Consider the following 114,310-nt stretch of genomic DNA (forward strand, 5'->3'; position numbering starts at 1 on the left):
CGACGCGGGTAAAACCCTGCTCCAACATCTCGACATAGAGCAGCGTCGCGACCGCCACGACGTCATCCGGCGTCATCGCCAGCGCGAAGCGATACATCGTCTCGCGCCAGGTCCAGAAGGTATCGGTGCTGTCGCCGCGCAACTCGGCGAGGCCCGCCATGCCGCGCTGGAACGCGTGGCTGTGCAGGCTCGCCAATCCCGGAAGCGCGATGGCGTGGCGCTCGTCGCCGGCCGCCGGCGCCACATTCGGCGTCACCGCCGCGATCGCGCCGGCGGTGATGACCACCTGCACGTCATTGGCCCAGCCCGAGGGCAGGAGCGCGGAGGCGAAATGCAGTCGGGTCATGATTACACGCCGGCTGGACAGAACCGCCTCACGATTATATGTCTAGACATATAAGTCAAGCATCCCACGAAGGGGCCGTTGCATGGCAGAGCGCTTCGACCGGATCTGGCACAATGCCCGGCTCGCCACGATGCGGGCTGACCGTCCTGACCTTGGCGAGATCGAGCGGGGCGTAATCGCCACGCGCGGCGGCCGTATCGTCTATGCGGATGCGCAGACCGATTTTCCGTCGGATGCCGATGCGGCCGAGAGGATCGATTGCGAGGGACGCTGGATCACGCCCGGCCTCGTCGATTGCCATACCCATCTGGTCTATGGGGGCAACCGCGCGCACGAGTTCGAGCTGCGCCTGAAGGGGGCGAGCTACGAGGAGATCGCGCGCGCCGGCGGCGGCATCGTCTCGACGGTGGCTGCGACGCGGAAGGCGAGCGAGGCCGAGCTCGTCGCAGGCGCGCTGCCGCGGCTCGATGCATTGATCGCCGAGGGCGCAACCACGGTCGAGATCAAGTCCGGCTACGGCCTCGATACCGAAACCGAGATGCGTCAGCTTGCCGCTGCGCGCAGCCTCGGTGGCCAGCGGCCGGTTGCGATCCGCACCTCCTTCCTTGGCGCGCATGCACTGCCGCCGGAGGCGGAGGGCAACAAGGATCGTTACATCGATCTCGTGTGCAAGGAGATGCTGCCCGCGGTCGCTAAGGCAGGCCTTGCCGATGCCGTCGATGCCTTCATGGAGGGCATCGCGTTCTCCGCCGAGCAGACCGCGCGGGTGTTCGAGACGGCGAGGGGGCTTGGACTTCCAGTCAAGCTCCATGCCGACCAGCTCTCGAATCTCGGCGGTGCCGCGCTTGCCGCGAAATTCTCGGCGCTCTCGGCCGATCATCTCGAGCACACCGACGAAGCCGGCGCTGCCGCGATGGCGAAGGCCGGAACGGTGGCGGTGCTGCTGCCCGGCGCCTTCTACTTCATCCGCGAGACGCAAAAGCCGCCGGTCGAGACGTTTCGCAGGCTTGGCGTCCACATGGCGCTGGCGACCGACTGCAATCCGGGCAGCTCGCCGCTGACCTCGCTGCTGCTCGTGATGAACATGGGGGCGACCCTGTTCCGGATGACAGTGACCGAATGCCTTGCCGGCGTGACGCGCGAGGGGGCGCGGGCGCTTGATGTGCTGGATGAGACCGGCACGTTGGAGGCCGGCAAATGGTGCGACCTCGCGATCTGGGACATCGAGCGGCCGGCCGAGCTGGTCTACCGCATCGGCTTCAATCCGCTGCACGAGCGGATATGGAGGGGGCAGTGACGGAGCAGGACACAGCGATCGTCGTCAGACCGGGGACGGTCAGTCTCGATGATCTCGCCTGCGTGCTCGATGGTGCGCCCGTCGTGCTCGATCCCTCATTCTGGCCGCGCGTCGAAGCCGCGGCGGAGATCGTCGCAAGAGCCGCGCGCGCGGATGTCCCGGTCTATGGCATCAACACCGGCTTCGGGAAGCTTGCGTCGAAGCGCATTCCGCCGGACCAGACCGCGCTGCTCCAGCGCAACCTGATCGTCTCGCACTGCTGCGGCGTCGGCCCGGCGACACCCGAATCGATCGTGCGGCTGATGATGGCGCTGAAGATCGTCTCGCTCGGCCGCGGCGCCTCCGGCGTGCGCAGCGAGGTGATCGAGCAACTGCAGGCAATGCTGGCGCGGGGTGTCTATCCGCTGGTGCCGCAGCAAGGCTCCGTGGGCGCCTCCGGCGATCTTGCACCGCTTGCGCATATGACGGCAGTGATGATCGGCGAAGGGCAGGCCATCATTGACGGGAAAACTGTATCCGGCGTTGAGGCACTAAAGGCCGCCGGCCTTGCGCCGCTGACGCTCGGGCCCAAGGAAGGCCTCGCGCTGATCAACGGCACGCAATTGTCGACGGCCTACGCGATCTCCGGCGTGCTGCGTGCGTTTCGCCTGGCCCGCGCAGCGCTCGTGACCGGCGCATTGTCGGTGGATGCCGCGATGGCCTCGACGGCACCGTTCCGCCCTGAAATCCAGGCGCTACGCGGTCATGCCGGGCAGATCGCCGCGGCGGCGACGTTGACGGCGCTGCTCGACGGCAGCGACATCCGCCTGTCGCATCTCGAAGGCGACGAGCGCGTGCAGGACCCTTATTGCCTGCGTTGCCAACCGCAGGTCGCGGGCGCGGCGCTCGACCTGATCACGCAGGCGGCGCGCACGCTGATCATCGAGGCCAACGCCGTCACCGACAATCCGCTGGTGCTGGTCGAGACCGGCGAGATCGTCTCCGGCGGCAATTTCCACGCCGAGCCGGTGGCCTTTGCCGCCGACGCGATTGCGCTCGCGCTATCGGAGATCGGCGCGATCAGCGAGCGGCGCATCGCGACGCTGGTCGACCCCGCGCTCAATTTCGGTTTGCCGCCGTTCCTGACGCCCGACCCCGGCCTCAATTCCGGCTTCATGATCGCCGAGGTCACGGCGGCCGCGCTCTATGCCGAGAACAAGCAGCGCGCGCTCGCCTGCTCGATCGATTCGACGCCGACCAGCGCCAACCAGGAAGATCACGTCTCGATGGCCGCGCATGCCGCGCGGCGCCTGTCCGACATGGCCGACAATCTCACCGCCATTCTCGGCATCGAGCTCCTGGTTGCCGCCCAAGGCATCACGCTGCGCGCGCCGCATGCGACCAGCGCGCCGCTCGTTGCCGTCATTGCCGCGCTTCGTGAACAAGTGCCCGCACTCGGTGCCGACCGCTACATGGCAGGCGATCTCGCCAAGGCAGCTGCGCTGATCGAGGCCGACGCGCTGCCGGCGATCGCGATCACCGCACTTCCATCCGATCCGTTTCCGAGACTTGACTAAGAGGTCCGCATGAACCGCCGACTGGACAATGACCGTACCATCCGCGCGCCCCGCGGCAGCGAGATCAGCGCCAAGAGCTGGCTGACGGAAGCGCCCTTGCGCATGCTGATGAACAATCTCGATCCCGATGTGGCGGAGCGGCCGAGCGAGCTCGTCGTCTATGGCGGCATCGGCCGCGCCGCGCGCGACTGGGAGAGCTTCGACCGGATCACGGCGGCCTTGCGCAAGCTCGAAAACGACCAGACCTTGCTGATCCAATCCGGAAAACCGGTCGGTGTCTTCCGCACCCATGCCGACGCGCCGCGTGTCTTGATCGCGAACTCCAACATCGTGCCGCACTGGGCGACGCTCGATCATTTCAACGAGCTCGATCGGAAGGGCCTGATGATGTACGGCCAGATGACTGCAGGCTCCTGGATCTATATCGGCAGCCAGGGCATCGTGCAGGGCACCTACGAAACCTTCGTCGAGGTCGGTCGTCGCCATTATGGCGGCAGCCTCGCCGGCAAATGGATTCTCACCGCCGGCCTCGGCGGCATGGGCGGCGCGCAGCCGCTGGCTGCGACCATGGCCGGTGCTTCGATGCTCGCGGTCGAATGCCAGCCGAGCCGCATCGAGATGCGCTTACGCACCGGCTATCTCGATCGGCAGGCCGCAACCCTCGACGAAGCGCTCGCCATCATGGAAGAGGCCGCGAAGACGAAGAAGGCGGTCTCGGTCGGCCTGCTCGGCAATGCCGCCGAGATCTTCCCGGAGCTGGTGCGCCGCGGCGTGAAGCCCGACATCGTCACCGACCAGACCAGCGCGCACGATCCGATCAACGGTTATCTGCCCAAGGGCTGGACGCTGGCCGAATGGGAAGCCAAGCGCGCATCCGACCCGAAGTCGGTCGAGCGTGCCTCGAAGACGTCGATGGTCGAGCACGTGAAGGCTATGCTGGATTTCCACGCGCAGGGCATTCCGACGCTCGACTACGGCAACAACATCCGCCAGATGGCGCAGGATATGGGCCTGAAGAACGCCTTCGATTTCCCAGGCTTCGTTCCGGCCTATATTCGTCCGCTGTTCTGCCGCGGCGTCGGGCCGTTCCGCTGGGCCGCGCTCTCGGGCGATCCCGAGGACATCTTCAAGACCGACGCCAAGGTCAAGGAGCTGATGCCTGACGACAAGCATCTGCACAATTGGCTCGACATGGCCAAGGCGCGCATCAAGTTCCAGGGCCTGCCGGCGCGGATCTGCTGGGTCGGCCTCGGCGATCGCCATCGGCTCGGCCTTGCCTTCAATGAGATGGTGGCGCGCGGCGAATTGAAAGCGCCGATCGTCATCGGCCGCGATCATCTCGACAGCGGCTCGGTGGCAAGCCCCAACCGCGAGACCGAGGCGATGAAGGATGGATCGGACGCGGTATCCGACTGGCCCTTGCTCAACGCGCTGCTCAATTGCGCCAGCGGTGCGACCTGGGTCTCGCTACACCATGGCGGTGGCGTCGGCATCGGCTATTCGCAGCACGCCGGCATGGTGATCGTCGCCGATGGCACGCCGGAAGCCGCAAAGCGCATCGAGCGCGTGCTCTGGAACGATCCCGCCAGCGGCGTGATGCGCCATGCCGACGCGGGTTATGACATTGCGATCGACTGCGCCCGTGACAAGGGTCTCGATCTGCCGAGCTTGGCGAAGTAGCCGCGCCTCAGGCCACGACCTTGGCGCCGGCGCCGTCGAGGCGCAGCTGTTCCTTGGCGAGATAGTCGCCGATCGCGTCGGCCGGCATGGGCTTTGCGAAATAATAACCCTGGATGAAGTCACACCCCAGGCGGCGCAGGGTGTCGAGCTGAGCACGAGTCTCGACGCCCTCGGCGACGCAGGCGATCTCCATGTCGTCGCACAGGCCCGTGAGCGACTTGATGATCTTGTAGCTCACAGGATTGTCGTTGATGTCGGCGACGAAGCTGCGGTCGACCTTGATCTTGTCGAGCGGCAGCCGGTGCACGTGGCTGAGTGAGGAATAGCCGGTGCCGAAATCATCCAGCGAAATGCCGCAGCCCATTGCCTTCAGCGTCGCGATCGACTGCTGCGCGCGCACGAAGTCGAAAGTGACGGCGGTCTCGGTGATCTCGAAATCGATCCGGTGCGGCGGCAGCCCGCTCTTCTCGATGATGGCGATCAGCGGCAGGATGCCTTCGGCCGCGCAGACGTCGTGGGCAGAGAGGTTGAACGACAGGCGGATGTGATCAGGCCAGGTCCTGGCGGTCGCGAGCGCGCGAACCAGCAGCGCCTGCGTCAGCGGCCGGATCAGGCCGATGCGCTCGGCGGCGGGAATGAAATCGGCCGGGGAAACCAGGCCAAGGCGGGAGCTGTGCCAACGCGCCAGGACTTCGAAGCCGGCGGTGTGCTCGCTCATGGCGTCCACGATCGGCTGGAACACCAGGTCCATCTCGGTGCTGAAATCCGCACTGCGGAGCAAATTCTCGATGACGCCGCGGCTGCGGATCTCTGCCTCCAGCTCGCTCGAGAAGATCACGGTGCGGCCGCGCAGATGGCGCTTGGCGTGATACAGCGAGTAGTCGGCGCATTCATAGAGCGCTTCCGACGTCGTCGCCGAGGTCGGGAACAGCGCAAAACCAATCGAGCAGGACAGCCCGGTATGGGCGGTGTCGAGCTGGTAGGGCAGCTTGACCTGGCTGCCGATGCGCTCGCCGAGCCGCATCAGATCGGCATCATCGGGATCGCCGCACACGACGAGGCCAAACTCGTCGCCGCCGAGCCTTGCGAATTCCACGCGCTGCGGGCCAAAGCCCTCGCAGACTTCGCGGATGCGGCGGCCCGCCTCGATCAGGACGCGGTCGCCGACAGTATGGCCGTAATTGTCGTTGATCGGCTTGAAACCGTCGAGGTCGATGATCCCGACCGCGACGCGAACGCTCCTGCGCTCGGCATCGGTAAAGGCGCTCGACAGCTCGGCGAAGAAGCGGCGGCGGTTCGGCAGCTCGGTGAGGGAATCGAGATTGGCAAGGCGGAAGTTCTCGTCCGAGAGCGCCTGTGTCGCCGCCTGCTGCGCAAGCAGCGACTTGCGGCTCGCGACGAGATCGGCGAAGTCGCGGTAGTAGATGAACAGCACCGTCACCATCGCGCCCGAGACCAGCAAATTGTTGACGGCGATCGCCTTCAGCGTCGGCTCGCCCGTAGTGAAGAAGAACAACACATAGGGCACGTCGACGATCAGCGTCACGATCAGCGCCGCCGAGCGTAGATGCATCAGCGAGAAGATGCAGCCGATCACGGTGACCGCCATGTAGAAGGCGACTTGGCTCTTGGCGAACGGATCGCCGTAGGGGTAGAGCGCGAATGACCAGACGGTGAAGCCGGCACCGATCGGCAGTGTCAGCCAGTTGGTGGCGCGCAGATTGCGCAGGATGTCGGCATCGCTGCGCACGATGTGGCGCTGACGCAGCCACCAGAACGTACGGAGCGCCGCGAGCACGGTCAGCACAGAAGGCACGATCATCGTGAGCCAGTCCGGCGCCACGTTCACATAGGTGTAGGCGACCGCGATCGAGTTGCTCATAAGCAGGAAGTAGAGGAGCGGGACCTGTTTGGAGAAGGCGTCGAACTGCGCGCGTGTCAGATCCGGGTTGTCGGCCGGCACGCGAAACAGCCGCATCGCGGCGGCGAGATGAGACTTCAAATCGGCAACAGGCATTGCAATACGCGCCCCGGGTCCTTCAAAACCGGGCGATCTTGCATGGCGCGGGTAAAGGTCGCGTTAGGTGGGTTCCACGGGAAAAGCCAGCGCAGGTTGCACGTGACTGCGGCATTTTCCGTCGGCGTGCATTGGTGAGGGTCTGTTAAGGATGTTGCGGCGGCAGAGCCGGGCGCTTCGCCGCCGGTCAAAGCCGTGCGGCTACGTTCTGCTAACCATGTGCGGCGGCATAACGTATGCCGCACCACGTGTCCATTCGGGCGACGGTGTGGTGCGGCGTCTGATAGCCGCTATTTTTTCTCCAGCGCGGCCGTCTGCTTGGCGAGTTGCTTGTCGAACTCCTCCGACAGGCCGGTGACGTAGGTTGCAAGCTCCCCGGGGGTGACGAACGGGTTCGGCGCGCCGTCCTTCATCTGCGCGCGCTTGGCCTGCATGCCATAGACCTCCGGATGCGGCCCGAGCAGCACGTCGATCTTCATCGCCTTGGCCTTGGCGAATGTCGCGCGATAGTCGCCGACGATGCCGGGATAGGTCGGCTGACCGACCAGCCTGTTCAGCGCAACCGTGCCGCTACAGAAGAACAACACCTCGCGGTTCTGATCGCCGTCCTTGACGCTCATCTCCCAGCTCGTGCAGCCCGGCGAGTGGCCGGGCGTTGCATGCGCCGTCAGCGTGACGTCGCCGAGCGTGACCTTGTCGCCTTCCTTCACCGTGCGGTCGACCTTCACCGCGGGGAAGGCGAGGTCCTCGTTCTTCTCGTCGCCGGGATAATAGCCGCCTTCGAGCAGCGGCTTGTCGCGCTCGCCGGCCACGAGCTGCGCGCCGGTCTCCTTCTTGATCTCGGCAAAACCGCCAGTGTGGTCGAGATGCGCATGCGTGTTGAGGATGATCTTGATGTCGGCGACCTTGAAGCCGAGTTTCGCGATATTGTCCTTGATCATGCCGGTCGACTGGGGCATCGCGGTATCCATCAGGATCAGACCCTGCGACGTCTTGATGACATAGACGGCGATGCCGCCGGTTCCGACATAGTAGATGTTGCCGATGAGCTGGAACGGCTCGAACGGCGCTGTCCACTTCTGCATGGCCGTCGCCAGGAAATCCTTGATGGTCTGCGCCTGCGCGCCCGTTGCGAACAATGCCAGCGCGCACAGCGCGGCCGCGAGCTTCGTCATAGTTTGCCTCCCACAGTGTTCTTGTCGTTTTGATCGGGCGCGGACGTCGTGTGGCTCGACCGGTGCGCAAGCTACGTCGTGGCCGGCGTTGCGGGCAACTGCTTCGTGCCTGGAAATATGGATGTGCTCGGGCGGGAACAACGCCGGTCGGCCGAAAGCGGTGCGAGACGCCTAGCGCCCGATCGTCACGCCGGCGGTCGAGCGCATGGCGTCCCGGAGGCTCGTCGCATTCATGTCGTCGAGGACCTGCCGCGTCAGCACGGTGGTCTGGCCGGGCGTGTTGAGGATCGTCTCGCCGTGCGAGGAAGAGAGCCGATCGGCCTTGTAAGGCGCGGCCGGATCGGTGGCAGGAGTAGCCGCATGACGTGGCCGTTTGCCCGCGGCCCAAGCGGGCTGCGAGATGCAGAAGGCGGCGATCAGGATCAGAGACAATGACCTTGCGCGCATATGCGATCTCCCATGTCGGGACATCAACCTAGCACATCGCACCGGTGTGCCGCAGAAGAAAGGATCAGGCGAGCGCGGCCTGGCGCTCCCGCGCCGGCTCGCGGGCGCGGTCGTTTTTCCCAGGCTCGGCGAGCCGGGTGAAACTGCGCTGGCTCGCATGCGCAGGCGCCTCGACGATGACGCCCTCGCAGACGATCTGCCCGCCGAGCATCCTGAATTCCAGCTTGTCGTAGCGCGGCATCGTCTCGCCGGGCGCCGGCGGCAGCAGTCCGACACTGCCCTGGATGTTGAGAGTGGCATCGCCGGTGCCGTGCAGGCGCGGATTCCACATCCTGATCCCGGTCTCGGCCCAGCGCTGCCGGATCAACGCGGCGCGGTCGGTGGGCTCTGCGACCTTTGGCCGAGGCTTCCGCGTGCTGGGTGTCTTCGCAGCGGGAGACTCGAGGATCGGCTCCGGCGCGACATCCGTGAGGACGATCGGTGTGTTGGCGGAAGCGTCCGCTGCGACGATCGTTGCGACAAGCGCGGAATCGCCGGCGAAGCCGGGCTCGATCTCTACGGCGACACTGGGAGACGCAGCCCTGTCGATGCTGCTCTCGGCAATATCCTCCGCCGAGACTTGGCTATCGGCAAGCGCGACACGCGAGTCGTCCACGACGGCCAGCTCAACATCCCCTGGGAGGCCGGCGGAAGTGTCATCGTTGACGATGAGAACGGGTGTGTCAGCCGAGGCAATCGCGACCTCGCCGGCCGCGACCGGCACCTCCTCCGCGACGTTGGCCCGGAGTTCGCAAGCTGGATTGCTGCTGATGATGGGCTCGGGAACATCGACCGGCTCGACCTCGACGGTGGCGGTTGCGACCGCTGCCTCGTCCACGACGGCGGGGTCAACGTTCGCCGGGAGGTCTGCGGGCGGATCGTTGCTGATGACTTCAGGAACATCAACCGGGTCGCTCTCGGCCGACGAGGCCGCAACCTCTGCGATGACGACCGGTTCGACGTCTGCCGGCGTCTCCAGGGTTGGATGGTCGCTGACGTCGACATCGATTGGCGCTGCCGACGAGCTTTCCGCGATGACGGTATCATTCCCTGCGACCGGAGTCGCGACCGCGATCTCGGCATCGCTGCAGCACGGAGCGGTGCTGAGACCGGTGTCGAGAGGCGGAGCTGCTTCTGCAATTTCGGAGGTGACGCCGGGTGAGTCGCTTGCGGCACTCGGTGCGACGTCGACACTGCCGCTGTGCGGCAGGGGCCGAAGCCGGGTGAACGCCCATTTCACCGCAGGGATGCGGCGCAGCAACGATATCAGTCTCGAAAGCACTGGGAGTTGTCCAGGAGGTACTCGGCGTGAGGCAATCGCTGATTCGTCAGCAATGTGAAAAACTGCCCCGGCCGTCACACCGATGTCAATCTAGGTGGGACCAATTGCAGAACATCCGCGCGCCATCGTGCGCGTTGCGCGATCGTCTGGTGACGGCCCAGCTCAACTGGAAGAGCGAATTCCGAAGCGGACGCCAAACGTGCGAATAGCGGTGGTTAGCGATCGGCATGAGTGGGGGGCTCGTGCTTGGCAGCGAACCCCCAATGAAGCTGCAACGTCCTCTCTCGCGCTATTTCCCGCCGGAACCGGAGCCTGCACCGCTGCCAGAACCCGCGCCGCCGCCGGCCTGGCTGCCCATGTTATTCGTATTGGTGCCACCTGCGGATGGCGACTGTGCGCCCTTGCTGTCGCTGGCCTCGTTCTGCATGTTCGATGCGCGGCCCGTCGTCATGCCTTTGGTCGCGGGCCCCCGCGAAGAGGGACCAACCTCGCCCTGACTGGATGCGCCTGGAGCAGGTTGTGTCTGCGCGAAGGCGCTACCGGTCGCCAGCGCCATGATGCACGCGGATGCCAGAATGATCTTCTTCATTGGATTCTCCTTGACTTGGCATCCCGGACAATCCGCCTCCGCCAACGACGTTCCTGCCGATCTATCACCACCGCTTCAACTCTTTGCGGCCTAACGTCGGGGTTCCCGTCTTCATCGCCAGCGGCTATTCAGGACCCTCATCATTCGTTTAGGGAGGACGTATGAGAAAGATTGCTGCCATCGGAGCGGTTCTGCTCTGGTCCACCATCGCTTTCGCGCAGGATCGCACCATCACCGTGGCCTCGACAACGTCGACGGAACAGTCGGGGCTGTTCGGCTATCTGCTGCCGCTGTTCTCGAAGGCCGAGGGCATCGAGGTGAAGGTCGTTGCCGTCGGCACCGGCCAGGCTCTTGACATCGGGCGGCGCGGCGATGCCGACGTGGTGTTCGTTCATGATAGGGCTGCCGAGGACAAGTTCATGTCCGAAGGCCAGGGCGTGAAGCGCTTCGACGTCATGTACAACGACTTCGTCATCGTCGGTCCAAAGAGCGATCCCGCGAAGATCGCCGGCGGCAAGGAGGTCACTGATGCGCTGCGCAAGATTGCGGCTGCGAAAGCGCCGTTCATCTCGCGCGGCGACAAATCCGGCACCCATGCGGCCGAGCTGCGATTGTGGAAGGAAGCGGGTGTCGACATCGGAGCCGGCAAGGACGGCTGGTATCGGGAGATCGGCCAGGGCATGGGACCGGCGCTCAACATGGCCTCGTCGTCGAATGCCTATCTTCTGTCGGACCGCGGCACCTGGCTCTCGTTCAAGAACAGGGGCGAACTTGCCATCCTGACCGAGGGCGACAAGCGACTGTTCAACCAGTATGGCGTCATGCTGGTGAATCCGGCAAAGCATCCGAACGTCAAGGCGAAGGACGGGCAGGCCTTCATCGACTGGCTCATCTCATCGAATGGGCAGGATGCGATCGCAGGCTACAAGGTGGGCGGCGAGCAGCTATTTTTCCCCAACGCGTCCCACTAGCAAGAATGCGATGGTCGACACCGCGACGCTGAGCGCGAGCAGGATCAGCCCGAGCCCCAACGCCAGCGGCAGGTCGCCCTTGCTGGTCTCCAGCGCGATCGCCGTTGTCATCGTGCGGGTGAAGCCCCGTATGTTGCCGCCGACGATGATGATGGCGCCGACTTCCGCGATGGCGCGGCCGAAAGCCGCGAGAAAAGCCGTCAGCAGCGAGGTCCGGCCGAGTGCAAACAGCAGTGCCATGCTGCGCAGAGCAGACAGTCCGTCGATCCGCGCCAGATCGCCATACTCCGCCCACAGCAGGCTAGCCGGACGGTGCACCAGTGCCACCACGATCGGCGTCGCGAGCAGCGTCTGTGCGATCACCATGGCGGTCGGTGTGAACAATAGTCCTCCCGCCCCGAGCGGGCCGGACCGCGACAGCAGGAGGTAGAGCGCGAGCCCGACCACGACCGGCGGCAGGCCGAGCAAGGCATTGGTCAGGATGATGATGACCTGACGTCCGCGGAAGCGCGTGATCGCAAGCAGGGCCCCGAATGGTGCACCGATCAGCAGCGCGACGATGCTCGCGGTCAAGCTGACGCGCACCGACAAGGCGACGATGCCGAGCAGTTCGGCGTCGGCTTCGCCGATCAGCGTGAAGGCCGCACCGGTGGATCGTGCGAAATCGTTCATCCGGCCGGACGCTTTCGCGTCGGGCAGGATGCGTCGGGATCGTCGATATCGCGCAATCGCATCACGGATTGGTCTCTGCGAGTCTTTTGACATCGACAGAATACTCGGGCGAGACGATTTGGACAGGCGATTTAGCGGAAAATAACCGTCAAGTGCCGCGTTATGCAGGCTTTCCCGACGCGATCGGGGTGGCGTTCGGTTTTACAGAGGCTGGGCTCCAAAGCCAGCGCGCCAGCACAACGGCAAGAACTGCCCCGACGAATTGAGCGGCGATGAAGCCTGGCACGTCTCGCGGGGCGATACCCGCGAACGTATCAGACAGCGCGCGGGCGATGGTGACCGCGGGATTGGCGAACGACGTGGATGACGTGAACCAGTAAGCCGAAGTAATGTAGAGGCCGACGGCATAAGGAACCGCGGCGGGTGTCCGATACCGGACGCCAAGGATCGTCGACAGCAGGCCGAAGGTCGCCACTGCCTCGGCCAGCCATTGTCCGGCGCCGGCGCGTTCCGTGAGCGAACGCTGGAGAACTGGAAGCTCGAACATCAGATGTGCGATCTCAACACCGGCGATGCCGCCGCCCACCTGAGCGACAAGATAGATCGCGGCGTCCGTCCATGACGTTTCGCCGCGCAAAGCCAGGGCCAGCGTCACCGCTGGATTAAATGCGCTCCCGAGATCGGAGCGAGCATCAGGATCAGCACGACGAGGATTGCGCCCGTGGCAATCGTATTGCACAGCAGTGCCAGCGCGACGTTTCCGCCGGCGAGCTTTTGCGCCATGATCCCCGAGCCGACGACGGCGGCGAGCAGAAACGCCGTCCCTAGCGATTCGGCGAAGGCACGCTGTCCCAGGCCCGGCATCAGGCGCCGCGATCGAGCCTGACGCGCTCGCCATCTTCCTTGACGAATTCGCCTTGTTGCGCCGGCAGCAGATCGAGCACCCGTTCGGAGGGGCGGCAGAGCCTGACGCCGTTCGGCGTCACCACGATCGGCCTGTTGATCAGGATTGGATGCGCCATCATGGCGTCGAGCAGCTGATCGTCGGTCAGCGCCGCGTTGTCGAGCCCGAGCTCCGCATAGGGCGCCGCCTTCTCGCGAACCGCCTCGCGCACCGAAATTCCCATGCGCGCGATGAGCTGCTGCAACAGCGTCCGCGATGGCGGCGTCTTCAGGTATTCGATCACGTGCGGCTCGATGCCGGCGTTCCGGATCATCGCCAGTGTGTTGCGCGAGGTGCCGCAATCGGGATTGTGATAGATGATCGCATCCATGGTGGAATCCTCGTGCTCAGCAGCACGCCTGCGACGCTGTGGGCGCTGCCTGCGGCGCGCAGCAGGCCGATTGCTGCTCCTGCTTCTCGTGAGCGACGCGCGCCCGGTTCTCGCCGCTGCCGTCGCCGTAATCGGTGCTCTCGCCCGTGGTGTAGAAGGTTTCCCAGGCGATGCCGGCTGGATCATCAATCCAGGATTTCTCCGACTTGGCATAGCAGCAGGTGATCTGCCCTTGCTCGACCACGTTGCCGCCGGCCCGGCGCAGCCGCGCATAGACTTCCTGGAGTTCCTCGCCGGTCTCGACCTGGATGCCGAGATGGTCAAGGCCAGCCGCGCGGCCACGCGTCGAGATCGCAAAATTCACGCGGGGGTCTTCCAGCATCCATTTGGCATAGTCGGATTTCACGACCGAGGGCTCGCTGGCGAACAAGGCGGAGTAGAACCCGATCGAGTGGGAGAGATCCTCGACGGATACGTGAACGTGCAGGCGCTTCATGGTCGGTCCTTTCAGGCTGGCACTTTGCTGCGCTTTCGCGCGGGTTTCGAAGGCGTCGCCGGAGCGCACGACACGCCGCCGCAGCAGTTCTCGGTCAGGAAACCGACGAGCGCGTTCATGGTCTCGAACCGCGCCGCATAGATCATCGAGCGTCCCTCGCGCCGGACGGTCACGAGTTCGGGCCGTCCGCAGCCGGTCGAAATGGAAGGTCAGTGTGTTGGGGGCGAGATCCAGCGTTTCGGCGACCGCGCCGGCAGTCATGCCGTCGGGGCCGGCCTGCACCAGCAGGCGGAAGACCTCAAGACGGTTGTCCTGTGCAAGCGCGGCGAGCGCCGCGACGGCATCGTTCATTTCCATATTTCAACGATTATGGAAATAACGAGCGGCTGTCAATCGAGATTGTGGTGGGTCTAGCCCAATCTCGATTTGACGGTCGGTCGCCGCCGTTCAGCGCTTGGCGCTTTATTCCCGCCTCGGATGCTTTATGGAAGGGGCACGATCAGGTCGCACCCGCCCGGTGGGGGTGCTAGACCCTGGTGCAGGAACAACAGGGCTGGGCCGTCCTGGCCCCCCAAGAATGAAGGATGTGAGGCAATGATCCAAACCGTTGGCATCATCGGGGCAGGGACCATGGGGAACGGCATCGCGCAGGTCTGCGCGGCGGCCGGGCTTTCGGTCGTGATGGTCGACATTTCCGATGCTGCGGTGAACCGCGGACTTTCGACCGTCGGTGGCAGTCTCGAGCGGCTGGTCAAGAAGGAGAAGATGTCGGCTGCCGATCGCGAGGCGACGCTCAAGCGCATCACCGGCACGACCGACCGGTCGAAGCTGTCGGATTGCGACCTCGTCATCGAGGCGGCGACCGAAAACGAGGAGCTCAAGGTCAAGATCCTGAAGGATCTTTGCGCGACGCTGTCGCCGCGCACACTGGTGGCGACCAACACCTCCTCGATCTCGATCACCAAGCTCGCCGCGGCAACCGATCGTCCCGACCGGTTCATCGGCATGCACTTCTTCAACCCCGTGCCGGTAATGGCCCTGCTCGAGCTCATCCGCGGCCTGCAGACCTCCAACGACACCCACGCCAAGGCGCTGGATTTCGCCAAGCGCGTCGGCAAGGTGGCGATCACGGCCAAGAACAGCCCGGGCTTCGCCGTCAACCGCATCCTCTGTCCGATGATCAACGAGGCGATCTTCGCGCTCCAGGAAGGCATCGCGACGGCGGAAGAGATCGACGCCGGCATGAAGCTCGGCTGCAACCATCCGATCGGGCCGCTTGCGCTGGCCGATCTCGTCGGCCTCGACACCATGCTTTCGGTGATGGAGGTCTTTTACAAAGGCTTCAACGACCCCAAATACCGTGCAGCCCCCTTGCTCAAGGAAATGGTCGATGCCGGCCATCTCGGCCGCAAGACCGGGCAGGGCTTCTACATCTATAGCGCCTGAAGAAAGGCATCGGCGGCGGGCACTCAGCGTCCGCCGCCAGATTCCGCAATTTGCGCTGCGACAAAGACGCCGCGCGCAATTGGCCCGACAATGTCGAATGGGCGGATCGCGGGAACATCGGAACGGATAACGAAGGACATGTCGGATCGACTGAAGGCCGAGCGCGAGGCGGCGGCTGCGCGGCGGAACCTGCTCACCCAGGATGCGATCGAGCGCACCGGGATCACCGAGGAGATGATCGGGGAACTCGTCACCCGCTTCTACGGACGCGTGCGCGAGGACGCACTGCTCGGTCCGGTCTTTGCGATCGTCCTGAACTGGGATGAGCATCTCGTCAAGCTCAGGGATTTCTGGTCGTCGGTCGTCCTGATGAGCGGCTGCTATCATGGCTCGCCGATGCGGGCGCATTTGCCGCTGAGCCTGGTTGGCGATCATTTCGATCGCTGGCTCGACCTGTTCGAGCAGACTGCGCGCGAGGTCTGCCCGCCGGCGGCGGCCGCGCTCTTCATCGACAAGGCACGGCGCATCGCCGACAGTTTCGAAATGGCGTCGGCGACAGTCGCAGGCCGTATCGCGTCTCCGCGTCACGTGCTCCGGTCCTGACGACTGATCGGCCTGTCTGCAAAATACGCAGCTCCTTTGCTTCGCTTTTGCGTTGCGACTGAGATCGCGGTGCACCAATTCCAACAGCATCGGCCTGATCTGCAAAATCATCATGCCAATCGCGTGGCATGACGTTGAAATTGCGAAAACGCGCTTGAATGCGTTCACCCTCGCTCAATCAAAGCGAGCAAAGCCATATTGATGCACTGCGGCGCCAACTCTTCGCCTTGTTTTCGGCAGAGTTCCAGCGCCTGCTAGCGTGCATGTCGCGCTCATCGTTCACTCCCAATTCTGCATCCTCCGAGAATTCCACGGAACCCGAAGTCGACGCGGGCATCGAGCAGACGCGGCGAACGCTGCTGCTCGGCGCGCTTGCGAGCACCGCTTGCCTCGGCTGTTCGCCACCGGCGCGCGCGGGTGAAGATCCGCCCGGCTCCGACGAACGACCCCAAAAGGGTGACGTGCTGGTCTTCTCCGAAGGCGACAAGGAGGGGAAACTCATTACTGCGGCCGATGTGCCGGCCGGCGGGCCGCCGATCCATGCCTGGCCGAAGGATCCCAACACGTCAGTGGTGCGCAGCGCCTCGCGCCTCAACGAGATCCTGATCATCAAGCTCGATCCCGCCGAGCTCGACGAGAAGACCCGTGCGCGTGCCGTCGACGGCATCATCGCCTATTCGGCGATCTGCTCGCACGCGGGCTGTCCCGTCACCGCTTGGGTGAAGAGCGATGTCGGCGACCAGGAGGTGTTCAAGTGCATGTGCCACAATTCCGAATACGATCCCCGCGCCGGCGCGCAGGTCGTGTTCGGGCCAGCGCCGCGACGGCTTGCGGCGCTGCCGCTGGCACTCGCTGACGGTTCGCTCAGCGTCGCCGGCAATTTCATCGGAAAGGTAGGTGGCGCGCAGCCAGGATGACGGACGGTGCGGGCCGTGCCCGCGTCACGAGAGGCCGCATCCGCCGATGGGCGGACGGGACGAACGACAAGAATTCACAACAAGAATTCAAACGGATGAAAAGGGGAACGTCCATGTCCAGGAAGCAATGGTTACTGTCCGGCTTCGTCGCCTTCACGTGTCTTGCCTCGACCGCCGCCATATCAGGCCCGATCGAGAATTATTCTCCGGTCACCACGCAACGGCTGGAAAATCCGGAACCCGGCAACTGGATGCTCTACCGGCGCACGTATGACGGGCAAGGCTACAGTCCGCTCGACCAGATCAACGCCTCGAACGTGAAAAACCTCACGCCGGCTTGGACCTTCGCTACGGGCGTCGTCGAAGGCCACGAGGCGCCGCCGATCGTCAATAACGGCGTAATGTTCGTGGCGACCCCGATGGGGCAGGTGATCGCGCTGAACGCGAAGACCGGCGACGAATACTGGCGCTACAAGCGGCAGCTCCCCGACGATCTGTTCCAGCTGCATCCGACCAGCCGCGGCGTCGGCCTGTGGGAAGACAAGCTCTATCTCGCCACCACCGACGACCACGTCGTCGCGCTCGACGCCAAGACCGGCAAGGTGGTGTGGGACACCAAGGTGCAGGACTACAAGAAGGGCCAGTACATGACCCTGATGCCGCTGATCGTCGACGGCAAGGTCATTGTCGGCGGCTCCGGCGGCGAATTCGGCGTGCGCGGCTATGTCGCCGCCTACGATGCCAAGGACGGCAAGGAGTTGTGGCGGACCTTCACCATCCCCGGCGAAGGCGAGCCCGGTCACGACACCTGGCAGGGAGAGGACTGGAAGAACGGCGGCGGCTCGGCCTGGATGACGGGCAATTACGATAAGGAGACCAAGACGATCTACTGGGGTGTCGGCAACGCCGCGCCATGGCCCGGCGAAACCCATCCCGGCGACAATCTCTACACCTCCTCGGTGCTCGCGCTCGATCCCAATACCGGCAAGATCAAGACCCATCATCAGTACCACCAGAACGATTCCTGGGACTGGGATGAGGTCGATGCGCCGATGCTGATCGACCTGCAGCGCGACGGCCGCAACATCAAGAGCCTGGTCCATCCGGGACGCGACGCCATCTTCTGGGTGCTCGAGCGCACGCCGACCAAGATCAACTATGTCGCCGGCTGGCCGTTCGTCTCCACGGACGTCTGGAAAGGCATCGAACCGGAGAGCGGCAAGCCGATCGTCGATCCCGCGCACAAGCCGGTGATCGGCAAGCGCGTGGAGTTTTGCCCCTCACTCTGGGGCGGCAAGGATTGGCCGTCGGCGGCCTACAGCCAGAGGACTGGCCTCGTCTACGTGCCCGCCAACGAGAATTTCTGCGGTGGGTTCACCGGCGAGAAAGTCGCGCTGAAGCCTGGCGAACTCTGGCTCGGCACCAAGCCGGAGGATATCGGTCTCAAGGCGAAGCCCGGCGCGGATCATTTCGGCGAGCTCCAGGCCTGGGATCCCGCAACGGGCAAGAAGGTCTGGCAGCACAATTTCCCGAAGTCGCAACTGTTCGGATCGGTGACGGCGACCGCAGGCGATCTCGTCTTCGTCGGCGGCACCAACGACCGCAACTTCCGCGCCTTCAACGCCAAGACCGGCGAATTGTTGTGGGAGCAGAAGACCAACTCCGGCATCATGGGCATGCCGGTGTCCTATGAGATCGACGGCACGCAGTACGTCGCGATCCAGTCGGGATGGGGTGTGGACGCACAGCGCATCCAGGATGCACTTGCGACCAACAACATTGGCATCGAAGCCAACGTCCCGCAGGGCGGCGTCATCTGGGTGTTCGCGCTGAAGAAATAGCTCCGCAGGCGGATCGAAAGAGGCGGAGCAGCCGGGGGCTGGCGAATGCGGCGGACGGTAACGTCCGTCGCATTCTTGCTAAAGTGATGACGCCCTTGCTGCGCAATCTCGTCATGCCCGGGCTTGTCCCGGGCATCCACGTTCTTCGTGTTGAGACAAAGGTCGTGGATGGCCGGGACCAGCCCGGCCATGACGGCGTGGCAACATCAGTGCACCAAACTCGGAGCGCTACTTGCCCTGGCGCTCGACCTTGTCCTTTTCCTTCTGGTTCATATCCCGAACCTTCGGATCAGGGTTGCGTTGCCCGGTGGTCTGGCTGGTCGAGGCGGGCGGGGCGTTGGCGTTGGGCAGGGAGTTCTGGTCCGGCGCTGTGGGGCGCGTCGCCGTGGTCGGCGGGGCGGTGTTGCTCTGGGCGAACGCGCTGGCGGTCGTCAAAAGAAAGGCGCCCGACAGCGAGACTGCGAGCGCCTTTAAGATGTCGGTCATCGATCCGCTCCTGTCAGATCGATCGAAACGGCCCGAGGCCGCTTGTGTTCCGACTCACGCTTCCAATTGCTTGCCGATCGGAAGCGAGCGGATGCGTTTTCCCGTCGCCGCGAAGATCGCATTGATCAGCGCCGGCGCGAACGGCGGAACGCCGGGCTCGCCGACGCCGCTCGGCGGCGTGTCTGATGCGGGCGGCACGATGTAGACGTTGGTCACCACAGGAGATTCATCGATCCTGACGACCTGGAAGTCGTCAAAATTCTTCTGCTGGACCTTGCCGTCCTTGAAGGTGATCTCGCCATATTTGGCGATGCTGAGCCCCATGATCGCCGCGCCCTCGATCTGCGAGGCAATGCGCTCGGGGTTGACATAGGTGCCGCAATCGATCGCCGTGTCGACCCTTGGCACGGTCAGCTTGCCCTTGTCGTCGACCGCGACCTCGACGATGGTCGCGATGTAGCTGACGAAGCTGCGGTGCACGGCGATGCCGAGGCCGTGGCCCTTCGGGACCTGACGGCCCCATTCGCCCTTTCGGCGACCAGCTCGACCACCTTGCGCAGACGCGCGGTGTCGATCGGGTAGCTGTCCTGGGGCTCGCCGTAGTTCCAGAGGTCCTTCACCGCAGGCTTGACGATCCGCGGGCTGCCGATCAGCGCGAGCAGGGTCTCCTTCTGGTCGCGGCCGGTCGCCTGCGCGATCTCGCCGACCATCGATTGCACCGCGAAGGCACGCGGGATGTTCGAGACCGACCGGAACCAGCCGATGCGGGTATGTGCGGCCGCCTCCGGATTTTCGCAGGAGATGTTGGCGATCTCGAACGGCATGTCGACGAGTCCCATGCCGATCTCGAACGGCGCCTGGTGCACGGTGCCGGCGGCAAACGTCGAGGCGATGCTGGGCGCCACGCTGCGGTGACGCCAGGCGATCACCTTGCCGCTCTTGTCGAGGCCGGCCTCGATCCGTTCGACCGAGACGGTGTGTAGGAAGCCGTTATGGATGTCGTCCTCGCGCGTCCACTGCACCTTGACCGGCGCGCCGAGCTCCTTGGAGAGCAGCGCGGCTTCGAGCGCGAAGTCGCATTTCGATTTGCGTCCGAACCCGCCGCCGAGCAGTGTGACGTTGACGGTGACGTTGCCTTCGGGAATGCCGAGCGTCTTGGCGACGTCCTCGCGGGTGCCGCCGGGGCTCTGCACCGGCGCCCAGATCTCCGCCTTGTCCCCCTTGACGTCGGCGACCGCCACCGGCGGCTCCATGCTGACATGGGCGAGATGCGGGATGTAGTACTCGCCGACAATGACCTTGTCGGCGCTCTTCAAGGCCGCGTCCGCATCGCCCTCCTGACGCAGGACGAGGCCGGGCTTGCGCGAGGCCTCCTCGAGCTCCTTGCGGTAGGCGACGGAGTCGTATTTGCCGTTGGGGCCGTCGTCCCACACGAGCTTAAGCGCGTCGCGGCCCTTGATCGCAGCACCAGTGTTGCGCGCGATCACGGCGACGCCGCCGAGCGGCTGGAATTTCGACGGCCATGGCCAGCCGCGCACTTGCATCACCTTCTCGACGCCGTCGATCTTCAGCGCCGCGTCCGGATCGAACGAGACCAGCTTGCCGCCGGTCACCGGCGGCCGCGCGATCACGGCATATTTCATGCCGGGCAGTCGCACGTCGGCGCCGTAGCGCGCCTTGCCGGTGGTGATGTCGTGGAGATCGACGATGCCGATCTGGCCCTTGGTGAGATAGCGGAAGTCCTTGGGGTTCTTCAGCTTGAGGCCTTCGATAGCAGGCACCGATTCCTCGGCGGCATCGGCGGCGAGCTCGCCGAAGCCGAGCTTGCGTCCGCTGGAGCCGTGGACGATATCGTGATTGACCGCCTTGACCTCGGTCGCCGGCACGCCCCAGCGCTTGGCCGCGGCCTGCTCGAGCATGGTGCGGGCCGAGGCGCCGATCTGGCGCATCGGCATCAGATAGTGCCGCGTGCTGCGCGAGCCGTCGGTGTCCTGGTTGCCGAACTTGACCTCGTCGCCATGGGCCTGCTGCACCTTGACCCTGGACCAGTCGGCTTCCATCTCCTCGGCCACGATCAGCGGCAGGCTGGTGCGCACGCCGGTGCCCATTTCCGAACGATGCCCGACGATGGTGACGATGCCGTCCGGGGCGACCGAAACGAACACCCGCGGATCGATCACGACGCCGTGCGGCATCTTTCCCGCGCCTGTTTCATAGGCGAATGCCTGGCGCGACATCACGGGTGCTGCAAGCACGAAGCCGCCGGTGACGCCGAGCCCCTTCAGGATGCTCCGGCGCGAGACTTTCTCGACCCTGATGTGCTTTTCGAAGCCGCGAAGCTTGCGGGGATTGTCGATGAAATTCATGTCACACTCCAGTCGATGCGAGATGGACGGCGTTCTCGATGCGCTGGTAGCAGCCGCAGCGGCAGATGTTGCCGGACATCGCCTCGCGAATCTGGTCGTGCGAGGGCTTTGGGTTGTCCATCAAGAGTGCTGCGCCCTGCATGATCTGGCCGGCCTGGCAGAAGCCGCATTGGGGCACGTTGAGCTCGCGCCAGGCCTTCTGCACCGGGTGATCGCCGGTAGGGTGCAGTCCCTCAATCGTCGTGACCTCGCGTCCGGCAACGTCGTTCACCGACGTGATGCAGGCGCGCACGGCCTGCTTGTCGACGATGACGGTGCAGGCGCCGCACAGGGCCTGGCCGCAACCGAATTTGGTGCCGGTCAGTCCGGCCTCGTCACGCAGGAACCAGAGTAGCGGGAGATCCGGGTCGCCGTCCCAGCTCTGTTCCTGGCCGTTGATCTTCACCTTGATCATGATCGTCCCTCGCTCTTCATAAGCCTGTTCAATTCAAAACTAACGACGCCGACCGGGCGTATGCCGGTTGCGTCGTGTCGCCGCATTCCGGCCGCATTATCCCGCGCGGGCAGATCCCGGCGGGCGGCAGGAATACAAATCGCAATGTCCGGATGTGCTCGATACCTCCCGTTTTGTTCTTAATTGTTTGCATTTCGCGCGGCATCGTGACGGCGCGACCGTAGCAGAGATCGCGCCGGACCGGCGTTCACAGCCGAGTGTTCTCACCCGGAAAGATTGCATCGATGGTTTGTCAAAAGCAGGGCGCGGCTTGATGCCGCGCTGCTTATGAGACGGGCGCAACCAAAAAAGCTTCGTCCGCCAGGAAGAGACTGCGCGGACGAAGCAGGATGCCTCAGTCGAGGGAGGGAGAACGCAGCACCGCGAACTTCAAGCCGGAAGCCGGCGGCCCTGCGCAGTCATTCAGAGACCAGGACTGAGGAGCTGATGGCCCTCACATACGCGTGGTGCAGAAGCGCGGCATCGCCGCGACGGTCCCGGACAGGGACCGATTCGGTTCGCTGGCGGTGGTCGGCACCAGCGAACCGATAGGGCTTGAGAGGGCTCGGCGGCCCTCGCTCGGGCGGCCTTCTTAGGCGGCCTTGGATTTCGCCACGTGGGTCGCGATCGCGTCCATCAGCGCCGGCGACAGGCAGTCATAGGGCTCCAGCCCGATCTCCTTCAGTCGCGCACGGATGCCCGCCATTTGCTCCGGCTTCACGCCCGATTCGATCACAGAGGAGACGAAGGCGGCGAATTGCGGCGCCTGCGAGCCCTGCTCCTGGAACAGCTCGGGATGGATGAAGTCGAGGCCGTAGAACGGATGGCCCTTGTTCTCGATGCGGCCGTACATGTGCGTGCCGCAGGCCTTGCAGGCGTAGCGCTGGATCACCGCGGCGGGATCGACGATCTGGAGCTTGTCGCCGTTCTCGAGCACGGTGACGTTCTGGCGCGGCACCACGGCGACGACCGAGAAGGTCGCGCCCGGCGGCTTCCAGCACTTGGTGCAGCCGCAGGCGTGGTTGTGCGCGACGTCGCCCTTGATGCCGACCTTCACCGGATGGTCCTTGCATTTGCAGACCAGCGTGCCGCCGGCGAAGCTGCCGCTGCCTTGTTTGATGCCGTTGTCGATCGATGGATGGAGTGCAACAGTCATGGGTCGATCCTCCTGGGTGTGATGGCAGTGAGCTAGAACACGACGACGGAACGGATGGATTTGCCCTCGTGCATGAGGTCAAAACCCTTGTTGATCTCTTCGAGCTTGAGCGTGTGGGTGATCATCGGATCGATCTGGATCTTTCCGTTCATGTACCAGTCGACGATCTTCGGCACGTCGGTGCGGCCGCGCGCGCCGCCGAACGCGGTGCCACGCCAATTGCGTCCCGTAACGAGCTGGAACGGCCGCGTGGCAATCTCCTTGCCGGCTTCGGCGACGCCGATGATGATCGAGGTGCCCCAGCCGCGATGGCAGGCTTCCAGTGCCTGGCGCATCACCGTCGTGTTGCCGGTGCAGTCGAAGGTGTAATCGGCGCCACCGTCGGTGAGGCCGACGAGGTGCTGGACGACGTCGCCGGTGACCTTCTTCGGGTTGACGAAGTGAGTCATGCCGAAGCGGCGGCCCCAATCTTCCTTGGAATCGTTGATGTCGACACCGACGATCTTGTCGGCGCCGGCCATCTTGGCGCCCTGGATCACGTTGAGGCCGATACCGCCGAGGCCGAACACGACGACGTTAGAGCCCGGCTCGACCTTCGCAGTGTTGACGACGGCGCCGACGCCGGTGGTCACGCCGCAGCCGATGTAGCAGCTCTTGTCGAACGGCGCGTCCTCGCGGATCTTGGCGACAGCGATCTCCGGCAGCACGGTGAAGTTCGAGAAGGTCGAGCAGCCCATGTAATGGTAGATCGGCTTGCCTTTGTAGGAGAAGCGGCTGGTGCCGTCGGGCATCACGCCCTTGCCCTGCGTCGCGCGGATCGCGGTGCAGAGATTGGTCTTCTGGCTGAGGCAGCTTTTGCACTGCCGGCATTCCGGCGTGTAGAGCGGAATGACGTGGTCGCCCGGTTTCACCGAGGTCACGCCGGGACCGATCTCGCGGATGATGCCGGCGCCCTCATGGCCCAGGATCGACGGGAAGATTCCTTCGCTGTCGAAGCCGTCGAGCGTATAGGCGTCGGTATGGCAGATGCCCGTGGCCTTGATCTCGACCAGGACTTCGCCGGCCTTCGGTCCTTCCAGGTCGACCTCGACGATCTCGAGCGGCTTCTTGGCTTCGAAAGCAACGGCTGCACGTGTCTTCATCGTAAACTCCTCAAATCTTCGTAGGACGCCAGGACGTTGTCGCGGCGATCCTGGCAACGTTCATTTCTTGCCCATGCAGGCGTCTTCCGCCTTGGTGTAGGCTTCTGTCTTCTCCTCCTTTTTGGAGGGACGCTGCCGGCCCCACGCGTCGGTGGAGCGGGCGCGCAGATAGACATAGAGATCGTCCATGTAGCAGGCGACGTTCGGGTTGTCGCCGAAGGCCGGCATGACGTTCTCCTGCGCGGTCGAGATGTTCTTGCGACCGGAGGCGATCACGCCGATAAAGTCGCCATAGCTCATCGATTTGACGGAATCCTTCAGCGCCGGTGCGTAGGTCGATCCCATGCCGTCGGGGCCATGGCACACATGGCAGTCTGAGTGATAGCGGCGGTATCCGGAATAGGTGAACCAGTCCACGGTGCCGTCGGCCGAAATCTTGTAGGTCGGGTTTCCTTCCTTATCGAGCCACTTCCCGTCGTCTTCCTTCTTCACCGCGGTCGGGTCTCCCGGACCGTCCGCGACCGCAACTCCTCCGGACGCAACGAAGATTATCACAGCAATGGCAGAGCAGATTTTACGCAAGAGATTTTCCTCGAAGGCGTTCGGTGGAGACGAGCCGGCGCGTGGAGTCGATCCACGCGCCGGAGCGATGCTGAGCGGGGCCTAGTTCGGCAGCGAGAACACGGTCAGCGTACCGCCGAGCGCCGTGTAGTTGCTGAGGGCCGCGTAGCCACCGACGGCGCCGAGACCGGCGGTCGGATCGGGTCAGACCTGCTGCCAGACCGATGCCGGCCCAGCCACCCACGCCGGAGAGCACGGCAACGTACTGCTTGCCATTGTTCTCATAGGTGGTGACGTTGCCGATGATGCCGGAGGGAGTCTTGAACTTGTAGAGCTCCTTGCCGGACTTGGCATCGACTGCCTTCAGGTAGCCTTCGAGCGTGCCGTAGAACACCACGCCGCCGGCGGTTGCGAGCGCACCCGACCAGACCGAGAACTGCTCCTTGTTCGACCAGACGATCTTGCCGGTCTTGCCGTCCCAGGCGATGAAGTTGCCCATGTGGCTTTCACCCTGCGGCGGATACATCGAGAGCGTCGCACCCACATAGGGCTGGCCCGCGGTGTAGCTCACCTTGAACGGTTCGTAGTCCATGCAGACGTGGTTGGTCGGAACGTAGAACAGCTGCGTGTCGGGCGAGTAGGCTGCCGGCTGCTCGTCCTTGGTGCCGAGCGCGGCCGGGCAGATGCCCTTCACGTTGACGTCCTCGCCCGCCTTGTCGGTCGAAGCTGCGTCAAGCACCTTCGGACGGCCGTAGGTCGGCGAGCTCTTGTTCATGTCGACGCCGGAGGTCCAGTTCACCTTCGGATCGTACTTTTCGGCGACCAGGAGTTCGCCGTTCTCACGGTCCAGGGTGTAGCCGAGGCCGTTGCGGTCGAAATGGGTCAGGAGCTTGCGAGGCTGCCCATTGATCTGCTGATCCGTGAGGATCATCTCGTTGACGCCGTCATAGTCCCACTCGTCATGGGGCGTCATCTGGTAGACCCACTTGGCCATGCCGGTGTCCGCGTCGCGCGCGAAAATGGTCATCGACCATTTGTTATCACCGGGACGTTGCTTCGGATTCCAGGTCGAGGGGTTGCCCGACCCGTAATAGACCATGTTCAGAGCGGGATCGTAGGAGATCCAGCCCCAGGTGCAGCCGCCGCCGATCTTCCACTGATCGCCCTGCCAGGTCTTCAAGCTGGAGTCAGCTCCGACCGGCTTGCCGAGCGACGTCGTCTTGGCCGGATCGAGCTTGATCTGATCATCCGGACCTTCGGAATAGGCGCGCCAGACCTGCTTGCCGCTCTTGAGGTCGTAAGCGGTGACGTGGCACTGCACGCCGAATTCGCCGCCGGAGATGCCGACCAGGACCTTGTCCTTGACGACCAGCGCGGCCGACGTACCGGTCTCGCCCTTCGCAGGATTGCCGTTGGTCGCCGACCAGGCCACTTGGCCGGTCTTGGCGTCGAGCGCGACGAGGTTGGTGTCGGCCTGATGCAGGATGATCTTGCCGTCGCCGTAAGACAGGCCGCGGTTGACCGTGTCGCAGCACATCACCGGGATGACGTTCGGATCCTGCTTCGGCTCGTACTTCCAGATGATCTTGTTCTCGTTGGAAAGGTCAATAGCATAGACCTTGTTCGGGAACGGCGTGTGGACGTACATCACGTTGCCGATGATCAGCGGGCCGCCTTCGTGCCCACGCAGCACGCCGGTCGAGAAGGTCCAGGCGACCTGGAGCTTGCCGACGTTCTGTGCATTGATCTGGTTCAGCTTGGAATAGCGGGTATTGGCATAGTCGCCCGCCGGCATCACCCAGTCTTTCGGGTTCTGCGACATCTTGATCAGCTCGTCATTAGCTGAGGCGCTGCCGACGGCGAGAGCCGCCGCGGAGCCAAGATAGGTCGCCAGTAGCACCTTGCGCATAGTTAATTCCTCCGTTGGTCGTTTATTGTTTCCGAAGCATTGCTTAATCACCGGGCTTCTCGTCCGGCGTCTGCTCGTGCAGGGCGGTCACGATCGAGACCAGAAACGATGCTGTGCTGTTTCCTCCTCCTGATGAGAGCCACGGGTCCGTGTGTGCAGGAGCGGCCCGTTCTTGTTGTTCCTGCCGCAATCCCTAACGACTTCGTCAACGGGAAACTTGCCCAAGAGAGAAGCCGGTTTGCTCGACAGCGCACGGGCGCGAAGATTTTGATTTTGCAGTAGCGAATTCAGCGGTTTCCGCGCCGGCTTGCGCGGCCGTCCGCGCCCATGTTCCCCTTGACGGCGGTGCAACTAAGGCGGAGGATTAAGTTTCAAGGGTGGCAATGGAACGGAGGCGCAAGTTCCAAAAGATCGCCTAAGTTTGAGGTAAACGTCACGCAATCACGGCTGAGGGCTCCAGCAGCGCTGGTCGCGATTCGCGTCGAATCTCCGGATCAAACCAGTGGCTGGATCAATGTCCGACACAATTCACACGCTCTCGACGACCGGGCTGACGCCGAAGCGGCAGATCCAGAGCTGGATCGATGGTCTGACGAGCCTGTGCGGCTACTTCGACGTCGATCCGCTGGAGGCCTCCTCGCTCGAAGGTCGCATCGACTACACCACCGTTTCGCGCCTGAAGCTCTGCCAGATCGAGGTCAGCCAGCACCGCATCGCGCACACGATGGCGCGCGCCAAGGCAAACGAACATCCCTACATCAAGATTCACTTCCAGACCTACGGCGTGTCCTATTTCGAACAAGAGGGCCGCCACATCGAACTCAACCCTGGTGACATCATCGCCTATGACGTCTCCTGCCCGCATTCGATCATCAGCCCCGCCTTCACCCGCCACGACGTGGTGATCGTGCCGAAGGCGCTGCTGCGCGACCGCGGCTTCCCCTCGCAGCGGATGCCGGCGTGCAAATTGTCGGCGAAGACCGGGACGGGGCGGATCGCCCATGATTTCGTCCACGCCACCTTCGACGAGGCGGCGAAGCTGTCGGCGAACAGCGCGGTCGGCGTGGCCGATTCGCTGATCGACCTCTTGCTGCTGCCGCTGCGCGAGGCCGACACGATGTTCGACCGTGTCGGACCGGAAGCGATGTATGTGCGCGCGCAGTTCTTCATCCGCGAGCATCTGCGCGATCCGGATCTGTGCATCGATCAGATCTCGACCGAGCTCGGCTGCTCCAAACGCTATCTGCACATGCTGTTCTCGGAGCGCGGCACGACGGTGAGCGACTACATCTGGCAGGCGCGCCTGCAGAACTGCCGCCAGGAGCTCGAGGCCCACGCCGGCAAGACCATCACCGACGTCGCGTTCTCCTGGGGCTTCTCCAGCTCATCGCATTTCAGCCGCGTATTCCGGAAATATTTCGGCGTGGTGCCGTCCTCGATCCACAAGGCGCAGCAGGGCACCGCGAGCTCGAACGAGCATTAGAGCATGATCCGGAAAAGTGTGCAGCGGTTTTCCGAAAAGATCATGCTCAAACAATAACCTCAAGCGCGACAACGACTCGTCCTAATCCCATCTCGCTTTAGGCTCGTCGCGCTGCGGCCGGTCACCGACAATGTTGTGCCGGCCGCGTAGCGTCGGCCGCGACGCCTGTCACGCCGACATGGCGATATAGGGAAGGCTGGCCAGGAGAGCGGCAAGCAAGCGCGACCGCGCCTTCTCCTGGTTCAAGCCGGCTCGAGGCCGAGCGACTTCGCGCTCTCGATCCAGACCGGCAATTCGCGCTGATACAGCGCATTGGTTTCCTTGGTACTGCATCAAGCCGTCACTGCCATGGCCGACAGGCGAGACAGATTGGCGCATTGGAGGGAGGTTGTCCTGTTCGGCTCATCCGGGCGGCCGCGCTTTCCGCACGTCGGGAGCCTCCTAAGCCAGCGAGCCGATTTTGACGCGCATTCGCCGCACGCTCGCTGTCATGCCCCGCGAAGGCGGGGCATCCAGTACGCTGCGGCCTTTCGGTTCAATCGCAACCGCCTCTGGGATACTGGATCGCCCGCCTTCGCGGGCGATGACAATGGAGCGCGTGGCGGCGCCATCGCTCTTCGCGACCAACTCTCACCGCTGAATGATCTTCATCCAGACGTCGCCGAGGATCGCAGGCTCGCGCGGCGGCAGATAGGTGAGGCCGGCCTGCTTGCCGAATTCGGCGATCTTGCCTTCGGCGGCAAGCTGGCCAAGCGCCGTGTTGACGGCCTCGATCAGCGCGGGATCGCTGGCAAGCCCGACATAGCCGCGATTGGCGCCGATCGGATAGTAGTAGCCGGACGCGGTGATCGCCGTATCGGGGTGCGCGGCGCGATGGGCGTCGAAGCGCGCAAGATCGACCAACGTCGCGTCATGGTCGCCGCGTTGGAGCGCGCCGAGGAGGTCGTCGCGGCCGGGCACGAGATGGGTGATGTTGTCGATCAGGCGGCCCTTGTCGAAGGTCATCAGGATGGCATCGCCGAGCGAGCCGCTTTCGATGACGAGGCGAAGGCCGGCGAGATCGCCAATGTCGCCGATCTTGCGGCCCTTCGCCTTCGGCCCGAGCACCACCGTCATCGGCGAATAGACGTAGGGCTGGCTCGGCGTGAGCACGCCGAGCGCGACGCGGCGCCGCCGGTCCTCGCGCGTGGCGCCAGCGAAATCCGGCAGGCGCGCCGTCTTCATGCCGGGCTTGACGAGAGAATCCGTCGTCAGCGCGTAGCCGCCGACCAGCGCGCAGCGTCCGTCCGAGAGCAGCGCATTGGCCTCGAGCTGTGGGCTGGAATCCTCATCGAGCTTGCTCTCGAACCACTGGATCGTCAGGGGCCGTCGCAGGCGCTCGGCGACCGCCTGCGCCAGCAGCACGTCGAAGCCCGCATCCGGCTTGCCCTTTTGATGCACCGAGAGCGGCGGCCGGCCTTCATCAAGACAGATCCTCAGCGGGTCATCCGCCGCGCGTGCAACCGTAGGCGCCGCCGCGAGGATCGCGGCAACGCTCCACGCGGCGAGCCAACGCCTCATGGCTTCCTCCGGCTGGAGATGAAGGCCCAGAGGTCCCCGATCTGGTCGTCGTTGAGGATGTCGCCCCAGGGCGGCATCTTGTTGTTCTTGCCGTTCTTCACCGTGGTGACGAAGCGCGTCTTGTCGTCAGGGATCGCGCGCAGGTCCGGCGTGATGGTGCCGGAGTTCATCAGGTTGGGGCCGTGGCAGTGCGAGCACTTTTCGGCATAGGTCGATTTGCCGTGGTCGATCTGTGCCTGCAGAGGATTGCCGGTTGCGTCGTCCGCGGCACGAACGGTCGCCACAAACGCGACCGCCAGCACCGCGACGGCGGCGAAGATCGCCGCCGTCTTGTGAGATATCTCCTTCAGCATCGTGCCTGTGGTCACTGCTTGACTGCAAAGACCCACAGCGAGCCGCCGGGCGGCACATTGGCCAGTCGTTCGTCACCGGAGAACAGCGAGTAGACGCCGCCATAGCCGCTCGTCACTGCGACATATCGCACGCCGTCCTGCTGCCAGGTGACCGGCTGTCCCTCGATGCCGGAGCCGGTCTGGAACTGCCAGAGCTTCTTGCCGCTGTCGGCATCGAAGGCCTCGAACTCGCCGGTCAGCGCGCCCGTGAACACGACGCCGCCTGCGGTCGACAGCACGCCGGAGAAGCGCGGGATGTCGACGGGGGCCTCCCACTTCGCCTTGCCAGTCAGGGGATCGATCGCCTTGAGATGGCCGCGCGGGCCGTCTCCGTACTCCCAGAGGTCGGTCAGGTCCATGCCGAGATACCATTCGCCCTGCTTGAAGGTGACGGGCTCGGTCTTGTACCTGCCGCCGAAGGCGAGCGTGTTGGCATAGGCCAATCCGGTCTGCGGATTGAACGACATCGGCTCCCAGTTCTTGCCGCCGAGGATCGACGGATAGACGGTGACCTTCTTGCCTTCGCGCGCGTCCTTCGAAACGTCGGTCTCGATCGGACGTCCGGTCTTCATGTCGATGCCGGTCGCCCAGTTGACCTTCACGTATGGGTTGGCCGCGAGCAGCTTGCCGTTGGTGCGGTCGAGCACGTAGAAGAAGCCGTTGCGGTTGGCGTCCATCAGCACCTTGGTCGGCTTGCCCTCGACGTTCATGTCGGCGAGCACCATCTCGGCCACGCTGTCATAGTCGAACGGATTGTTCGGCGAGAACTGGTAGTGCCACTTGATCTTGCCGGTCTTGGGATCCATTGCCAGCACGGAGCAGGTGTAGAGATTGTCGCCGGGTCGCACTGCTGAGTTGAACGGGCCGGGATTGCCGATGCCCCAATAGACCGTGTTCAGCTCGGGATCGTAGGACCCGGTGATCCAGGTCGAGCCGCCGCCGAGCTTCCACGTATCGCCCTTCCAGGTGTCGCCGCCGGGCTCGTCCGGTGAGGGGATCGAGTGGGTGCGCCAGAGATGCTTGCCGGTCGCCGGATCCCAGCCGTCGATGAAGCCGCGCGTGCCGAACTCGGCGCCGGAGATGCCGGTGATGACGACGCCGTCGGCGACCAGCGGGGCCACCGTCATCGAATAGCCTTCCTTGATGTCGGCGGCCTTCTGCCGCCACAGCTCCTTGCCGGTCTTGGCATCCAGCGCGATCACATTCGCATCCAGCGTGGTGCGGTATACCTTGCCGTCGTAGAGCGCGGCGCCGCGATCGATGATGCCGCAGCAGACGATGCGCGGCGTCTCGGCGGGATACTCGACCTTGGTTTTCCAGATCTGCTTGCCGGTCTTGGCGTCCACCGCCATGGTCGCATTGTGCGAGGTCACGTAGATCACGCCCTGGTACACCAGCGGCTGCGATTCCTCGCTGCGATCGTCGTTGAAAGAGTAGTTCCAGACCGGGACGAGGTTCTTGACGGTGTCCTTGTTGATCTGGTTCAGCGTCGAGAAACGCTGGAGATTGTAGCCCATCCCGTAATTGAGAACGTTCGATGTATCGGTCGCGCCCTTGACCAGTTGCTCGCTGGTCTGTGCGCTTGCACACGTCGATGCAAGCATGACGAGGCTCGCGGCCATCGCAAAGCGTTTCATCCGTTCCTCCCAATATGCGCGTCTTTTGACGCTGCGGGAACAACACTCCGCCCGAATGCAAAACGCGTCAATACGAAAGTCGCGAGTGCGACGCCAACATGTTGAATGCCGGAGGGCCAGTCACCTGACGGAAACCTGACAGCCCGCTCTCACTTGTGCGCAGATGCTGGAGAAATTCCGCGACGCGAAGCGGTCCGACGGAGGCGACTAGGCTGACGCCGCGGGGTTCCGTAAGTCTGGCGCGCGCAGGTTGTAATTTTCGACTTGAACCGGGGCTTGATTGTGGACTTATGTCAGTCTCGTGCTCGCTCAAATCGAGGTTGGCAGGAGGTTTCAATGAGGTCACGTCGCTCAATTACGCTTGCGCTCACGGTTGCATTGCTGTCCGGTCCGGCCCTTGCGGCATCCGGCAATGCGGTCAAGATGTTCGACACCGACAATGACGGCACGCTCGATCTCGCCGAGGTGAAGAAGGCGGCCAGCGCATTGTTCGCCAAGCTCGACCCCGATCATGACGGCACGCTCGATGCACGCGAGTTGCGCGGGCGGTTGTCGGCGAAAGAGCTCGCCGCCGCCGATCCCGATCGTGACGGGACTCTTACGCTCGACGAATACCTGTCCGTGGTGGAGAAGCGCTTCAATGCGGCCAATCCGGACAAGGATGGCACGCTCGATGCAAAAGAGCTGAACTCGCGGGCCGGCCGCGCGCTGCTGCGGCTGCTGCGCTGAGCGCGTACCCCTGGAACGGACGTGGCGGCGGCGGCATTGCGATTAATTCCGCCCCGACACTCGGAACATCGGGCTGCCGGGCCTGTTCTCCCCGAAATGGCCTGCCTGGCGCGTTGGGGCTGCGCGGCGGGAGGAGAGGAGATCATGCAGATGAACACCAAACGATCCGTTCTTGCTGCCTGCGCGATCCTGACGTTGAGCGCCGGTGTCGCCGTCGCGGGCCCCTGCAAAACCGGCAGTGCAGCCACTGACAAGGATGCCGGGTCTGGCCCGGTCACCGTGGGCTCGGCGCAATCCCATCCATCGAGTTCGGCGAGCGACACCAGTCAGCATCCGCCGACCAGCACGATGAATCGTGCGAGCGGCGAAACGCCGGCTTCATCCGAGGATGCGCAGCGGCAGATGCAGAGTGAACCGACGGCTGCTCAGCAGGCCGAAGGCGCCAAGCCGAATCCGGCAATGGCCGACAAGGACTGCTGACGACGTGGCGCTGGTCGTGTCGATTCGAGGCGCGGTGTGTCGCGCAAGGTGATGTCCTCCAGGTCTGTGCTTGACCAAGAGGGAACTGGCTTTGCCTGAGAGAGAAATGCGGCCGCGAAGAATCGACACAGACGCGTTCGGCATTCGAATTGGCGCTTGAACTATAGGGGACCGAGCCCTAGGTTTTGCCCCGCGCGATATCGCGCTCAATACCTTGGGAGACCCCGAATGGCTTGGAAAGCTCCGAAGATCGTGGAAGTGCCGGTCGGCATGGAAATCAACATGTACGCCTGCGCTTCGCGCAAGTAAGACTGACGACCTGCCGCGGCTTCGATGGCAAACGCCGTCGAAGCCGTGGCAGTGTCGGGCCGCCATTCTCGCGGCTTTCTGCTTATTCAGCGCAATTCAATGCGCTCCTCCTCTTCATGAGAGTTCATCAAGGCCGCCGCGGTGGACGTCGGGCCACAGTGACGGTCGGGGACGCTGCTTGGTCAGTGTTGTTTCCGCTTTCGCAGCGAACGTGATCTAGACCGTCACGCGCCTTGCGTGCGCTCGGAGCGCGTCTTGAAACGTGCATATCGAAGCGCAAGGGTGGGCAGAACCAGCAGACTAAGTGCCATCGAGGTCATGAGCCCCCCGAGGATGACGATCGCCATCGGGCCCTCTATTTCACGCCCCGGTTCTCCTGCGCCGAGTGCGAGTGGCAGCAATCCCAGACCAGTCACAAGAGACGTCATCAGGATCGGGACGAGACGGTCGGCAGCGCCCTCGTTCGCGGTATCGGGTCCCCACACGCGACCGTCGACGAGGACGAGGTGCTCGTAATGCGAGATCATAAGGATGGAATTGCGCAGCGTGATTCCGAACAACGTGACGAAGCCGACCATCGATCCGAGCGAAAGCAGACCACCGGTTACCGCTAGTGCGAACACGCCACCGACAAACGCAAACGGCAGGTTGATCATCACCAGCAACAGATTTCGCAAATGGCCGGTCACCATCGCGAGCAGCGCGAAAATACCCGTCGCAGCCAGCAAGGAGTTGACGATGAGATCGCGGCGCGACCGGGCTTGTGCCTCGGCCGCTCCTGCAAATTCGACATGCGCACCGGGCGGCAGTGCGACCTCGCGGGCCAGCTTGCGCTTGGCGGCGGCCACGAAAGATTCGAGATCGCGCCCGCTTACGTTCGCCGTTACGGTCTGAACCCGCTGTGCATTCTGATGCTGGATCTGATAGCGGCCCGAGGTTTCGTAGACGTCGGCGATTTGCTTCAGCAGAATGTAAGCCCCGCTCGGCGTGCGCACCGGCAGGTCACCGATCTGAGTGAGCCGGGCGCGGGCATGCTGGTCGAGGATAACGACAACGTCGAAGACGGCATTGCCTTCGTATCCCTGGCCGACGATGTCGCCCTGATAGCCGGTGCGGATCAGCTCGAGCACTTCGACGGCATCGAGGCCCCAACGCTGCAGATCGGTCGGGCGGAGCGTCACATTAAGCTGCGGCATCCCTGGCGGGGATCGTTGCTGCACATCGATCGCACCCGCGACTTCGTCGAGCTCTCGGGCGACGTCGCGCGCAGCGCTCTCAAGTGAATCGAGATCGGGCCCGTAGATGTTGATGACCACCGCCGCGGTGAAGCCGGAGACGGTCTCCTCCACGCGCTCCGTCAAGTAGGTCTTGCTCGAGAAAGAAACTCCGGGGAAGTCGGCCAAAGCGGCCCTGATGTGCGCTTCTGTCGCCGATTGCTCTTGACCCGAGAGCCCCGGCTGCAGGTCGACTTCGAACTCGCTGGAATGCGGACCCACCGTGTCGATGCCGGCCTCAGCTCGGCCTGCATGCTGCGCCACCCTGCGTACGCCTGGGATACGTCGGAGCGTGTCCGTCATCAGTTTCCCGATGCGAAGCGATTCGTCGAGCGAGGTGCCGGGGATCGCAGAGACGTGCAGAATCAGATGGCCTTCCCGCAGATCCGGAAGGAAGGTCCCGCCGAAGAAAGGCAGCATCGCGGCACCGGCGATCGTCAGAACCGCGGCCGCCGTCATCACGAGTTTCGGGAAACGGCCGATATGACGTAGCAAGGCTTGATAATGGCGACGGGACCACCGCACCGTAGGCGGTTCTTGCAGGCGTTGTCCGCCGGTCGTCCCGACGAGTAGCAGCATAGAGAGCGCGGGGGTCACCGTAAGGGCGACCGCGAGCGAGGCTAGCACCGCGAGGATGTAGGCGATAGCCAAGGGGCCGAACAGACGGCCGGCAATGCCGGAGAGCGCCAGGATCGGAAAGAAGACCAGCAGCACCGCAAAGGTCGCATAGGCTACAGCGGTGCGTACCTCAAGGAAGGCTTCGAGCACGACGCGAGTTTCGGATCTGGGCGCGGTTGCCCGGCGATTTTCGCGCAATCGGCGTACGACGTTTTCAACGCCGATCACGGCGTCATCGACGACCTCGCCGATGGCGATCGCAAGGCCGCCCAGCGTCATCGTGTTGAGGGTTTCGCCCATCCATTGGAGGGCGAGCACGGCCGCTATCAACGATAGGGGGATAGCGGTGCAACTGATGATCGAGGTGCGCCAGTCGAACAAAAATAGGAACAGAACGACGATCACGAGCACCCCGCCTATCAACAGGGCGTACAGCACGTTCTCCGTCGCCGTGTCGATGAAGTTGGCAGGGCGAAATATGTCCGCATGGAGCTGAACCCCATCGGCTTCGAGTTCCCGGTCGCAGTCCTTGCAGCGCGGCTTCTGCTCGCGTGGTGACCTCTCGCGTGTTCGCTCCGTATTGCTGGCTGACCATGAGCATGATGCCGGGGACACCGTCGATGAGGGCGGCCCCGATTGGCGGCTCGGGAGCGGTCACGACCGTGGCAACGTCGCCGAGAACCACGCTCGCGCCGCCTTCGTGCAGGAGAACGGTGCGGGCAAGCTGGTCGGGCGTCAAAGATTGCCCATGGGTTTGCAGCGTGATGCGCTGATTGGTCGTATCGATAAAGCCGGCGCCCCGTATGCCGGTCGCCTTGCGCGCTGCGGCCAAGACGTCATTCAGGCCGACCCGGAATCGGATCAAGTCGTCCGGACGGACTTGCACCTGCAGAGATCTGACGTCTTTGCCGTAAGTGGATACTTGCGCCACGCCCGGTACGGCCAGGAGCCGTCTCGCCACGGTCCAGTCCGCGATGGTGCGCAAATCCATCAGCGAGCGTTGGTCGGAGGTCAGGCCGATGACCAGCACCGTACCGGCTAGCGGGGTCAATGGTGTCATCGACGGCGGCTGCACGCCTTGCGGCAGCCGCGCGGCCACGGCCGCGAGACGTTCCGTCACCAATTGGCGCGCCCGGGTAGATGTCGCTGCCCGGCTGGAAGATGACCGTCACCACGGAGAGGCCCTGGATCGACGACGATCGCAAACTTTCGACGCCGGCCAAGCCGTTGATCGACGTTTCGATCGGTTGGGTGACCAGAATTTCGACCTGCTCCGGACTGAGCCCGGGAGCTTCCGTCTGGATCGTGATCTGTGGCGGCGCGAATTCAGGGAAGACCCCGTATTTGGCTTCGCCGAGGGCGAACAGGCCATAGCCCAGCAGCGCACACGCAAGAGCGAGCACGATGCCGCGGAAGCGGATGGCGAACGCGACAAGAGCGGCTTGCGGCCCAGGCCTGTTGGAGCCGATGCCGTCAGTCATTGTCACCGCCGCCCCGAAGCTCGCTCCTGGCCTCCTCGGACAACAGGACCTGCGCGCCCCGGACCACGATTTCGGAACCCGATGGGATGTCTCGGACGACGTAGTCGTCATCCGAGACGGGTTGATCCGTGCTGATCGGATGACGTCGGAAGCTATCGGAGTTCACGCGCAGATAGACCCATGATCGACCCTGCCATCGGACGATCGCGGTATCTTCAACGAAGACTCCCTCGTAAGTATTGCCTGACGGCACGTAAACGATGGTGTTCATGCCGGGCAGCAGACCGCTGTCGCCAGGCGCGGAGAAGAAATAGCTCAATCCCTGGATACGGGGATCTGTGCGCGTTGCCGGGGAGATATACTGGAGATCGATGTTCGCGTTTCGCGTCGGGGCCTGCGCGAGAGCCGTTCCCGGAGTCCCAATGGCAGTCATGCCGGACGGCAGCGTCACCTGAACGAGAAACTGATCGCGTTCGATCAGCCTGACAACTCCGGGCGAGCGCTCGATGATTCCCCGGCCGATCACCGGCCCCCATTCCTGCCGCGCCGTGGCCGCGAGAGTCCTGAGCTGCGACTCCGCAGCGGCGAGTGCGGCCTTATCGGTCCGCAACGTTCCCTCTGCGGTCTCGGCCTCCTTCTTCGGGAGCGCTGCGGATTCGACGAGATTCTTCGTTCGCTCGAATGCGCTCTTGGCGACTTCGAGCTTGGCCTGCGCCGTCTGGAGTTGAGCCTGAGCATTGGCGTAGCTGTTCGTGAGCTCCGTAATGCGGGAGATATCCAGCACCGCACCATATGCGCGGAATTGCTCAGGATGCGGAGCAGTTTCGGCAACTGCGGTTTCGAGTCCGATCTGTCCCTGTTGGCTGCGCGTAAGCTTGACTACCGCCTGATCGCTGTTTGCGGTGCGGGAGGGCTCGGTACGGCCCGAATTCGCGCCGTCCGGCTGCGCCGGCTCCGCAACGGCTCGTCGGCCTTGACCAGAGATGGCCAAGGTGCCGGTGCTGAACGCCAGCAGGCACAGAGTTACCGCGACGCCGCGCCAAGAGGTTTCCGTGAAAGCCATCAGCCTGTTAGCAATTGTGGGGAACCAGCTTATTGACGAAATCAAGTGGCGACAAGGCGCCGTTTGACCTTAGCCAGCATAGGCAAAGGTCGGGGCACTTTTACGAGAGGCCGCAATTGCCAGGTTCCCGGTTCTACTCGCACGGAATTGAAACTTCCGTCTGCTGTGGACGTAGCCTTTGTGCTACTTCTTGATCGCGGAGGCGAGAGGATCCCGGCATGAACCCGATCGACCTGGTGGTGACTGTGTGTGCGGTGCTCTCGCCTGCGACCTGCGAGGAGCAGCATCTGGTGTTCAACTATTCCGGGTCGCCGCGGCAATGCGCGATGGCCGCGCCGCCCTATATCGCGCAATGGGTGGGCGAGCATCCGAAGTGGCAGGCGGTGCGGTGGCGCTGCGAATACCCGCACACGCATGACAAGGCGTGAGCGGCGGCGCTACTTGGTGCAATCCTTCAAATCCTTATCGGCGATTGAGAACACCGCGTCGGCCCTGATCTCGATGCCGCGGACGATGCACTGCCGGCCATTGGGATAGCTCACCCTGGCGTCGTAATGGCCCGGCTCGATGCCGGTGATGCGCAGCCGCTCGTCGTGGTCGACCTCCTTGTCCTTGTCGTTCAAGCATTGGTTCGGACCCCAGTCGGTCCTGCCGGCGGGAGCGAGCTGGAAGCCGGAGATCGTCTCAGTCGTCAGATTCCAGAGCCGGATGCCCTTGCCCTGCGCGGCGGCTTCGCCGGCAAGCGTCAACAACGCGATCAAAGCTAGAACCCAACGCATCAGCCAGTCCTCCCAAAGGCGGGCCGTCATTCCCTGATCAGGCGCTCGCGGTTCTTTGCCTTGTCGAAATTTTTGGCGCGGTCAAGGCCGTTCGGTGCGATCAGCTTCGCCGAGACGAGATCGGCGCCGTCGAAATCGGCGTCGATGACGATGGCGCCGGTCAGATCGGCTCCGCCGAGTTCGGCGTTTTTCAGTGATGCGCCGCTCAGGTCGGCGCCCCTGAGGGCCGCGAATTGGAGGTCGACGCGCGACAAATCGGCGTTGCGCGCGTTCAGCCGTTCCAGGTTGGCGGATCTGAGCACCGCGCGCATCAGCCCCATCGACTGGTTGCGCATATCGGCGCCAAGCTTCGCGTCCGCGATCGAGGCGCCGACCATGCTTGCGCCGGTGAGATCCGCAGCGATGCGCGCTCCCGACAGGTTCGCGCCGTCGAGACGCGCGCGGGCCATTTGCGATGCGAACAGATTGGCGCCCTTCAGGCTTGCGCCGGTAAGATCCGCATCCAGCAGCCATGCCTGATCGAGGATAGCACGGTCAAGCTTGGCGTCTCGGAGTATTGTCTTGTTGAGCCGCGCGGCGCGCAGAACCGCGTTGGACAGGTCCAGCCCCGAGAGATCGAGGCCCGACAGGCGTTTGCCGGTGAAATCGGCAGGCTGCGCGGCGCTCGCTTTGGCCAGCACGGCTTCGACCTCTGGCCTGGTCATTTCGGCCGAGACCATCGCGGGGGAGGTGAGGTCGACACCACGCATCATGTCCTGCGCGCCCGCCGTCATCGTGACGAGTGCAAGACCAAGCGTTGCAAGCGTTGAGAGGGCGACCGTCCGCGTCATCATCAACTCCGCCGCCGGCCTATCTAGCACATCCGCCAGCTGGCCGGCTATGAGATATCTCGCTCGGCGCGGTCGCCTTGAGTTCGTTGGGCGAGGCCGGCCTTGATCGCCGCAATCTCGGCTTCGCCGCGAGTGTCGCGTGGGATGTCGATAGGTACCTCTGCCACGATCCGCGTTGGCCGGGCCGACAGGAAGAACAGCCGATCGCCCAGGTGCACTGCATCGTCCAGGCTGTGTGTCACCAAAAGCGTCATCATTGGCCGGCTCGCGACGAGCGTCGCAATCTCATCCCGCAGGCGTCCAGCGAGAGCGTCGTCGAGCGATGCCAGTGGCTCGTCAAGCACCAAAATATCCGGCTCGACGGCAAAGGCGCGGGCCAGCGCGACGCGCCGGGCAAGCCCCAGCGACAATTCGCCGGGGAAATGGCTGCGATGTGCCTCCAGCTCCAGGATTTTGAACAGCTCCGACAGCCTGGCATCGGTGACATCGGGTGCAGCGAGCCGCACATTCTGCTCGACCGAACGCCACGGCAGCAGCCGCGGCTCCTGGAATACCATGCCGATCCGCGCCTGCGGCGGCCGTTCGATCCGCCCCTGAAACTCGTGATCGAGCCCCAGGATGATGCGCAGCATCGTGCTCTTGCCGCAGCCGGAGGGGCCGATCAGCACGCCGACCTCGCCGGATTCAAGCGTGAACTTGACCGGCGCCAGCACCTCGTGCGTTCCGCCGGCGGCACTTTTGAACGTCTTGCCTGTGATCTCGACCTCAAGCCGCACGGGGCCGCCACCGTGTTGCGCGGGCTTCGAACGGCTGCACCAGCAAGGTTTCGATGACGAGCACGACGGCGGCAAAGGTCAGCGAATAGGCGAGCAGCCGCGGCGTGTCGAACAGCTGGAAGGCGACGCCGATCTCGAAGCCGACGCCGTTCGGACGGCCCAACAGCTCGGCAACCAGCACGATCTTCCATACCAGCGACAATCCGGAGCGCGCGGAGGCTGCGATATAAGGCGCAAGCTGCGGCAGCACGACGTGGCGGAAAGCGCGCCAGCGCGGCATCGCGAATACACTCGCCATCTCGTCGAGCGAGCGGTCGAGCGCGCGGGCGCCCTCGCGCAAGGTGACGATGGCGGTCGGCAGCTTGTTGATGGCGATTGCCGCGATCGCGGCGGCCTCGGTGAGGCCAGCCCAGATATAGGCCAGCACGATCACGACCAAGGCGGGCAAATTGAGCAGCAGGATCAGCCAGGGATCGCCGAGCCGGTCGGCAAGCTTCACCCGTCCCATCAGATAGCCGATGGCGCTGCCGAGCGACATCGCCAGCACGAAGGCGAGGGTGACGCGCGCCAGCGTGGCGCCGAGATGCAGGAACAACGCGCCGCTCGCGGCCTCCGCGATCATCACCTGGAGCACGGCGGGCGGGGAGGGCAGCTTTGCGCCGCCGGCGAACAGCGCGGCGATCCACCAGATTGCGAGGAACAGGGCAAACGACAGAAGACGCAGCACCTCAGTCTCCGGGGACCGCGTGATAGAAGGTGCCGGGATCGAGCTCGGCCGCCGGCCCGACGAGGTCGCGGCCACCGATCTCGGCGAGCACGCGGTAGAGCACGCGCGCATCCGCCTCCTCGTCGCCGATGCTCCGCCGCGGGATACCGTCGCGATAGCGGTCGCGATAGGTCTTGAGCATGGCCGGATCGGTGGTGCCGGTAAGCGGTGCGATCTTGTCCCAGGCCGCGTCCGAGGTCACCAGCAGCTCTTTGGCCTTCCGGGTCATCGCGATGAATCGCGCCACGGCGTCACGATGGCTTGCCGCCCAGCTCTCGTCGAAGACATAGCCGACCGCGGCGACCGCGCCCTTGGCGCCGAGTTTTGGCAGGATGTCCTCGATGCCGGCGAGGCGGCGAAAGCCCTTGGCCTCGAGCTGCGCGCAGAAATTCCAGAAGTTGAGGCTCGCATCCATCTCGCCGTCGAGCGCCTTGGCGGCGATCAGGGGCGGGGCGCCATAGACGATGGTCGCCGCAGACTTCAGGTCGATGCCGTCCTGCTTCATGCGGGCCTGGAGCAGCAGCCAGCTCTTGTCGATTGCTCCGCCGGCGACGGCGAGCTTGCGTCCCCTGAGGTCTGCGAGCGTCTTGATTGGCGAAGCCGCCGGCACCATCACCGCGCCGAGCGCGCTGGAATAGGGATAGAAGGTGAGCTTGGCGCCGAGCGCGCGCTCGCGCGACACCCACAGCCAGTCCGACAGGATGATGTCGGCGCTGCCTGCGCGCATCGCGATCTTGCCGGCCTCGGTACTCGCGAGCTCGCTGACTTCCAGCGACAAATCGGCCTCCTTGTCCAGACCGTTCGCGCGGATCGCGGCCAGCTCCCAGGAGAATGTTCCGGTTTTCTGCACCGCAAGGCGGATGGTCTCCGCGGCGCGGGCGGGTGCGGCTAGGGTCAACGCCAGCGTCACCGCGAGCGCCAATGTTCGACCAAATACCTTTATCGCACCAAGTGCTCTCATCACCTTGTGAGCCGTTTCCTCTGACGGAGTGCTTTTCAGGACAATAGGCATAGCATAGCTTTGGTCGCAACCATCGGGAGGATGCGCATGAAACTGGCGGGACGGCTACGACCGATTGTCGCCGCATTGGCGGTATTGGCGGCGACCGCATGCGGGGCGCGGGCCGAGGACGCCAATGATTATCCGACGTCGGCACGCGCTGAGTACGTCTATGGCTGCATGAAGGCCAATGGCGAGACGCGGTCTACGATCGAGCAATGTTCCTGCTCGATCGACGTGGTCGCCTCGATAATGCCCTATGCGCGCTACGTCACCGCGGAGACCGCGCTCAGCATGTCCCAGGTGCGCGGTAATCTCGGCGTCCAGTTCCGCACCTCGGAGCAGGCAAATTCGGCGGTGAATGATTTGAGGCGCGCACAGGCCGAAGCCGAGGTGCGGTGTTTCTAGTGTAGCGGCACAGACGGTGTCATCCTTCTCCCCTTGTGGAGAAGGTGGCGCGAAGCGCCGGATGAGGGGTATCTCTGCTCTTGCTCAGACGTTGAAAGTTGCGCTCGCGGAGAGAGACCCCTCACCCGCCTCGCTTCGCGAGGCACCCTCTCCCACAGGGGGAGAGGGTAAGAAATCTTCACGTCCCCGGCTTCTCCACGTCCCACTCATTGCGGAACACGTGCCCATCAGTGTCCTTCGCCTCGGCGCGAAAGCGCTTGGCGCCGTTGGAGACATAGGTGAAGCGCAGATTGGGATCTTCCGAGATCGAGATGCCGCCTTCCATCGACAGCACGGGGCTGTCGTCCTGCGTCAGCTTGAGCTGGTTGATGAAGAAGGCCGGGATATAGAGCTGCGTGACCTGGTCCATCTGGAGGCCGGAATTGTTGGGATGGCCGATCATGATCTGCGCCTCGCGCACGCGGCTCGCCGGCGCCTCCTCGCGTGCGAATTGCCGGTAGCGCATCTGGCCGAGCCGGTTCCTGGCTTCCTCGATGTTCTTGCCCGCCGGCGCCGAGCAGCCGCCGGAGGCCTTCACATAGACCTTCGAGACATAGAGCTGGCCGTCGCTGAGCTCGGCCACCGCATGCACGTCGGTGTAGTTGTTGACGCGCACGCGCGTCGAGATTTCCGTGACATTGGCATCCGGCCCGAGCTCGAATTTGGCGGCCATCGGCGCCGGGTTGCGGTCGATCACCAGCGTGATCGAACGGATGCGGCGCGCATCGCCGGGCGACAGTTTGCTGCGCAGGGTCACCGGCACGATGGCTGCGTCCTCGGCGCGATAGGGCATCTCGATGCCGATGACGGTGCTGCCGTCGTTCATCGGACGGCTATTGAAGATGTCCTGCACCAGGCCCGGCCAGGGATCATAGGCCTCTTCCGCCTGCGCCGGCACGGCGAAGGCGATGCCGAGCAGTACGGCGGTCAAGGTCAGGCGGCGAGTGCATGCCATCATGGTCACGGTCCTGCGGGCGTTTCGCCCATCGTAGCGCGCCCGCTACTCCCATTCAATTTCCGAGAATGCTGCGGTCGCGTTGCGGGCGTTGTAGTCCTCGAACAATTCCCAGCGCGGACGTTCCGACGCAGCGGCCTTGTCGGCGGCGGTTCGGATCGGTTCGCCCTTCTTGTTCAGAGCGCGGACATCGGACAGCAGCGTCGACAGGTAGCGTCGCTCATCGGTCAGTGCAGCAGGCCAGTCGCTCACGGGGCCGTGACCAGGAACGACGCGCAGCGCCGGCATGGCCTCCAATCCCTTCAGCGTGTTCGAGCCAGCCGCGGATGCTGCCGTCCATGACCGGAATGTGGCGGAGAAAGACGAGGTCGCCCGCGAACAGGGTTTTGCTCGTCTCGTCGAACACGGTCAAATCAGCGTCGCTGTGCCCGGCTGGCCAGGCGCGCAGAGCCAGTCGGCGCGACCCGAGATCGAGTGTCGTCATGTCCGAAACGAGCAGGGTAGGGGCAATGATCTTCACGGGATCAATCAGCTCGCTACCCATGATGCGGCGGAAATTGTCGAGATAGAAAGGCCCACGCGCCGCGAGCGCCTGCGGAAGCTTGCTATGGCCGACGAAGGTGGTGGTTCCGGCGGCGAAGGCGGCATTGCCGAAAACATGATCGGGATGGCCGTGGGTGTTGATGACGTAGCGGATCGGCTTGGGCGTCTTCGCCCGCACGGCGGCCAGCAGCGCCTCGCCTTCGCGGTAGCTGCCGCCGGTATCGATCACAGCCACCGCGTCATCGCCCACGATGAAGCCGACATTGGCGATGTCGCCCTCGTTCGCGCGGGTCATCAGGGCGATGGTCCCGGAGTGTACGAAGATTCCCGGCGCGACTTCGCTCACAGGCAATTCGGATGCCCCGGCGCGTGCTAACGTGACGATCCCCGCCAGGGATAGGGCTGCGATCATTGAAGCGACGTAAGACACTTTTCCGCCTCAGTTCAGAGGGTTTGCTGCATTGCGCTGCAGCAAAGCAAAGCCAACACCAAGCTGGCAAAAGTTGGCGCGTCATGCGTTGCATGGATAGCATTCAAACAAAACGAGGAGGAAGCGCGATGACGGAGGCCGGACGACATCGTCGCTGGTTGTTTTCACTGTGGGTCCTGATGGCATCCTGCGCGTTCGGCGATGCTGCGATCGCGCAGACCAACGACACCGGCGACCTCTCCTTCGAATTGGTGGACCCGAAGGTGCTGCGCGTCTGCGCCGATCCGCGCAATCTGCCGTTCTCCAACGAGAAGGGCGAGGGGTTCGAGAACAAGCTCGCCGAGTTCTTGGCGGACAAGCTCCAGAAGAAGCTCGACTACGTGTTCTTCCCGCAGGCCACCGGCTTCGTGCGCATGACGCTGGGTGCGCATCGCTGCGACGTCATCATGGGCTTCCCGCAAGGCGACGACCTCGTGCAGGGCACCAATCCCTATTACCGCACGACCTATGCGCTGGTCGCCAAAGCCGGCAGCGGGCTTGAGGACGTCGATACGCTGGAAGACGCGCGCCTGAAAGGCAAGCATGTCGGCATCGTCGCTGGCACGCCGCCGGCGACCGACATGGCGATCGCCGGTCTGATGGGCGATGCAAAGCCCTATCCGCTGATGATCGACACCCGCTTCGACAATTCGGCGCAGGCCATGATCGACGATCTTGCCGCCGGCAAGATCGACGCCGGCGTGCTGTGGGGCCCGATGGCTGGCTACTATGCGAAGAAGGCCGGCTCTTCGCTCCACGTTACGCCACTGGTGAAGGAGACCACCGGGCCGAAGCTGGTCTATCGCATCGGCATGGGCGTGCGTTCCGCCGACCAGAACTGGAAGCGGCAGCTGAACAAGTTGATCCAGGAGAACCAGGGCGAGATCAACAAGATCCTGCTCGACTTCGGCGTTCCGCTACTCGACGAGAGCGATCGGCCGCTCGGCGCGGAGACGGTCAAGAAGACGCCATGAAGCGGGCATCTTGCCGTTGCGCTGCTCGCCGCTGTTCTGGCAGGGCAGGCATTGGCGCAGCAGCAGGAGCCGTTCGAGCCCGAGGGATATCGCACCGACAATTACCGCGCGCCGGTGCCAGCGACGCTTGTGGGCGCGCGTGTGTTGACGACGGCGGAAGCCGAGGCGATCTGGCGCGCGAAGAGCGGTGCGTTCGTCGACGTGATGCCGCGCCCGCCGAAACCGAAGAACCTTCCTGCCGGCACCGTGTGGCGCGATGCGCCGCGCAGGAACATTCCGGGGAGCCTGTGGCTGCCGGACACCGGCTACGGCGCGTTGCCGCCCGCCATGGACGATTATCTCCAGCGCGGCCTCGCGCTTGCATCGCACGGCGACAAGGCCGCGCTGCTCGTGATCTATTGCCTGGCCGATTGCTGGATGTCCTGGAACACCGCCAAGCGCGCGCTGGCCTACGGCTATTCCAACATCGCCTGGTACCCTGACGGCACCGACGGCTGGGAGAGCGCAAAGCTCCCGACCGAGGAAGCGCAGCCCGAGCCGCGCCCAGAGCAGTAACGATTGGCCGAGGTGCGCTGCCTCGCCGCGCTTAGGTTAGCGTGAGGGGAGCCTCCGCGATCACGCTGTCAGCAATAGACACAGCGCTCCCCCTTCGTCATTGCGAGCCAACGGGTCCGCGCGAAGCGCGGCCCGATGACAGGCTCCGCGAAGCAATCCAGAATCATTCCGCGGAGGAACTCTGGATTGCTTCGCTTCGCTCGCAATGACGATCTGGACCAGTGCTACGGCTTCTGCTTCTCCAACTTCGTCAGCGTGCCCGTGCCGTTCGTCTCGGTGGCTGCATAACTGACCCTGTCGCCGGCATGGACCGCCTCCAGCATTGCCGCGTCCTTCGCCTTGTACTCCTGGAGCGCGCCGGCGTTGCCTGAGCTGGCGCCGACCGTGCCTTTCTGCGTCTGCTGGATCGAGATCGTGCCATTGAGCCGATCGATCCGCGTGACCATTCCGGTCATGTCGTCGGCAAAGGCGCTGGATGCGAGCATGGTGATGACCGCAGCGCCCGCGAAGCTGAATTTTGTAGTTCCCATCGAGGCCTCCCGATGTCCTGATCGGATGTCTTGGATTGACTTCGACAAGACATCCTGGAGCGATTTGGTTCCGCCAGATAGCGCGGCGAAAGGTTAACGATCGCGCTGATATCACGGGAACTTTGGTGAGCCGTCAGCGAGCCTGACGCTATTCCATTTCCTGCTGGATCACGCGCCCGAGCGCGAACAGGCGCTGGTCGATCGTGGTCGGAACCTCGCAGACGAATCGCACCACTTTGTGACGATCCTCGAAAATGCGGGTCTTCCAGATCAGTTCGTTGCTGAGCGCCTCGACCTTGGCATCTTCGCGCGGCGTTGCGCCCTGGAGCGCCTGGAGCGCCAGCGTCTCCTCACGGATCTTGTCGGCGGCCTCGCGCTGCTTGCGGCTGACGCGTTCGAGCCCGTTCATCACCTGGGAGCGCTGGGCGTTGAGCGTGTCGAACAGGCCGGCAAACAGCAGTTTGGCATTCGCGGTCTTGTCGGACGCGGAGGCGGCCAGAAACTCCTTCACCGACTTCTCGGCCTCGTCGAGCGGCGTCTTGCGCGCCGACAGCTTTGCGACCAGCGCGCTGATCTTGGCATCGTCCTTCCATTTGTTCTGGACGTCGTCGAGCGGCGGGCCGGCCCAGACAGCCGCCAGCGAAATCTCCGGCACCTTGGCCTGGGTGCAGGGCCAGTCCGGATAGCGCGAATCGGCCGCGCGCGCGGCCGTGCTCGACAGCGCAATTGCCATGGCAGCCAGGACCAGAACCTTCATCCTTCGCCTCCCGCAGGCCCGCGTCGCGCCAGCCCGCGCGACGGATCATAGGCGAAAATCGCACCGATCATGAAGACGATTGTGCAGATCGCGACCACCGCCAGCGAAATCCAGTTGATCTGTCCGTACAACGCGAATCGTATCAGCTCGACCGCATGGGTGAACGGATTGGCCTCGCAGAGGTAATGCAGATAAGGGCTGCCCTCCTGGACCCGCCAGAGCGGATAGAGCGCGGAGGAGGCGAAGAACATCGGGAAAATGACAAAATTCATCACGCCGGCGAAGTTTTCCAGCTGCTTGATGCCGGAGGAGATCAGCATCCCCAGCGAGCCCAGCATCAGCCCGGACAGGATCAACGCCGGCAGCACGGTGAGATAGCCCGATGGCGGCGGGGTGATGTCCCAGAACCAGGCGATCAAGAGGAATGCATAGACCTGAAGCAGCGACACCGCGGTGCCCGCGAGCAGCTTGCAGAACAGCAGGAACCCGCGCGGCAGCGGGCTCACCAGCAGCGTGCGCATATTGCCCATCTCGCGGTCATAGACCATCGACAGCGAGGACTGCATGCCGTTGAAGAGCTGGATCATCGCCATCAAGCCAGGCGCGATATAGACCTCGTAGAGGATGTAGGTCTCGTAGGGCGGGATGATGGAAATGCCGAGCACCTGGCGGAAGCCGGCGGCGAAGATGAACAGCCACACCAAGGGCCGCACCAAAGCCGAGACGAAGCGCTCGCGCTGATGCAGGAAGCGCAGGCCCTCGCGCCAGACGATGCCGGTGAGGCAGGTCATGTACTCGGCGAACGAGAAGCCGCGCGGCGCCTCGCGGGTGGTGATGCTGCTCATGCGCCGCCTCCCGGCATGGTTTGTGCGCCGGTCAGGCGCATGAAGGCGGTGTTGACGTCCTGCGCGCCGGCTTCGGTGACGACGCGGCTCATCGGGCCCTGCGCCAGCACCTTGCCCTGGTGCAGCACCACGAGATCGTCACCGGGCATGATCTCGTCGAACAGGTGCGTGGCCCAGAGCACGCCGATGCCTTGCTCGGTCACGAGCTGGCGAACATGGCCGATGATGTCGGCGCGCGCCTTGACATCGAGGCCGACGGTCGGCTCGTCCAGCAACAGCAGCCGCGGCCGGTGCAGCAGTGCCCGTGCGATCTCGAGCCGCCGCATCTGCCCGCCCGAGAGATCGCGCACCTTGCTGCCGGCGCGCTCTTCGAGCCCGATGCGGCCGAGCAGCTCGGCGCTACGTGCAGCCGCCTCGCGCCGGCTGATGCCGTGCAGCGCGGCGTGATAGAGCAGGTTCTGCGTCAGCGAGAGGTCGAGATCGAGCGTACGCGGCTGGAACACGACACCGAGCAGCCGCAGCGCCTCGCCAGGGCTCTTGCTGATGTCGTGACCGAAGATGGAGACACGACCAGCCTGGATGCCGAACAGGCGCGTGATCAGTGAAAATAGCGTGCTCTTGCCGGCGCCGTTGAGGCCGAGCAACGCCGTGAAGCTCGCCGGCTGCACGTTGAAGGAGACATCGGTCAGCGCCCGTCGCGGCCCGTAAGAATGGCTGACGCCGTCGATCGACAGCGCCGGCACCGCGGCCGCTTCCGGCCTCGAGGTCTCGCGCGGCTCACCGATGGGGGCAGGGCTGGTCATGGCGCGATCGCGACGCCCCACGGCAGTTCGCCCACTTGAATTGTCTTGATCACTTTTTGCGCGGCGACGTCGATGACGGACACGTCGTTGGACACGCCATTGGTGGTGAGCAGGTATTTTTCATCCGGCGTGAACGCCATGTGCCAGACCCGCTGTCCGACCAGCAGATATTTCGTCACCTTGCGCGTCGCGACGTCGACAACGGCGATGCGGTTGGCGGGGCCGAGCGCGATGAAGGCGGTCTTGTCGTCCTTGGTCATGCCGATGCCAACCGGCTGGATCGCCTCTTTCCGCAGGCCCGGAATCTCGAAGGTGACCTTGCCGATCACCTCGTGCTTCCCGGGATCGATGATCGAGACGGTGCCGCCAATCTCCGAAGACACCCACAATTCCGAACTGTCATGCTTGAACTCGGCAAAGCGCGGCCGCGCATCGACCAGCACATTGGCAACGATCTGGCGCGAGGATGTGTCGATGAAATGCGCCATGTTGGTCGTCTCGGACGTGTTGATCAGCATCTTGCCGTCGGGGCTGATGGTCATGCCCTCGGGCTCGACGCCGACCTGGATGTCGCTGAGCCGGGCGCGCTTCTCGAGATCGATCACGGTCACCGTGTTGTCGTTCTCGTTGGCGACGTAGAGGACCTTTCCGGCGGCATCCTGGGCGAACAATTCAGGGTCGGGGCCGGAGGGCAGGCTGTCCACCACGCTTTGCGTCTTGGCGTCGATCACCTGGATGGTGTCGTCGTCGCCGACCGCGACCATCACGAACTTGCCGTCGCGTGTGAAATCGATGCCACGCGGGCGCTGGCCGACCTTGATGGTCTTGGTCACGGTCCAGCTGTCGGTATCGATCACCGACACCGTGTTGCTCTTCTCGTTCGAGACATAGGCGATGAACGCATGCGCGGGCGCTACCGCCAGCGTCAGTCCGGACAAGAGCCCCACACGCCACATGCGCAACATCTGCGTCCTCATTTCAACTTGCATTTGCTCTCCGGGCGGTCATAGCCGAGCGTGTCGAGCTCGGAGACCTGGTGCAGGAATCCCTCCTGTGGCGACACCGTTACCACCATGCGGCCGTCGACCAGCAGGATCGGCTGGCGCAGCTGGAGATTCCAGTCGCGCAGGGTGAGCCGCGTGCCCTTGAAGGCGGCGACCGAGAAATCCGGGCCCTTGATGAAGTCGGTGACTTTCTTGACGTCGCCGGAATTGGTGCGCGAGGTGGCTTCGCCGATCATGCGCACCGCGGTCCAGGCCTGCATGTCGAGCGCGGTCATGCGCCGCGAATTCAGCTTGACGAAGCGGTTCTGCATCTGGATCGCGCCCCACTGGTCCTGCGCGGCATCCCAGCTGCGCGGCACGAGGCCGGCCGAGCCCGCGACGGGGCGCGGATCCCAGGTGCGATAGGGCAGATACGCGCCGAACACCTCGCTCTCGTCGGCGACAACGAGCACGTCGTACGCCGGGGCCTGCTGCGTGAACACCGGCATCTGGCGCTGGATCAGCGTCACGCCGGAGTCGAGTCCGGCGCGCGCCGCCTTTGTCCTCGAAGGTGCGCTCCTGCACGATCTTGGCGCCGAACCGCGTTGCGGTGCGCCGGAGTGCATCGGCGAACAGCTTGTCCTCGTCATGCGAGCCGACCACCAGCAGCCAGCGTTTCCACAGCTTCCACACCAGATATTGCCCGAGCGCATCCGCCAGCATCGCGCGCGTCGGCGCGGTGTGGATGACGTTGGTGCGGCAATCGGCCTCGCGCAGCCGCTCGTCGATTGCGCCGACGTTGAACAGCAGGGTGCCGCGATCGCGCAAGGCGTCCGAGACCTTCAGCAGCGCATCGGCCGGCAGGTCGGCGATGATGAAGCCGTTCTTCTCGGCGAGCGCAGTCGCGGCCTGGACTGGATCCTCACCTTCCTTGATGCGGCGCTCCTCCAGCGTAAAGCGCTGGCCCAGGAATTTTCCGGTGGTGTTGTTGTCTTCGATGGCGAGACGGGCGCCGGCGACACCGTCATTCTCCGCGGGCTGCTCGACCAGCGACAGCGTCGATCTGGTGCCGGCGACGCCGAGATAGCCGACGCCGATCGCAACAGGGTCCGCCGCGAGCGCGCTCGTCGCGGCAACACCCAAGCCGATCAGGCCGACCAACCATCGGATCATGTTTCCTCCGGACGATCTCTCCGGCTTGACCGCCGTTGGAGAATTGTCTCTGCTAAAGCATGACCAATTTGTCAGGGCATGCAACCCCGCATTTCGTCCTCGCGCGCATGGGGACTGGAATCACGATCGTGCGAGCACTGATACGTCTGGCCGCTTTGCTGTTGACCGGATCGGTCGCGCTCGCCGACCCGCCGAAACTGGCGGTGTTCGATTTCGAGCTGATCGACACCAGCCTGCCTGGCGAGTTCTACGGCTCGAGGCCCGAGCTGGCGCGGCTGGAGCGCATCAGCGAGCAGCTGCGCAAGGAGCTGGCTGATTCAGGCAGGTTCCAGGTGCTCGACATCGCCCCAATCAGGGATGCCGCCCGTCACGCGAACCTGCAAGCCTGCGGCGGCTGCGACCTCAAGCTCGCCGGGCAGCTCGGCGCCGAGCTGGAGATCACCGGGCTCGTGCAGAAGGTCTCGAACCTGATCATCAACCTGAACATCTATCTGCGCGACGTGAAATCCGGCAACATGATCACGGTCGCCAGCGCCGACATGCGCGGCAACAGCGATGAATCCTGGACGCGAACGATGAGCTATCTGATCCGCAACCGCTTGCTGGCGCCGAATTACGGGCGGCCGTGAGGTCTTCGCCTCTCCCCGCCTGCGGGGAGAGGCCGGAATTCGCGAAAGCAAATTCCGGGTGAGGGGGAGTCTCCGCGACTCCAACTGTTACCGTTTTTGCGGAGGCGGCCCCTCACCCCAACCCTCTCCCCGTAAGAACGGGGAGAGGGAGAGGAGAAAGCTCACCCCTTCAATCTCTCCGCATGCCAGTGCAGATGATCGCTCATGAAGGTCGAGATGAAATAGTAGCTGTGGTCGTAGCCCGCCTGGCGCCGCAGCGTCAACGCGATGCTCGCCTTGGTGCAGGCGGCTTCAAGCAGCTCCGGCTTGAGCTGTTCTTTCAGGAAGTTGTCGGCCTCACCCACGTCGATCAGGAAGCCGGAGAATTTCGCGCCGTCCTCGATCAGTGCCACCGTGTCGTGGCTGCGCCAGGCGTCCTTGTTCGGCCCGAGATAACCGGTCAGCGCCTTGATGCCCCAGGGCACGAGCGAGGGCGCCACGATCGGGGCGAAGGCGCTTGCCGCGCGGTAGCGGTGCGGATTGCGCAGCGCCACCGTCAGCGCGCCGTGGCCGCCCATCGAATGCCCCATCACCGATTGCCGCTTGGCGTCGACTGGAAAATTCTCCGTCACCAGCTTCGGCAGCTCGTCGGTGACGTAGCTCCACATGCGATAGTTGCGTGCAAACGGCTCTTGCGTCGCGTCGACGTAGAAGCCGGCGCCCAGGCCGAAATCATAGGCGTTGTTGGCATCACCAGGCACGTCGGGCCCGCGCGGTGAGGTGTCGGGCGCGACGAAGGATCAGGCCGAGCTCGGCGCAGGCTTTGCGGAATTCGCCCTTCTCGGTGACGTTGGCATGCGCGCAGGTGAGCCCGGAGAGGTACCAGACCACGGGCAGCTTGGCGCCGTCGGCATGCGGGGGACATAGACCGAGAACACCATGTCGGTTCCGGTCGCCTGGCTCGCGTGGCGGTATACGCCCTGCACGCCGCCATAGGATTTGTTCGTCGACAGTCCTGAATCGTCATGCCCAAAAGCTCCGTGGCATCTCACCACATCAAGATTGCAACGCTTGTATGACCGAAATTTGTGGCGATGTCAGGCAACGCCGCTGTCGATCGCCAGACGCACCAGCTCGACCGAGGTCTTCACCCCGAGCTTCTGTCGCATGATCGAGGAGGTGTTGGCCACCGTCTTGTAGGACGATTGCACCAGCCAGGCGATCTCGGACAGGCTTTTTCCGGCGCTGAGCAGCCGCAGGATCTCCATCTCGCGCGCGTTCAGCTTCGACAGCGGGCTTTGCGCCAGCATCGGTCCCGCAAAGGCAATGCTGCGCGCGATCGCGCTCGGCAGGTAGGTGCCGCCGCCGCCGACGGCGCGGATCGCCTCGACGAGGTCGTCGGGGTCGCCGGTCTTGGAAACGTAGCCCTTGGCGCACGCATTCGATCGCGCGCGCGGCGAAGGCCGGATCGTCGTTCATGCTGAACATGATGATGCGGGCCTCGGGCGCGCGCTCGAGGATGCGGCGCGCGAGCTCGAAACCGGAGACGGTCGGCAGGTTGATGTCGATGATGCAGAGGTCGGGGCGCTCGACGATGAAGACGCACTCGCCGTCTTCGGCATCGGCAGCCTCCAAAATCTCGATCTCGCCCTCGTCGGCCAGCACGGCACGGCAGCCGGAGGCGACGATGGGATGATCGTCGACGATCAGAATGCGCATAGGCGTTCCCCGCGACAGCCTCGGCCTGTTCTGCGCCGCATGAGGGCCGACCAGGCAAGACGCGCGCGTCTTCACGTCGCCTCATGCAACCCGGCCGGGATTGCTGTACGCTTCCGATTAGATATCCGCCGCTTCGCCTCTGTCAACGTCATCGGACAGGCGCGGGCAAAACCTTCGCGGGGCACGAGCGATACCAATGTGGCAAAATCTATCCTTGCGCGGGCGCATCAACCTGTTGCTGGCGCTGCTGCTGGCACTCGGGCTCGCCGTCAATATCGGCCGCCAGGTTGCGGAGGCGGGGCCGCGCGTGCAGGCCGAGGACCAGAGCGTGATCCGACTCGCGCGCGAGTTCATCGAGATGATCGTTGCCGATCTCAACGAGGCGCCCGATCCGGATGCGAGATTGAACCAGATCGCGCGCGATCTCAGCCGTCTGCGCCATGTCAGCATCGCGCTTCGGGACGCCGGCGGCCATCCGCTGACGCCGCCCCGGCCTGATGCCGACGCCGAGACGCGCGGGCCGCCGGCCTGGTTCGTCAGCCTGGTTCATCCTGAGCAGACCGCGGTCAGCGTGCCCGTCTCGATCCATGGCAAGCCCGGCTCGCTCGTGATCACCTCGCATCCGAACGACGAAATGGCCGAAATCTGGGACAGCATCGTGACCCAGCTCGAGGTCGGCTCGGTTATCGCGGTCGTGCTGTTCCTGGTGATGATGAATGTGGTCGGCCGGGCGCTGGTGCCGCTCCAGTCGTTGGCCGAGACCATGGCCGAGATCGAGGGCGGTCATTATGACGCTCGGGTCACGCCGGGCGGCGCGCCCGAACTCGCCGCGATCTGCGGCAAGCTCAATCATCTCGCGGCAGCGCTCGGCGAGGCGGTCGAGGACAAGCGGCGCCTTGCCGAGCGTGCGGTGTCGCTCCAGGACGTTCGAGCGCAAGGAGATCGCGCGCGAGCTGCATGACCAGTTCGGGCCGTATCTGTTCTCGCTGCGCGCTCATGCCAGCGCGCTGGCGAAGCTGGCGGACGGACGTGCGCCGAGTGCGGAGGCCGTCCGAAAGCACGGCAGCGCCTTGCTGGAGCAGATCAATGCGCTCCAGCAGTTCACCCGCCGCGTGCTGGAGCGGCTCCGGCCCGTCGGCCTCGCCGAGCTTGGCCTGCGCCAGGCGCTCGAATTGCTGTCGCGGCTATGGCGGGAGTTCGCATCCCGAGGTCACGATCGAGACCTCGATTTCGCCCGCGCTGGGCGCGACCGGCGAGACCGCCGACCTCACCATCTACCGCATCGTGCAGGAGGCGCTCACCAACGTGTTCCGCCATGCCGGCGCAACCTCGGTCAACGTCGTCATTGAACCGGCGGAGCAGGCGACCCGTGATGGTCGCGTCTGCGCCCGGGTGAGGGTCAGCGACAATGGCCGCGGCATGGAGCCGGGGCACAAGCTCGGCTTCGGCCTCGTCGGCATGCGCGAGCGGATCCTGGCGCTGGGCGGCACGCTCAATGTCGTCTCTGGCGAGAGCGGTTTGACCGTCGAGGCGCTGGTTCCGACGGCGGCGGCCTGATCGCGCCCGACATCATCGGGAAGAATTCCCGATTTGGTCGGGAAAACGGGTGCGGATATCTCCCGACCTTTTGTGGCTGGCGCACCCACTGCCGCTGATTACACTTGTCTCGACCAAACGGCGAAAATCAAAACAGCCGGTGGTCACGGATTGGAAGGCGGGGATGGGCAAGGGTCTTTCGTTCAAGCGTCGTTTGTTGATGGCCTCGGTGTCGACGGGGCTGATGTCGGGATTGGTCTTTGCAGGCCCTGCCGCGGCGGCGCAGGACGATGAGACCAACGTTCAGAACCTGCCGCCGGTCGAGGTGACCGCACCACCGCCATCGACGGCGAGGCGCACTGCGCCATCGCGACCGGTCGCCCGCGTAGGCGCGCCGTCGTCCGCGAGCCCCAGGACACGCATTTACGTCTATCCGACCGCACCGGGCACCGGCCGAGGTCTCGACGTCGACAAGGTCCCGTCGTCGATCAATGCCGTCGATGCAAGCCAGATCAAGCGCACCGGCTCGCTGAACGTCACCGATGCACTGCGCGACAACATCGCCGGCGTCAACATCAGCGAAGTCACCGGCAATCCGTTTCAGCCGGATGTCGAGTTCCGCGGCTTTGTCGCCTCGCCCGTGACGGGCACGCCGCAAGGCCTCGCCGTGTACCAAAACGGCGTCCGCATCAACGAAGCCTTCTCGGACGCCGTCAATTGGGACCTGATCCCCACCGCCGCGATCAGGTCGGTGACGCTGGTGACCAACAATCCCGCCTTCGGCCTCAACGCGCTGGGCGGCGCCATCGACCTGCAAATGAAGGACGGTTTCACCTATCAGGATGCGGAGCTCGATGTCATGGGCGGCTCGTTCGGCCGCATCCAGGGCTCAGCGCAATGGGGCAAGCAGGTCGACAAGAATTTTGGCGTCTATGCCGCGCTCGAAGGCCTGCACGACAACGGTTTCCGCAATTTCTCCCGATCGGACGTGCGGCGCTTCTACGGCGATGTCGGCTACAAGGCCGGCGACAGTGAATTCCACGCCAACATGGGCGTCGCCAAGAACGATTTCGGCGCCAATGCCACCGTTCCGGCCGAGCTGCTCGACAAATATTGGGGCGCGACCTACACCACACCGCAGACCACGAGCAATCGCGTCGGCTATCTCAACCTCACCGGCAAGGTCGATGCGACGCCGACCTGGACGCTCGAAGGCACCGCCCATGTGCGCCGCTACGAGCAGAAGCTCGTCGACGGCAATCCGACCGATGTGCAGGAATGTGCCATTGCAGGGCTGCTGTGCTTCGGCGACGATACGACACCGACGAACGGCACGAACGGTCTTCAGCTCGCCAATCCCTTTGCCTCGGGCACCATCCTCGGCGAGATCGACCGGAGCACGATAAGGTCGACCACTCTCGGCGTGTCGGGGCAGGCCACCAACACCGATCAACTGTTAGGCCACGACAACCGCTTCGTGATGGGCGCCACCTATGACGCCAGTGTCACGCGCTATAATGCGACCGCCGAGATCGGCTCGATCGGAGAAAACTACGTCGTCAGCGGCAGCGGCGTCTTCTTGGGAGCGACCGGCACGCCGGATCCGGTTGCCGGTCCTATCTCGTTGCGGACCGTCAATCAGTATAACGGCATCTACGCGATGGATACGTTCAACGTCACGGACGCCTTCGCCGTCACCGGCGGGGGCCGCTTCAACGTGGCGCGCATCACGCTGGAAGATCAGCTCGGGACCGACCTCAACGGCGATCACACCTTCACCCGGTTCAATCCGGTGGTTGGCGGCACCTACAAGATCACGCCCGAGCTGACCGCCTATGCCGGCTATTCCGAGGCCAACCGCGTGCCGACGCCGCTCGAGCTCGGTTGTGCCGATCCAGTCCGTCCCTGCCTGCTTGCGGCGTTTCTCGTCTCCGACCCGCCGCTGAAGCAGGTCGTGTCCAAGACAGTAGAAGCGGGCCTGCGCGGCACCAAGGAGCTGAACATCGGCACGCTCGGCTGGAAGATCGGCGGCTTCCGCGCCACCAACTATGACGACATTGTTGCGGTACCCGCCGTCGGGCGCACCGGCTTCGGCTATTTTTCCAATGTCGGCCGGACGCGCCGGCAGGGATTCGAAGCCGAAGTCGACATCAAGTCTCCCACGCTCCAGTTTCAGGCGAGCTACGCCTTCCTCGACGCGCGCTTCCTTGACCCGCTGGAACTCGGCTCCGAGAGCCCGTTCAGGGATCCTGTCACCGAGACCATCCACGTCTCGCCCGGCAACCAAATCCCCGCGATCCCGCGCCATCGCGTCAAGATCGGCGTCGACTACGCCGTGACCGACGTCTGGAAGGTTGGCGGCAACGCGCTGTTCGTCTCCAGCCAGCATCTGGTCGGCGACGAGTCGAATCAGTTCGCGAGGCTACCGTCCTACACGGTGTTCAATCTCCACACCTCCTACCAGGTCACGAAGAACGTCCAGCTCTACGGCCGCGTCGACAACGTCTTCGACAAGCGTTACGCGACCTACGGCCAGTTCTTCGACCGCGAAGCCTTGCCCAACTTCACCAATGGCGGCGCAGAATTCACCGACCCGCGCTCGCTCAGCCCGGCACGGCCAAGGGCGTTCTATGCGGGCATGCGGGTGACGTTCTAGGCGTCCTCGATGCACTACCCTCCGCTACGGCCTGAGGCGGACTCGCACTGGCGCTGCGTCATGTCTACTTTATTCAAAGCAGACGCGTGAGCTTCGGCAAACTAAATCGGACGCATTCGGATATCAGTGCTAAACACGGGGATGATGAAATTCCTTATGGTTGCGCTGGTCACCACATTTCCGGTCCTCGCTCAAGTCAGTTCCACTCAAAAGCCGCCGCTTACCGATCGCGAACAGGTTAAGGTTGACCGCGCGAAAGCGGCCAAGGCCGAGAAGAGTGCGCCCACAACGCGGCCTTGGGATCGTGACGCGGACGGCAAGCGCCCCTGGGATCAAAAGCCCTCGAAGCCCTGACAGAACAATGTCGCGCCCGCGCCATGCGCTCGAACTCCGTTCGATGCTTCTGGAGATAGCTGAAGGCCTGCTTCTGCGTGTTGAATGTCGTCGCGAGCCGGCACGTCTGCCGATTTGCGCCGGACGCGAGCAAGAAAGTGATGATTCCGCAGTCTGGCTTGATTCTAGGCACGACCTGCACTTTCCGGCATGTGATCGGCCCCTTTAAGTTTCGTCGGTGGCGTTCAAGGCGATTATCGCGCCGGCGTCTTGAACGCTTCTTGCGCGCTGGCAAAGCTATTCTAGGCGCTTCGCGCGCCTCTGTTGACATGCAAGCAAGACGTTATCGATTGACAGCGCTGCACGAGAGTGGTCACGTGGATGCCACCAAGCTGCATCGCTGTGACAAGCAGATCGGCTCAGCGCGACGAATGTCGCCGCCACTATCCTCAAAAGTCGCAATGAAGCTCCTGCGCAATCGGCTGCCAGCAGGACGTGTCGCATCCGCAGCCCTGAGCGAGGAGGATCAATTGCACGTACTTGTCAGAGACAACAACGTCGAGCAGGCACTTCGTGTTCTCAAGAAGAAAATGCAACGCGAGGGCGTCTTCCGGGAAATGAAGCAGCGGCGTTCCTACGAAAAGCCGTCCGAGAGAAAGACCCGCGAGAAATCTGAAGCCATTCGCCGGGCCCGCAAGCTCGCTCGGAAGCAGGCGATCCGAGAGGGCTTGCTGCCCGCGCCGCCGAAAAAGAAACCGTTTGAGCGCAAGCCACCCTTGCCCGAGATCAAGGCACGGGCGGAATAGAGAGCGCCGTCATTGGGAAGCATGCCGTCGGGCTATGGTCTGAAATCGATGCCTCGCAGCACGATGCCCGGTGGCGTGCCTTCGAACTCTGTCGCGCGATATTTGCTGGCCGCTCGAGCTTCGATGCGATCCCGCAGGCGCGTGAACTGGGCTTCCCGCTGCTCGGGTCGGACTTGCGGCCCGCGCTCGAGATAGTCCATCGCGGAGGTGGAGATCGCACAAGGAATCTCCCTGGCACCGTCATGCATCGAGAACCGGACGATCATCCGGTCGTATTCGTGGCTGATAAAGCGGCCGCTGGTCAATGTCATGGCTTGCTCCGGTACCTGATTGCGACCCGGCACGATCGTGCCTCCAATCATCTCCCGCGCCCGCTTCCCGGTCGCCCGAGCATGGCACGCGTCGCGAATGCAGGCGGCCGGCGTTCGCCTCAGCCCTCCCCCGATAGCCGGGCGAAATCGTCGAACAGTGCTGCCACCAGCGCGCGATGGCGCGTATCCTCGGCAGGCAGACTCGCAGCATAGAGGTTGAGCAGATGACGCGCCCTCACTGCCGCCTCCGGCCAGGACGCGGCAGGCACCGTCATCATGCGGTTTTCGAGATCGGCTTCGCGCTCGCGCAGCTCGCGGAGATTGGCCTCGACGTCAGCCAACGCGCGGCGCAGGTCGGTTGCTTTCTGCGCGGCCATGCCGCGATGCTTGTCGAGATCGACCGGCTGGTCAGTCATAGGCGATGCTCGCGTCCGCAGCTTGCGCGTTCGCAAGATCGATCGAGGCGATCGACAGCATCTCCGTGGCGCCGCAAGCGCCTTCGGCGCGCATGGTGATCATCGTGGCAATGCGGCGATAGGCCGAGAAGGTCAGGCCCTCGATCGTCTCCTCGTCGGTGACGATCTCATAGGTGCCGGCCGGCAAGACGCGCTCGATGCCGCGGATGCGGAACGGATGCTTGAAGTTGACGGTTTCTCGCCGCGAGCGGATGGTCATGCACGCCTGCCTTTCGCAAGTGAAGGCCCAACCGATGCTGGCTGTCGCGACCATGCGCCCTTCGCGCAGCAATAGCCAGCACTATCGTGACCCGCCGGCAAACGAAGATGTCACAGCGGAGCCGTCCCCGCGCCGCATTTAACGCTCGCTATTGGCTCGGCACGGGCGTACGCTCGCCGCCATCACCGCACGTCTCAACGGCTTCGACCGGTGACTGAGGGTCACGTGTGCTCCCGCCGAAGGCCTCGCAGGAGCATTCGATGTCTCGTGTTCGCATCTCGGAATGGATCGTGCCGCCGGTGATCGTTCCGTTGTTTTTGCTGCTTCTCGTGTGTGGAACTGCCATCCTCAATGGCTAGGGCAACCCGCGTGCCGTATCTGGTCAGTGGGACCAAGGAGTACGGAAGCTCCAATGTCGGCCGCGGCAGTGCAACGGTCGCGCTGCGGCTCGCGCGAAAACTGCTGCGCGAGGGCTACATGGACGTCAGGGTCTGCACTCCGCGTGGACGGGTGCTGCAGTCGAACGAACTCGACGAACTCAAACCACCAAAGGAGAGCGACATGGCGAAGGGCCAGCAACGCGGCAATCGCGAAGCCAAGAAGCCGAAGAAGGAAAAAGCCAAGGTGATCGCCGCGGCGCCGAGCCGCAAGGAAGCCGCTTGGCAGCCGGATTTCGGGGCGGTGAAAAAGAAGTAGCGAGGAACGAGGCCGAGCGTTCGAGGCGCGCCCGAATTGATCCTCCCAACCGGCAGCTTTGATGTCGCCTGTTCGTCCGTAGCGGACGCGCGTCGGCGTTCCACGTCCGCTTTTCCAAGCGACATGGCTTGATTGATCGAGAGCGGCCTCCGCGATCGGGCGGATGGCACGAGATCGGCTGCACCCTGAATTCCTCGCCGCCGCATTGCTCGTTTAACCAAACAGAAACCATCGCAAATGATCCGAAAATTTTAACGAAACTCTCCGGCCGTCTGCGCGTCGGTTCGCCGGAGGGCCGCCTGATGACAGAGCACCAGTTGAAAGAGCAGGAATTCCAGATCGCGCGTTACAGGCGCCTGGAGCGGGAAGTGACAGATCCGCTCGCCGCGTGTCTGCTTCACAGCATCATCGAAGAGCTTGAAGCCGAGCTGCGCAAGGACAGACCGGATTGGCACGGGCCGCGCGATTAACGCTTTCTTAGCGCTAATGATGCGGACTATCCGCTTGGGAATACCAGGGGAGACGGCTCCCATGCTGAAGGACGGCACCTACGCGGCTTGGTACAAGACGCCGCTCGACCAGGGTACCGGCATCGTCCATGTCGCAGACGGACAGATCTGGGGCCGCGACAGCCTGATGACGTATCATGGCTCCTGTCAGGTCGATGGAGATCGCTTCACCGCCACTGTATCGACGAAGCGTCATACCGATGGACGCGCAACGGTGTTCGGCAACGACGATGAACTGACGCTGACCATCGAAGGAAACTGCCCCGGCAAGATCGCGACCTACACGGCGACCGCCGTACAAGTCCCAGGAATGATCCTCCAGGGCACGCTCATCCTGACGGAACAGCAGCCACCGGCACCTGAACGATCCGAGCAGATGCCGGCGTTCAATCCCGACAAGCTGCCGAAGTTGCCGAAGCGCTCGCGCTGAGCGAGGAGAGGCATCGCGCTGGTCTCCGATACCTGGGCTGATAGCGGCAAAACGGCAGCTGGACAACCTTGAGGGCGTGAAGCCACTTTACAGATCTTCGAGGACGAGAGCGACAGACATGCGCAATACCGCTGCTCGGTCATTGCGCACTTCGACTGCTATCCGCCCCGCTGCACTTCCGTTGACATTATGCAAATCAATCATCGCGAATTGACGAGGCTTAGACTTGCCGCGTCGTCTGTCGATGCTCGCTGTTGGTTGTGAGCGTCCTGCATCGGCGGAGGAGACGCTCGCTGTGGCTGGAGCCTGTACCAAGCCACTTGACCGGGCTCGAATTGGGCCCGGTCATGTCTCGACCAGAACGGCGGCGCATGGTCGCCGACCACCAGGATGTCGGCCGGCGCCACGGCTGGGTCGCGAGCTATCTTTGCGACGACGGCGAATACGTCGTGCCAAAGTTCGGCCATCCTGCAAACCTTGGGTCGACCGAAGACGCCGCCGTCGGTCTCGCAATGAAAATCCGTCAGAGCTTGACCAGGCGCGACCGGAATATGGGTATTCAGTGTGAGCCAATAGATGAACCGTGGCTTGCCTTGCTTTCCCGCTTCGCGGGAGGCCGCCGAAATCACGGGCGCGAGATCTGCATCGCACGCGCCGGCGAAGGCGCTGCCGCATACGCGGCGGGTCGTTCTGACCAGCTCGTCGCGGAAGAGTTCCTGGTCGAAGCCGATTGTCGGATACCACTGCTCACGCTCGAACATACCTCCAGCGAAGCCGTGCACGGCGATGTTGCTATAACCTCGTGCGGCCAGCAGATCCGGCAGGCAGGTGTTGGTGTCATTCTGAACGTACTCTGTGTAGAATGTGCGCGTATTACATAGTTCCCGCATCTCGCCCGATGTCGTCGAACCGAAATAGACCGTTTTTCCGGAGGTGATGGTGTAGTCCCTGGTCAGACTTTGATCATACAGGGGTTCTGCTATGCGCGTTCGGGCGTTCTGGTCCTTCAGGTAGCCCAAGCTCTCGACGATCACCAGGACGACGTTGTTTCCGTCGGCCCCTGCTGCCTGCCTAAAACCCGACACCTCCGCAGCGGATTGGATCGGCTCGTGGCGTCCCATCGTGGAGCCGAAATGGTAGTGTGGCGACGCGTTGCTGACATAGTCCATCACGCCGAACGCCTGTGCCAAGAAGAAGAGAACCGGTATGTTCGCATTCATAAGCATGGCGCGCGGCCTTAAGCATGCCAGGCTTACGCCCGTCGTCATGACGAGTGTGACGATCAAAGCGAAATAAAGCGGTGAGGCGAAGAAATTGATGCGCCTCGCGTGGTCGACAGCTGCCATTAGATCACTCAGCCCGATGCCGAACATGAGAGACAACGTTTGCACAATGTCGAAGGTGAGCACGGCAAGAAACAGCGCGACCGTGAGCATGAAGGGAATACGCCGCGCCAGGATGGCAATGCTGGCATAGAGAGCGATGGCGATGGTCCGCGGCGGCAAGCCGATATCGACCAATGAAGCCATCGTTGCCAGCGAGATTAGGTTTGGTATCAGCAGCCCGCCCGCGAGGAGCCGCACGTTGGGCGAATCGAGCGTGCCAAAGAACGTGGACCACTTTTCGCGACCTTGCGCGGCCCGCCGCGGATTGGCGGCAATTGACGACGGAGGCATTTTCGCAACCAAAAAGGGACTGTTTTTTCTGAGTGCAGCCTATAGGCGAGACCTGAAGCTTAGATTAATTGTGCTGCGGAAAACGCGTTGAATGAGTTAACTATGGGGAGGAGGCCCCAGCTTGCCGACTTTCCAGGACGTCGAAGCCGGACATTAATGCCTGAGCGTCCGCGCCGAAGCGTCGGGCGTCTGGCCCAAACCATCTCAGGAGGCAGCATCAATGTCGGACAAGGTCTCGCGTCGCCAATTCGCGAAAATCGCGGGGCTGTCCGCAGCCGGAATGGCAAATCCCGTTGGGGCCGTCGAGGTCAACCCGGCACCGCCGCCGCGCGCCGGCACCGGCTTTCCGGCGGGCTTTGTCTGGGGCACGGCGACCTCGTCCTATCAGGTCGAGGGCGCGGTCAACGAGGATGGGCGAGGGGCTTCGATCTGGGACAAGTTCGTGCGCATCCCCGGCAAGATCGAGGACGGCACTACCGGCGACCGCGCCAATGAGCATTATCGCCGCTACAAGGAGGATATCGCGCTCATCAAGGAGCTCGGCTGCAAGGCCTATCGCTTTTCGGTCGCCTGGCCGCGGGTGTTTCCGGATGGCGATGGCAAGCCGAACCCGAAAGGGCTCGACTTCTACAACCGGCTCGTCGACGAGCTCCTCAAGAACGGCATCGAGCCGTGGCTGACGCTCTATCATTGGGATCTGCCGCAATCGCTCCAGGATCGCTTCGGCGGCTGGCGCTCGACCGAGACCTGCAAGATCTTCGGCGACTACGCGGCCTATGTCGCCGCGCATCTGACCGACCGGGTCAAGAACGTGTTCACGCTGAACGAGAGCGGCCGCTTCGTTTATTTCGGTTACGGCATTGGCATCGACGCGCCGGGCCTGACGCTGCCGCAGGCCGAGCTCAACCAGATCAGGCACAACAGCGCGGTCGCGCACGGACTCGCGGTGCAGGCCGTGCGCGCCCATGGCCGCCACGGCACCAGGGTTGGACCGGCCGAGAACATCGATGCCTGCGCGCCCGCGATCGACACGCCGGAGAACGTCCGCGCCGCTGAGATCGCGCTACGCGAGATGAATGGCGGCTATCTCAACGTCATCATGACGGGCCAGTATACCGACGCCTTCCTGAAATTCGCGGGGGCCAACGCGCCGAAATACACCGATGCGGAGCTGAAGATCATCTCCTCGCCGGTTGATTTCCTCGGCCTCAACATCTACGCGCCGCAGAACTACGTGGTTGCTTCCGACCAGGGGGCCGGCTTCATGCCGCTGCCGATCCCGAAATCGTTCCCGCACATGAATTCGGACTGGCTGCGCGTCGGACCCGAGACGATCTATTGGGTGCCGAAGCTGGCTGCCAAGATCTGGAAGACGGACGCGATCTATATCAGCGAGAACGGCACGTCCGGCGATGACGTGGTGAGGCCCGATGGCAAGATCTACGACACCGACCGCATCATGTATCTGCGCAACTATCTCGCCCAGCTCCAGCGTGCCACCAGTGAGGGCGTGCCGGTGCGCGGCTACTTCCTCTGGAGCCTGATGGATAATTTCGAATGGGTGTACGGGCTGAACAAGCGCTTCGGCCTTTACCACGTCAATTTCGACACCCAGGTCCGCACCCCAAAGCTCAGCGCCAGCTTCTATCGCAACGTGATCGCGACCAACGCGGCGGGGGTGTGATCTCTTCGCCTCTCCCCGCCTGCGGGGAGAGGCCGGAATTTGCGACAGCAAATTCCGGGTGAGGGGGGACTCTCCGCGAGTTCCATCTGCTACCGTCCTTGCTGAAGCTCCCCTCACCCGGATTTTCCGCTGCGCGTAAAATCCAGGCTCTCCCCGCACGCGGGGAGAGGCGAGGCGAGCCACCACGCATTGACTCACCTGTCCCCCTGATTCACAACGCCTCTCAACACCCATAACAAGAGGACAACGCCAATGGCTGACGCGCTGATCATCGATGCCTGCCGGACCCCGCGGGGCATCGGCAAGGCCGGCAAGGGAGCCCTGTCGGGCATTCATCCGCAGCAGCTCGGCGCAACTGTGCTGCGCGCGCTCGCCGACCGCACCGGCATCGACACCGCCGATGTCGACGACATCGTCTGGGGCTGCAGCGCGCAGGTCGCAACGCAAAGCGGCGATCTCGGCCGGATGTCGGCGCTCGATGCCGGCTATGACGTGCGCGCTAGCGCCGTGACGCTCGACCGCTTCTGCGGCTCCGGCATCACCAGCGTCAGCATGGCCGCAAGCTCGATCATGGCAGGCGCGGAAGACCTCGTCATCGCCGGCGGCTGCGAGATGATGTCGATGGAGGGACGCCGTGGCGGCGGTCCGATGATGATGGATGGCGGCAATCTGCGCCTGCGCGCGCGGCACCCGCAGTCGCATCAGGGCGTCTGTGCGGACGCGATCGCGACGCTGGAAGGCATCACGCGGCAGGACGTCGACGCGCTCGGGCTGGAGAGCCAGAAACGTGCCGCGCATGCGATCGCGAACGGCCACTTCAAGAAGAGCCTCGTGCCCGTCCACCGCGAGGACGGCAGCCTTGCGCTCGACCATGACGAATATCCGCGCCCGCAGACCACGATGGAGGGCCTGAGCAGCCTGAAGCCGGCGTTTCCGGCGATCGCCGACTACGCGCTCGACGACAAGGGCACGACCTATCGCGGCCTGATCCTGCAAAAATATCCGGACCTGAAAATCGACTTCGTGCACCACGCCGGCAACTCGTCCGGCGTCGTCGACGGCGCCGCCGCGATCCTGCTGGCCTCGCCGGCTTACGCCAAGGCGCATGGCCTCAAGCCGCGCGCCCGCGTGGTGGCGATGGCCAACATGGGGACTTCGCCGACCCTGATGCTGAATGCGCCGGTACCGGCGACGCGCAAGGTGCTGGCGAAGGCGGGGCTGACCGTCGACGACATCGACCTGTTCGAGATCAACGAGGCCTTTGCGGTGGTTGCGGAAAAATACATCCGTGATCTCAAGCTCGACCGCGCCAAGGTCAACGTCAATGGCGGCTCGATCGCGCTCGGCCATCCCATCGGCGCGACCGGCGCGATCCTGATCGGCACCGTGCTCGACGAGCTCGAACGGCGCGACCTCAAGCGCGGTCTCGTCACCATGTGCGCGGCCGGCGGCATGGCGCCGGCGGTCATCATCGAGCGCATCTAACCCTTATTTTTCAGGGTGAATCGCGACCGGCCTCCGGCAAAGAGGCCGGTCGTCGCTTGTCGAAAGCATCGAATCAGCTTTAGCAAGGTGGCTTGCGGGCCTTTGAAACAAGGCAAAAACCGCTGCCTGAGGCTCCTTTCGCTCCGGAAGCAGCTAAAATGCAGGGTTTTTTGTCACAGAGGGCCAAAAAAGCCCGTAAAAACGCGATAAAACTGTGCAGAAGGCTATAGGCCTTCGCCGCTTGGTCTAATATGCAACCGGCAACGAATCAGAGGAGACACGATGCCAACCCAAATGTCCAAATCGCAGCTGATCGAAAAGATTGCGACCGCCACCGAGCTTTCCAAGCGTGACGTCAAGAGCGTCATGGAGACGCTGACCGACGTCGGTCACAAGGAGCTCAAGAAGAACGGCCTGTTCCTGGTGCCGGGCTTCGCCAAGTTCGTGGTCATCAAGAAGCCCGCCACCAAGGCGCGCAAGGGCACCAACCCGTTCACGGGTGAAGAGATGATGTTCAAGGCCAAGCCGGCCCGGAAGATCGTCCGCGCCCGCCCGGTCAAGGCTGCCAAGGACGCCGTGGCCTGACAACGCAAAGGCCCCCTCGGATAGGAGGGGGCCTTTTATTTGGGGCTGCCGCGAGGGCTTGAGACGGAGGGCTCAACCCTTGCGGCGCTTCACCCGGACCGGGACCGGCTGAAGCCGCGGTCCTGGCGCCGCCAGCGCATCGCGAACCCGGTCGATGGCGCGATCGAGCAGCTGGCGCAGCCGCTGCGTTTTCCGTGATCGCTTCGCTCTTTCCAGCAATCCGCTCATCGCATTCACTCCGCTGCCTCAACCTTGGCATCAGCCGGCTCGAGCGTCGCGGCGATGGCTTCGTCCACGCGCTCCAGCCAGATGAATTCGAGGTTGTCCCGCGCGCTCTTCGGGATGTCGTCGTAATCCCGCTTGTTGCGCGCCGGCAGCATCACCCGCTTCAATCCGGCCGCGGCCGCAGCCACCACCTTCTCCTTGATGCCGCCGACCGGCAGCACCAGGCCGCGCAGCGAGATCTCGCCGGTCATCGCGGTGTCGCTGCGCACCGTGCGATTGGTGAGTAGCGACGTCAGCGCCGTGAACATCGCAACGCCCGCGCTCGGCCCGTCCTTCGGGGTCGCACCCGCGGGAACGTGAACGTGGATGTCGCTCTTCTCGAACAGCTGCGGATCGATGCCGAGCTGGGTGGCTCGGCTCTTCACCAGCGTCAGCGCAGCTTGCACGCTCTCGCGCATGACGTCGCCGAGCTGACCGGTCAGGATCAGCCCGCCCTTGCCGGGGACGCGCGTCGCCTCGATGAACAGAATGTCGCCGCCGACCGGCGTCCAGGCGAGGCCGGTGGCAACGCCGGGAACGCTGGTGCGTAGCGCGATCTCGCCCTCGAAGCGCGGCTGGCCGAGCACGGTGGCGATGTCCTTCGTCCTCACCACGACCTTCGCGGCCGTGCCCTCGGCGACCTGCACCGCGGCATGCCGGAACACCTTACCGATCTCGCGCTCGAGGTTACGCACGCCGGCCTCGCGGGTGTAGCCCTTGACGATCAGCTTCAGTGCCTCCGGCTCGATCTCGGCCTGTTCGGCCGAGAGGCCGTTGGCCTCCAGCTGGCGCCGCACCAGGTAGCGCCGCGCGATCTCCAGCTTCTCGTCCTCGGTGTAGCCGGCGAGGCTGATCAGCTCCATGCGGTCGAGCAGCGGACCCGGGATCTGGTCCAGCATGTTGGCGGTCGCGATGAACACCACGCGCGACAGGTCGAAGGGCACGCCCAGGTAATTGTCCCGGAACGTCCCGTTCTGTTCGGGGTCGAGCACCTCCAGCATCGCGGCGGAAGGATCGCCCTGCACACCGCGGCCCATCTTGTCGATCTCGTCCAGCATCATCACGCAGTTGCGGGCGCCCGCCTTCTTGATGCCCTGGATGATGTTGCCGGGCAGCGCGCCGATATAGGTGCGCCGGTGGCCGCGGATCTCCGCCTCGTCATGCACGCCGCCGAGGCTGACGCGTACGAAGGGGCGATCCATCGCGCGTGCGATGGATTGGCCGAGCGAGGTCTTGCCGACGCCGGGCGGGCCGACGAAGCACAGGATCGGCGCCTTGCCCTGCGGAGCGAGCTTGCGCACCGCCAGATATTCGATGATCCGGCTCTTGATCTTCTCCAGGCCGAAATGGTCGTCATCGAGGATGCGGCGCGCCTCCTGGATGTCGATCGGCTTCTCCGCGGGCAGCGCCCAGGGCAGCTCGATCAGCCAGTCGAGATAGCTGCGGACCATGCCGGCTTCGCCGGCGGCCTCCGGCATGCGCTCGTAGCGACGCAGCTCTTTCTTGGCGTGCGCGTCCGCCTCGGGCGGCATGTTGGCCTTGGCGATGGCAGCCGTCAGCTCGGCGACCTCGGCCGCCTTGCCGTCGCCTTCGCCGAGCTGGCGCTGGATGGTCGCCATCTGCTCGCGCAGGATCGCCTCGCGCTGCCGCTCGTCGAAGCTGGCGCGGGTCTTCTGGCCGATTTCGTTACTGATGCGCAGCACCTCCAACCGTTCGGCGAGGTGCTTCGACACCTTCTCGACGCGCAAGGCGAGGTCGATGGTCTCCAGCACCTCCTGCTTGTCCTGCGGCTTGATGTCCATGAACGAGGTCGCCAGGTCCGCCAGCGCGCCGGGCGCGCTGGTGCCCTGGAACATCGCGGCTAGCTCGGGCGGGGCCTGCGGCAGCAGCTCGATCGCCTCGATGGCCAGGCGCTGCAGGTTCAGCGCGCGCGCCTCGATCTCGGGCGAGGTCGTGGTCGGCTCGGGGATCTGCTGGATGCGCGCAGCCGGGAACGGCGTGCCCGGCAGGAAGTCGAGGATACGCGCGCGCTGCACGCCCTGGCAGACGATGTGGTGGGTGCCGTCGGGCGCGGTGATGTAGCGCACGATATTGGCGATGGTCGCGACCCGGTAGAGGTCGTCCGGGCCGGGCTCCTCGATCTCGGGGCTGCGTTGCAGGACGATGCCGACCGGCCGCTGCTCGCGCAGCGCCTGCTGTGCGGCGGCGATGGACTTTGCCCGGCCGATCGAAATCGGCGCGATCGCGCCGGGGAACAGCACCATCTCGCGCACGGGGATGATGATCAGCGCGTCTTCGGGGACCTTCACGTCGGAGTTGTTTTGGGAATTGGTCTGGACGTTATTCATCTGTTCGGTGGCCATGATCGACCTCAGGATTTGGCGAGACGCAGCGCAACGCAGCCGTCCATCACGAAGCGGCTGATGGCGTAGCGGCCAAGGGGGAGCGCGATGCGCCGCTCGAAGCGGCCCTGCGGTAGCTCGAGCCGGTGGATGCGGGCGTTGCGAAGCTCCGGCGGAAGGGTGCGCTGGCCGGAGATGACGAGCGTGCCGTCATGGATCATCGTCTCGACATTGTCCGGATTGACGCCGGGAAGCGCGACCAGGATCAGGAGCTCATGCTCGGTTTCGAGCACGTCGATCGGCGGCTCCCAGCAGGCTTCCTGGCGGCCGAACTGCTGGCGCAGCCGTTCGGCGCGGGTCAGCGAGTCCAGGGCTTCCGACAGCATCCAGTCGAGGGGATTTTTTGGTTGCATGATGCGGACTCGGCGGTGGGAAAGGCTGCATATGGGGCCGGTTCCGCGGAAATCCAGCCCGACGACGCGGGCGTGCCATGCGCCATCGTGTGATCCCGAACAGGCAAACGCCGCGGCCGGGACCGCGGCGTCTTTTCTTGCGCGCGTGCGGCTCAGGCCGCCGCGCGGTACTCGTCTTCCGCTTCGAGGTTGATCACGGACGTCGCTAGCTCGGTCAGCGTGTGGTCGGTCGCCTCTTCCTCGTCCAACGTCTCCTGGAGCAGCCTCGCCGCATCCTGCATGCCCAGCTCCTCGGCCCAGGTCCGCAGCGTGCCGTAGCGGGAGATTTCGTAGTGCTCCACGGCTTGCGCCGCCGCGAGCAGACCGGCGTCGAGGGCAGGGGCGTTCTTGAACGCCTTCATGATCTCGGCGCCCTCGTCGGTGATGCCGTTGATGGCCTCGCAAGTCTTGCCACGTGCGGGCTTGCCCAGCATCTTGAAGACTTGGTCGAGACGCTTGACCTGGCCCTGGGTCTCGCGCAGATGCTTGTTGAAGGCCGCCGCAAGATCTTTCGAATGCGCAGCCTTGGCCATCTTCGGCAGCGTCTTGATGATCTTGTTCTCCGCGAAATAGATGTCCTTCAGCGTCTCCAGGAACAGGTCGCTGAGCATCTTCGGCGCCTGACGCGGTCGGCGCGCGGCGGTCTTCTTGGTTGTGCGTTTCTTCGCTCGTTTAGCCATACGTCCTCCTCTCGAGGTCACATGGGAAGGCGTCGCCTCCCTCAATCCTCAGGCGATCAAAGCCCCTTGAAAAACGAAAGTTCCAAACTGCAACCGGCGCTCACGGCGATCTCTCAGGTTGGATGCTTGTAGGGATCCTCCTGCCGTTGCCGGGCCTCGGTGTTGCGGTCGAGCTGCGCGCGTTCGCTGCGCCGCAGGCGTCCGGCCTTCATCACGCCGTAGACGAGGACCGCGCCGAGCAGGAAGGCTCCGATGAACCAGAGCCAGAGCAGGTTGGCCGAGAGATGGCCGAGCAGCATTCCGATTCCACTGTCGCTCATTGATCGCCTCCAGTGATTTCCAAAATGGTTCTGCCGGGCTAAGTCAGTCCGCCTGCCATCGTTCCTTCCGCGGAGCCCCCGAGACATGATCGATTTCGCCCTGTCGGCCTTCGTGACGCTGCTGCTGGTGGTCGACCCCGTCGGCCTTGCGCCGGCCTTCCTGGCCGCCACCGCCGGCATGCCCGACAAGATCAAGCGAACGGTCGCGTTGCGGGCGCCGCTGATCGCTGCCTCGATCCTGGTCGTGATCGCGCTGGTCGGAAACGGCCTGCTCCGCCAGCTCGGGATCGGCATTCCCGCCTTCCAGATCGCCGGCGGGCTGCTGCTGTTCGGCGTCTCGTATCAGATGATCTTCGGTGACCGTCCGCATCGCGAGGCCCGGGAGGCCGACAAGGCGACATCCGAGCATGCCTCCGATGTCGCGGTGTTTCCGCTCGCCATTCCCATGATGGCCGGCCCCGGCGCGATCGCGACCACGCTGCTGCTGGCGGGCGATGCCGGCTATGGAGCGAGGCTCGCGATCATCATCGCCGTGGTGCTCTCGGTCTGCCTGCTCTGCATGCTGTGCTTCGTCTCCGCGAGCCTGATCGCCCGCACCCTCGGGCGCACCGGAAATGCCGTGCTCTCGCGCGTGCTGGGCATGTTGCTCGCCGCCTATTCGGTGCAGTTCGTCATCAACGGCATTGCAGCCGTTCGGGCGAGCCTGTCGTAGGGGGGCGGCAATCTGCTAATTTGTTGATTTTACGGTTCATTTCGAGGAGCCGCGGATCCGTCGGTAAGATGGCGCCCGATCAGGTCGCTTTCGCTTGCACTGCGACATTGCTTTGCCGTACTTCCCCTCTGACGTTCATCGCCAAGAAGCCGAGAAGAATCGAGATGTCGATGACAGCGGACGAGCTCGACAAGAGACAGGCCATCATCGACGCCTGCCGCCGCATGAATGCGCTCGGCATCCACCAGGGCACCTCTGGCAATATCAGCGTCCGCATGGCCGACTACGGCCGGTCGGAAGGGTAGGGCGGGCAGAAGGTGTTCGTTCGAATCAAACATCTGATCGATAGCAAGAGGACGAACCGCACCATGGTTCGGCTGCGTGCCCTGCTACGCAGCAACGAGTTCTACCTGATCCCGCTCGCGCTCGCGATCGGCACGCTGGCGGGCGCGATCGTGACGCTGATGGCCGAGATCGCCCAGATCGCGCACGTCGTGATCTATGGCATTCCCATCGATGTCCGCCTCTCGTCCAATGCGAGCGTCAGTCCCTGGGCGGCGCTGATCGCGCCGGCGCTCGGCGGGCTCTCGCTCGGCATCATGGAATGGTCGCGGCGGCGCATGAAGATCTCGAACGCGGTCGACCCGATCGAGGCCAACGCGCTGCGCGGCGGCAATCTCTCGATGCGCGACAGCCTGGTGGTGTCGAGCCAGACCTTGATCTCCAACGGCTGCGGCGCTTCGGTCGGCCTCGAAGCCGGCTATACCCAGATCGGCTCGGGTATCGCCGCGCTGCTCGGCAAGTTTTTCAATCTCCGCCGCAACGATATGCGCCTGATGGTCGGCTGCGGCGCTGCCGCCGCGATCGCGGCGGCGTTCGGCGCGCCGATCACCGGCGCCTTCTACGCCTGCGAGCTGATCGTCGGCGTCTATTCGGTCGGCAGTGCCGCCCCGATCCTGGCGGCCTCGCTCGCGGGCGCCCTGACCGCGCAATGGCTGGGCGGCGCGCCGTACTCGCTGGAGATACCGAAGGTCAGCGCCGTCGGTGTCGAGCAGTACCTGGCCCTGATCGGGCTTGCCCTTGTCACCAGCGGCGTCGGCATCGCCGTGATGCGCTCCTCGCCGACGTTCGAGCGCCTATTCGCCTGGATGCCGGTCTGGCTGCGTCCGGTGATCGGCGGCCTCATCGTCGGCGGCTTCGCGATTGTCACGCCGCAGGTGCTGGCCGCCGGCCACGGCGCCATGGTGCTCGATCTCTTTCATGACATGACGATCGGCCTGATCGCGCTGGTCATCGCCCTGAAGGTGACGGCCTGCCTGGTCTCGCTCGCCTCGGGCTTCCGTGGCGGCCTGTTCTTCGCCTCGCTGTTCGTCGGCAGCCTGATCGGCAAGTTCTTTGCCGCGCTGCTGCTCTTGATCAGCCCGAACTTCGTGATCGATCCGCTGGTCGCGATGCTGACTGGCATGGCGACGCTCGGCGTCGCCATCGTCGGCGGCCCCTTGACCATGTCGTTCCTCGTGCTCGAGATGACGCGCAATGTCGACGTCACCGCCGTGGTGCTGGCCGGCTGCATCGTTACCTCGATCTGCGTCCGCTTCATGTTCGGCCACTCCTTCTCGACCTGGCGCCTGCACCTGCGCGGCGAGACCATCCGCAGCGCCAACGACGTCGGCTGGCTGCGTAATCTCACCGTCGAGCGGCTGATGCGCTCGGACGTCGGCAAGGTGCCGTCGACCACGACGATCGCGGCCGTGCGCCGCGAATTCGCGCTGGGCTCGCGGCCTGGTATCGTCATCGTCAATAATGCGGACGAATATGTCGGCCTCGTCCTGCTGCCCGACCTGTTCTCCAGCGATCTCGACACTATCGCCGACGAAATCCAGGTGATCGAGCTCGCCCGCCTGATCGACATCGTGCTGATCCCGGAAATGAACGTGAAGTCGGCGATGGCGGTGTTCGACGAGGCCGAAGCCGAGATGCTGGCGGTGGTCGATTCCACCGACAGCCGCAAGGTGGTCGGCTTCCTCACCGAGAACTTCGCGCGCCGCCGCTATGTCGAGGAGATCGACAAGGCGACGCGCGGCGTGCTGGGGGCGCTGTCGTAGGGGCGCTCCGGCTATTGGCCTGGTTGAGGTGGGGCGGCGACGAGGCAGGCCACGATCCGGCGGACCAGCGGCAGCACCACGAGCAGCGTCGGGAAAGCGACGAGCCATGACAGCCCCCAGGCGCCGGGCCAGGTTGCCAGGAAGGCCGGCGTTGCGCCGAGGCTTCGCAGCGTCGAAATGACTGACACCACCGCCGTCATGAGGATGGACAGCACGAATGGCATCACGATCGGCGCATAGCGCGCCGGCAGTTTACGAACCGCAATCATCTGATTTCTTTCGAGGAAAAGGACGCGTCGATCACGTTGAACCTTCGAAAATGGCATCGATTCCGACGGCGTCGGTTGATGCGTTGGTTCACGTGACACGCTTACGGCGACCGAAAAACGGCGCGGCTGTTCATTATCCGCTCAGGTTGGATGGTTCAAGCTGGATCTGATCGTTCGGTTTACAATCGTTCAAGGCGTGGCAGATCGCCGCGATCAGGAAACCATTTCAGTGGTTTGCGAGTTACGTGTCGTTGCTTATGTCGCTTTGGCGAGAACAGAGGCGAGAATAGAGGAAGGTCAAAATGAGCGAAGGACCGATGATTCCCGCAGCCCGCCGCAACATGGTCCTGGCCGCGTTCGCAAGCCTGGCAATGGTCGCAGCCCCCGTATCGCCCTCGGCAGCGGCGTCCTCAGCACCGGCCACGGCGGTGTCCGCAAAGAGTGTCACGGCAGGGCAGGGCTCCTCCGACGTTACTGATTTCAGCGCCGCCCGACGCCGCCATTACTATCGACGCGGGCCGAACGCCGCAGGTCTCGCCTTCATGGGCATGGCGGCGGGTCTGATCGGAGGCGCGATCGCCGAGAGTCAGCGCCGCGAGTACTATGAGAACCGCTATTATTATGGCCCGGGTCCTTACTACGGCGGCCCGGGCTATTACGGCGGCGGTCCTTATTACGGTCCGCGCTACTATTACCAGCCATATTAAACGATCGTTTTCGTCTTAAGCGGTCGTTTTCGCCCAAAAGGGGTGGTGCTTTGCACCGCCCCTTATTGCTGTGTCGCCCCTCAGTCAATCCCAGCTCGCAAAAATATTCACCTTTGCCGAAATTCGGATTTGTCGTATGTGTCGCCCATCCCGGCTCACCCTTGAGGGGCGATCATGTGTCGTGATGATCGTAGAGTTGGGCTTGCGGTGGACGCGGCAGCGTCGGGCGCGAGGCTAAGGGCAGGGCGGATTGCTCTCCGTGAGCCCTAAAGTTTCGCGCGGACGGACGGCGCTGTCAGGTTCGTCGCGCCAGCATTTCGATGGCAAGGTGCACAACGCCGTCGAACCCTGTGGCGCAGGCGAACCGCGCGTACGGCAAAACCGTGTGGTCCTTGCTGCAAGCGCTATCTTTGGCCGCGCGAAATTGGCTTAAATTGAATGATTCTCAATAACCTAGAGAGCATTTGCCTACTGAAGTCACTCAGGAGACTTCTGCCGAGGTGCTAACAGGCCTCGGCAAGGCAAAGGCCAATCAGAGAAGGCATTGGAGATCAGTAGGCAAATTGAAGCTGTCAGCAAGGCATTTGCAGCTTGCAAACCCGCTATAGAATACGCTTGGACGACCACAACATCCGAAGAAAATGCCAAGGTAGCTGAGAAGCTACGCGCCGCGGGGCAACTCCTTCTCATCGGGATCCAGGAAGCCGGTCCCCTTGTGCGATGAATGTCGCATGGTCGACTTCGTTGTTAAGAACGATTGACGCATCGACTTCACTGCCACGCATGCTTTTGCGCGTTGGTGCGTTTCCGCACCGGCGTTTAGGACCACTTGCCGTCGGCGATATTGCACGCGGCTTGATCGGCTTCCATTTTGGTGGTTTCTCGCCTGCAAGCAGCTTCTTAAGTTGCGAGCATAGCAGCTGCTGCGGCCGGCACTGGAGTGGTTTAGATCTATGAAGGCCGCTAAAAGGATTTGGCCGCGTCGCGGCTGTTGCTGCCTCTTCGATCACCCGCGCGGTCGCGTTATTTCTGTCGGAACGATTGATTGAATGACATTGCGAGCGGCCCGACGATGTACTCGAACGCGGTTCGTTGAATGGTCGGGATCATAACAGTCGCCGGCATCCCAGGATACAAGCGAATGTTCGGCATGCCCGTCAGTTCAGCCTGGTTAATCCGGACAAAGGCCGTGTAGTACGACGCATTCGTCTTTGGATCAGTGAGGCGGTCGGCCGAGACCTGAATGACGTCGCCATGAATGATTGGGACAATGCGCTGCTTGTAGGCGGTGAGATGGACTTCAGCCCGCATATCGGGATGCACGTCGCCGATGTCCTCGACGGCAATTTGTGCTTCGATGGTGAGTGCGTCCTCAGCCGGCACGATATCGAGGATCCTATCGCCGCGCTGGATGACGCCTCCGACGGCGAATACGCTCAATCCCACCACCCGGCCGGTATAGGGCGCCCGAATTTCCATGCGACCAAGTACCGATTTTGCACTCAGCGCCTTCGGAATGACCTCGAGCAATCTGGCCTGCGTGTCGCGCAGATCCTTGGTGACATCTGTCATCCGATCATTGTCGAGTTGGGCGATCTGCTGCTCCTGTTCGGCGATCGCCTGGCGCGCCTTCGCGATGCTGGCTTTTGTGTCGGCGATCTGGCCTTCCAAACCGTACGCCGTTCGCTCCAGCTGGAGAATTCGCGGGCGGGCAATCAGGCCTCGTTCAACAAGCGGGGCTATATCTTGTGCCTCGTTGCGGACAGAGTTTATTTGGTCGGTGAAAGCCTTGACCTGAGCCTCCGCGCCCACGATCTGCGACCCAAGCTGGTTGATCTTCTCGCGAATGACGCTTCGTTGCCCCTCGAGTGACGCTCGCCGACTTTCGAACTGATTATGCTGACCGCTCCAAACGCTTTTGAAATAGGGGTCATCAGAGCGCGCTCTCAAGTCGTTCGGCATAGCCAGCTCGGATTCATGATCGAGCTCCGTCAGGAGCCGCACTTCCGTCGCACGAAGCACGGCGTATTGTTGCGTGAGTACCTCGTACTCAGCACGAGCCTGCGTATCGTCCAGGACGATCAGGACATCACCCGCCAGCACCCGTTCCCCTTCCCGAACGTGCAATTCCTTGACAATGCCGCCGTCGAGGTGCTGGACGCTCTTGCGGTTGCCATCGACCTTGATGACCGCATTGGCAACCACGGCGCCGTTAAGCGGCGCCGTCACCGCCCAAGTGCCGATACCGCCAAAAAAGATGACGATGATCAGCCATCCCGTGAGCGCCACGCCACGAATGGAGTCGTTCGGCGCATTCTCCCTCGACCGCTCGCTCGTCCAGTCCGGCGCCGCAGCGAGTTGTTTCGATCGGCTTGCAAATTCCAACAGGGCCATGGCCACGTCCTAACCCGCCGTTTCACGGACCGTGTGGACCGGTACAGGCCGCGTCAGGCGGGCCAGGATCTCGGCACGTGGTCCGAACATCTCGACGACGCCTTCGCGGAGCACCAGAATCTTGTCGGCCACGCCGATGGTGGCCGGCCGATGGGAAATAATCACCACTGTCGTTCCGCGCTTCTTGAGTTGCATGATGCAATCGGCGAGAGCGGCATCGCCGTCCGAGTCCAGATTCGAGCTCGGCTCGTCAAGCACAACAAGGCTGGGATTGCCGTATACCGCCCGTGCAAGACCAATACGCTGACGATAGCCTCCGGACAGGACCGCGCCGCCTTCCCCAACATGGCTGTCATAGCCTTGGGGAAGTCGCAAGATCATGTCGTGAACCCCGGCCATACGCGCCGCCAAGATGATCTGTTGATCTGCCCCGGCATTGAACCGGCAGATATTTGCCGCAACGGTGTCGGCAAACAGTTCGACGTCCTGCGGCAGGTAGCCGAGATGGCCGCCGAGCGAGGTCTTGATCCAGGTCGAAACATTGGCTCCGTCGATGCGAATCGTGCCCGCCGATGGGGCCTGCACGCCCACGATGTGGCGCGCGAGTGTGGATTTACCGGCGCCGGACGGGCCGATGATTCCGAGCACTTCGCCTGGTTCGATCTGAAAGGTGACGCCCCGGAGGATCGGCTTCGCAACACCTGATGCGACGCAGGACACCAATTCGAGAGACAGGCGGCCCTCCGGTCTCGGCAGCGTGAGCAGGGCTTCCTGCGCGTGATGAGCCGCCAACAGCTCGCGCAGACGCAAGAATGCACCGCGCGCCGAGATCAGTCCGCGCCATGATCCAACGATCTGCTCCACCGGCTGCAAGGCGCGGCCAAGCAGGATGCTTGCGGCAAACATCGCCCCGGCGGTCGTCAGCCGCTCGATCACGAGGTAGGCGCCGAGACCAAGGATCAAGGATTGCATTGCAAGTCGCAGAAAGCGGATCAGGCTCTGCATTGTGGCCGCGCGATCGCTTGCGACCGCCTGGCGCTCGAGCATTCGGTTGCGATCGCGGCTCCAGCGCTTCAAAAGCCCTGCCGTCATGCCCATCGCGCGCACCACTTCAGTGTTGCGCAGGCTCATCTCCGTGAAATTGTAGTTTCGGCTTGCCGCCTCATTCGACTCCGACAACGGCGACTTGACGATCCATTCGTTGAGGACGGCCATCAGGATCAGGATAATCGAACATGCCAGCGCAAACATGCCCAGCGCGGGATGCAAACCAAAGATCACCACGATATAGATCGGCGTCCAGGGCAGATCGAGGATGGCATGAACTCCGGTGCCAGTGATGAACTGGCGGAAGGTGTCGAAATCGCGCAGCAGATGGCTGCGCGCACCGCCGGTAGCGCGATCGATGATGGCGGTCATGACATTGGGCGCGATGTCGCGGTCGAGACGGAGGCTGGTGCGCGTCAGCACCCGAGCGCGTACCGTGTCAAGGCCTGCGAGGGTCGCGAGTGCCAGCAACAGCGCAATCGTGAGCATGACCAGGGTAATTTCGCTGGCGCTCGAGATGACCCGGTCATAAATCTGCAGCATGTACAATGGCCCGGCCAGATAGAGCAGATTGATCGCCAGGCTGAATAGAGCTGCGGTGACGAAGGGCCCCTGAGAGGGCTTCAGCAGGCGCCGCAGCTGATCATGTGTTTGGGACGGGGTCATCAAATCCGGTACCTCGGAAAGCGCAGAATGAAATCGTCGCAGCGCGCATCGCCCGGAACGCCGGCAGCTGGCACTTGCATGCTGCTCAGGCGACGTGGTGCGGGTCATAGAAGATCGTGGTTCCACTCGTTGCGTCTCCTTTCGTGGTGAAACCTGTCGGATCATATTGGCCGAGCAGCACGATGTTCGCGGTGTGAGCGCCATCCGACACTGTCAGGGTGCCGCCGGTGCCCGCCTGGTTCCCGACGAAGCTCAGGGTCATCTCAGCACCAAAGCTGACATCCTTGAGATCAATATCATCGTCAGCTGTCAGTCCGCTCACCGTTCCCGTGAAATGGAAGGCATCGTCCAGGACCAAGTGGCCGGTGGCATCTGCATCCAAGATGACATCGACGCTGGAAGCCGCTCCAAACTCGATCGTGCCGGTGCCGCTGATCTCCGCGTCACCGGAGCCGCTGACCTCGCCGAGCGCCGTAACGCTGGCACCGTTCGCCCATAACAGACCCGTATTGGCGACCGCGCTGTTGATCAAGAGACCGCCGCTGCCGGTGGCCTCCAACGTCCCGGCGTTCGCGATCACGTTGGTCCCGGTGTCGATCACCAGCGCATGGCTCCCATTGGCGAGGATAGTGCCCTCGTTGCTGAGCGTCAGGCTGCATTGCCCCAGCTGGCCGGCTCCAGAGATCGTGTTGTCGACGTTGTCGAGGATCACGTCCGACGCCGTACCGGCGATGATGTTGTGGTCATCATCCGACAGAATGACATGTCCGGCGCCCTCCAGCTTGAGACCGGTCTGGATGAGTTGCGGCAGCGTGTCGTTGCCGCATGCCTGCAACTCGATGGTGCCGGTGTTGTCGACGATGCCGGAGAGCGGCAGCATCGCGCCATCGCCGACGGTCATCGCGCCCGGGTTCTGGACGGTCGGGCTGACATCGAATTCGAAGTTCGCCTCCGTCAGGTCCGCCGTATGCACGCCATCCAATATAATCGTCTGGCCGTCGCCCAGCGTGATGACGGCATTGCCGTTGGCGTCATCGGCGCTGTGGGCCTGAACATCGCTGAAGCTCTGCCAGCCGTAGCTGATCAGGTCGACGACGTCGGACGAGACGTCAAAGCTGTAGACCTTGTCGTTCCCGATCGGTTGCGAGAACACCAGGGTGTCATGGCCGCTTGATGCGGTCAGCGTATCGTCGCCCGACCAGGCGAAGATGGGCGAGCCTGGGGCGTAGGCTTCCAGATTGTCCAGGATCGTCGCTGTCCCGATGCTGCCATCCGCATTGGTCCATTGCTCTGCCACGTTCAGCACGAAGGCCCCGACGTAGTCTGCGGCGGTCGTGACGGTCAGCGAGCTGAGATTGCTCGTTGTGATCGACCACGAGCCATCTGGGTTGTGGGTAGTCCCACTGATCCAGCACCCCTCCAGCATCCCGGTGATGGTCAGCGTCACCTCTGCCATTCCTCCAGTCGGGTCACTCAAGCCGAGGTTGATGGGCGATCCAGCGACACCGGCCGGAGCCGAGAATTTTGTGCTCCCGCCGCTTCCACCATTAGTGTTGAAGGTCACGGCATCAAATACAGTGGTCGAAAGGTTGGCATTGTCCGTCACGACCGCGCTGATCTTATGCGTGTCGTTGTTGATGGTCGCAAACGGAGCCAGTCCATCTGTAAACGTATGAACATAGTTGCCGTTCACGATATCAGCCGCGGTGAACGTGTAGATCAGGACTGGCTGGTTTGCAGTGCCACTCCCAGAAGGTGTTATCGTGTCAAACAGCTGAACCGTCTTGATGCCGCTCGCATCGGACGCCGCCACCGTGAAGGTGGAGGTCTGATGGCTCTGGCTCAATGCATGAGATACCGAGGCGGTCGGCGGCGTTGTATCCGGTTGCGTCACGGCAACGCTGAAGGTCTGCTGACTGCTCAGCGTGCCATCGGATGCCTGCACGGTTACGGAGTAGCTGTGAGATGATCCGCTGCCGGCATAACTTATCTTGCTCGGATCGGCGACGGTCACCACGCCGGTGGTCGCATTGATGGCAAACCCGCCATTGGAGGTGTCGCCCACCAGGCTGTAGCTCACCGCCGGCCCGTTGACATCAGTTGCCGACGCGGTGAGGCCGACGCTCGTTCCCGCCGCGGCGCCCTCGGCCACCGTGTTGGTGGCCGCATTGCCATCGACCGGCGTTGACGGCGCCACGTCCGTCACGGCGATGCTGAAGGTCTGCTGGCTGTTCAGCGTGCCATCCGAGGTCTGCACCGTCACAGAATAAGCGTGACTCGCCGCGCTCTCGTAATTGATCTTGCTCGGATCGGCGACAGTGACTACGCCGGTGGTCGAGTTGATGGTGAAGCCTCCGCCTGAGGTGTCGCTGGCCAGCGCGTAGGTCACCAAGGGTCCGTCGACATCTGTCGCCGACGCGGTGATGCCCACCGTCGTGCCGGCCGCGGCTCCTTCAGCCACGGAGTTGGCCGCCGCATTGCTGTCGGTAGCCGTTAATGGCGCATCGTTGATGCCGGTGATCGTCACCGTCACGGTGCCTGTGGCGGTGCCGTCCTGGCTGGTGACCGTGAACTGGTCCTGCACCTGCTGTCCGGCGGTGAGCTCGTTGTGCGCGCCGTTGCCGGTGTAGCTCCAGGCGCCGTTGGCATCGATGCTGAAGTCGCCATAGGCTCCTTGCACGTTGGTCTGCGCCACGACGTGGGCTTCGCCGCTGTCGGGATCCACAATCGTCAGCTGCCCGGAGGCGTTCAACGCGGCGGCGGTGTCGCCCTCGGTGACGGACTTCGAGTCCGAGCTCACGGTGGCAGCATCGTTGGTGCCGGTGATGGTCACCGTGACGGTGCCGCTGGCGGTGCCGTCCTGGCTCGTCACCGTGAACTGGTCCTGCACCTGCTGGCCGGCGGTGAGCTCGTTGTGCGCGCCGTTGCCGGTGTAGCTCCAGACGCCGTTGGCATCGATGCTGAAGTCGCCATAGGCTCCTTGCACGTTGGTCTGCGCCACGACGTGGGCTTCGCCGCTGTCGGGATCCACAATCGTCAGCTGCCCGGAGGCGTTCAACGCGGCGGCGGTGTCGCCCTCGGTGACGGACTTCGAGTTCGAGCTCACGGTGGCGGCGTCGTTGGTGCCGGTGATGGTCACCGTGACGGTGCCGCTGGCGGTGCCGTCCTGGCTCGTCACCGTGAACTGGTCCTGCACCTCTTGGCCGGCGGTGAGCTCGTTGTGCGCGCCGTTGCCGGTGTAGCTCCAGGCGCCGTTGGCATCGATGCTGAAGTCGCCATAGGCTCCTTGCACGTTGGTCTGCGCCACGACGTGGGCTTCGCCGCTGTCGGGATCCACAATCGTCAGCTGCCCGGAGGCGTTCAACGCGGCGGCGGTGTCGCCCTCGGTGACGGACTTCGAGTCCGAGCTCACGGTTGCGGCGTCGTTGGTGCCGGTGATGGTCACGGTGACGGTGCCGCTGGCGGTGCCGTCCTGGCTCGTCACCGTGAACTGGTCCTGCACCTGCTGGCCGGCGGTGAGCTCGTTGTGCGCGCCGTTGCCGGTGTAGCTCCAGGCGCCGTTGGCATCGATGCTGAAGTCGCCATAGGCTCCTTGCACGTTGGTCTGCGCCATGACGTGGGCTTCGCCGCTGTCGGGATCCACAATCGTCAGCTGCCCGGAGGCGTTCAACGCGGCGGCGGTGTCGCCCTCGGTGACGGACTTCGAGTTCGAGCTCACGGTGGCGGCGTCGTTGGTGCCGGTGATGGTCACCGTGACGGTGCCGCTGGCGGTGCCGTCCTGGCTCGTCACCGTGAACTGGTCCTGCACCTCTTGGCCGGCGGTGAGCTCGTTGTGGGCGCCATTGCCAGTGTAGCTCCAGACGCCGTTGGCATCGATGCTGAAGTCGCCATAGCTGCCGTGGACATTACTCTGCGCGACGACATGGGCTTCGCCCGTGTCCGGGTCGGTGATGGTGAGCTGGCCGCTGGTGTTGAGCGCCGCTGCGGCATCGCTCTCGGTGACGGACTTGGAATCCGAAGAGACGGTTGCCGTATCGTTAGTGCCGGTGATGGTCACCGTCACCGTCTGGGTAGCCGTCGAGCCGTGGCCGTCGTTGATCGTCACCACGAAGCTTTCGGTAACGTTCTGGCCCGCGGCTAGATACTGAGCAGCCGAATCGTTAAGCGCATAGTGCCATTGCACCGAGCCGCTGGCGGCATTGGCCGGCTCGTTGACAGGATCGAGCGAGAAGGTGCCGAGCGAAGTGGTATTGAAAGAGGCTGCCGCGAACGAGGCCGAATGCGTGTCGCTGAGATCGGCGTCGTTGAAGCTGATGGTGCCGGCCGCGCTCTGCGAATCCGAGAGATCCGGCGTGGCGTTCGCGTCTTCTACCGCCGAGCCGCTCTGCGGACTCGATGTGATGAAGACCGAGTTGTTTGCGCCATTGAACTGAAGTGTCACGGTCGCCCAACTGAGCGTGCCATTACCCAGCTGGATAGCGTAGGTGAATGTGTCACTCAGCGTTTGCCCGGTCGCCAGCGCCTGAAGCTGAACGTTGATGTCGCCCTTGTCGTAATGAACGGTGCCGTCCGTTTCGATCCAGATGCGTGCACCGAGGGCGCTGCGGTCACCGGTTGCGGCCATTCCGGCGGCATCACCGCTGTACGCCACATCTTTGACCAGCAGGTCTGTCGGTGCGTAGTTCTTAGTGGACGAGGAGGCGCTCGTTCCATCGTCCAGGGAGAACAGCGTCTTTGCCGCGCCCCCAAGATCATTTGCCAGCACATTCAAGATGAGAATGTTGCTGGCGTCTTCCGTAAACGAGAAAATGTCGGTGTTGGCTTGCGGAGTATTTCCGAAAGAAACCGTGCTGCCGCCGTCCGTTGTTTGCGTCGCCATAGCTAAATCCTTTGGGTGATACGTCCGCGTTCACGGACCTGGACAAACTGCACAATTGCGCGGTGATGGTCGGCCACTGCCTTCCCTGCACTGCTGAAGTAAAGTTCTGCGCTGTCGAGCATGACTGTCGTCGTGCTCAGGGCTGCGAAAATGTGCAAGAAAAGCATGTGAAGACCTCAAGCTTGTTTGGAGCTAGCGTCGCTCCGAACGCGCAATAGGGTGTCGCGAGCCAGTGTCGCGGCCTGACAGAAGCAAAAGCTGGTCTCAAGCGCCGAACCGTACGCGACAGCTGACGGACCGTGCGCAAACGGCACGCTGAGCTCGATTGGAGGATCGTACGCTGACGGAGACGAATTCGAAATCGCCTGAAGACCGGCTTCAATTCGAGCCCGGCTGAATATTGTCTGGAACTCCCACACAAAACGTGCGCGCTTCATTCATAGCCCTCGCTGCAGAGTAGAGAGCGTCAGCGCAAAATCAATTCACGCAACAGCGTTCGCTGGGACGAATGACTTGTCCGCCCATGAGCGACGATCTGGCCAACTGCCGCCGAGTTACGGGAAAAGATTTAGAACTGTATCCCCTGCCCATTCGGGGGCGGTCCTGGTCCGCCCACGTTTGCAATTATCGATTTGCAGTATTCCTCCGCTCCAGGAGCGATTTCCGTGATCAGGAGCGATCACGATCATTCGACTCCGGATTAAATTTAAAGCTAAATTAAACCATTGTGCTCGTCCATTTGTTTATTTGCGCGTTCGCATTTAATGATTAATGCATCAAAATCAACAGCAAGGGGCCTCTTGCGCCACCCGTGCCGGACCACACCGGTATCTTACGGAGCTCAGCGATATTATTCCGGGGCTCGAATCCTGCTCGGATTAAAATCGTCGGCTTCCGACCTATGGACGCTATTATTTGATTCGCGATCCCCACTGGGGCATGCCAAAGACTATGCGACCGCATCGTCGTGCCTCGATCGCGATCGATGACCACCCATCAGTCTGCATTTGCCTATGTAAATCATTCGGGTGGCGCATCGCGGGCGCCGATTGGTTCGCTGCCCGTCGGACGACGCACGAACGCAACAGTCGCGCAACACCTTGCACCAACCACGACTGTTAATTTGCGTGCTCGACGCGATTCAGGCTTCCTGCGGCGAAAGCCACCAGATGAGGAAACGACCAGAATGATCGTCCGTGTTCTCGGCGGTGCTGTCGTATTGCTGGTGTCCCTGAGCTCCGAAGCGTTTGCAGTGCGCGATCACAGCTCCGCCTTTCTCTTTTCGTCGACTTCTTAGTTCAAGTCATTTTCTGAGGCACCTGATGTCCAGTACGCGTGAGATTTATGCTTGTGCTGTTCTGAGTAAACGACACCAAGCGCTTGTGGCGGAGCTTAGAGCAGTGGAGACGCTTCTAAGTAAGACTCCGGCATGTAGAAGCGAGAACACTCGGCAAAAGGCGGCGTGCCAAAGCGAGCAGCAGAGCAAGAGCCGTGAACTAATTTAACTCGGCGGCGAGATCGGCCGTCTATTCAGGACAAAGCGGTCGCACGGATTTCCGTTCGACGTTGCACCTTGAAAAACGGCAACAAGCCGATCGCCTTCCCAAAGCTCGACGTCGTGCTCGCCATACATTTGCTCGGCTCGACGTCTCGCCGCCTGCTCGTCAATGCAGTCAAGCTTCGCGGCGCAGATCACTCGCCGGCTGCTGTCGACCACGAACACTTTGTACCGCATGATGGCCGTCCCAACCAAAAGGGGGACCGTCATCGTAATCGAATGTCCGTCTCAGGCAGTGCCAAACTAGGTCCAGACGCGCGGAACCTTTGTACGTGTGGCAATTCGGCTCTACCAGCGTTAGAGCTCATCGATCGCGTGGCGGCGCGTCAGGTACCCTGCCTAGTGTATCGCGCTACCTCAGGGGCCCTAATCTTACCGCTTGCCGAAGCGTGCGGCTCGAGCTTAAGACGGAGAGGCTCCCCAGCGTCATCAGCAGCACGCCTAACCAAGTTGCCGTCCAGCTCCGCGCCTCGTCGCGCGCCTCCCCAATCCGCAAGCCGATCACCATAGCCGGTGGATCGGGCGAAGGCACCGCATCGTTGGCCACCGGCGCGACCGCGAGAAGCTGCTCAACATCGACTTGGCTAGGCATGGAGTGTTCGGGCGTGAGAAGGCGGCTGTGAAGCTCCGGGATGGGCGCCGCCGACGTCGGGGCGGGGACCGTACCGAGTTCGGAAGCGCCATCAGCTACCTTGATTTCGGGTAGAGGCGGCTGAGACCCCTCGGCCGGTGCGGAGCGCAGCAACTCCGCGCGCGCATCAACGACCGCGCTCCGGCTGCGCCGTACAGTTTCGGCGTCCAAACTGGCAACTTGATCTTTGGCCGCGCGGCGACGAATTGGCTTCTTCACCGTCGCGAGCCCCTCGGCCAGAAACCAGCATTTGCGGTGACCGTCCATTCGATAGACCCAATGCTGGCCGTCGGGGGGCGAGTTGCCGGGGCGCCCCAAGCATTCCGGTTGCGCCGGAGAGGTTGGAGCGGGTTCGCGGGGGGTGATATTGAACAACTCGGCAAAAGGGTTCGAGAACGCAGGTGTCCCTGAAAGAACTCCAACAAGGACCAAACTGGCGAAGTAAAATCGCAAATGACCGGACATAGAAAACTCCCGGTGTTGCGCCCCCATCCGGCACGAGCCTTCGCGGCGACATGGGCCCCCATGTGGCTTAAATCTGGCTGCGTGATGAATTAATTGTGCGCTGGCCATCCGAATTAATAAGCCCGCCAGCACTCCTGGGTTGCCAACACGCGGCAGCGCGCTCAATTAAATCGAGCCACCTGCGTTTCGCCGCGCATCGATCCCGCTCGCGCTCCGCGACGCAGGCGTCCGTTCGATCGCCGTCGCTGCGGCAATGTTTGCGCTCATCTCCGCGCCGGCAAGGCAATGCGAAAGCGCAACTGGTCGGGCGGTAAGCTTGTGGATGTCACGATACCGGTCTGCGGGCCCCTCAGCGAGGATTGCCCCTCCGCACCAAATTAAATGCTCCGCCATGATATTACCGCCGTCGTGCCTTTCTCGCCGCTACCTCCCGCATTTAAATGTGGATTGCACGACCAATGTTTAACTGACGTCTTGCCTGCTCCGTCATTCCCGACTTGTCTGCCAGGGCCTTCTCCCAAGAATTCGGATCAAGCCATGAACACCGAGCACTTCAATTCGCTCTCCCTTGACGAGCTCTGGACACTTCACCAACAGGTCGCCACCAGCCTCACTCAGAAACTCCTAGTACAAAAAGCACGCTTGGAGGAACGGCTCCACAAGATTGGACTGGCCAACGAGGCCACACGGTTCGATCGTAAGCGCCGCCCATACCCGCCCGTTCGTCCCAAATATCGCAACCCGAAGAACCCGGCGGAGACATGGTCGGGTCGCGGCAGGCTGCCTCGGTGGCTGCGGCCGCAGCTTCGAGGCGGCGGGAAGTTGGACGACTTCCTAATCGACCAGGCTTCGGTTCAAAAGCGGCAGACAAATTGAGCGCTGCGGTCGCGATCGCGTTGGGAACAAGGCCAACGCACATCCTTTCCTTGTCTGTCATCCGCTTGGCTTATCGATCGACTGAAAGAACACGGGCCAGCGCGGCAGCATCGAACGGGCCGATCCGGCGATCTTCACTCATCCACGGCTTGCGTGGCGGTGGAACGTCTTGCTCAAACGCCGCGTGCGAGCCTATCAGGATTTGCCTTCTGAGATCGTCGCCACGTGAGGTGACCATTCTCAATGGGTTTGCATCGTCCCACCGCTGCCTACAACGTAGTTGAGACGATTTAAGCAGGCATCAATAATCAATTTCTACGCGACAGATCTAGGCCCAGAATTCGGTCAACCAGGGCGGAGCGTGCGATCTACTTGAACTGCGCCAAGAGCCCGGCCCATGATCGTGTCCCCGGGCGTGGTGTAGCTGGCGGTGGGACACCGCGTTCACCGGCGGGAGCCGGGCAGGTCAGCTGGCGATTGCCGGGAAGCTGACGGCGGGATCATCGCTCAATGGGGCGATGGTTTCCAGCGTCATGTAGCGGGCGCGCTGGACGGCCCACTCATCGTTCTGCTCAAGCAGGATCGCGCCGACGAGGCGGACGATGGCATCCTCATTGGGGAAGATGCCGACCACCTCGGTGCGCCGCTTGATCTCGCCGTTGAGGCGCTCGATCGGGTTGGTCGAGTGCAGCTTGGTCCGATGCTGGGGCGGGAAGGTCATGTAGGCGAGTACATCAGTCTCTGCTTCGTCGAGGAAGGCGGCAAGCTTGGGGAGCTTGGGGCGGAGCTGGTCGGCGACCTTGCGCCACTGCGCTCGTGCGGCCTCGGCATCATCCTGGGCGAACGCGGTGGCGATGAAGGCGGAGACGACGCGCCGGCCGCTCTTGCCGGCATGCGCGAGCGCGTTGCGCATGAAGTGCACACGGCAGCGCTGCCAACTGGCATTGAGCACCTTGGCGACAGTGGCCTTGATGCCCTCGTGGGCGTCGGACACGACCAGCTTGACACCACGCAGGCCACGGCGGGCAAGCTTGCGCAGGAATGCCGTCCAGAACGTCTCGGCTTCGGAGGGACCAATATCCATTCCGAGAACTTCGCGCCGGCCGTCACTGTTGACGCCGACCGCGACAATCACCGCGACCGACACGATGCGGCCCTGCTGGCGTACCTTCACGTAGGTGGCGTCGATCCACAGATACGGCCAGTCGCCCTCGATCGGACGGGCGAGGAACGCCTTCACCTTGTCGTCGATCTCACCGCACAGCCGGCTCACCTGGCTGTTGGAGATGCCGCTCATGCCCATGGCCTGCACGAGATCGTCAACCGAACGGGTCGAGACGCCCTGCACATAGGCTTCCTGCACCACGGCGGTGAGCGCCTTCTCGGCCATGCGGCGGGGCTCCAGGAAGCCGGGGAAGTAGGAGCCTTTGCGAAGCTTGGGGATGCGCAGTTCGACCGTCCCGGCGCGGGTCTCCCAGGTCCGGTCGCGGTAGCCGTTGCGCTGGGCCAGGCGTTCGGGGCTCTTCTCGCCATAGGCGGCCCCGGTCTGGCCTTCGACTTCCAGCTCCATCAGGCGCGGGGCGGCAAAGCCGATCATCTCGCGCAGCAGATCCGCATCAGGGGTCTTCTCCACGAGCGTCCGCAGGTTCATCATCTCGTCGGTCATCGGTGGTTCCTCGAATCAGGTTGATGTCAGCAACCCGAATCGCCGGTGACCACCGCAAAGCCGCCCGTCCGCTACGGCGCTATTGGAGGGCGCGCGTACGGACGGCTTTGCTCTACCGAGCTACACCATCACAGGGGACACGACCCCGGCCCATTATTTTTCACCAGGTTATGGGAACGATCGCATCGACGATCTCTTCCCCCGACGTTGCCTAAATCGACGACCTTTTAGGCCCAGCGACGCAATGATCGCGCGCTCGGTCTCGACATTCTGCCGCGAAGTGTCGACATCCCCGCTAGATAGCTCGCCAGCCTCCAATCGCAGGATGCGGTCCTGCGCCATATCGATTATCTTTCGGGGCTGCGCCGCGCGCCCTGGAAAATTCCCATCTGACAGCTGGATCGGGGCGCATACAGGTGAATTCCCCTCCATTCGGCCTGCCTTCCGTCCTGTTCCTCGGTCGCCCTTGACGAGTTTCTAAATCAGCGGAGGTGGCGCCGTGAGTGTGAACCTCGTCAAAGAGAGATATCTGGCCGGCGAGCCGTTGAATTCCTCGGACGTCATGGGCGAGCGTCTGTGTGCCTCGCGCATCCATGCGGTGGCGAGACAGTCCGCTTGCACGTCCAAGACGTCCACGCCTTCCTACCGGCCCCCGCCCGGTACGGACTGTCGGCCTGCATCGCGACGATTCGAGCTCCTGAGGCACACCTGGTCGAAGATCTCGGCACCGTCACCTTCAAGACGGCGGATTCTCAACGCGGCCGGGGCATCGTTTGCTTCATCATGGGATCAGCGAGGATCAATACGCACCGTGGATGCCGAATGTCCAGGCGTTGGGGGCGTCCTCGTACTGGTCGCTGACCATCCCGCTCTCCGACGGCTCGATCAGGCCGGCGTCCAGATAGACCCGGTAGCGCAGCCGCCAGTCTTGCGTCGATCGTCGAGGCCGTGAAAGCGATAGCCGGTGCTTCGCCAAAGGCACGCGCGAACTTTGCCAAGGGCTGCTCCCGGGGAAACCTGCAACCCCTCGAATCGGGCCGACGAGGTCACGAAGTCCCGGAGCTTCACCATCACGTGTGCTGGCGCGCAGTCGGCATCGCCGCGACCTTCCTGATCGGGCTCGGCACCGCGCGGCGTTCAAAGTTTCCGCAAAGCATGGCATTGACCTGAGCCGAACGTTGCTGGCCTAACTCTATCGCGCAGCGTGCTCCAGCGCGTGGCGGCCGATCTCGGTAGAGACATCTGCCTTCGCGGAGAACGGGCTCTCGTTTTCGCTCTCCGTATCCGCTTTCTCAGGCCGCCGGCATTGGCCGGCGTATTCAGCGGAAATGGTCTCGTCTCGCTCTAGAGGCAGGCTGAATTGAAAGACCGCGCCTCGAGTTTCATGCGCGCTCGCCCAAATCCGTCCCCCGTGCGCTTCGACGATCGAACGGCAAATTGATAATCCCATGCCCATGCCACTGGGCTTGGTCGTGTAGAATGGGTCGAAGACTTGCTCAAGGCTCGCCGGATCCAGCCCCGGCCCCGAATCTCGCAAGCTGACGAGCACGCCATTCAGGGCATCTCTGCCAGTGCTGATCAGCAACTCACGCGGCTCCTCGCGGACGGCGCTCATCGCTTCGACGGCGTTGATGATCAAGTTGAGGACCACTTGTTGCAGTTGGACCCGATCTACTCGAATGAGCGGCAAGCCGTCCGCGAGGTGCGTCCGCACCGAGACGCCGTTCTTCACCACTTCACCATGGGTCAGAGCTATGACCTCAAGCACTGCCGCGTTGATCTCTATTTCCTCTCGCCGCGGAGGCGCCTTCTTGATAAGCCCCTGGATCCGACCAATGATCTCGCCGGCTCGCAGGCCATCATTTATTATCCAACCAAGCGTCTGTCGGACCCGATTCAGTTCTGGCGGCTGAGCATCAAGCCAGTTCAACCCGGCCTCTGCGTTGGCGACAACCGCCCCGATCGGCTGCTTCATTTCATGTGAAATCGAAGCCGTCAGTTGGCCCATTGTCGTGACGCGATTGACGTGCGCGAGCTCCATCAGCGCTTCGCGGTAGCGCCGCTCGTTTTCGCGGGCTTCCGCTTCCGCCCGCTTGCGCTCGGTCAGATCGAGCACGAACGCGACGCCTTGGTCTCGCTGTTCATCGAACGCCGCCGAGCCGATCAGCACGGGCACGCGGCTGCCGTCCTTGCGAAGGTACTCCTTCTCAAAGGGTTGCACCGCGCCAGTTCTCTTTAATTCTTCCTGGGCGCGTGCGGTGCGATCGCGCCATTCCAGCGGCGTGAGGTCCGTCCAACGCACAAGACCCGAGATGAGATCCTCGCGATCGTATCCCACCAGACGGAGAAACGTATCATTGGCCTCAAGGAGCCGACCATCGAGCTCCCAGATGTAGATCCCGATGATGTTGGCGTCGACCAGACGCCGGATTTTCGTCTCCCGTTCTTCGAGCTGTCTGTGCTGCGCCGCTAACCTTTGCAAATCAATCTGCACCGCGTCGCGCAACTGATGCAGCAGTCTGAGGTAGGGCTTGCTGTACTCGTTCCTTTTGTTGTCGAGAACGCAAATCGTTCCGAATACCTCGCCATCGGGCCAACTGATCGGTACGCCAAGGTAGGAAATCATCCCCAGCTTGATGTCAGGGTTTGATTTCCACACTTCGTCGCGAAGGGCGTCTGGAACGAGCAGAGGTTGGCACGTCTTCATCACGGTTTCGCAATAAAGCCCCGTGTTAAGGGGTGCGAGCTCGTCCGGTTCGTAGGGGTTCCCTTTGGACTCGCTGGATACGAAAACTTTGATGTTGGGCGGCTCTACTCGCATGATCAAAGCAGAAGGAACGTGCATGATCTCGGCAAGCACGTCCACGACCTCTTGCCATTTATGGATGATTTCAGAAGGTACTTGGATAGAGTTGTAGAGCAACGATTGACCTCACCGAGTGGTCCGCCGCGGACAACGCGGCCAGGATAGCCTTTCGCTTGCCATCGGCGCGCCCAAGCATTTCGGGCAGAAGTCTTGCTCGACATGCCCGCTGGACCTGGAAGCCACTATCGCCATCAGCGCCGAACCGAAAAGACGGACCAAATTGCTGGACTCCGCCGTCAGGCAAAGCCGCTGAGAGGACGCCGATCTTCGTCCGGCCAAGGCGCGCCGAAACCAGCTTATCATAGCTTCGAACAGGATGTCCCGCGAGAAAGGGCGTGCAGGCTGGTTCAGCTTGCGGGCTTTGATCCTGAGCAGGTTCCAATGCTCAACGTCGAGACCCGTCTTGAGAAGCTCGGCGGAACGGGACGCCCCGTTATTCCGAGGTCATCGCGCGCGACGTTGAACCCAACCCCCACAGCCTGATTCTCCGAGCCGTCACCGAAAATGCGGTGACGACCCTGACCCATGCACCTTCTGAGACGCACGGGTCAAGGCGATCAGTTGCTCGGTCGCATTCCTCTCGGCGCGAAACAACTGTCGCCATCGGAGCAGCAACGAGCGCGAAATGCCATATCGTCGCGCGGTCGCCGTAATCTGGCGTGGGGCTTGCAAGCTCTCCAGAACGATCTTGATGTTCTCGTCCTCGGACCAGCGTCGATGCCGACCCCTCTCAACCACATCGAGCCGACCGACTTGGGTGCTGAACTTATCACCGTCCAAAAGGACAGTTCTCGAATACCGCGCCTCATTCGGCAAGGTGGTCTCCGGCGGACGGATACGGCGAGGTCGAGGCGTTGTCCGTCCGTTGTCGTCATGCCCGCCGTTGGACTTCGGGGACGATCGGCAATTTGCGGAGCCGCTTGCCACTCGCCGCGAAGATTGCGTTGGCGACGGCGGGAGCGATGCCGAACGTGCCGGGCTCACCGATGCCGCCAGGCTCTTCGTTACTCTGGATGATGTGAACCTCGACGGCCGGTGCCTCGTCGATGCGCAGCATCTGGTAACTGTCGAAATTGCTCTGCTCCACCCGTCGAAACGCTTCGCAATCAGATAAGATTCCCGGATCGCCACACGTGGTCGCCCGATTGCCTAGCGAAGATGTGATGCCCGCCTAAGCCGCCACCAAGGACCGGCCGGGCTGACGTACCCTAGGGCAACAAACGGATCGTGGTTCGGCACGCATTCGCGGCATCGGCTCGATCGTTCTTGTGCTCCGGACAAGTCACCCAACTCCGGCTCACGGTGGGCGCGTTGCAGGCGAGTACAGCGGTGTAGTGCGTGCCCATCACCCATTTGATCGAGCAGCCATTCGCTCTTGATGAAGTCAGGGAGTTTCTGCTGCAGGCCGCTCGCCGTTGTCTATTGGGTCTTCACTGGTGCACCCGGAAGCACGGCTACCACACCTTCCGGATTGATGTTGAAGACCAGGAATGTCAACGGCTCATCTGCCTGGGTTTCCCCATTGGTGCACGAGGTCGTGCGGTTCATAGATCAAGGACCCCGGTCCCCTTGCTTCTGTTTTGCCGTCGACCGTGTTGGCCCCGGTGCCTGAGAGTATGAAGTATAGAGCTGCGCCTGACCGATGGTGGGGCGGGTTGGAAGGCATCTGCGCCGGAAATGTGACCCGCGTGAGATTGAGATCATAATTACCTGGGTTCAGGTTGGGGATCGGGCTCGCCGTGCGGTACAATTCTCTTACGACGGCAGGTGCCGTCTCGGCAGGCCGACCCAATTCTCCAGCGGGGACGAGAAAGAAGTGGAGAAATATTGACGGCGTCCCACTGCCTGCCGTCAGCGCGGCGGCCTTTCCGTCGGCGATGAACAGCCCTTCTCCGGCATTGAGCATTTTGACCTCGCCACCGAGCACGATCTCGGTCGATCCTGACATCTGATAGAGGATGCCGCTGGCCGCCGCGACGCTACTCCCCTCGTCCGGCTGCAGGGTGACGCTCACCGCCTTGAAATGGACCGGCAGGTTGGTGACGATCGGCAGTTTGGTTGCTGCGATCACTGTTCGTGTTATTGCCGGAGGAGCGGCGGGGGTTTGTGCGGTCCCGGAGGCGGGAAGCGCCATCGCGCCCAGCAACAATAGTCCGGTTGTCCTGAACTGCATGATTGCCTCCCAGGTTCAGCGGATCATCGGAGCATGATACGCTCTCCCAGCGCCACTTGGAATGGCAGGGCACTTGGCGGGAGACAGTGAGCAACGCCGAGCGAAATTCGTGCGGTCGGGGTGAAGTGGAGGAAACTGCAGCGGGCAGTCTTAGAAGATGGACTTTGCCTCTATCTCGAGCTCTCTGATTCGTTTGATCCAGGTCCATGGACCCTGGATCATTTCCGTGGTCGTTGCGCTAGAAAGCGCCGGCGTGCCCCTCCCCGGCGAGACTATCCTTGTTGCGGCCGCTCTCCTGGCCGCCGCCACCAATCAGATCGACATCGTTGTCGTGGTCGCCGCGGCCGCTGCAGGCGCAATCATCGGAGACGGAATCGGATACACGGTCGGGCGCCGCTTCGGAATGCCGCTTCTTCGCAAATACGGGCGATACATTCGCCTGGATGAAAACCGGTTGCTGATCGGTCGATACCTGTTCTTTCGCTATGGCAGCGCAGTCGTGTTTTTTGGTCGCTTTGTCGCGGTGCTGCGCATGTTTGCGGCTTTGCTTGCCGGCGCAAATGGGATGCCGGCGGGTCGCTTTTTCCTCTTCAACGTCACCGGGGGCATCTGCTGGGCGTGTGTCTTCGGCTTCGGTGCCCACGCTGTCGGAACCGAAATCTACAAGATTTCTGAAACGCTGAGCCTCGTGTCACTGGGATTGTTCATTGGTGCCGGATCTGCGCTTTCGATCATCGTGCGGCGATATGAAATTGTGATTCTTCGTCAGGCTCAGCGCGCACTGCCGGATGGCTAGTGCACAAATCGAAACGGACATCCTTTGTTGGTGGCTGAGTGGACATGATCAATTTGTCGGTGCGCGCCCCAGCGCTGGTTGGATCGGCAGGCGATTTAGGCAAGTCGCACGCTTGTGTCGAAACAGCCGAACGCGATCGAGCTGTACCTCCGTTCCGTACCACTTGATGATCCGGTGCGGTTCCTTTGGCGCAGCCCTAAACTACGGCATCCTCTCGCCTTGGCGCGTGACGATGCCTATGTTGTGGAGTACCTGCAGCGCCCCCAAAGCGACAATGGGAGGTATGCTTATGGACGCGCCTAGCAAGGAATTTGCGCTGGCGGGCAGCCTTGAGGAGCTGAAGATCAAGGGGCGGCTCGTTGTGCACGGTGGCCATCGTCCGATCCTCGTCATCTACGACCGCGGGCGTGTCTTCGCCCTCGACAATCGGTGCCCGCACATGGGCTTTCCCCTCGAGCGCGGCAGCATCGAGGACGGCATCCTGACCTGTCACTGGCACCACGCTCGCTTCGATCTCGAAAGCGGCTGCACCTTCGACCTATGGGCGGACGACGTGCCGATCTGCCCGGTGGAGGTGCGCAATGGTGACGTCTGGGTGAAGACCACGTTCACTCAGGCCGATCCCGCCGGGCACTGGCGTCAGCGGCTTGCGGACGGCCTCGCCCACGACCTCGGCCTCGTCATCGCCAAGGCCGTGCATGGTCAGCTCGCCGCCGGCGTATCGCAGGCCGAAATCGTCCGGCAGGTGGCGCTGTTCGGGGCGCAAAACCGCGACGGCTGGGGCGTCGGTCTTACGATCCTTACGGCACTCGCCAATCTCCTGCCTGTGTTGCCGGAGGAGGACGCCTATCTCGCGCTATTTCACGGCGCGCGCCGCGTGGCGGCGGACTGCGACGGCGAGGCACCGCGGCGGGAACGCGCGCCGCTGGACAGCCGGCCGGATCCGGCCGCGCTCAAGCGCTGGCTGCGGCGTTGGACAAACGTGCGCCATCGTGAGGCCGCCGAGCGCACGTTGCTCACGGCGATTGCGGCCGGCTTCTCCCCGGCTGAACTCGCCGAGGCCCTGCTCGCCGCTGCGACCGACCGGGCGTTCGCCGACACCGGGCACTCGCTTGACTTCATCAACAAGGCATTCGAATGCCTCGACCTGATCGGTTGGCAACACGCGGCGGCTCTGCTGCCGGCAGTCGTCGGTCAGATGGTGGCGGCCCGTGGCGCCGAGGAATCCACGGCCTGGCGCCAGCCCGTTGACCTTGTTCTGTTGTGTGAGGAATCCACCAGCGAACTTGCGGACCTGTTCGCTGCCGGACGCGGTGCGCGTGCCTGGTCGGGCCACGCCGCACTGGCCCAAGAGCTCCTCGGTGACGATCCGGCCAGGATCGTTGACGCGCTCAAGGGGGCGATCCGCGCCGGTGCCGGTCCTGCTGACCTTGGCCAATCCCTCGCGTATACGGCAGCGCTCAGGGTGGCGCGCTTTGGCAATGCCAACGAGCACGCCGATTGGGAGACGGCGCATCACGTCTTCACCTACGCCAACGCGGTCCACCAGATGCTAACGCGCATCGGGACCACCAACATCGACGCGCACGGCGCGGCCGTCCGGAGCGTATTGCACGGGGCGATGGCGCTCTACCTTGCTCGCTATCTCAATGTGCCGCCGGCCCGCATCCCGAGCGACGGCGGCGAGCAGCTCGATGAACTGCCCGCGGAGCCAGAGACGATCCGCGCCACCTTGCTCGACGCCTTCGACCGGCAGCGACAGGTCGATCTTGCCGCACGCCTGGTGGCACGGCATCTCACGCTCGGTCATTCGCCGCGGGCGCTGATCGCCACGCTCGCGCATGCGGTGCTGCGCGAAGATGCCGGCTTTCATGCGTATCAGATGCTGGAGGCGGGAGTCCGGCAATTCGGCGCGTGGGGCGACACAGACGCGGGGCGGCACATCCTCATCGCGGTTGCCCGCTATCTCGCGGCGCATTCGCCGACCGAACGCGCGTCCCTGCAGACAGCCGACATCGCCCGCCGCTTGATGCGAGGTGGCGAGCTGCATGAAGAGGCTGGATCGTTCTGAATACGCGCTGAGGGCGATCTGAAGCGACAAAGGCCTGCGTCCGACACGCGCTTCCAATTACCATTTTTGCGCTGGCCCTGCTTTGCAAGTAAGTATGACGCCCGGATCAGGTCTCGGACAGAATCGCGACAGCACGGCTCAGTTGGGGGTCTTCCGACCCGGCGGAGGCTCCGCCTGCCTGGACCTCGATCGTCGGCGTCACGCCCACGCCTTCCAGGCGCTCGCCATCGACCCGGACATCTTCGACTGCGAGCAGCAGCAAGCCGCTTCCGATGAGAAACGCGGTGGCGGCAAGGACCGCGCCCTCTGTCCGGGTGCCGATGAGCTCGCCCGACCGGTACTTTTTGAAGCCATAGGCAAGGACCTCCTTGCCGCTGCGCGTACCGCCGTTGATGAGCATCGCAACGGGCTTGCGCCACTTCACATTCACGAATTCGCTAGTACCGCTTCGGTCGGTGACCTGCATTGTGGGCCCCCGGGCGTTGAACAGGTCGAGATATTCGGGTTGCGCGCCGCCCCAGCCATCGCGCAAATCCCAGATCAGCGCATCCGCGTCTTTTAGCGCGCCTTGAGACAGCAGGCGTTCAAGGGCGCGTTGATAGATGGAGCCGGCATAGCACCAAACATGGACATAGCCGATGCGCCGTCCGTTGGACTCGATGACGCGAGCACTGGACTCCAACCCATGCAAGAACATTTTCGTGGGCTCGAGGTCGACCGGCCTGACCGGGATTTGCACCACCGAAGCACCCCGATGCACCTCCAAGATAACCGGTTTGCCCACCTTCCCACGGAATGACGCGACCGGCTCAAATGCCATGCCGTCAGCCGCAGTTATTTCGTCACCCGCGCGGAGGCCCGCCTGCTGAGCCGGCGTTCCATCGATCACGCCAGTGATCGTGTTACAATCAGTCGCCTCGGAACGTGAAATGATACCGATGCCAGGGTACGAAATGCGGCCGTCCGGAAACGCACGCTGCAGTCCCCGGCGTCGCAGTGCGCCGGAAAAAATATCTGCAAGTTGATAATATTCCGGCTCATCCGGAGTATAGAAACGCGTGTGCGAAGCGTGCAACTCAGACAGCATCGTATTGATGACGCGCGCCAGGGAGCTTTGGGAGGTTGCCCGCCGAACGTCGGGGAGATACCTCTCCCGAACCGCGGGCCAGTCCAGTCCGCTGTGATGCGGATCGTAAAAGCGATCACGCACGGTCTGCCAAACGTTTTCGAATGTCGAGACGCCGTCAGCGGGAACATAGGAATTGTCCGCCCCTTCCTTTAGAGCCTCCGCGGCCTTCGGGGGCTTCGCAACCACGGCAGATGCCGTAACCATGGCTGCCAGTCGCAACACTTGGCGACGCGACGGCAAAGTATCGATTGCTTGTTTCATCGTCTGATCTCGCGGTGAAGCGCCTGTCGGGCGCATTCGCCGGCCATGCGATGCCGGCTCAGGCGGTCATTGAGGTCAGGACATACCCACGATAGCAATCCCTGCCACTGTGAGGCTACTTGCCGGACTTTTCGCCTATCGAGCCCCGCACGCGTACAGCCTTATTAGCCCTAGCTCATGAATGAGAGGCTGCCCTTGCAGAGACGCGAGGCGCGGGGCCGCCTCCGCCATCGCAGCAGGGTTTGCCGCGTTCCGGAAATTGGAACTCATGTGGCCGCGCCTACGGTGTTACCCATGCGCATTTTGCAATTGTGCCTTCGTAGCGCACTTCCCATCTAAGCCCCGATGATGTTGCAAGAAAATCCGCTTCGTGGCTGCGAGCGATTTGAGCGCAATTGTTGAAGCCGTCTGCAAATGAACTGGATCTCGGTGCAAGTAGAGAAGGCAGATTCGAACAGATGTTGAGGCCACCGGTCTGCGCCGCTCGGAGTGGAGAAGGCGGCCGATGCCTCACCCTGCAGTGACGCGTCCCGGCGGAAGTGGTAACCGGCTTCTAGCAGCACTGCTGCCACCGGACTTCGCTCTGCTGGCGCCCGAGCTAGAAGCGGTCGCGCTCGATCAGGACGCGGTGCTCGCGCGAGCGGGTGACGAGGTCGAGCATGTCTTCTTCCCTCATAGCGGCGCCATCTCGCTGATGATCGACATGGCGAACGGGCAGACGGTTGCCACCGCGGCAATCGGGTGTGAGGGAGCAGTCGGCATCCTCTCCGCGCTAGGGCCCTCACCTTCGGCCATTACCGCCATCGTGCACGCGGCAGGGACCGCCTCGCGGATCCCCGCCTCCCGATTTCGCGCCGCTTTCAACCGCAGCCCCGCGCTCCGGCACGCGCTCCGGCACGCGCTCCAGGCCCACCTCAGCGCGATGCTGACGCAGTTCCAGCTCGGCGCGGCCTGCAATGCGCTGCATCCGGTCCAAGTTCGCATGGCACGCTGGCTGCTCTATTTAAGCGACCACATCGACCACGACATCCTCCCGCTCACCCAGGAAGCGCTGTCGCAAATACTCGGCGTGCGACGAACGACGGTGACGCTCCTGATGCGCAATCTGCGCGCGTCGGGCGCGAACAGATCTGATCGACGAGGCCAGATCGAGATCGACCGATCGCGCCTCGCGGCGGTGGCGTGCGAATGCCGCGAGACCATGCGTCTCGAAGTTGACGGATCTACCCCGACGAATACGGCCCGATCTCGCTTTCTGGATGTTGAAGATGATGAGCGCGTCTCACTGGGGGCATTGGTTGCTCGTTCCGGGAAGGACTACTCAGTGACCGCGCACCCGACCAGCGTTGGGAATAGGCTCTTGGCGGCGTTGCCGCCGGCGGATCTCGACCTGCTCACGCCCCACTTCCAGAAAATCTCGTTCGAACCCGACGCCGTGTTGGTGCGGGCGGGCGATGAGCTCGATCAGGTTTATTTTCCCCATAGCGGCGCCATCGCCTTCATGGTCGACATGCCCGACGGGCAAACGGTCGCGACCACGTTGATGGGGCGGGAAGGCGCATTGGCCTCGCTCTCGGTGCTCGGCCCATCGCGGTCGTCCGTGACCGCGATGGCTCGCGTGGCCGGCACCGCATCGCGGATTTCCGCCGCGAAATTCCGGCTCGCCTATGCGCGAAGCGCAGCCATCCGGCACGTGGTGCAGGTCCACGCCCGCACGCTGTTGTTGCAGCTCCAGCACGTGGCCGCCTGCAACGCGCTGCATCGGGTGGAAGGCCGCATGGCGCGGTGGCTGCTGCAGATTCACGACCGCGTTCCCGACGACGTGCTTCCGCTGACGCAGGAGGCACTTGCACAATTGCTCGGGGTGCGGCGGACGACGGTGACGCTGACGATGAGCAAGCTTCGCGCAGCGGGGGCCATCAGGTCCGACCGGCGCGGCTTCGTCGAGGTCGACCGGGCGCGGCTCGACGGCATGGCGTGCGAATGCTACGCGCTGATGCAGCGCAGGATCGATCACATGTCCTGCCAGGACTTGTCCGCGCCGCGACTTGCCCTTGCGCGGTTCCAGGAAAGCTCCTTCGTCACCTCCAGTGAAGCCGGCGAAGACCGTGCTGAAATCAAGGCCGCTTCGCCGGTGAGGTAGTAGCGGGTCCCTCCGTCCAGGCTCTCTTCGGCCGATCAAAGTGTCGCCCCGGCCTTCCTAGCACCCCACCCCAGCCTACGGGTTGGCTCCAGGCTACGAAACCCTGGCCCCCGGATCGCGACGGTTTGTGAGGCAGTTCCCGCCGTGAAACAGATGTCGGGAACCGCCGCATTCAATAGTCGTTTCAGATCAGTCCTGGAACTGCATCTCGGAAAATCGGGGGACGAGGCGCGCCGCGGGCGCCACAACTGATGGTCAACGGCAATGAAAAGCGCCGTTCCTTCCAAAAGCCAGAGCTCCCGAATGCTTCGACGCATGGCCATCATGCTGCTCGCTGTCGGGCTGGTTCTGGGGTCGGTGTTCGGGTTTGAAGCTTTTCGGGCCAGGATGATTCAGAAGTCGATCGCCGGACTGCGCAACCCACCGCAGACGGTTTCCACGATCACGGTCGGCACGCAGCGGTGGCAGGACCGCCTGGAGGCCGTAGGCAGCACCCGGGCGGAAAAGGGGGCCGACCTCAGTCCGCAGGTCGCCGGTACCGTCAAAGCCATCCACTTCCAGTCCGGCGAAGCAGTCGAGCAGGGAACATTGCTCGTCGAGCTGGAAGACGCCGATGACGTCGCGCATTTGCACGCTCTGGAGGCGACGACGGCGCTGGCGCAGCTCAACTACGATCGCGACGTCAGGTTGCTCAAGAGCCAGTCCGTGAGCCAGCAGACTGCTGATACGGACCTGGCAGCGCTCAAGAACAACCAGGCGCAGGTTGCGCAACAACAGGCGCTTGTCGGCTACAAGTCGATCCGAGCACCTTTTTCCGGCCGATTAGGCATCCGTCAGGTCGACCTCGGCCAGTATATCGCGCCGGGGACGCCGATCGTGACGTTGCAGAAGCTCGATCCGATCTTCGTGGATTTCTACCTGCCGCAGCAGGACCTGGCAAAGATCAGAGTCGGCCAACCCGTCATTGCGAAGGTCGACACCTATCCTGATGAGACATTCACCGGCACGATCATGGCGATCAACTCCCTCGTCAATGCGGCGACCCGGAATGTCCAGGTCCGGGCGACATTCAAGAATCCCGACGAGAAGCTGCTGCCGGGAATGTTTGCGACCGTCGATATCGATGTGGGGACGCAGAAGGATTACGTGACGCTGCCGAAGACGGCGATCTACTACAACGCGTATGGAGATATTGCCTATCTGATCGAAGATGCCGGCAGGGACGAGAGCGGGCAGGAGCAGAAGATTGCGCACCAGGTCTTCGTGAAAACCGGCCAGACCCGCGGTGACCAGGTCGCGGTGCTGGATGGAATCAAGCCCGGCGATGTCGTGGTCACGGCCGGGCAGAACAAGCTGCACAACGGATCGCCGGTCCAGATCAATAATGAAGTCACCACGCCTTTCAGCGCGAACCCGCAGGTCTCCGAACAATGAGAGGCCTGCCATGAACTTCACCGACCTCTTCATTCGCCGACCCGTTCTTGCCACTGTGGTCAATCTGATGATCCTCGCGCTCGGCCTACGCGCCATGACCTCGCTGCCTGTGCTGCAATATCCGCGCACGCAGAATGCGGTCGTCACCGTTACTACCACCTATTACGGCGCTGCCCCCGATGTGATCGCCGGCTTCATTACAACGCCGCTCGAGAACGCGATCGCCCAGGCGAACGGCATCGATTACATGAGCTCGAATAGCGCAAGCGGCGCCAGCACGATCACCATCAACCTCCGCCTCAACTACGATGCCGACAAGGCACTGACGGAAATCAACACCAAGGTCAGCTCGGTGCTCAACCAGCTTCCCTTGGGGTCGCAGCAACCGGTGCTGAAGGTGCAGATTGGTCAGACGATCGACGCCATGTATCTCGGCTTCGACAGCGACGTGCTGGGACGGAATCAAGTCACCGATTATCTCATCCGTGCCGTTCAGCCGAAGCTGCAGGCCGTACCGGGCGTTCAGACTGCGGAAATTCTCGGCGGACAGAACTTTGCCCTGCGGGCGTGGCTCAACCCGAAAAAGCTGGCTGCTTATGGCCTCAGCGCCGCAGATGTAGCGGCTGCGTTGACGCAGAACAATTTTATCTCCGGGCTCGGCACCACCAAGGGACAGATGGTGGAGGTCAATCTCACAGCATCGACCGGCCTACATTCGGAGAGCGAATTCGCCAACTTGATTGTCAAGCAAGCGGGTGGCGCGATCGTGCGGTTGAAGGATGTCGCAAACGTCTCGCTCGGCGCCGACGACTACGACACACAGGTCGCATTCGACGGCAAGCCGGCGGTCTATATCGGCATCCAGGTAGCGCCGACTGCCAACCTGCTCGACGTGATCGCGGGCGTACACCGGATCTTCCCGGACATACAACAACAGCTGCCCAACGGACTGCGCGGCCAGATCGTTTACGATTCCACCAAATTCGTGCGCGCGGCGATCTATGACGTCGTGCAGACGCTCGCCGAGGCTCTGCTGATCGTCAATCTCGTCGTGTTCCTGTTCCTGGGGTCGGGGCGTTCCGTCCTGATCCCGATGGTCGCGATCCCGCTGTCGCTGGTGGGCGCCTTCACCATGATGCTGGCGGTCGGTTTCTCGATCAATCTCTTGACGCTGCTGGCGCTGGTGCTTGCGATCGGGCTCGTGGTCGATGATGCCATCATCGTCGTCGAAAACATCAATCGTCACCTTGAGGCCGGCAAGGCGCCGGTCGTTGCGGCGATCGAGGCGGCGCGAGAACTCGGCCGCCCGATCATCGCCATGACGGTTGTCCTTGTCGCGGTCTATGTCCCGATCGCGTTCCAGGGCGGTCTGACCGGCGCGCTGTTCACGGAATTCGCATTCACCCTGGTCGGCACGGTGACGATATCGGCCGTTGCCGCGCTGACGCTGTCGCCGATGATGAGCTCCCGTCTGCTCAAGCCGCACGGCGCAACGCGCGGTTGGCAGGCACGATTCACCGCCCTCATTGATCGCCGTTTTGAGGCGCTACGTCGTCTCTATCTGAGCTGGCTGCACGGCAGCCTCGACTATGTACCTGTAACAGGCGTCTTCGCACTGCTCGTGCTGTCTAGCATCTATTTCCTTTATGCAGGCGCCAAGAGCGAACTTGCTCCCCAGGAAGACCAGGGGGTGGTGATTGCGACGTCCACGTTGGCGCCAGACGCGACCTTACAGCAAAAGGTCCTGTATGCGCGGCAGGTCTTCCAGATCATGAAGAAATATCCGGAGACCGATCACGTCTTCCAGATCAACTCGCCTGCGCGCGTGGTCTCGGGCATGGTGCTGACGCCGTGGGACGAGCGCACAAGGACGAGCAACCAGCTGCAGCCGATCGTCCAGAAGCATCTCGACCAGGTTGCCGGGGCGCGGATCGCCGCCTTTCAGCTGGCTCCGCTACCGGGCAGCCAGGGGCTGCCGATACAGTTCGTGATTAAGACAACCGATTCGTTCGACAAGCTCGACGATGCCGCCCAGCAGTTCCTGAAAGCTGCGATCGACAGCGGGATGTTCATCTTCCTCGACACGGATCTGAAGATCGACAATCCCGAAGCAGTCGTCGAGATCGATCGCGACAAGGCTGCGCAACTTGGGCTCAAGATGAGCGATGTCGGCAACGCGATGGGGGCGATGCTGGGCGGTGGGTATGTGAACTATTTCAGCCTCGACCAGCGTTCCTACAAGGTAATCCCGCAAGTCCAGCGACGGTTTCGTCTGAATACCGATCAGCTGCTCAATTATTACGTGGCCAACGTTTCGGGCATTCCCGTGCCGCTGTCGACGATCGCGCACATCGCGACCAAAACGGTCCCGGAGACGCTCAATCATTTCCAGCAGCTTAACAGCGCCACCATTCAGGGCGTTGCGGCGCCCGGCGTAGCGCAGTCCGACGCCCTGGACTTCCTCAGCAATCTTGCTGCCAAGACGTTACCCCGAGGCTACACCGTCGACTACAGCGGCTTGTCCCGGCAATATATCCAGGAATCCTCCGGCTTTGTCGCCACGTTCGGATTTGCGCTGGTGATCATTTTCCTGTCGCTTGCAGCGCTGTTCGAAAGCTTCCGCGATCCATGCATCATATTGGTATCGGTGCCGATGTCGATCGCCGGCGCGTTGATCTTCGTGAGCCTCGGCATCGGCGGCGCATCGCTGAACATATACACCGATGTCGGCTTGGTGACGTTGATGGGCCTGATCAGCAAGCACGGCATTCTGATTGTCGAATTCGCAAACGAGCTGCAGCGCGGCGGCGTCCTCAAGCGCGAAGCCATCGAGCAGGCGGCTGGAATCAGATTGCGGCCAATCCTCATGACCACGGCAGCAATGGTCTTTGGCGTGGTTCCGCTGATCCTCGCAAGCGGCGCCGGAGCGGCTTCGCGTTTCAACATGGGACTTGTCATCGCAAGCGGACTTTCGATCGGTACGCTGTTCACCCTTTTCGTGGTACCGGCCATTTATCTCCTGATCGCGACCGATCATTCCCGCCAAGTGGCGCAGGACGCATCACAGCTTGCGCCGTCAGGTGACGAGGCGAGGACAGTTTGACCTGGCAATCCGTCTCACCAGCGCGGCCCGCAGAGTCTGCAGTCGGCTTCACCCCGTACGCTCGAACGGTACAGGCAACACATTTGTCTGTCAGACCAAAACCGTGCCACTTCCACTAGGAACTAGAGGTAGCCTCGGCCTAATGTTATTGTCGCTACACATTCTGATCGATATGCTTCTCGCCCGCGGAGAACGCGCCGGCGTTCAGGTGCTGATGAGCACGCTCACGGCAGATCCGCCTTTTGCATCGTCATCGCAGCTATCGTAACCTGGGTTGCGCATTCACGGCCTAGCGCTGGTTGAATCGACAGGCGATTTCGGCAACTCGCTGGGGGTGCGACGATGGATAGTCACGCGGTTTGACATCGCTGACCAGCAGCCCACCAGACCGATTTGATTCTCGCCATTCCGGTATAGCGCTCAGAAGTCAGTTGGTGCGGGCTGATCTCGAGGGAGAATGTGGCGCGGTTTGCAGCGCCCACGTACGCGGCACAGCCATCGGACTACACCGGCTAGGCAATACCGCTAAAGATCGGCGCGAAGCCGCGCGTGTGTACCGATGTCGAAGCGTCGGTAGAACTGAGTGAAGTAGGCGACGTCGATGCTAGTCAGCACCACGCCGGCGAAACTGCCGTCGGGATGATTGAAGCGGCGCGACGCGGTGATGATCCACTGTCCGCCGGACCGGCTCTTGACCGGCCGATCGATCAGGGTCCCGCGATCGGCCGAGGCGCGATGGCGCTGCAAGTAGTCGCGGTCGCTGTTGTTGAGGCTCACGAAGTCGACATCTTCGGTCGTGGCGAGCCAGCGGCCGGTTTCGTCGTAGACGAAGATGCCGCGGATGCGATGCCTATTGTACTTGCGGGCTTGCAGGAAGCTCTGGATTTTCGCGACCGCGGCCGGACTCGTTCCGCCGACCTCCATCCGGTCGACCATTCCGGCGAGGATGGTGTCCGCGAGCTCGAACGTGTCTTCGGCGTGCTGCGACAGCGACTGGGCAAGATTGGCCATGTCGACTTCGGCGTTGCGCAGCTCGACCTGGCGCGACTCCCATTCGCGCCATCCGCTCAGCGCCAGAATGGCGACGCAGGCCAGCGCCACGAAAGCCGCCGCCCACAACGGGAAGCGAGCCTTCTCGACCTCGCGGCGGGCGCTTGGCATCGGACGGCGGCTCCTTTTCGCGCAGGGTCCCACGCAGCCCTTAATGGCTGGTTTCTCGATAGCTTACTACCCATCGGCTAAGCGCCGTCCATTGTCCTATCGCGCACTTTTCTGGTTGCAGTAATCGCACGTTATCCGCGATGCCCACGCAGCTCGGACAAGAGATTGATCTCCGCTTCGCGACAAGGGGCAGAGCGAGGTCAAATTGTGGAACTCTCCGTTTCTTCCGTGCTGTGGCGCTCAGGTGACAGGAGTATCGGAAAGCAATGATAGGTTGAGGACCTGGGGGCCGCAGTCGATTCGACACTGGGGTCAAAAATGAAAATAGTCCTGCTCGGCACGGTAGCCCTCATCGCGCTGGCCGCCTGCCTCTGCCGCTGATCTGGCCGCGCGGCCCTATACCAAGCCGCCGCCGATGGTCCCGCCGATCTACGATTGGAGCGGCCTCTACCTCGGCCTCAATGGCGGCGGCGGTTCAGCCCATAAATGCTTGGATGTGATCAATGCCGGCGGCGTGGTCGTCGCTCCGCCTCTTGCCATGGGGTGTCACGATGCGACCGGAGGCACGGCTGGCGGTCAGATCGGCTACCGCTGGCAGACGGCGAATTGGGTGTTCGGTGTGGAGGCGCAGGGCAACTGGGCCGATTTCAAGGGCTCGAACATCAATCTCGTCTTCGCCGGCGTCCAGGATGAAACCAAGATTGATGCGTTCGGTCTGTTCACAGGCCAGGTGGGCTACGCCTGGAACAACGTGCTGCTCTACGTGAAGGGTGGCGCTGCGGTCGTTCGCGACAAATACCGAATTGTCGATGTTGCGACTGGGCTCACCATCAACGACGCCAATGAAACCCGCTGGGGCGGCACGGTAGGGGCGGGCCTCGAATTTGGCTTTGCTCCGAACTGGTCCATCGGCGTTGAATACCTGTTCATGGGACACCGGGACGTGGACTTCTTCTCAACCGGAGTTGTGGGTGCTCCGGCGGGCGCTTTTGCAGGAACCGCCCGTAGTGGTCAGGACGTCGATATCGGTTTGGTCCGTGTGAACTACCGTTGGGGTGGCGCGGTCGCCGCGAAATATTGAACTTCGCCAGAACGGCCCATTCCGTAGTCCTCCGGCAACCAATCTTATCCGGTCTTTAATGACGCGGTCTCACGCTCGGCAGAGACCGCTCCCAGACGGTCTCTGTAACGACGGCCGTGGGCGGGTTCACCTCCAGCCTGCGCCCGTCTTGCAAGGAGAGATGCCATGGACCATAGCTCGCAATTCCTCGAATCGATCTTGAGGAAGCTGCGTCTCCATGAATGCGACGCTCAAATCGAGCAAGTTCGCGAACCGGACATCACACGTCCCCGCGTTCCTTCACGGGTGCGGGAGCCGGCCAGGCAGCCGGACCCTTCACGACGCTGACGCGACATTCAACGATCGAATTCGTCATTGCCGCTGCTCGACCTTGGGGAGACCTGACGCTGAGCGTATTGCCCACGCGCCTCGCCGCGCTCGCGTGCCGCTTGCCGCTCGGACGGATCGCGACCGACCTTCGCCTGCAGCTCCGCTAGATCGATGAAGACGTCGGCCTGACGGCGCAGCTCATCGGCGACCATCGGCGGCTGTGTGGCGATGGTTGATACCACTGCGACACGGACGCCTCGCCGCTGCACCGCAGCGACCAGAGGCCGAAAATCACCGTCGCCGGAAAACAGGATCATCTCGTCGATCAGTCCGGCGAGCTCCATGGCATCGACGGCGAGCTCGATATCCATGTTGCCTTTGACCTTGCGGCGTCCGGCGGCGTCGACGAATTCCTTGGTCGCCTTGGTCACGACGGTATAGCCGTTGTAGTCGAGCCAATCGACCAGAGGACGGATCGAAGAGAACTCCTGATCCTCGATGACGGCCGTATAGTAGAAAGCGCGAAGTAACGTGCCCCGTCCCTGAAACTCCTTCAGAAGGCGCTTGTAATCGATATCGAAGCCGAGCGTCTTGGTCGTGGCGTAAAGGTTGGCGCCGTCGATGAAGAGGGCGATTCTGCTGGGTGCCGGAGACATCCTGACCCTCGAATGCGGAAAGTGCGCTCCGCACGCGGCCCCATTGACCCATCTATCCGGAGCCGGAGGTGGAGCGGCTTGGGGGCCGCTCTTTAGGTCGCTGCACCCGAGCTCGGTCGCCAGAGGCTATCTTCGATCTTTTGCTGTTTCAAAACTTTTTTCATGAACTCTTGAACCCTGCGACACGCATCGAGGATGACGGAAGTATATTGCCGACAAGAAGGTCATGCCCAATCACCTGCCGCTCTTCGAAATCCATCTGAGGCAGCGTCGCCGGACGTTCAGGTGGTATCTCTCCACGTCCAACGGCCGACCGCTCATGCACGGATCGGAGACCAGCAGAGCGGCCGCCAGATACCAGGCGAGTCGCGCACTGTTCCTGATGCTGCTGGGGTCGGCCTGTGGTTTCACTGCGACCTGCGAGCACACCGATCGTCTTGCGCGCCGGAGTCGCTCCGCGGCGAAATAGGCGAAAGCGTCGGGTTGGCGGCGGCCGGGCACGCGGGATGCGCCAAGTGCGGCGACAGTGAGGACGGACGGCTGCGACGCTCGGCTTCCGTCGAGCGCCTCCCGCAGCAGCCGCATGCGGACGCCGCCTAACCGATGAAAATCCGCTCGCACTCGCAGAGCCACATCGTCGAACTGGATGAGGGCTCGAAGTGGGAAATCTTCACTGGGGATCTGGATTTGACGCTTGACTGGAAACCGGAGACCGAGCTGACGGTCATCGAAAGCGGCGGCGAGGTCTCGTCCCACGAACTGATTGGCGGCGGCGCGAAGGTACGCGCGAGGGCCGCCGGCGAGAGCTGGCCGGTGAAGCAGGTCAAGGACGCGCTGAAGGACGGTCGAGCCGCACTGCGGCTGCTACCACCTCGCTGTACCGGTTCTAGCCAAGCGGGTTGATGGCCATCGAAAGTCAATGGCCATAGAAGACGAGAAGACCCGATTGCTCGCGGAAGCCCAAAGGTGTCGACGCCTGGCGGCAGCGATCAACGATCCGGATGCCGCCGCCCGGCTCAACGCGCTCGCTGAGGAATACGAGCGGCGCGCCCCATGCCTCGCAAGCCGCCAGGGACGAGGAGGGAGGAAGCTCACAGCCAAGCCTCCTCCCGGGTGTCACTCCTGTGCAGCGGAGTACAGAGGAAATGTCGCCCAACTCAGTTGAAGGTCTGCAGCCTCAGCTTCAGCGAGCCGTCCGCCTGGCGCTCGAATACGTGCGTTGCGAGGCCACCGAGAGGCGAAGGCTTGCCCTCCTTGTCCTTGCCGGTCGCACTCCACTTGGCTGTCCCGAACACGACCTTGTCGTCTCCGCCGGCGTCGATCATCTCCAGCTTGTGCCCTGTCACGCCCCCTGCGAAGAGCCCGGCAAAGAACTTTTCAATCTCCGCCGGACCCGACGCGACCTGGTGCGTCGGCGGCAGCAGCTTGGCGCTTGTGACATAGGCGGCACCGATAGCTTTCTCGTCGTGCTTGTTGAACGCAGCATCCCAAGCGGCGTATGCCTTCTCGACGTCGGCCTTGGCGTCCGCCGCCAGCGACACCCCCGGAGCGGCGACCAGACAAAATATGAGTGCCGATGCTTGAATAATGCGCATGGTATCCTCCTCTCTAAAGTCGGCGCATAAGAAAACCGTTTTCCAATTTGCGAGCCTCTCGATAAACAAGCCCTCAAACGAAGAAGAAATCATTTGCGTGCAGTTGCGAGGGCGCAATGCCCGGTAAGGTGATCGTGTCGTTCGCGTCGTAAGTGATCACCGTATTGCCGTGGCCGTCATTGGTCGCATGGGCCTGCACGGCAGCAAAATTGGCAAACAGCGCGTCATCGATCTGGATGTGGTCAGCGTTTGGCTTGAAGTCGGTAATCACATCCTTCCCGAAATTGGGATTGAAGACGAACGTGTCCGAATCCTTGCCGCCGGTAAGCGTGTCGTTTCCCCATTCACCAAGCAGAGCGCGACCGTACTCGTCACTACCCAGTATGCCGACTAGATCGCGACATGCGCCGAGTAGCATTCCAGCCGCGTGATCTTTTCGGACCTCCTCTCGCCCTTTGTCCTGAGCGGAGTGAAACGATCGCGCAGTATGGCCAATCCGGCTTGATGCAAATGTACTATGCGCGCCAAATTCTCCCGTAGTGCCAGCATGCTAGGGGCGAACGACCGACTATCCAGCTACTACGCCGAGTGTACTGACGATCAGTGTCACGAGTTCGGCCTGACGGTGTACCGCAGTCTTCTCGAGCACTGACGCGAGTTGGTTTCGTGCCGTGTTACGTGAGAGGCCGCTCTCGCGTGCATATTCCGCGAGGGTCCGGCCGGCGACCAGCGCGCTCGCGAGCCGCGCCTCGGCGGCCGATAATTTGAATACTGCCTGGATGGCTTGCGGAACGATAGAGTGGCTGCGCTCCGCTACGGCCACCAGCACGAGAATGGCTTTCCTCGCGGTTAGGTCCGGCACACATTGCGAGCGATGACTCGGCTCTTCTTGTTGCGTCGACTGCATGGGCAATGCCCAGGCGACATATGGCTGCCCGGATGCTCGCGAGGTCAACCGCACGGACTGCACGGTGCGTTGTGTCGGCGGACACGCTGCCTGCGCCAATGCACCGGCAAATGCCCTGTCTTCGCTCGGATGGGCGGCGCTCAAATGCTTGGAGTGGCTGACGCACAGCACCCGTTCGCGCCGCAACAGTTCCTCGGCCTTGCGATTGGTCAGCGTGAGGCTTCCCGTCCCGTCGACCACGAATGCAGCCAACCCGAGCGCGTCAAGACTCGTCTGGAGCGCGCTTTCGATCAGGCTCCTACGCGCCGTCGCGTGTTCAATCTCAAGGGCGCGCCTCAGGTGGGGAACGAGCAGTGACAGCCGATGCTGAGCGGAGGCCTTCTGTTCGCGATACACCGACGCATGTGGCGCGATGCTAAGGACGGTGACGCTGTCCTCGTCTTTCCGGCACGATACCGCGAGATGATCGGCGGTGATGCCTTGCGGCCTCATCCAGTCATGAAAGAACTCGGTGCGCTCGACGGTTTCCGGGTCCAGAAAGTAGGTCGCATCGACCACCCTTCCGACGGGTAAGTTTTGGAAGCCGATTGGCGCATAGGGATTGATGCTGGCGAAATGCTCACCGTATGAAGCGGTATATGCCGGATCGACGCCGAAGCCGTGGAACGCACTTATGGCCGATGTTGATACATCGATCCTTTGAAGGATACCGCAAGCTCCATCAAAAGAGCTCGGTAACGCGTCGAGGAAGGGAGTCCACCGCCCCGGATCGAGCGCAGCGTCGTAGAGCAAATCGAGAAGCTTTGGGAGTTCATTCTCTTCAAAAGTCGGCATGGGGGCATCCCGATGACGGAAAGCTCAGTCTATCGCTGTGCTTGCACGCCGTGACACCGCTCAGGTGGCCGATCTCACATGCGCCTGGCTTCAACCATCGTTGCTACATCTGCGGCGGGTCCCTGATGGGCGTCCCGCCCGACCCTCCGAGGTTGCCAAAAAATTGCATCAAAGTATTGCTGGAACAGCAACCCCCCGGAACTACTGTGAACGATGTTGACCGATCTAAAGGGCTAGAGCGGCGCCGCGTGATCCGGGGTGAAGCTCGGAACCGTGGCTTCGTTGGAAGCGCAGCTCGTCGCCGTCAAATCGTGACGTTTCACCGCGCCCCTCAACACGCACTTTTCAGGTAGTCTTGCGCTCTGAGGATCCAGGAGAAAGCCTATGGACATCGCGGCGTGGCTGCGTGGTCTGGGGCTGGGACAATATGAGGAGGCGTTCCGCGCGAACGACGTGGACGCCGAGGTCCTCATGGACCTCACGGCCGAGGATCTGGTCGGGCTCGGCGTCGTCTCGATCGGCCATCGCCGCAAGCTGCTTGCCGCCATTGCTGTACTGCGCGCCGGCTCAATGTCGGCGACCACCCCCGTTACGGCCGCACCCACCGTCACCTCCGGCAGCGCTGCGCTTGCACCGGAGGCCGAGCGCCGCCAGCTCACCGTGATGTTTGTCGACCTGGTCGACTCGACCGCGCTCGCGGCGCGGCTCGATCCGGAGGAAATGGCGCAAGTCCTGCGGTCCTATCAGAGTGCAGTGGCGGGTGCGATCGCGCGGTTCGAAGGGCACGTGGCGAAGTACATGGGCGATGGCGTGCTGGCCTATTTCGGCTATCCGCGCGCCCATGAGGATGAGGCCGAACGCGCGGTGCGCGCCGGCCTCGCGGCGGTCGCGGCGGTGCACAGCCTGGGATTGGCGCACGGCGAGACGCTGGCGGCCCGTGTCGGCATTGCGACCGGTCCGGTGGTTGTCGGCGAGTTGATCGGCGAAGGCGCGGCGCGCGAGGAGACCGTGGTCGGCGACACCCCAAACCTCGCGGCGCGGCTGCAGACCTTGGCCGCGCCCGGCACAGCGGTGATCTCCGCCCGCACCCGGGAGCTCATCGGCGGGCTGTTCGAGCTCGCGGAGCTCGGCCCACAGATCTTGAAGGGATTTCCCGTTCCGGTACGCCCGTGGCGCGTGGTCGGGGAAGGCACTGCCGAGAGTCGGTTCGAGGCGTTGCACGGGGCTGGCCTGACGCCGCTGGTCGGTCGCGACCATGAGATCGGCCTCCTGCTCGAGCACTGGGAGCGCGCCAAGGACGGGGAGGGCCAGGTGGTACTGCTCGGGGGCGAGCCTGGCATCGGCAAATCGCGCCTACTGCGGGCGCTGCGCGGGCGACTCGAGAATGAGCCGCATACGGCCCTGAGCCACTACTGCTCGCCGCACCATCAGACCAGCCCGCTCTATCCTGTGATCGGGCACCTGGAGCGGGCGGCGGGCTTCGCCGCGGACGATCCCGCTGCAACGCGGCTCGACAAGCTCGAGGCGCTGCTCGCGCTATCGACCGAACATGTCGCCGCGGTGGCTCCGCTGCTCGCGGCATTGCTGTCGCTGGAGACGGATGCGCGCTACCCGCCGCTCGACATGAGCCCGCATCGGCAGAAGGAGCGGACGCTCGAGGCGTTGGTCGATCAGGTCCTGGGGCTTGCGACGCGCCGGCCCGTCCTCGCCTTGTTTGAGGATGTGCACTGGGCAGATCCGACCTCGCTCGAGCTGCTCGATCTCCTGGTCGACCGGGTGCAAGATGCCCCCGTGCTCGTTCTCATCACCTTCCGGCCCGAGTTCGAGCCGCCCTGGACGCACTATGCCCATGTCACCGCGCTGACCTTCAGCCGGTTGAGTCGCCGCCAGGGCGCGGCCATGGTCGCGCGGCTGAGCGGCGGCAAGGCGCTGCCGCCTGCGGTGCTCGACCAGATCGTCGCGAAGACCGACGGCGTGCCGCTGTTCGTCGAGGAACTGACGCGGACTGTGCTGGAGACCAATCTACTCCGCGATGAGGGCGACCATTACGCGCTCGCGGGGCCGCTGCCGCCCATGGCAATCCCGACCACACTCCAGGAATCGCTGTTGGCCCGGCTCGACCGGCTGGCCCCCGCTCGTGAGGTGGCCCAGGTCGCCGCCGCGATCGGCCGGGAATTCTCTGATGAACTGCTCGCGAGGACGGCGCAGTTGCCGGAGAGCGACCTGCAGGCGGGGTTGGATGACCTCGTCGGCTCGGGCCTGGTCTTTCGGCGCGGGACGCCGCCGCAGGCAACCTACAGCTTCAAGCATGCGCTCGTGCAGGACGCCGCCTATGCAACCCTGGTGCGCGTCAAGCGACAGCGCCTGCACGCCCGCACCGCTGCCGCGATCGAGCAGCATTTTCCGGAGACTATGCAGGCGCAGCCCGAACTTGTGGCCCACCACTACACAGAGGGAGGACTGATCGAGCCGGCGACCGAGTATTGGTTGAAGGCAGGACAACGAGCCATCGCCCGATCGGCTATGGCTGAAGCGCTTGCGCAGTTACGGAACGGATTGAATCTTGTCGCGGGGTTGCCCGAGGCCGATCGAAGGCGGCGCGAACTTGACCTGCAGGTTGCGTTGGGCGTCGCGCTGATGGCCACGCAAGGCTGGGCATCGCCGGAAGCTGGACGGGCCAACGCCCGTGCCCGTGAGCTCTGCGAGCAGATCGGGGCCACCGCCCAGCTCTGGCCCGTGCTCTATGGTCAATGGGTGTTTCACGGCGTGCGCGCCGAGCACAACGCGGCGCGCGAGGTGGCAGACGAGTTTTTGCGCCGGGCGCAGGATCATCAGGAAACTTCCGCAACCATAGTTGCCCACCGCGTCAGCGGGACCGGTGCCCTGTGGCGCGGCGAGATCGCCGCTGCCCGCCTCCATCTGGAGCGGACGCTCGCGCTCTATGACCCAGAGCGGCATCGCTCGCTCGCCTTTTTCTACGTGCAGGACCCTCGGGTGGCGGCGCTGTCGGCGCTGTCATGGACGTTGTTGGCGCTGGGCTATCCGGAACAGGCCTTGGCACGGAGCCGCGAAGCGCT

The 114,310-nt window shown here is 63.2% G+C and carries 94 protein-coding genes and 13 pseudogenes (2 of these 107 only partly in view); 43 read left to right on the forward strand and 64 right to left on the reverse strand.

What is annotated here, in order from left to right:
• Positions 1-346, reverse strand: the start of a protein-coding gene (locus tag ACSKB8_RS22280) for a formimidoylglutamate deiminase (protein WP_438106405.1). The gene continues 1,013 nt to the left of window position 1, outside the view; 346 of the gene's 1,359 nt are visible here — the first part of the coding sequence; the start codon lies at positions 344-346; the stop codon falls past the left edge of the window.
• An 82-nt stretch (positions 347-428) separates the two neighbouring features.
• Between ACSKB8_RS22280 and hutI the strand changes: the two genes are divergently transcribed.
• The 3 genes from hutI to hutU are packed head-to-tail and all read left to right on the forward strand — an operon-like array spanning position 429 to position 4,879.
• Positions 429-1,643 carry an imidazolonepropionase gene (hutI, locus tag ACSKB8_RS22285; protein WP_438106407.1) on the forward strand — a complete coding sequence of 405 codons (1,215 nt, stop codon included), beginning with the start codon at positions 429-431 and terminating at the stop codon, positions 1,641-1,643.
• A complete protein-coding gene (hutH, locus tag ACSKB8_RS22290; RefSeq protein WP_438106409.1) occupies positions 1,640-3,199 on the forward strand; it encodes a histidine ammonia-lyase in 1,560 nt (519 codons plus the stop codon). The genes hutI and hutH overlap by 4 nt, the downstream gene beginning before the upstream one ends.
• Before the next feature lie 9 nt (positions 3,200-3,208).
• Positions 3,209-4,879, forward strand: a complete 1,671-nt coding sequence (gene hutU, locus ACSKB8_RS22295; protein WP_438106410.1) for a urocanate hydratase — start codon at positions 3,209-3,211, stop codon at positions 4,877-4,879.
• 7 nt (positions 4,880-4,886) lie between these two features.
• Here the strand turns inward: hutU and ACSKB8_RS22300 are convergent, their stop codons facing one another.
• From ACSKB8_RS22300 to ACSKB8_RS22320, 5 genes are all read right to left on the reverse strand, one after another.
• Positions 4,887-6,896: a putative bifunctional diguanylate cyclase/phosphodiesterase gene (locus tag ACSKB8_RS22300; protein WP_438106412.1), complete on the reverse strand. Its 2,010-nt coding sequence runs from the start codon at positions 6,894-6,896 to the stop codon at positions 4,887-4,889.
• A gap of 290 nt (positions 6,897-7,186) precedes the next feature.
• Positions 7,187-8,071 carry a BJP family subclass B3 metallo-beta-lactamase gene (gene blaBJP / locus ACSKB8_RS22305; protein WP_438106414.1) on the reverse strand — a complete coding sequence of 295 codons (885 nt, stop codon included), beginning with the start codon at positions 8,069-8,071 and terminating at the stop codon, positions 7,187-7,189.
• Between the two features lie 171 nt (positions 8,072-8,242).
• Positions 8,243-8,518: a TonB-dependent receptor plug domain-containing protein gene (locus ACSKB8_RS22310; protein WP_438106416.1), complete on the reverse strand. Its 276-nt coding sequence runs from the start codon at positions 8,516-8,518 to the stop codon at positions 8,243-8,245.
• Positions 8,519-8,582: 64 nt separating this feature from the next.
• Entirely contained in the window at positions 8,583-9,818 is a 1,236-nt protein-coding gene (locus tag ACSKB8_RS22315) for a hypothetical protein (protein ID WP_438106418.1), read from the reverse strand.
• Positions 9,819-10,128: 310 nt separating this feature from the next.
• The gene (locus tag ACSKB8_RS22320; protein ID WP_370987735.1) at positions 10,129-10,428 is read right to left on the reverse strand and encodes a hypothetical protein; all 300 of its coding nucleotides are present in this window, start codon (positions 10,426-10,428) and stop codon (positions 10,129-10,131) included.
• 161 nt (positions 10,429-10,589) lie between these two features.
• On the opposite strand from ACSKB8_RS22320, the gene ACSKB8_RS22325 reads away from it, so the two are divergent.
• Entirely contained in the window at positions 10,590-11,399 is an 810-nt protein-coding gene (locus tag ACSKB8_RS22325) for a substrate-binding domain-containing protein (RefSeq protein WP_438106419.1), read from the forward strand.
• Here the strand turns inward: ACSKB8_RS22325 and ACSKB8_RS22330 are convergent.
• The 4 genes and pseudogenes from ACSKB8_RS22330 to ACSKB8_RS22345 form a co-directional block, all read right to left on the reverse strand.
• Positions 11,373-12,071, reverse strand: coding sequence for an ABC transporter permease (locus tag ACSKB8_RS22330; RefSeq protein ID WP_091896353.1), 699 nt, complete (start codon positions 12,069-12,071; stop codon positions 11,373-11,375). The genes ACSKB8_RS22325 and ACSKB8_RS22330 overlap by 27 nt on opposite strands.
• Positions 12,072-12,231: 160 nt before the next feature.
• Positions 12,232-12,935 (reverse strand): annotated as a pseudogene (locus ACSKB8_RS22335) (MIP/aquaporin family protein).
• Positions 12,935-13,345 carry an arsenate reductase (glutaredoxin) gene (gene arsC / locus ACSKB8_RS22340; protein ID WP_091896359.1) on the reverse strand — a complete coding sequence of 137 codons (411 nt, stop codon included), beginning with the start codon at positions 13,343-13,345 and terminating at the stop codon, positions 12,935-12,937. The pseudogene ACSKB8_RS22335 and the gene arsC overlap by 1 nt, the downstream one beginning before the upstream one ends.
• 16 nt (positions 13,346-13,361) lie before the next feature.
• Positions 13,362-14,192 carry an ArsI/CadI family heavy metal resistance metalloenzyme gene (locus ACSKB8_RS22345; RefSeq protein WP_438106421.1) on the reverse strand — a complete coding sequence of 277 codons (831 nt, stop codon included), beginning with the start codon at positions 14,190-14,192 and terminating at the stop codon, positions 13,362-13,364.
• Positions 14,193-14,435: 243 nt separating this feature from the next.
• On the opposite strand from ACSKB8_RS22345, the gene ACSKB8_RS22350 reads away from it, so the two are divergent.
• The 4 genes from ACSKB8_RS22350 (at position 14,436) to ACSKB8_RS22365 (ending at position 18,648) form a co-directional block, all read left to right on the forward strand.
• A complete protein-coding gene (locus tag ACSKB8_RS22350; RefSeq protein WP_438106423.1) occupies positions 14,436-15,287 on the forward strand; it encodes a 3-hydroxybutyryl-CoA dehydrogenase in 852 nt (283 codons plus the stop codon).
• A 138-nt stretch (positions 15,288-15,425) separates the two neighbouring features.
• Positions 15,426-15,890, forward strand: a complete 465-nt coding sequence (locus tag ACSKB8_RS22355; protein WP_370987741.1) for a group III truncated hemoglobin — start codon at positions 15,426-15,428, stop codon at positions 15,888-15,890.
• A gap of 263 nt (positions 15,891-16,153) precedes the next feature.
• Entirely contained in the window at positions 16,154-16,807 is a 654-nt protein-coding gene (locus tag ACSKB8_RS22360; RefSeq protein ID WP_438106425.1) for a ubiquinol-cytochrome c reductase iron-sulfur subunit, read from the forward strand.
• A gap of 113 nt (positions 16,808-16,920) precedes the next feature.
• Positions 16,921-18,648 (forward strand): methanol/ethanol family PQQ-dependent dehydrogenase, encoded by a 1,728-nt coding sequence (locus tag ACSKB8_RS22365; protein WP_370987743.1) that lies wholly within the window; start codon positions 16,921-16,923, stop codon positions 18,646-18,648.
• Positions 18,649-18,876: 228 nt separating this feature from the next.
• On the opposite strand, the gene ACSKB8_RS22370 is transcribed toward ACSKB8_RS22365, so the two are convergent.
• The 7 genes and pseudogenes from ACSKB8_RS22370 to xoxF5 all read right to left on the reverse strand — a co-directional run bounded on the left by ACSKB8_RS22370 (position 18,877) and on the right by xoxF5 (position 26,761).
• A complete protein-coding gene (locus ACSKB8_RS22370) occupies positions 18,877-19,134 on the reverse strand; it encodes a hypothetical protein (RefSeq protein ID WP_438106427.1) in 258 nt (85 codons plus the stop codon).
• Positions 19,135-19,188: 54 nt separating this feature from the next.
• A pseudogene (locus ACSKB8_RS22375) lies at positions 19,189-21,500 on the reverse strand (molybdopterin cofactor-binding domain-containing protein).
• A 1-nt stretch (position 21,501) separates the two neighbouring features.
• The gene (locus ACSKB8_RS22380) at positions 21,502-21,954 is read right to left on the reverse strand and encodes a (2Fe-2S)-binding protein (RefSeq protein ID WP_091896387.1); all 453 of its coding nucleotides are present in this window, start codon (positions 21,952-21,954) and stop codon (positions 21,502-21,504) included.
• 631 nt (positions 21,955-22,585) lie between these two features.
• The gene (gene gfa, locus ACSKB8_RS22385) at positions 22,586-23,149 is read right to left on the reverse strand and encodes an S-(hydroxymethyl)glutathione synthase (protein WP_438106429.1); all 564 of its coding nucleotides are present in this window, start codon (positions 23,147-23,149) and stop codon (positions 22,586-22,588) included.
• A gap of 32 nt (positions 23,150-23,181) precedes the next feature.
• Complete coding sequence (locus ACSKB8_RS22390) at positions 23,182-24,291, reverse strand: S-(hydroxymethyl)glutathione dehydrogenase/class III alcohol dehydrogenase (RefSeq protein WP_128945313.1); 1,110 nt, start codon at positions 24,289-24,291, stop codon at positions 23,182-23,184.
• 60 nt (positions 24,292-24,351) lie between these two features.
• Positions 24,352-24,843, reverse strand: coding sequence for a c-type cytochrome, methanol metabolism-related (locus ACSKB8_RS22395; protein WP_091896454.1), 492 nt, complete (start codon positions 24,841-24,843; stop codon positions 24,352-24,354).
• Positions 24,844-24,954: 111 nt separating this feature from the next.
• Positions 24,955-26,761, reverse strand: a pseudogene (gene xoxF5 / locus ACSKB8_RS22400) (lanthanide-dependent methanol dehydrogenase XoxF5).
• A 514-nt stretch (positions 26,762-27,275) separates the two neighbouring features.
• On the opposite strand from xoxF5, the gene ACSKB8_RS22405 reads away from it, so the two are divergent.
• A complete protein-coding gene (locus ACSKB8_RS22405) occupies positions 27,276-28,244 on the forward strand; it encodes a helix-turn-helix domain-containing protein (protein WP_091896399.1) in 969 nt (322 codons plus the stop codon).
• 630 nt (positions 28,245-28,874) lie between these two features.
• On the opposite strand, the gene ACSKB8_RS22410 is transcribed toward ACSKB8_RS22405, so the two are convergent.
• The 3 genes from ACSKB8_RS22410 to ACSKB8_RS22420 are packed head-to-tail and all read right to left on the reverse strand — an operon-like array spanning position 28,875 to position 31,833.
• Positions 28,875-29,804, reverse strand: a complete 930-nt coding sequence (locus ACSKB8_RS22410; protein ID WP_438106431.1) for an ABC transporter substrate-binding protein — start codon at positions 29,802-29,804, stop codon at positions 28,875-28,877.
• On the reverse strand, positions 29,801-30,157 hold the full coding sequence (locus ACSKB8_RS22415) for a c-type cytochrome (RefSeq protein WP_438110630.1): 357 nt from the start codon (positions 30,155-30,157) through the stop codon (positions 29,801-29,803). The genes ACSKB8_RS22410 and ACSKB8_RS22415 overlap by 4 nt, the downstream gene beginning before the upstream one ends.
• A gap of 11 nt (positions 30,158-30,168) precedes the next feature.
• Entirely contained in the window at positions 30,169-31,833 is a 1,665-nt protein-coding gene (locus ACSKB8_RS22420) for a methanol/ethanol family PQQ-dependent dehydrogenase (protein WP_438106433.1), read from the reverse strand.
• A gap of 336 nt (positions 31,834-32,169) precedes the next feature.
• On the opposite strand from ACSKB8_RS22420, the gene ACSKB8_RS22425 reads away from it, so the two are divergent.
• The 3 genes from ACSKB8_RS22425 (at position 32,170) to pqqA (ending at position 33,351) form a co-directional block, all read left to right on the forward strand.
• Complete coding sequence (locus ACSKB8_RS22425; RefSeq protein ID WP_091896411.1) at positions 32,170-32,562, forward strand: calcium-binding protein; 393 nt, start codon at positions 32,170-32,172, stop codon at positions 32,560-32,562.
• A gap of 96 nt (positions 32,563-32,658) precedes the next feature.
• Complete coding sequence (locus ACSKB8_RS22430; protein ID WP_438106435.1) at positions 32,659-33,042, forward strand: hypothetical protein; 384 nt, start codon at positions 32,659-32,661, stop codon at positions 33,040-33,042.
• A gap of 228 nt (positions 33,043-33,270) precedes the next feature.
• Complete coding sequence (gene pqqA / locus ACSKB8_RS22435) at positions 33,271-33,351, forward strand: pyrroloquinoline quinone precursor peptide PqqA (RefSeq protein WP_008562446.1); 81 nt, start codon at positions 33,271-33,273, stop codon at positions 33,349-33,351.
• 224 nt (positions 33,352-33,575) lie between these two features.
• Here pqqA and ACSKB8_RS22440 read toward each other — a convergent pair.
• Positions 33,576-36,724: pseudogene (locus tag ACSKB8_RS22440) on the reverse strand (efflux RND transporter permease subunit).
• Complete coding sequence (locus ACSKB8_RS22445) at positions 36,717-37,736, reverse strand: efflux RND transporter periplasmic adaptor subunit (protein WP_438110633.1); 1,020 nt, start codon at positions 37,734-37,736, stop codon at positions 36,717-36,719. The pseudogene ACSKB8_RS22440 and the gene ACSKB8_RS22445 overlap by 8 nt, the downstream one beginning before the upstream one ends.
• Between ACSKB8_RS22445 and ACSKB8_RS22450 the strand changes: the two genes are divergently transcribed.
• Positions 37,708-37,854 (forward strand): hypothetical protein, encoded by a 147-nt coding sequence (locus tag ACSKB8_RS22450; RefSeq protein ID WP_438110905.1) that lies wholly within the window; start codon positions 37,708-37,710, stop codon positions 37,852-37,854. The two genes, ACSKB8_RS22445 and ACSKB8_RS22450, sit on opposite strands and share 29 nt — an antisense overlap.
• Positions 37,855-38,005: 151 nt before the next feature.
• Complete coding sequence (locus tag ACSKB8_RS22455) at positions 38,006-38,215, forward strand: hypothetical protein (RefSeq protein WP_091896419.1); 210 nt, start codon at positions 38,006-38,008, stop codon at positions 38,213-38,215.
• Between the two features lie 9 nt (positions 38,216-38,224).
• Here the strand turns inward: ACSKB8_RS22455 and ACSKB8_RS22460 are convergent, their stop codons facing one another.
• Genes ACSKB8_RS22460 through ACSKB8_RS22480 form a run of 5 tightly spaced genes read right to left on the reverse strand, consistent with a single transcriptional unit; the run spans position 38,225 to position 41,899 of the window.
• Positions 38,225-38,566: a hypothetical protein gene (locus tag ACSKB8_RS22460; RefSeq protein ID WP_438106437.1), complete on the reverse strand. Its 342-nt coding sequence runs from the start codon at positions 38,564-38,566 to the stop codon at positions 38,225-38,227.
• A 26-nt stretch (positions 38,567-38,592) separates the two neighbouring features.
• Positions 38,593-39,396, reverse strand: a complete 804-nt coding sequence (locus ACSKB8_RS22465; RefSeq protein ID WP_176946033.1) for a pentapeptide repeat-containing protein — start codon at positions 39,394-39,396, stop codon at positions 38,593-38,595.
• A 47-nt stretch (positions 39,397-39,443) separates the two neighbouring features.
• On the reverse strand, positions 39,444-40,172 hold the full coding sequence (locus ACSKB8_RS22470; RefSeq protein WP_438106439.1) for an ABC transporter ATP-binding protein: 729 nt from the start codon (positions 40,170-40,172) through the stop codon (positions 39,444-39,446).
• A complete protein-coding gene (locus tag ACSKB8_RS22475; protein WP_438106441.1) occupies positions 40,162-40,899 on the reverse strand; it encodes an ABC transporter permease in 738 nt (245 codons plus the stop codon). The genes ACSKB8_RS22470 and ACSKB8_RS22475 overlap by 11 nt, the downstream gene beginning before the upstream one ends.
• A gap of 1 nt (position 40,900) precedes the next feature.
• Positions 40,901-41,899, reverse strand: coding sequence for an ABC transporter substrate-binding protein (locus tag ACSKB8_RS22480; protein WP_438106443.1), 999 nt, complete (start codon positions 41,897-41,899; stop codon positions 40,901-40,903).
• A gap of 87 nt (positions 41,900-41,986) precedes the next feature.
• Between ACSKB8_RS22480 and ACSKB8_RS22485 the strand changes: the two genes are divergently transcribed.
• Positions 41,987-42,346: a hypothetical protein gene (locus ACSKB8_RS22485; protein WP_438106445.1), complete on the forward strand. Its 360-nt coding sequence runs from the start codon at positions 41,987-41,989 to the stop codon at positions 42,344-42,346.
• A gap of 178 nt (positions 42,347-42,524) precedes the next feature.
• Here ACSKB8_RS22485 and ACSKB8_RS22490 read toward each other — a convergent pair whose 3' ends face one another.
• Both ACSKB8_RS22490 and ACSKB8_RS22495 read right to left on the reverse strand, forming a co-directional pair.
• Entirely contained in the window at positions 42,525-43,343 is an 819-nt protein-coding gene (locus ACSKB8_RS22490) for a quinoprotein dehydrogenase-associated SoxYZ-like carrier (RefSeq protein WP_438106447.1), read from the reverse strand.
• A gap of 42 nt (positions 43,344-43,385) precedes the next feature.
• A pseudogene (locus ACSKB8_RS22495) lies at positions 43,386-44,295 on the reverse strand (quinoprotein relay system zinc metallohydrolase 2).
• A 146-nt stretch (positions 44,296-44,441) separates the two neighbouring features.
• Here ACSKB8_RS22495 and ACSKB8_RS22500 point away from each other — a divergent pair.
• Both ACSKB8_RS22500 and ACSKB8_RS22505 read left to right on the forward strand, forming a co-directional pair.
• Positions 44,442-45,326: a substrate-binding domain-containing protein gene (locus ACSKB8_RS22500; protein ID WP_438106449.1), complete on the forward strand. Its 885-nt coding sequence runs from the start codon at positions 44,442-44,444 to the stop codon at positions 45,324-45,326.
• Positions 45,327-45,377: 51 nt separating this feature from the next.
• A complete protein-coding gene (locus tag ACSKB8_RS22505) occupies positions 45,378-45,881 on the forward strand; it encodes a PQQ-dependent catabolism-associated CXXCW motif protein (protein ID WP_438106450.1) in 504 nt (167 codons plus the stop codon).
• Between the two features lie 224 nt (positions 45,882-46,105).
• Here ACSKB8_RS22505 and ACSKB8_RS22510 read toward each other — a convergent pair whose 3' ends face one another.
• The 6 genes and pseudogenes from ACSKB8_RS22510 to ACSKB8_RS22535 all read right to left on the reverse strand — a co-directional run bounded on the left by ACSKB8_RS22510 (position 46,106) and on the right by ACSKB8_RS22535 (position 50,972).
• Positions 46,106-46,411, reverse strand: a complete 306-nt coding sequence (locus tag ACSKB8_RS22510) for a copper-binding protein (RefSeq protein ID WP_370991141.1) — start codon at positions 46,409-46,411, stop codon at positions 46,106-46,108.
• Between the two features lie 148 nt (positions 46,412-46,559).
• The gene (locus ACSKB8_RS22515) at positions 46,560-47,168 is read right to left on the reverse strand and encodes a hypothetical protein (RefSeq protein ID WP_438106452.1); all 609 of its coding nucleotides are present in this window, start codon (positions 47,166-47,168) and stop codon (positions 46,560-46,562) included.
• Positions 47,165-48,013 carry an ABC transporter permease gene (locus ACSKB8_RS22520; RefSeq protein WP_438106454.1) on the reverse strand — a complete coding sequence of 283 codons (849 nt, stop codon included), beginning with the start codon at positions 48,011-48,013 and terminating at the stop codon, positions 47,165-47,167. Before ACSKB8_RS22520 ends, ACSKB8_RS22515 begins: the two co-directional genes overlap by 4 nt.
• On the reverse strand, positions 48,010-48,816 hold the full coding sequence (locus ACSKB8_RS22525) for an ABC transporter ATP-binding protein (RefSeq protein WP_438106456.1): 807 nt from the start codon (positions 48,814-48,816) through the stop codon (positions 48,010-48,012). The genes ACSKB8_RS22520 and ACSKB8_RS22525 overlap by 4 nt, the downstream gene beginning before the upstream one ends.
• The gene (locus ACSKB8_RS22530) at positions 48,813-49,781 is read right to left on the reverse strand and encodes a YVTN family beta-propeller repeat protein (RefSeq protein WP_438106458.1); all 969 of its coding nucleotides are present in this window, start codon (positions 49,779-49,781) and stop codon (positions 48,813-48,815) included. The genes ACSKB8_RS22525 and ACSKB8_RS22530 overlap by 4 nt, the downstream gene beginning before the upstream one ends.
• 8 nt (positions 49,782-49,789) lie before the next feature.
• Positions 49,790-50,972, reverse strand: a pseudogene (locus ACSKB8_RS22535) (ABC transporter substrate-binding protein).
• A 59-nt stretch (positions 50,973-51,031) separates the two neighbouring features.
• Here ACSKB8_RS22535 and ACSKB8_RS22540 point away from each other — a divergent pair.
• Complete coding sequence (locus tag ACSKB8_RS22540) at positions 51,032-51,601, forward strand: DUF3280 domain-containing protein (protein ID WP_438106460.1); 570 nt, start codon at positions 51,032-51,034, stop codon at positions 51,599-51,601.
• 161 nt (positions 51,602-51,762) lie between these two features.
• Here ACSKB8_RS22540 and fghA read toward each other — a convergent pair.
• A pseudogene (gene fghA / locus ACSKB8_RS22545) lies at positions 51,763-52,607 on the reverse strand (S-formylglutathione hydrolase).
• 70 nt (positions 52,608-52,677) lie between these two features.
• A pseudogene (locus ACSKB8_RS22550) lies at positions 52,678-53,299 on the reverse strand (response regulator).
• 196 nt (positions 53,300-53,495) lie between these two features.
• On the opposite strand from ACSKB8_RS22550, the pseudogene ACSKB8_RS22555 reads away from it, so the two are divergent.
• The 4 genes and pseudogenes from ACSKB8_RS22555 (at position 53,496) to rpsU (ending at position 58,630) form a co-directional block, all read left to right on the forward strand.
• Positions 53,496-54,856 (forward strand): annotated as a pseudogene (locus ACSKB8_RS22555) (histidine kinase).
• Positions 54,857-55,019: 163 nt separating this feature from the next.
• On the forward strand, positions 55,020-57,491 hold the full coding sequence (locus tag ACSKB8_RS22560) for a TonB-dependent receptor (protein WP_438106461.1): 2,472 nt from the start codon (positions 55,020-55,022) through the stop codon (positions 57,489-57,491).
• Between the two features lie 156 nt (positions 57,492-57,647).
• Positions 57,648-57,845, forward strand: coding sequence for a hypothetical protein (locus ACSKB8_RS22565; RefSeq protein WP_438106463.1), 198 nt, complete (start codon positions 57,648-57,650; stop codon positions 57,843-57,845).
• A gap of 509 nt (positions 57,846-58,354) precedes the next feature.
• The gene (gene rpsU / locus ACSKB8_RS22570; protein ID WP_027572522.1) at positions 58,355-58,630 is read left to right on the forward strand and encodes a 30S ribosomal protein S21; all 276 of its coding nucleotides are present in this window, start codon (positions 58,355-58,357) and stop codon (positions 58,628-58,630) included.
• 32 nt (positions 58,631-58,662) lie between these two features.
• On the opposite strand, the gene ACSKB8_RS22575 is transcribed toward rpsU, so the two are convergent.
• From ACSKB8_RS22575 to ACSKB8_RS22585, 3 genes are all read right to left on the reverse strand, one after another.
• Entirely contained in the window at positions 58,663-58,941 is a 279-nt protein-coding gene (locus ACSKB8_RS22575; RefSeq protein ID WP_130211800.1) for a DUF1488 domain-containing protein, read from the reverse strand.
• A gap of 119 nt (positions 58,942-59,060) precedes the next feature.
• Positions 59,061-59,357, reverse strand: a complete 297-nt coding sequence (locus ACSKB8_RS22580; protein WP_438106465.1) for a hypothetical protein — start codon at positions 59,355-59,357, stop codon at positions 59,061-59,063.
• Entirely contained in the window at positions 59,350-59,616 is a 267-nt protein-coding gene (locus ACSKB8_RS22585) for a hypothetical protein (protein ID WP_438106466.1), read from the reverse strand. Before ACSKB8_RS22585 ends, ACSKB8_RS22580 begins: the two co-directional genes overlap by 8 nt.
• Positions 59,617-59,967: 351 nt before the next feature.
• Here ACSKB8_RS22585 and ACSKB8_RS22590 point away from each other — a divergent pair, with 351 nt between their 5' ends.
• From ACSKB8_RS22590 to ACSKB8_RS22600, 3 genes are all read left to right on the forward strand, one after another.
• Positions 59,968-60,312: a hypothetical protein gene (locus tag ACSKB8_RS22590; protein ID WP_438106468.1), complete on the forward strand. Its 345-nt coding sequence runs from the start codon at positions 59,968-59,970 to the stop codon at positions 60,310-60,312.
• Positions 60,313-60,440: 128 nt separating this feature from the next.
• Positions 60,441-60,782: a hypothetical protein gene (locus tag ACSKB8_RS22595; RefSeq protein WP_438110906.1), complete on the forward strand. Its 342-nt coding sequence runs from the start codon at positions 60,441-60,443 to the stop codon at positions 60,780-60,782.
• 61 nt (positions 60,783-60,843) lie between these two features.
• Entirely contained in the window at positions 60,844-61,251 is a 408-nt protein-coding gene (locus tag ACSKB8_RS22600; protein ID WP_438106470.1) for a hypothetical protein, read from the forward strand.
• Positions 61,252-61,451: 200 nt separating this feature from the next.
• Here ACSKB8_RS22600 and ACSKB8_RS22605 read toward each other — a convergent pair whose 3' ends face one another.
• Entirely contained in the window at positions 61,452-62,939 is a 1,488-nt protein-coding gene (locus ACSKB8_RS22605) for a sulfatase-like hydrolase/transferase (protein WP_438106472.1), read from the reverse strand.
• 208 nt (positions 62,940-63,147) lie between these two features.
• On the opposite strand from ACSKB8_RS22605, the gene ACSKB8_RS22610 reads away from it, so the two are divergent.
• The 3 genes from ACSKB8_RS22610 to ACSKB8_RS22620 all read left to right on the forward strand — a co-directional run bounded on the left by ACSKB8_RS22610 (position 63,148) and on the right by ACSKB8_RS22620 (position 66,681).
• Entirely contained in the window at positions 63,148-64,611 is a 1,464-nt protein-coding gene (locus tag ACSKB8_RS22610; protein WP_438106474.1) for a GH1 family beta-glucosidase, read from the forward strand.
• Between the two features lie 252 nt (positions 64,612-64,863).
• A complete protein-coding gene (locus tag ACSKB8_RS22615) occupies positions 64,864-66,096 on the forward strand; it encodes an acetyl-CoA C-acetyltransferase (RefSeq protein WP_438106475.1) in 1,233 nt (410 codons plus the stop codon).
• A gap of 282 nt (positions 66,097-66,378) precedes the next feature.
• Complete coding sequence (locus ACSKB8_RS22620) at positions 66,379-66,681, forward strand: HU family DNA-binding protein (protein ID WP_084805933.1); 303 nt, start codon at positions 66,379-66,381, stop codon at positions 66,679-66,681.
• A 72-nt stretch (positions 66,682-66,753) separates the two neighbouring features.
• Here the strand turns inward: ACSKB8_RS22620 and ACSKB8_RS22625 are convergent, their stop codons facing one another.
• From ACSKB8_RS22625 to ACSKB8_RS22645, 5 genes are all read right to left on the reverse strand, one after another.
• Positions 66,754-66,909: a hypothetical protein gene (locus tag ACSKB8_RS22625; RefSeq protein WP_164934584.1), complete on the reverse strand. Its 156-nt coding sequence runs from the start codon at positions 66,907-66,909 to the stop codon at positions 66,754-66,756.
• Between the two features lie 5 nt (positions 66,910-66,914).
• Entirely contained in the window at positions 66,915-69,308 is a 2,394-nt protein-coding gene (gene lon, locus ACSKB8_RS22630; protein WP_438106477.1) for an endopeptidase La, read from the reverse strand.
• Positions 69,309-69,316: 8 nt separating this feature from the next.
• The gene (locus ACSKB8_RS22635) at positions 69,317-69,700 is read right to left on the reverse strand and encodes an Hsp20/alpha crystallin family protein (RefSeq protein ID WP_370991044.1); all 384 of its coding nucleotides are present in this window, start codon (positions 69,698-69,700) and stop codon (positions 69,317-69,319) included.
• A 152-nt stretch (positions 69,701-69,852) separates the two neighbouring features.
• A complete protein-coding gene (locus ACSKB8_RS22640) occupies positions 69,853-70,419 on the reverse strand; it encodes a YciE/YciF ferroxidase family protein (protein WP_130211786.1) in 567 nt (188 codons plus the stop codon).
• Between the two features lie 113 nt (positions 70,420-70,532).
• A complete protein-coding gene (locus ACSKB8_RS22645) occupies positions 70,533-70,739 on the reverse strand; it encodes a hypothetical protein (protein WP_091898377.1) in 207 nt (68 codons plus the stop codon).
• A gap of 85 nt (positions 70,740-70,824) precedes the next feature.
• On the opposite strand from ACSKB8_RS22645, the gene ACSKB8_RS22650 reads away from it, so the two are divergent.
• The 3 genes and pseudogenes from ACSKB8_RS22650 to ACSKB8_RS22660 all read left to right on the forward strand — a co-directional run bounded on the left by ACSKB8_RS22650 (position 70,825) and on the right by ACSKB8_RS22660 (position 73,556).
• Positions 70,825-71,451: a MarC family protein gene (locus ACSKB8_RS22650; protein WP_370991042.1), complete on the forward strand. Its 627-nt coding sequence runs from the start codon at positions 70,825-70,827 to the stop codon at positions 71,449-71,451.
• 164 nt (positions 71,452-71,615) lie between these two features.
• A pseudogene (locus tag ACSKB8_RS22655) lies at positions 71,616-71,735 on the forward strand (class II aldolase/adducin family protein); the annotation flags it as partial.
• 33 nt (positions 71,736-71,768) lie between these two features.
• Positions 71,769-73,556: a chloride channel protein gene (locus ACSKB8_RS22660; protein WP_438106480.1), complete on the forward strand. Its 1,788-nt coding sequence runs from the start codon at positions 71,769-71,771 to the stop codon at positions 73,554-73,556.
• An 11-nt stretch (positions 73,557-73,567) separates the two neighbouring features.
• Here the strand turns inward: ACSKB8_RS22660 and ACSKB8_RS22665 are convergent, their stop codons facing one another.
• Positions 73,568-73,825, reverse strand: a complete 258-nt coding sequence (locus tag ACSKB8_RS22665) for a DUF2798 domain-containing protein (protein ID WP_091898414.1) — start codon at positions 73,823-73,825, stop codon at positions 73,568-73,570.
• 302 nt (positions 73,826-74,127) lie between these two features.
• Here ACSKB8_RS22665 and ACSKB8_RS22670 point away from each other — a divergent pair, with 302 nt between their 5' ends.
• On the forward strand, positions 74,128-74,532 hold the full coding sequence (locus ACSKB8_RS22670) for a hypothetical protein (RefSeq protein ID WP_091898371.1): 405 nt from the start codon (positions 74,128-74,130) through the stop codon (positions 74,530-74,532).
• Between the two features lie 1,023 nt (positions 74,533-75,555).
• On the opposite strand, the gene ACSKB8_RS22675 is transcribed toward ACSKB8_RS22670, so the two are convergent.
• The 3 genes from ACSKB8_RS22675 to ACSKB8_RS22685 form a co-directional block, all read right to left on the reverse strand.
• On the reverse strand, positions 75,556-76,926 hold the full coding sequence (locus tag ACSKB8_RS22675) for an HlyD family type I secretion periplasmic adaptor subunit (RefSeq protein WP_438106482.1): 1,371 nt from the start codon (positions 76,924-76,926) through the stop codon (positions 75,556-75,558).
• Positions 76,927-76,935: 9 nt separating this feature from the next.
• Positions 76,936-78,639, reverse strand: a complete 1,704-nt coding sequence (locus ACSKB8_RS22680) for a type I secretion system permease/ATPase (protein ID WP_438110635.1) — start codon at positions 78,637-78,639, stop codon at positions 76,936-76,938.
• An 85-nt stretch (positions 78,640-78,724) separates the two neighbouring features.
• Positions 78,725-83,518, reverse strand: coding sequence for a beta strand repeat-containing protein (locus ACSKB8_RS22685; protein WP_438106483.1), 4,794 nt, complete (start codon positions 83,516-83,518; stop codon positions 78,725-78,727).
• A 985-nt stretch (positions 83,519-84,503) separates the two neighbouring features.
• Between ACSKB8_RS22685 and ACSKB8_RS22690 the strand changes: the two genes are divergently transcribed.
• The gene (locus ACSKB8_RS22690) at positions 84,504-84,815 is read left to right on the forward strand and encodes a hypothetical protein (protein WP_143035689.1); all 312 of its coding nucleotides are present in this window, start codon (positions 84,504-84,506) and stop codon (positions 84,813-84,815) included.
• A 204-nt stretch (positions 84,816-85,019) separates the two neighbouring features.
• On the opposite strand, the gene ACSKB8_RS22695 is transcribed toward ACSKB8_RS22690, so the two are convergent.
• Positions 85,020-85,241 carry a hypothetical protein gene (locus ACSKB8_RS22695; RefSeq protein ID WP_438106485.1) on the reverse strand — a complete coding sequence of 74 codons (222 nt, stop codon included), beginning with the start codon at positions 85,239-85,241 and terminating at the stop codon, positions 85,020-85,022.
• Positions 85,242-85,428: 187 nt separating this feature from the next.
• Positions 85,429-86,172, reverse strand: coding sequence for a hypothetical protein (locus ACSKB8_RS22700; protein ID WP_438106487.1), 744 nt, complete (start codon positions 86,170-86,172; stop codon positions 85,429-85,431).
• A 537-nt stretch (positions 86,173-86,709) separates the two neighbouring features.
• Between ACSKB8_RS22700 and ACSKB8_RS22705 the strand changes: the two genes are divergently transcribed.
• The gene (locus ACSKB8_RS22705; protein ID WP_438106488.1) at positions 86,710-87,048 is read left to right on the forward strand and encodes an H-NS histone family protein; all 339 of its coding nucleotides are present in this window, start codon (positions 86,710-86,712) and stop codon (positions 87,046-87,048) included.
• 466 nt (positions 87,049-87,514) lie between these two features.
• Here the strand turns inward: ACSKB8_RS22705 and ACSKB8_RS22710 are convergent, their stop codons facing one another.
• From ACSKB8_RS22710 to ACSKB8_RS22735, 6 genes and pseudogenes are all read right to left on the reverse strand, one after another.
• The gene (locus tag ACSKB8_RS22710; protein WP_438106490.1) at positions 87,515-88,714 is read right to left on the reverse strand and encodes an IS256 family transposase; all 1,200 of its coding nucleotides are present in this window, start codon (positions 88,712-88,714) and stop codon (positions 87,515-87,517) included.
• A 799-nt stretch (positions 88,715-89,513) separates the two neighbouring features.
• Positions 89,514-89,696 (reverse strand): N-acyl amino acid synthase FeeM domain-containing protein, encoded by a 183-nt coding sequence (locus ACSKB8_RS22715; protein ID WP_438106492.1) that lies wholly within the window; start codon positions 89,694-89,696, stop codon positions 89,514-89,516.
• A 210-nt stretch (positions 89,697-89,906) separates the two neighbouring features.
• A complete protein-coding gene (locus ACSKB8_RS22720; protein ID WP_438106494.1) occupies positions 89,907-91,637 on the reverse strand; it encodes a GAF domain-containing sensor histidine kinase in 1,731 nt (576 codons plus the stop codon).
• 438 nt (positions 91,638-92,075) lie between these two features.
• Complete coding sequence (locus ACSKB8_RS22725; RefSeq protein ID WP_438106495.1) at positions 92,076-92,507, reverse strand: transposase; 432 nt, start codon at positions 92,505-92,507, stop codon at positions 92,076-92,078.
• A pseudogene (locus tag ACSKB8_RS22730) lies at positions 92,452-92,670 on the reverse strand (hypothetical protein); the annotation flags it as partial. The gene ACSKB8_RS22725 and the pseudogene ACSKB8_RS22730, both read right to left, overlap by 56 nt.
• 411 nt (positions 92,671-93,081) lie before the next feature.
• Complete coding sequence (locus ACSKB8_RS22735; RefSeq protein WP_438106497.1) at positions 93,082-93,753, reverse strand: cupin domain-containing protein; 672 nt, start codon at positions 93,751-93,753, stop codon at positions 93,082-93,084.
• 157 nt (positions 93,754-93,910) lie between these two features.
• Between ACSKB8_RS22735 and ACSKB8_RS22740 the strand changes: the two genes are divergently transcribed.
• Together ACSKB8_RS22740 and ACSKB8_RS22745 are read left to right on the forward strand one after the other, a co-directional pair.
• A complete protein-coding gene (locus tag ACSKB8_RS22740; RefSeq protein ID WP_438106499.1) occupies positions 93,911-94,549 on the forward strand; it encodes a DedA family protein in 639 nt (212 codons plus the stop codon).
• 289 nt (positions 94,550-94,838) lie between these two features.
• Complete coding sequence (locus ACSKB8_RS22745) at positions 94,839-96,620, forward strand: Rieske (2Fe-2S) protein (protein ID WP_438106500.1); 1,782 nt, start codon at positions 94,839-94,841, stop codon at positions 96,618-96,620.
• A gap of 106 nt (positions 96,621-96,726) precedes the next feature.
• Here the strand turns inward: ACSKB8_RS22745 and ACSKB8_RS22750 are convergent, their stop codons facing one another.
• A complete protein-coding gene (locus ACSKB8_RS22750; RefSeq protein WP_438106502.1) occupies positions 96,727-98,010 on the reverse strand; it encodes a S41 family peptidase in 1,284 nt (427 codons plus the stop codon).
• A gap of 505 nt (positions 98,011-98,515) precedes the next feature.
• On the opposite strand from ACSKB8_RS22750, the pseudogene ACSKB8_RS22755 reads away from it, so the two are divergent.
• The 4 genes and pseudogenes from ACSKB8_RS22755 to ACSKB8_RS22770 all read left to right on the forward strand — a co-directional run.
• Positions 98,516-99,175: pseudogene (locus ACSKB8_RS22755) on the forward strand (Crp/Fnr family transcriptional regulator); the annotation flags it as partial.
• Positions 99,176-99,334: 159 nt separating this feature from the next.
• A complete protein-coding gene (locus tag ACSKB8_RS22760; RefSeq protein WP_244551412.1) occupies positions 99,335-100,153 on the forward strand; it encodes a Crp/Fnr family transcriptional regulator in 819 nt (272 codons plus the stop codon).
• Between the two features lie 315 nt (positions 100,154-100,468).
• Positions 100,469-101,587: an efflux RND transporter periplasmic adaptor subunit gene (locus ACSKB8_RS22765; RefSeq protein WP_244551409.1), complete on the forward strand. Its 1,119-nt coding sequence runs from the start codon at positions 100,469-100,471 to the stop codon at positions 101,585-101,587.
• 10 nt (positions 101,588-101,597) lie between these two features.
• Complete coding sequence (locus ACSKB8_RS22770; RefSeq protein WP_091898311.1) at positions 101,598-104,690, forward strand: efflux RND transporter permease subunit; 3,093 nt, start codon at positions 101,598-101,600, stop codon at positions 104,688-104,690.
• Between the two features lie 555 nt (positions 104,691-105,245).
• On the opposite strand, the pseudogene ACSKB8_RS22775 reads toward ACSKB8_RS22770, so the two are convergent.
• A pseudogene (locus ACSKB8_RS22775) lies at positions 105,246-105,851 on the reverse strand (PDC sensor domain-containing protein); the annotation flags it as partial.
• A 415-nt stretch (positions 105,852-106,266) separates the two neighbouring features.
• On the opposite strand from ACSKB8_RS22775, the gene ACSKB8_RS22780 reads away from it, so the two are divergent.
• Positions 106,267-106,932: an outer membrane protein gene (locus ACSKB8_RS22780; RefSeq protein ID WP_438106504.1), complete on the forward strand. Its 666-nt coding sequence runs from the start codon at positions 106,267-106,269 to the stop codon at positions 106,930-106,932.
• A 335-nt stretch (positions 106,933-107,267) separates the two neighbouring features.
• Here the strand turns inward: ACSKB8_RS22780 and ACSKB8_RS22785 are convergent, their stop codons facing one another.
• Positions 107,268-107,897, reverse strand: a complete 630-nt coding sequence (locus tag ACSKB8_RS22785; RefSeq protein WP_438106506.1) for a LabA-like NYN domain-containing protein — start codon at positions 107,895-107,897, stop codon at positions 107,268-107,270.
• A 603-nt stretch (positions 107,898-108,500) separates the two neighbouring features.
• Here ACSKB8_RS22785 and ACSKB8_RS22790 point away from each other — a divergent pair.
• Positions 108,501-108,800 (forward strand): hypothetical protein, encoded by a 300-nt coding sequence (locus ACSKB8_RS22790; RefSeq protein ID WP_438106508.1) that lies wholly within the window; start codon positions 108,501-108,503, stop codon positions 108,798-108,800.
• 254 nt (positions 108,801-109,054) lie between these two features.
• Here ACSKB8_RS22790 and ACSKB8_RS22795 read toward each other — a convergent pair whose 3' ends face one another.
• The 3 genes from ACSKB8_RS22795 to ACSKB8_RS22805 all read right to left on the reverse strand — a co-directional run bounded on the left by ACSKB8_RS22795 (position 109,055) and on the right by ACSKB8_RS22805 (position 111,233).
• Entirely contained in the window at positions 109,055-109,585 is a 531-nt protein-coding gene (locus ACSKB8_RS22795) for a YybH family protein (protein WP_438106510.1), read from the reverse strand.
• Positions 109,566-109,910: a hypothetical protein gene (locus tag ACSKB8_RS22800; protein ID WP_438106511.1), complete on the reverse strand. Its 345-nt coding sequence runs from the start codon at positions 109,908-109,910 to the stop codon at positions 109,566-109,568. The genes ACSKB8_RS22795 and ACSKB8_RS22800 overlap by 20 nt, the downstream gene beginning before the upstream one ends.
• 150 nt (positions 109,911-110,060) lie before the next feature.
• On the reverse strand, positions 110,061-111,233 hold the full coding sequence (locus ACSKB8_RS22805; protein ID WP_438106513.1) for a helix-turn-helix transcriptional regulator: 1,173 nt from the start codon (positions 111,231-111,233) through the stop codon (positions 110,061-110,063).
• Between the two features lie 384 nt (positions 111,234-111,617).
• Here ACSKB8_RS22805 and ACSKB8_RS22810 point away from each other — a divergent pair, with 384 nt between their 5' ends.
• Positions 111,618-114,310, forward strand: the 5' portion of a protein-coding gene (locus ACSKB8_RS22810) for an AAA family ATPase (RefSeq protein ID WP_438106515.1). It continues 718 nt past the right edge of the window; 2,693 of the gene's 3,411 nt are visible here — the first part of the coding sequence; the start codon lies at positions 111,618-111,620; its stop codon lies off the right edge, out of view.

It is taken from the genome of Bradyrhizobium sp. BR 1432, assembly GCF_051547705.1.
In the GTDB taxonomy this organism is placed as follows: domain Bacteria; phylum Pseudomonadota; class Alphaproteobacteria; order Rhizobiales; family Xanthobacteraceae; genus Bradyrhizobium; species Bradyrhizobium zhanjiangense.

Excerpts from the sequence above, each read along its gene's own strand:
- hutI (WP_438106407.1), top strand. The coding sequence starts at position 429 with ATGGCAGAGCGCTTCGACCGGATCTGGCACAATGCCCGGCTCGCCACG.
- hutU (WP_438106410.1), top strand. The coding sequence starts at position 3,209 with ATGAACCGCCGACTGGACAATGACCGTACCATCCGCGCGCCCCGCGGC.
- ACSKB8_RS22300 (WP_438106412.1), bottom strand. The coding sequence starts at position 6,896 with ATGCCTGTTGCCGATTTGAAGTCTCATCTCGCCGCCGCGATGCGGCTG.
- blaBJP (WP_438106414.1), bottom strand. The coding sequence starts at position 8,071 with ATGACGAAGCTCGCGGCCGCGCTGTGCGCGCTGGCATTGTTCGCAACG.
- ACSKB8_RS22310 (WP_438106416.1), bottom strand. The coding sequence starts at position 8,518 with ATGCGCGCAAGGTCATTGTCTCTGATCCTGATCGCCGCCTTCTGCATC.
- ACSKB8_RS22320 (WP_370987735.1), bottom strand. The coding sequence starts at position 10,428 with ATGAAGAAGATCATTCTGGCATCCGCGTGCATCATGGCGCTGGCGACC.
- ACSKB8_RS22325 (WP_438106419.1), top strand. The coding sequence starts at position 10,590 with ATGAGAAAGATTGCTGCCATCGGAGCGGTTCTGCTCTGGTCCACCATC.
- ACSKB8_RS22330 (WP_091896353.1), bottom strand. The coding sequence starts at position 12,071 with ATGAACGATTTCGCACGATCCACCGGTGCGGCCTTCACGCTGATCGGC.
- arsC (WP_091896359.1), bottom strand. The coding sequence starts at position 13,345 with ATGGATGCGATCATCTATCACAATCCCGATTGCGGCACCTCGCGCAAC.
- ACSKB8_RS22345 (WP_438106421.1), bottom strand. The coding sequence starts at position 14,192 with ATGAACGATGCCGTCGCGGCGCTCGCCGCGCTTGCACAGGACAACCGT.
- ACSKB8_RS22350 (WP_438106423.1), top strand. The coding sequence starts at position 14,436 with ATGATCCAAACCGTTGGCATCATCGGGGCAGGGACCATGGGGAACGGC.
- ACSKB8_RS22355 (WP_370987741.1), top strand. The coding sequence starts at position 15,426 with ATGTCGGATCGACTGAAGGCCGAGCGCGAGGCGGCGGCTGCGCGGCGG.
- ACSKB8_RS22360 (WP_438106425.1), top strand. The coding sequence starts at position 16,154 with ATGTCGCGCTCATCGTTCACTCCCAATTCTGCATCCTCCGAGAATTCC.
- ACSKB8_RS22365 (WP_370987743.1), top strand. The coding sequence starts at position 16,921 with ATGTCCAGGAAGCAATGGTTACTGTCCGGCTTCGTCGCCTTCACGTGT.
- ACSKB8_RS22370 (WP_438106427.1), bottom strand. The coding sequence starts at position 19,134 with ATGACCGACATCTTAAAGGCGCTCGCAGTCTCGCTGTCGGGCGCCTTT.
- ACSKB8_RS22380 (WP_091896387.1), bottom strand. The coding sequence starts at position 21,954 with ATGATCAAGGTGAAGATCAACGGCCAGGAACAGAGCTGGGACGGCGAC.
- gfa (WP_438106429.1), bottom strand. The coding sequence starts at position 23,149 with ATGACTGTTGCACTCCATCCATCGATCGACAACGGCATCAAACAAGGC.
- ACSKB8_RS22390 (WP_128945313.1), bottom strand. The coding sequence starts at position 24,291 with ATGAAGACACGTGCAGCCGTTGCTTTCGAAGCCAAGAAGCCGCTCGAG.
- ACSKB8_RS22405 (WP_091896399.1), top strand. The coding sequence starts at position 27,276 with ATGTCCGACACAATTCACACGCTCTCGACGACCGGGCTGACGCCGAAG.
- ACSKB8_RS22410 (WP_438106431.1), bottom strand. The coding sequence starts at position 29,804 with ATGAGGCGTTGGCTCGCCGCGTGGAGCGTTGCCGCGATCCTCGCGGCG.
- ACSKB8_RS22415 (WP_438110630.1), bottom strand. The coding sequence starts at position 30,157 with ATGCTGAAGGAGATATCTCACAAGACGGCGGCGATCTTCGCCGCCGTC.
- ACSKB8_RS22420 (WP_438106433.1), bottom strand. The coding sequence starts at position 31,833 with ATGAAACGCTTTGCGATGGCCGCGAGCCTCGTCATGCTTGCATCGACG.
- ACSKB8_RS22425 (WP_091896411.1), top strand. The coding sequence starts at position 32,170 with ATGAGGTCACGTCGCTCAATTACGCTTGCGCTCACGGTTGCATTGCTG.
- ACSKB8_RS22430 (WP_438106435.1), top strand. The coding sequence starts at position 32,659 with ATGGCCTGCCTGGCGCGTTGGGGCTGCGCGGCGGGAGGAGAGGAGATC.
- pqqA (WP_008562446.1), top strand. The coding sequence starts at position 33,271 with ATGGCTTGGAAAGCTCCGAAGATCGTGGAAGTGCCGGTCGGCATGGAA.
- ACSKB8_RS22450 (WP_438110905.1), top strand. The coding sequence starts at position 37,708 with ATGGCCAAGGTGCCGGTGCTGAACGCCAGCAGGCACAGAGTTACCGCG.
- ACSKB8_RS22455 (WP_091896419.1), top strand. The coding sequence starts at position 38,006 with ATGAACCCGATCGACCTGGTGGTGACTGTGTGTGCGGTGCTCTCGCCT.
- ACSKB8_RS22460 (WP_438106437.1), bottom strand. The coding sequence starts at position 38,566 with ATGCGTTGGGTTCTAGCTTTGATCGCGTTGTTGACGCTTGCCGGCGAA.
- ACSKB8_RS22465 (WP_176946033.1), bottom strand. The coding sequence starts at position 39,396 with ATGACGCGGACGGTCGCCCTCTCAACGCTTGCAACGCTTGGTCTTGCA.
- ACSKB8_RS22480 (WP_438106443.1), bottom strand. The coding sequence starts at position 41,899 with ATGAGAGCACTTGGTGCGATAAAGGTATTTGGTCGAACATTGGCGCTC.
- ACSKB8_RS22485 (WP_438106445.1), top strand. The coding sequence starts at position 41,987 with ATGAAACTGGCGGGACGGCTACGACCGATTGTCGCCGCATTGGCGGTA.
- ACSKB8_RS22490 (WP_438106447.1), bottom strand. The coding sequence starts at position 43,343 with ATGATGGCATGCACTCGCCGCCTGACCTTGACCGCCGTACTGCTCGGC.
- ACSKB8_RS22500 (WP_438106449.1), top strand. The coding sequence starts at position 44,442 with ATGACGGAGGCCGGACGACATCGTCGCTGGTTGTTTTCACTGTGGGTC.
- ACSKB8_RS22510 (WP_370991141.1), bottom strand. The coding sequence starts at position 46,411 with ATGGGAACTACAAAATTCAGCTTCGCGGGCGCTGCGGTCATCACCATG.
- ACSKB8_RS22515 (WP_438106452.1), bottom strand. The coding sequence starts at position 47,168 with ATGAAGGTTCTGGTCCTGGCTGCCATGGCAATTGCGCTGTCGAGCACG.
- ACSKB8_RS22520 (WP_438106454.1), bottom strand. The coding sequence starts at position 48,013 with ATGAGCAGCATCACCACCCGCGAGGCGCCGCGCGGCTTCTCGTTCGCC.
- ACSKB8_RS22525 (WP_438106456.1), bottom strand. The coding sequence starts at position 48,816 with ATGACCAGCCCTGCCCCCATCGGTGAGCCGCGCGAGACCTCGAGGCCG.
- ACSKB8_RS22530 (WP_438106458.1), bottom strand. The coding sequence starts at position 49,781 with ATGTTGCGCATGTGGCGTGTGGGGCTCTTGTCCGGACTGACGCTGGCG.
- ACSKB8_RS22540 (WP_438106460.1), top strand. The coding sequence starts at position 51,032 with ATGACCAATTTGTCAGGGCATGCAACCCCGCATTTCGTCCTCGCGCGC.
- ACSKB8_RS22560 (WP_438106461.1), top strand. The coding sequence starts at position 55,020 with ATGGGCAAGGGTCTTTCGTTCAAGCGTCGTTTGTTGATGGCCTCGGTG.
- ACSKB8_RS22565 (WP_438106463.1), top strand. The coding sequence starts at position 57,648 with ATGGTTGCGCTGGTCACCACATTTCCGGTCCTCGCTCAAGTCAGTTCC.
- ACSKB8_RS22575 (WP_130211800.1), bottom strand. The coding sequence starts at position 58,941 with ATGACATTGACCAGCGGCCGCTTTATCAGCCACGAATACGACCGGATG.
- ACSKB8_RS22580 (WP_438106465.1), bottom strand. The coding sequence starts at position 59,357 with ATGACTGACCAGCCGGTCGATCTCGACAAGCATCGCGGCATGGCCGCG.
- ACSKB8_RS22585 (WP_438106466.1), bottom strand. The coding sequence starts at position 59,616 with ATGACCATCCGCTCGCGGCGAGAAACCGTCAACTTCAAGCATCCGTTC.
- ACSKB8_RS22590 (WP_438106468.1), top strand. The coding sequence starts at position 59,968 with ATGGCTAGGGCAACCCGCGTGCCGTATCTGGTCAGTGGGACCAAGGAG.
- ACSKB8_RS22600 (WP_438106470.1), top strand. The coding sequence starts at position 60,844 with ATGCTGAAGGACGGCACCTACGCGGCTTGGTACAAGACGCCGCTCGAC.
- ACSKB8_RS22610 (WP_438106474.1), top strand. The coding sequence starts at position 63,148 with ATGTCGGACAAGGTCTCGCGTCGCCAATTCGCGAAAATCGCGGGGCTG.
- ACSKB8_RS22615 (WP_438106475.1), top strand. The coding sequence starts at position 64,864 with ATGGCTGACGCGCTGATCATCGATGCCTGCCGGACCCCGCGGGGCATC.
- ACSKB8_RS22620 (WP_084805933.1), top strand. The coding sequence starts at position 66,379 with ATGCCAACCCAAATGTCCAAATCGCAGCTGATCGAAAAGATTGCGACC.
- ACSKB8_RS22625 (WP_164934584.1), bottom strand. The coding sequence starts at position 66,909 with ATGAGCGGATTGCTGGAAAGAGCGAAGCGATCACGGAAAACGCAGCGG.
- lon (WP_438106477.1), bottom strand. The coding sequence starts at position 69,308 with ATGGCCACCGAACAGATGAATAACGTCCAGACCAATTCCCAAAACAAC.
- ACSKB8_RS22635 (WP_370991044.1), bottom strand. The coding sequence starts at position 69,700 with ATGCAACCAAAAAATCCCCTCGACTGGATGCTGTCGGAAGCCCTGGAC.
- ACSKB8_RS22640 (WP_130211786.1), bottom strand. The coding sequence starts at position 70,419 with ATGGCTAAACGAGCGAAGAAACGCACAACCAAGAAGACCGCCGCGCGC.
- ACSKB8_RS22645 (WP_091898377.1), bottom strand. The coding sequence starts at position 70,739 with ATGAGCGACAGTGGAATCGGAATGCTGCTCGGCCATCTCTCGGCCAAC.
- ACSKB8_RS22650 (WP_370991042.1), top strand. The coding sequence starts at position 70,825 with ATGATCGATTTCGCCCTGTCGGCCTTCGTGACGCTGCTGCTGGTGGTC.
- ACSKB8_RS22665 (WP_091898414.1), bottom strand. The coding sequence starts at position 73,825 with ATGATTGCGGTTCGTAAACTGCCGGCGCGCTATGCGCCGATCGTGATG.
- ACSKB8_RS22670 (WP_091898371.1), top strand. The coding sequence starts at position 74,128 with ATGAGCGAAGGACCGATGATTCCCGCAGCCCGCCGCAACATGGTCCTG.
- ACSKB8_RS22675 (WP_438106482.1), bottom strand. The coding sequence starts at position 76,926 with ATGGCCCTGTTGGAATTTGCAAGCCGATCGAAACAACTCGCTGCGGCG.
- ACSKB8_RS22680 (WP_438110635.1), bottom strand. The coding sequence starts at position 78,639 with ATGACCCCGTCCCAAACACATGATCAGCTGCGGCGCCTGCTGAAGCCC.
- ACSKB8_RS22685 (WP_438106483.1), bottom strand. The coding sequence starts at position 83,518 with ATGGCGACGCAAACAACGGACGGCGGCAGCACGGTTTCTTTCGGAAAT.
- ACSKB8_RS22690 (WP_143035689.1), top strand. The coding sequence starts at position 84,504 with ATGACCACCCATCAGTCTGCATTTGCCTATGTAAATCATTCGGGTGGC.
- ACSKB8_RS22700 (WP_438106487.1), bottom strand. The coding sequence starts at position 86,172 with ATGTCCGGTCATTTGCGATTTTACTTCGCCAGTTTGGTCCTTGTTGGA.
- ACSKB8_RS22705 (WP_438106488.1), top strand. The coding sequence starts at position 86,710 with ATGAACACCGAGCACTTCAATTCGCTCTCCCTTGACGAGCTCTGGACA.
- ACSKB8_RS22710 (WP_438106490.1), bottom strand. The coding sequence starts at position 88,714 with ATGACCGACGAGATGATGAACCTGCGGACGCTCGTGGAGAAGACCCCT.
- ACSKB8_RS22735 (WP_438106497.1), bottom strand. The coding sequence starts at position 93,753 with ATGCAGTTCAGGACAACCGGACTATTGTTGCTGGGCGCGATGGCGCTT.
- ACSKB8_RS22740 (WP_438106499.1), top strand. The coding sequence starts at position 93,911 with ATGGACTTTGCCTCTATCTCGAGCTCTCTGATTCGTTTGATCCAGGTC.
- ACSKB8_RS22745 (WP_438106500.1), top strand. The coding sequence starts at position 94,839 with ATGGACGCGCCTAGCAAGGAATTTGCGCTGGCGGGCAGCCTTGAGGAG.
- ACSKB8_RS22750 (WP_438106502.1), bottom strand. The coding sequence starts at position 98,010 with ATGAAACAAGCAATCGATACTTTGCCGTCGCGTCGCCAAGTGTTGCGA.
- ACSKB8_RS22765 (WP_244551409.1), top strand. The coding sequence starts at position 100,469 with ATGGCCATCATGCTGCTCGCTGTCGGGCTGGTTCTGGGGTCGGTGTTC.
- ACSKB8_RS22770 (WP_091898311.1), top strand. The coding sequence starts at position 101,598 with ATGAACTTCACCGACCTCTTCATTCGCCGACCCGTTCTTGCCACTGTG.
- ACSKB8_RS22780 (WP_438106504.1), top strand. The coding sequence starts at position 106,267 with ATGGTCCCGCCGATCTACGATTGGAGCGGCCTCTACCTCGGCCTCAAT.
- ACSKB8_RS22785 (WP_438106506.1), bottom strand. The coding sequence starts at position 107,897 with ATGTCTCCGGCACCCAGCAGAATCGCCCTCTTCATCGACGGCGCCAAC.
- ACSKB8_RS22790 (WP_438106508.1), top strand. The coding sequence starts at position 108,501 with ATGAAAATCCGCTCGCACTCGCAGAGCCACATCGTCGAACTGGATGAG.
- ACSKB8_RS22795 (WP_438106510.1), bottom strand. The coding sequence starts at position 109,585 with ATGATTTCTTCTTCGTTTGAGGGCTTGTTTATCGAGAGGCTCGCAAAT.
- ACSKB8_RS22800 (WP_438106511.1), bottom strand. The coding sequence starts at position 109,910 with ATGCTACTCGGCGCATGTCGCGATCTAGTCGGCATACTGGGTAGTGAC.
- ACSKB8_RS22805 (WP_438106513.1), bottom strand. The coding sequence starts at position 111,233 with ATGCCGACTTTTGAAGAGAATGAACTCCCAAAGCTTCTCGATTTGCTC.